General features: G+C 63.9%; 80 protein-coding genes (1 of these 80 cut by a window edge). 61 read left to right on the top strand and 19 right to left on the bottom strand.

The window, feature by feature from the left end; genetic code table 11:
• Positions 1-224 precede the first annotated feature (224 nt).
• Positions 225-1,247, bottom strand: coding sequence for an AraC family transcriptional regulator GliR (gene gliR / locus ACFW0B_RS11865; RefSeq protein WP_449148291.1), 1,023 nt, complete (start codon positions 1,245-1,247; stop codon positions 225-227).
• 125 nt (positions 1,248-1,372) lie between these two features.
• Between gliR and ACFW0B_RS11860 the strand changes: the two genes are divergently transcribed.
• Genes ACFW0B_RS11860 through ACFW0B_RS11850 form a run of 3 tightly spaced genes read left to right on the top strand, consistent with a single transcriptional unit; the run spans position 1,373 to position 6,123 of the window.
• Complete coding sequence (locus tag ACFW0B_RS11860) at positions 1,373-2,968, top strand: FAD-binding oxidoreductase (protein WP_449148289.1); 1,596 nt, start codon at positions 1,373-1,375, stop codon at positions 2,966-2,968.
• 2 nt (positions 2,969-2,970) lie between these two features.
• Positions 2,971-4,545, top strand: a complete 1,575-nt coding sequence (locus tag ACFW0B_RS11855; protein ID WP_449148287.1) for a glycerol-3-phosphate dehydrogenase/oxidase — start codon at positions 2,971-2,973, stop codon at positions 4,543-4,545.
• Positions 4,546-4,563: 18 nt separating this feature from the next.
• The gene (locus tag ACFW0B_RS11850) at positions 4,564-6,123 is read left to right on the top strand and encodes an FGGY-family carbohydrate kinase (protein WP_449148285.1); all 1,560 of its coding nucleotides are present in this window, start codon (positions 4,564-4,566) and stop codon (positions 6,121-6,123) included.
• A 276-nt stretch (positions 6,124-6,399) separates the two neighbouring features.
• On the opposite strand, the gene ACFW0B_RS11845 is transcribed toward ACFW0B_RS11850, so the two are convergent.
• Entirely contained in the window at positions 6,400-7,098 is a 699-nt protein-coding gene (locus ACFW0B_RS11845) for a pirin family protein (RefSeq protein WP_449148283.1), read from the bottom strand.
• 208 nt (positions 7,099-7,306) lie between these two features.
• Here ACFW0B_RS11845 and yegS point away from each other — a divergent pair, with 208 nt between their 5' ends.
• The 3 genes from yegS to ACFW0B_RS11830 all read left to right on the top strand — a co-directional run bounded on the left by yegS (position 7,307) and on the right by ACFW0B_RS11830 (position 10,137).
• A complete protein-coding gene (gene yegS / locus ACFW0B_RS11840; protein ID WP_449148281.1) occupies positions 7,307-8,206 on the top strand; it encodes a lipid kinase YegS in 900 nt (299 codons plus the stop codon).
• A gap of 132 nt (positions 8,207-8,338) precedes the next feature.
• Complete coding sequence (locus tag ACFW0B_RS11835) at positions 8,339-9,265, top strand: chemotaxis protein CheV (RefSeq protein ID WP_449148279.1); 927 nt, start codon at positions 8,339-8,341, stop codon at positions 9,263-9,265.
• Between the two features lie 68 nt (positions 9,266-9,333).
• Positions 9,334-10,137: an MOSC domain-containing protein gene (locus tag ACFW0B_RS11830; protein ID WP_449148277.1), complete on the top strand. Its 804-nt coding sequence runs from the start codon at positions 9,334-9,336 to the stop codon at positions 10,135-10,137.
• Between the two features lie 143 nt (positions 10,138-10,280).
• On the opposite strand, the gene ACFW0B_RS11825 is transcribed toward ACFW0B_RS11830, so the two are convergent.
• On the bottom strand, positions 10,281-12,215 hold the full coding sequence (locus tag ACFW0B_RS11825; protein WP_449148275.1) for a transglycosylase SLT domain-containing protein: 1,935 nt from the start codon (positions 12,213-12,215) through the stop codon (positions 10,281-10,283).
• Positions 12,216-12,399: 184 nt separating this feature from the next.
• Between ACFW0B_RS11825 and ACFW0B_RS11820 the strand changes: the two genes are divergently transcribed.
• Positions 12,400-14,301 (top strand): ATP-binding cassette domain-containing protein, encoded by a 1,902-nt coding sequence (locus tag ACFW0B_RS11820; RefSeq protein ID WP_449148273.1) that lies wholly within the window; start codon positions 12,400-12,402, stop codon positions 14,299-14,301.
• Between the two features lie 20 nt (positions 14,302-14,321).
• Positions 14,322-15,008, top strand: coding sequence for a DUF6901 family protein (locus ACFW0B_RS11815; protein ID WP_449148271.1), 687 nt, complete (start codon positions 14,322-14,324; stop codon positions 15,006-15,008).
• A 27-nt stretch (positions 15,009-15,035) separates the two neighbouring features.
• Here the strand turns inward: ACFW0B_RS11815 and ACFW0B_RS11810 are convergent, their stop codons facing one another.
• On the bottom strand, positions 15,036-15,476 hold the full coding sequence (locus ACFW0B_RS11810) for a universal stress protein (protein ID WP_449148269.1): 441 nt from the start codon (positions 15,474-15,476) through the stop codon (positions 15,036-15,038).
• A gap of 87 nt (positions 15,477-15,563) precedes the next feature.
• Between ACFW0B_RS11810 and ACFW0B_RS11805 the strand changes: the two genes are divergently transcribed.
• The gene (locus tag ACFW0B_RS11805; protein WP_449148267.1) at positions 15,564-15,998 is read left to right on the top strand and encodes a hypothetical protein; all 435 of its coding nucleotides are present in this window, start codon (positions 15,564-15,566) and stop codon (positions 15,996-15,998) included.
• A 44-nt stretch (positions 15,999-16,042) separates the two neighbouring features.
• Here the strand turns inward: ACFW0B_RS11805 and ACFW0B_RS11800 are convergent, their stop codons facing one another.
• Positions 16,043-16,849 (bottom strand): hypothetical protein, encoded by an 807-nt coding sequence (locus ACFW0B_RS11800; RefSeq protein ID WP_449148265.1) that lies wholly within the window; start codon positions 16,847-16,849, stop codon positions 16,043-16,045.
• Positions 16,850-17,323: 474 nt separating this feature from the next.
• Here ACFW0B_RS11800 and fadB point away from each other — a divergent pair, with 474 nt between their 5' ends.
• The 6 genes from fadB to ACFW0B_RS11770 all read left to right on the top strand — a co-directional run bounded on the left by fadB (position 17,324) and on the right by ACFW0B_RS11770 (position 24,688).
• Positions 17,324-19,471, top strand: a complete 2,148-nt coding sequence (fadB, locus tag ACFW0B_RS11795) for a fatty acid oxidation complex subunit alpha FadB (RefSeq protein ID WP_449148263.1) — start codon at positions 17,324-17,326, stop codon at positions 19,469-19,471.
• A 19-nt stretch (positions 19,472-19,490) separates the two neighbouring features.
• Entirely contained in the window at positions 19,491-20,666 is a 1,176-nt protein-coding gene (gene fadA / locus ACFW0B_RS11790; protein WP_449148261.1) for an acetyl-CoA C-acyltransferase FadA, read from the top strand.
• Between the two features lie 173 nt (positions 20,667-20,839).
• Positions 20,840-21,076 (top strand): DUF1653 domain-containing protein, encoded by a 237-nt coding sequence (locus tag ACFW0B_RS11785; protein WP_449148259.1) that lies wholly within the window; start codon positions 20,840-20,842, stop codon positions 21,074-21,076.
• A gap of 116 nt (positions 21,077-21,192) precedes the next feature.
• A complete protein-coding gene (gene topA / locus ACFW0B_RS11780) occupies positions 21,193-23,799 on the top strand; it encodes a type I DNA topoisomerase (RefSeq protein WP_449148257.1) in 2,607 nt (868 codons plus the stop codon).
• Positions 23,800-23,865: 66 nt separating this feature from the next.
• Positions 23,866-24,384 (top strand): DUF6586 family protein, encoded by a 519-nt coding sequence (locus tag ACFW0B_RS11775; protein ID WP_449148255.1) that lies wholly within the window; start codon positions 23,866-23,868, stop codon positions 24,382-24,384.
• A 70-nt stretch (positions 24,385-24,454) separates the two neighbouring features.
• Positions 24,455-24,688 (top strand): hypothetical protein, encoded by a 234-nt coding sequence (locus ACFW0B_RS11770; RefSeq protein WP_151133013.1) that lies wholly within the window; start codon positions 24,455-24,457, stop codon positions 24,686-24,688.
• Positions 24,689-24,768: 80 nt separating this feature from the next.
• Here the strand turns inward: ACFW0B_RS11770 and sulA are convergent, their stop codons facing one another.
• Together sulA and lexA are read right to left on the bottom strand one after the other, a co-directional pair.
• On the bottom strand, positions 24,769-25,242 hold the full coding sequence (sulA, locus tag ACFW0B_RS11765; protein WP_449148253.1) for an SOS-induced cell division inhibitor SulA: 474 nt from the start codon (positions 25,240-25,242) through the stop codon (positions 24,769-24,771).
• Positions 25,243-25,252: 10 nt separating this feature from the next.
• Positions 25,253-25,867, bottom strand: coding sequence for a transcriptional repressor LexA (gene lexA, locus ACFW0B_RS11760; RefSeq protein WP_449148251.1), 615 nt, complete (start codon positions 25,865-25,867; stop codon positions 25,253-25,255).
• A 222-nt stretch (positions 25,868-26,089) separates the two neighbouring features.
• Here lexA and ACFW0B_RS11755 point away from each other — a divergent pair, with 222 nt between their 5' ends.
• The 4 genes from ACFW0B_RS11755 to ACFW0B_RS11740 are packed head-to-tail and all read left to right on the top strand — an operon-like array spanning position 26,090 to position 29,121.
• Positions 26,090-26,797 carry a TetR/AcrR family transcriptional regulator gene (locus ACFW0B_RS11755; protein ID WP_449148249.1) on the top strand — a complete coding sequence of 236 codons (708 nt, stop codon included), beginning with the start codon at positions 26,090-26,092 and terminating at the stop codon, positions 26,795-26,797.
• A 44-nt stretch (positions 26,798-26,841) separates the two neighbouring features.
• The gene (locus tag ACFW0B_RS11750) at positions 26,842-27,366 is read left to right on the top strand and encodes a L,D-transpeptidase family protein (protein WP_449148247.1); all 525 of its coding nucleotides are present in this window, start codon (positions 26,842-26,844) and stop codon (positions 27,364-27,366) included.
• 9 nt (positions 27,367-27,375) lie between these two features.
• Positions 27,376-28,374, top strand: a complete 999-nt coding sequence (gene nagZ, locus ACFW0B_RS11745) for a beta-N-acetylhexosaminidase (RefSeq protein ID WP_449148245.1) — start codon at positions 27,376-27,378, stop codon at positions 28,372-28,374.
• Between the two features lie 9 nt (positions 28,375-28,383).
• Positions 28,384-29,121 carry an S-methyl-5'-thioinosine phosphorylase gene (locus ACFW0B_RS11740; RefSeq protein WP_449148243.1) on the top strand — a complete coding sequence of 246 codons (738 nt, stop codon included), beginning with the start codon at positions 28,384-28,386 and terminating at the stop codon, positions 29,119-29,121.
• 57 nt (positions 29,122-29,178) lie between these two features.
• On the opposite strand, the gene ACFW0B_RS11735 is transcribed toward ACFW0B_RS11740, so the two are convergent.
• Genes ACFW0B_RS11735 through mfd form a run of 3 tightly spaced genes read right to left on the bottom strand, consistent with a single transcriptional unit; the run spans position 29,179 to position 35,812 of the window.
• Complete coding sequence (locus ACFW0B_RS11735) at positions 29,179-31,809, bottom strand: DEAD/DEAH box helicase (RefSeq protein WP_449148241.1); 2,631 nt, start codon at positions 31,807-31,809, stop codon at positions 29,179-29,181.
• Positions 31,810-31,815: 6 nt separating this feature from the next.
• Entirely contained in the window at positions 31,816-32,337 is a 522-nt protein-coding gene (locus ACFW0B_RS11730) for a CsiV family protein (RefSeq protein WP_449148239.1), read from the bottom strand.
• A 34-nt stretch (positions 32,338-32,371) separates the two neighbouring features.
• Positions 32,372-35,812: a transcription-repair coupling factor gene (gene mfd, locus ACFW0B_RS11725; protein WP_449148297.1), complete on the bottom strand. Its 3,441-nt coding sequence runs from the start codon at positions 35,810-35,812 to the stop codon at positions 32,372-32,374.
• A gap of 136 nt (positions 35,813-35,948) precedes the next feature.
• Here mfd and ACFW0B_RS11720 point away from each other — a divergent pair, with 136 nt between their 5' ends.
• From ACFW0B_RS11720 to sthA, 11 genes are all read left to right on the top strand, one after another.
• The gene (locus ACFW0B_RS11720) at positions 35,949-37,415 is read left to right on the top strand and encodes a glyceraldehyde-3-phosphate dehydrogenase (RefSeq protein WP_449148295.1); all 1,467 of its coding nucleotides are present in this window, start codon (positions 35,949-35,951) and stop codon (positions 37,413-37,415) included.
• Between the two features lie 94 nt (positions 37,416-37,509).
• Entirely contained in the window at positions 37,510-38,907 is a 1,398-nt protein-coding gene (locus ACFW0B_RS11715) for an amino acid permease (protein WP_449148237.1), read from the top strand.
• A 273-nt stretch (positions 38,908-39,180) separates the two neighbouring features.
• Positions 39,181-40,518 (top strand): Na(+)-translocating NADH-quinone reductase subunit A, encoded by a 1,338-nt coding sequence (locus tag ACFW0B_RS11710; RefSeq protein WP_449148235.1) that lies wholly within the window; start codon positions 39,181-39,183, stop codon positions 40,516-40,518.
• Position 40,519: 1 nt separating this feature from the next.
• Positions 40,520-41,731 (top strand): NADH:ubiquinone reductase (Na(+)-transporting) subunit B, encoded by a 1,212-nt coding sequence (locus ACFW0B_RS11705; RefSeq protein ID WP_449148233.1) that lies wholly within the window; start codon positions 40,520-40,522, stop codon positions 41,729-41,731.
• Entirely contained in the window at positions 41,724-42,512 is a 789-nt protein-coding gene (locus tag ACFW0B_RS11700) for a Na(+)-translocating NADH-quinone reductase subunit C (protein WP_449148231.1), read from the top strand. Before ACFW0B_RS11705 ends, ACFW0B_RS11700 begins: the two co-directional genes overlap by 8 nt.
• Positions 42,509-43,183, top strand: coding sequence for an NADH:ubiquinone reductase (Na(+)-transporting) subunit D (locus tag ACFW0B_RS11695; RefSeq protein WP_449148229.1), 675 nt, complete (start codon positions 42,509-42,511; stop codon positions 43,181-43,183). Before ACFW0B_RS11700 ends, ACFW0B_RS11695 begins: the two co-directional genes overlap by 4 nt.
• A complete protein-coding gene (nqrE, locus tag ACFW0B_RS11690) occupies positions 43,183-43,791 on the top strand; it encodes an NADH:ubiquinone reductase (Na(+)-transporting) subunit E (RefSeq protein WP_449148227.1) in 609 nt (202 codons plus the stop codon). The genes ACFW0B_RS11695 and nqrE overlap by 1 nt, the downstream gene beginning before the upstream one ends.
• Positions 43,792-43,800: 9 nt before the next feature.
• A complete protein-coding gene (nqrF, locus tag ACFW0B_RS11685; RefSeq protein ID WP_449148225.1) occupies positions 43,801-45,027 on the top strand; it encodes an NADH:ubiquinone reductase (Na(+)-transporting) subunit F in 1,227 nt (408 codons plus the stop codon).
• Positions 45,020-46,027: an FAD:protein FMN transferase gene (locus ACFW0B_RS11680; protein WP_449148223.1), complete on the top strand. Its 1,008-nt coding sequence runs from the start codon at positions 45,020-45,022 to the stop codon at positions 46,025-46,027. The genes nqrF and ACFW0B_RS11680 overlap by 8 nt, the downstream gene beginning before the upstream one ends.
• A 2-nt stretch (positions 46,028-46,029) precedes the next feature.
• On the top strand, positions 46,030-46,257 hold the full coding sequence (gene nqrM, locus ACFW0B_RS11675) for a (Na+)-NQR maturation NqrM (protein ID WP_449148221.1): 228 nt from the start codon (positions 46,030-46,032) through the stop codon (positions 46,255-46,257).
• Positions 46,258-46,407: 150 nt separating this feature from the next.
• The gene (sthA, locus tag ACFW0B_RS11670) at positions 46,408-47,802 is read left to right on the top strand and encodes a Si-specific NAD(P)(+) transhydrogenase (protein WP_449148219.1); all 1,395 of its coding nucleotides are present in this window, start codon (positions 46,408-46,410) and stop codon (positions 47,800-47,802) included.
• Between the two features lie 336 nt (positions 47,803-48,138).
• On the opposite strand, the gene ACFW0B_RS11665 is transcribed toward sthA, so the two are convergent.
• Genes ACFW0B_RS11665 through ACFW0B_RS11655 form a run of 3 tightly spaced genes read right to left on the bottom strand, consistent with a single transcriptional unit; the run spans position 48,139 to position 49,748 of the window.
• A complete protein-coding gene (locus ACFW0B_RS11665; protein ID WP_449148217.1) occupies positions 48,139-48,861 on the bottom strand; it encodes a glycerophosphodiester phosphodiesterase in 723 nt (240 codons plus the stop codon).
• Positions 48,862-48,863: 2 nt separating this feature from the next.
• The gene (locus ACFW0B_RS11660; protein ID WP_449148215.1) at positions 48,864-49,154 is read right to left on the bottom strand and encodes a phosphodiesterase; all 291 of its coding nucleotides are present in this window, start codon (positions 49,152-49,154) and stop codon (positions 48,864-48,866) included.
• 9 nt (positions 49,155-49,163) lie between these two features.
• A complete protein-coding gene (locus tag ACFW0B_RS11655; RefSeq protein WP_449148213.1) occupies positions 49,164-49,748 on the bottom strand; it encodes a PilZ domain-containing protein in 585 nt (194 codons plus the stop codon).
• A gap of 167 nt (positions 49,749-49,915) precedes the next feature.
• Between ACFW0B_RS11655 and ACFW0B_RS11650 the strand changes: the two genes are divergently transcribed.
• The 3 genes from ACFW0B_RS11650 to ACFW0B_RS11640 are packed head-to-tail and all read left to right on the top strand — an operon-like array spanning position 49,916 to position 53,088.
• The gene (locus tag ACFW0B_RS11650) at positions 49,916-51,166 is read left to right on the top strand and encodes a lipoprotein-releasing ABC transporter permease subunit (protein WP_449148211.1); all 1,251 of its coding nucleotides are present in this window, start codon (positions 49,916-49,918) and stop codon (positions 51,164-51,166) included.
• Positions 51,159-51,842, top strand: coding sequence for a lipoprotein-releasing ABC transporter ATP-binding protein LolD (gene lolD / locus ACFW0B_RS11645; protein WP_449148209.1), 684 nt, complete (start codon positions 51,159-51,161; stop codon positions 51,840-51,842). The genes ACFW0B_RS11650 and lolD overlap by 8 nt, the downstream gene beginning before the upstream one ends.
• A gap of 1 nt (position 51,843) precedes the next feature.
• Positions 51,844-53,088, top strand: coding sequence for a lipoprotein-releasing ABC transporter permease subunit (locus ACFW0B_RS11640; protein WP_449148207.1), 1,245 nt, complete (start codon positions 51,844-51,846; stop codon positions 53,086-53,088).
• A 57-nt stretch (positions 53,089-53,145) separates the two neighbouring features.
• Here ACFW0B_RS11640 and ACFW0B_RS11635 read toward each other — a convergent pair whose 3' ends face one another.
• Positions 53,146-53,673 (bottom strand): DUF2062 domain-containing protein, encoded by a 528-nt coding sequence (locus tag ACFW0B_RS11635; protein ID WP_449148205.1) that lies wholly within the window; start codon positions 53,671-53,673, stop codon positions 53,146-53,148.
• 173 nt (positions 53,674-53,846) lie between these two features.
• Between ACFW0B_RS11635 and ACFW0B_RS11630 the strand changes: the two genes are divergently transcribed.
• The 8 genes from ACFW0B_RS11630 to murB all read left to right on the top strand — a co-directional run bounded on the left by ACFW0B_RS11630 (position 53,847) and on the right by murB (position 60,693).
• Positions 53,847-56,072, top strand: a complete 2,226-nt coding sequence (locus ACFW0B_RS11630; RefSeq protein ID WP_449148203.1) for a DNA internalization-related competence protein ComEC/Rec2 — start codon at positions 53,847-53,849, stop codon at positions 56,070-56,072.
• Positions 56,073-56,144: 72 nt separating this feature from the next.
• Entirely contained in the window at positions 56,145-56,780 is a 636-nt protein-coding gene (locus ACFW0B_RS11625; RefSeq protein WP_449148201.1) for a MotA/TolQ/ExbB proton channel family protein, read from the top strand.
• The gene (locus tag ACFW0B_RS11620; protein WP_449148199.1) at positions 56,777-57,223 is read left to right on the top strand and encodes an ExbD/TolR family protein; all 447 of its coding nucleotides are present in this window, start codon (positions 56,777-56,779) and stop codon (positions 57,221-57,223) included. The genes ACFW0B_RS11625 and ACFW0B_RS11620 overlap by 4 nt, the downstream gene beginning before the upstream one ends.
• The gene (lpxK, locus tag ACFW0B_RS11615; protein WP_449148197.1) at positions 57,223-58,236 is read left to right on the top strand and encodes a tetraacyldisaccharide 4'-kinase; all 1,014 of its coding nucleotides are present in this window, start codon (positions 57,223-57,225) and stop codon (positions 58,234-58,236) included. Before ACFW0B_RS11620 ends, lpxK begins: the two co-directional genes overlap by 1 nt.
• Before the next feature lie 30 nt (positions 58,237-58,266).
• On the top strand, positions 58,267-58,452 hold the full coding sequence (locus tag ACFW0B_RS11610) for a Trm112 family protein (protein ID WP_077525327.1): 186 nt from the start codon (positions 58,267-58,269) through the stop codon (positions 58,450-58,452).
• Entirely contained in the window at positions 58,449-59,213 is a 765-nt protein-coding gene (gene kdsB / locus ACFW0B_RS11605; protein WP_449148194.1) for a 3-deoxy-manno-octulosonate cytidylyltransferase, read from the top strand. The genes ACFW0B_RS11610 and kdsB overlap by 4 nt, the downstream gene beginning before the upstream one ends.
• Positions 59,213-59,677, top strand: a complete 465-nt coding sequence (locus ACFW0B_RS11600) for a low molecular weight protein-tyrosine-phosphatase (RefSeq protein WP_449148192.1) — start codon at positions 59,213-59,215, stop codon at positions 59,675-59,677. The genes kdsB and ACFW0B_RS11600 overlap by 1 nt, the downstream gene beginning before the upstream one ends.
• Positions 59,674-60,693 (top strand): UDP-N-acetylmuramate dehydrogenase, encoded by a 1,020-nt coding sequence (gene murB, locus ACFW0B_RS11595; protein WP_449148190.1) that lies wholly within the window; start codon positions 59,674-59,676, stop codon positions 60,691-60,693. The genes ACFW0B_RS11600 and murB overlap by 4 nt, the downstream gene beginning before the upstream one ends.
• 114 nt (positions 60,694-60,807) lie before the next feature.
• On the opposite strand, the gene ppnP is transcribed toward murB, so the two are convergent.
• Together ppnP and ACFW0B_RS11585 are read right to left on the bottom strand one after the other, a co-directional pair.
• A complete protein-coding gene (ppnP, locus tag ACFW0B_RS11590) occupies positions 60,808-61,089 on the bottom strand; it encodes a pyrimidine/purine nucleoside phosphorylase (RefSeq protein WP_449148188.1) in 282 nt (93 codons plus the stop codon).
• A 77-nt stretch (positions 61,090-61,166) separates the two neighbouring features.
• Positions 61,167-61,709 (bottom strand): 3'-5' exonuclease, encoded by a 543-nt coding sequence (locus ACFW0B_RS11585; protein ID WP_449148186.1) that lies wholly within the window; start codon positions 61,707-61,709, stop codon positions 61,167-61,169.
• Positions 61,710-61,825: 116 nt separating this feature from the next.
• Here ACFW0B_RS11585 and ACFW0B_RS11580 point away from each other — a divergent pair, with 116 nt between their 5' ends.
• Positions 61,826-62,698: an NAD(P)-dependent oxidoreductase gene (locus ACFW0B_RS11580; RefSeq protein WP_449148184.1), complete on the top strand. Its 873-nt coding sequence runs from the start codon at positions 61,826-61,828 to the stop codon at positions 62,696-62,698.
• 125 nt (positions 62,699-62,823) lie between these two features.
• Here ACFW0B_RS11580 and ACFW0B_RS11575 read toward each other — a convergent pair whose 3' ends face one another.
• A complete protein-coding gene (locus ACFW0B_RS11575) occupies positions 62,824-63,165 on the bottom strand; it encodes a DMT family protein (protein WP_449148182.1) in 342 nt (113 codons plus the stop codon).
• Between the two features lie 73 nt (positions 63,166-63,238).
• Between ACFW0B_RS11575 and ACFW0B_RS11570 the strand changes: the two genes are divergently transcribed.
• Genes ACFW0B_RS11570 through ACFW0B_RS11560 form a run of 3 tightly spaced genes read left to right on the top strand, consistent with a single transcriptional unit; the run spans position 63,239 to position 65,051 of the window.
• Complete coding sequence (locus ACFW0B_RS11570) at positions 63,239-64,099, top strand: hypothetical protein (RefSeq protein ID WP_449148180.1); 861 nt, start codon at positions 63,239-63,241, stop codon at positions 64,097-64,099.
• A gap of 45 nt (positions 64,100-64,144) precedes the next feature.
• Positions 64,145-64,402: a YkgJ family cysteine cluster protein gene (locus tag ACFW0B_RS11565; protein ID WP_449148178.1), complete on the top strand. Its 258-nt coding sequence runs from the start codon at positions 64,145-64,147 to the stop codon at positions 64,400-64,402.
• 46 nt (positions 64,403-64,448) lie between these two features.
• Entirely contained in the window at positions 64,449-65,051 is a 603-nt protein-coding gene (locus ACFW0B_RS11560; protein WP_449148176.1) for an START domain-containing protein, read from the top strand.
• Between the two features lie 65 nt (positions 65,052-65,116).
• On the opposite strand, the gene gltA is transcribed toward ACFW0B_RS11560, so the two are convergent.
• On the bottom strand, positions 65,117-66,403 hold the full coding sequence (gltA, locus tag ACFW0B_RS11555) for a citrate synthase (protein WP_449148174.1): 1,287 nt from the start codon (positions 66,401-66,403) through the stop codon (positions 65,117-65,119).
• A 361-nt stretch (positions 66,404-66,764) separates the two neighbouring features.
• Between gltA and sdhC the strand changes: the two genes are divergently transcribed.
• From sdhC to ACFW0B_RS11495, 12 genes are all read left to right on the top strand, one after another.
• Positions 66,765-67,139 (top strand): succinate dehydrogenase, cytochrome b556 subunit, encoded by a 375-nt coding sequence (gene sdhC, locus ACFW0B_RS11550; protein ID WP_044875204.1) that lies wholly within the window; start codon positions 66,765-66,767, stop codon positions 67,137-67,139.
• Complete coding sequence (gene sdhD / locus ACFW0B_RS11545) at positions 67,133-67,501, top strand: succinate dehydrogenase, hydrophobic membrane anchor protein (RefSeq protein ID WP_449148172.1); 369 nt, start codon at positions 67,133-67,135, stop codon at positions 67,499-67,501. The genes sdhC and sdhD overlap by 7 nt, the downstream gene beginning before the upstream one ends.
• Before the next feature lie 3 nt (positions 67,502-67,504).
• On the top strand, positions 67,505-69,277 hold the full coding sequence (gene sdhA / locus ACFW0B_RS11540) for a succinate dehydrogenase flavoprotein subunit (protein WP_449148170.1): 1,773 nt from the start codon (positions 67,505-67,507) through the stop codon (positions 69,275-69,277).
• 11 nt (positions 69,278-69,288) lie between these two features.
• Complete coding sequence (locus ACFW0B_RS11535; RefSeq protein ID WP_151133055.1) at positions 69,289-70,005, top strand: succinate dehydrogenase iron-sulfur subunit; 717 nt, start codon at positions 69,289-69,291, stop codon at positions 70,003-70,005.
• Between the two features lie 245 nt (positions 70,006-70,250).
• Positions 70,251-73,082 (top strand): 2-oxoglutarate dehydrogenase E1 component, encoded by a 2,832-nt coding sequence (locus tag ACFW0B_RS11530; RefSeq protein ID WP_449148168.1) that lies wholly within the window; start codon positions 70,251-70,253, stop codon positions 73,080-73,082.
• 44 nt (positions 73,083-73,126) lie between these two features.
• Complete coding sequence (gene odhB / locus ACFW0B_RS11525; RefSeq protein ID WP_449148166.1) at positions 73,127-74,356, top strand: 2-oxoglutarate dehydrogenase complex dihydrolipoyllysine-residue succinyltransferase; 1,230 nt, start codon at positions 73,127-73,129, stop codon at positions 74,354-74,356.
• A gap of 69 nt (positions 74,357-74,425) precedes the next feature.
• Positions 74,426-75,862, top strand: coding sequence for a dihydrolipoyl dehydrogenase (gene lpdA, locus ACFW0B_RS11520; RefSeq protein WP_449148164.1), 1,437 nt, complete (start codon positions 74,426-74,428; stop codon positions 75,860-75,862).
• A gap of 201 nt (positions 75,863-76,063) precedes the next feature.
• Complete coding sequence (gene sucC / locus ACFW0B_RS11515; protein ID WP_449148162.1) at positions 76,064-77,230, top strand: ADP-forming succinate--CoA ligase subunit beta; 1,167 nt, start codon at positions 76,064-76,066, stop codon at positions 77,228-77,230.
• Positions 77,230-78,117 carry a succinate--CoA ligase subunit alpha gene (gene sucD, locus ACFW0B_RS11510; protein WP_449148160.1) on the top strand — a complete coding sequence of 296 codons (888 nt, stop codon included), beginning with the start codon at positions 77,230-77,232 and terminating at the stop codon, positions 78,115-78,117. The genes sucC and sucD overlap by 1 nt, the downstream gene beginning before the upstream one ends.
• A 310-nt stretch (positions 78,118-78,427) precedes the next feature.
• A complete protein-coding gene (gene brnQ / locus ACFW0B_RS11505) occupies positions 78,428-79,741 on the top strand; it encodes a branched-chain amino acid transport system II carrier protein (RefSeq protein ID WP_449148158.1) in 1,314 nt (437 codons plus the stop codon).
• A 655-nt stretch (positions 79,742-80,396) separates the two neighbouring features.
• Positions 80,397-81,131: a DUF599 domain-containing protein gene (locus tag ACFW0B_RS11500; RefSeq protein WP_449148156.1), complete on the top strand. Its 735-nt coding sequence runs from the start codon at positions 80,397-80,399 to the stop codon at positions 81,129-81,131.
• Positions 81,128-81,517 carry an MAPEG family protein gene (locus ACFW0B_RS11495; RefSeq protein WP_449148154.1) on the top strand — a complete coding sequence of 130 codons (390 nt, stop codon included), beginning with the start codon at positions 81,128-81,130 and terminating at the stop codon, positions 81,515-81,517. The genes ACFW0B_RS11500 and ACFW0B_RS11495 overlap by 4 nt, the downstream gene beginning before the upstream one ends.
• Positions 81,518-81,576: 59 nt before the next feature.
• On the opposite strand, the gene ACFW0B_RS11490 is transcribed toward ACFW0B_RS11495, so the two are convergent.
• Positions 81,577-81,795, bottom strand: a complete 219-nt coding sequence (locus tag ACFW0B_RS11490; RefSeq protein ID WP_449148152.1) for a hypothetical protein — start codon at positions 81,793-81,795, stop codon at positions 81,577-81,579.
• Between the two features lie 167 nt (positions 81,796-81,962).
• On the opposite strand from ACFW0B_RS11490, the gene ACFW0B_RS11485 reads away from it, so the two are divergent.
• The 4 genes from ACFW0B_RS11485 to htpG form a co-directional block, all read left to right on the top strand.
• On the top strand, positions 81,963-82,418 hold the full coding sequence (locus ACFW0B_RS11485; RefSeq protein ID WP_449148150.1) for a PaaI family thioesterase: 456 nt from the start codon (positions 81,963-81,965) through the stop codon (positions 82,416-82,418).
• Positions 82,415-82,858 (top strand): PaaI family thioesterase, encoded by a 444-nt coding sequence (locus tag ACFW0B_RS11480; RefSeq protein ID WP_449148148.1) that lies wholly within the window; start codon positions 82,415-82,417, stop codon positions 82,856-82,858. Before ACFW0B_RS11485 ends, ACFW0B_RS11480 begins: the two co-directional genes overlap by 4 nt.
• Before the next feature lie 40 nt (positions 82,859-82,898).
• Entirely contained in the window at positions 82,899-84,146 is a 1,248-nt protein-coding gene (locus tag ACFW0B_RS11475) for an MFS transporter (RefSeq protein WP_449148146.1), read from the top strand.
• A 147-nt stretch (positions 84,147-84,293) separates the two neighbouring features.
• A protein-coding gene (htpG, locus tag ACFW0B_RS11470) for a molecular chaperone HtpG (RefSeq protein WP_449148144.1) crosses the window boundary here: on the top strand, positions 84,294-84,829 show its start. It continues 1,363 nt past the right edge of the window; 536 of the gene's 1,899 nt are visible here — the first part of the coding sequence; the start codon lies at positions 84,294-84,296; the stop codon falls past the right edge of the window.

Below are 84,829 nucleotides of genomic sequence, written 5' to 3'. Positions count from 1 at the left end.
GCTTGGACTGGTGTCGATACTGGATACGATCACTCGGCTTAGCCGTATGACCTGAACCGCCGTATACGGAACCGTACGTACGGTGGTGTGAGAGGACGGAGGCCGCGAGGCCTCCTCCTACTCGATGGGCGAATTCATTCGCGCAGGGCAGCACAGCTGCCCCCTGGTGTCCTGCCAAGCGATTGAAATCGCCCCACAGAAATTTTCCCGGCAGGTTGCAGTTTTCACCCCTGTCTTTTCGCTTCCCGATACTCCCCCGGCGTCTGCCCCGTCCAGGCCTTGAAGCTGCGATGGAAGGAGCGGGATTCGGTGAAGCCCAGGTAGCAGGCGATGTCCTGGATCGGCAGGTCGCTGCGTAGCAGGTAGTGCTCGGCCAGTTCGCGGCGCAGTTCATCGAGGATCTGCTGGTAGCTGGTGCCGGCCTGCTGCAAGTGGCGTTGCAGGGTGCGCACCGTCATGTGGAATTTCTCCGCCACCCGTTCCTTGCGCGGCAGGCCGTCCTTGAGCAGCAGGCGCAGGGCGTTCTTCACCCGTTGCGGCAGCGGTTCGTCGTCATCCAGCCCGGCCATCAGGGCCAGGGCATGTTCTTCCAAGGTACGCAGCAGGTTGGCATCTGCCTGGCGCAGGGGCACGGCCAGGTATTCCAGCGGTACCAGCAGGGCGTTGCAGGGCTGCTCGAAACGCACCGGGCAGCCGAACACCTCTTCGTATTGCTCGATACGGGTCGCCCCGGGCTGGGCGTGCTCGAACCAGACTTCCCGCGGCGAAAGCTGCATGTCGGCGATCCAGCGGGCGTAGAGCAGCCAGGAGGCGAGCACGTTCTCTACCATGTGGCGGCGGATCGTCGGGTCCTGGTGGCGGCAGTTCCAGATCATCCGTACCTCATCGCCGTCGGCTTCCATGCGGCTCACACCCATGTCGCCCACCAGTTTCTCGTAGGGGGCGATGCGGTTCATGGCTTCGCCCAGGGTGGCGCAGTTCATGGTGATGTAGCCCAGAACGCTCCAGGATCCGGGTTGCACGTAGCGCGCCGAATGCAGGCCGAACAGGACGTCGCCGGATTCCCGGATCAGGTGGGCCAGCAGGCGCTCGTGGGCTTCGCTGGGCAGGCGCTTGCTGTTGTCCGCCAGGTCGTCCGGGCGGATACCGGCCGCGGCCAGGGTGGAGGTCTGATCCATGCCAAGTTGTTCTGCATGGCGCAGGTACTTGAGAAGTGCGGGAACCGAGGTATAGCCGAGCGCTTGCATGTAGTTCTTGTTATGTCCTGATTGGCGATGGCCACTGTCCCGATCCGACAGTGACGCCGTTGGGCGGCTGGCTAGTATAGGCAGCCATCGAAAACCTTCGAAACAACCCGAACAAGGAGAACGGCATGCGACGCTGGAATGGCTGGGGCGACGAGGCAACGGTGGTGGAGCTGCCCGCCAGTGGAGCGATGTTCCTGGCCGAGCGCATCCGTGAAGGACAGCCCCTGCCCGATGCCAGCCTGGAACAGGTACTGGCCCGCGTGCCGGCTTCGCGCCTGGCGCCCCACCCGCTGATCACCCTGGATGCCGAGACCCGCGTGCGTCACGCCCGTGGCCAGAGCCTGCCGGATTGGCTGGCGATGCGTGAGGGCGATTTCGGTTTCTTTCCCGATGGCGTGGCCTTCCCGGAAACCCCGGAGCAGATCCGCCAGTTGCTGGCCCTGGCCGTCGAACGCGACCTGGTGCTGATTCCTTATGGCGGCGGCACTTCGGTGGCTGGCCACATCAATCCCCAGGCCGGCGAGCGGCCGGTGCTGACCCTCTCCCTGGCGCGCATGAACCGCCTGCTGGAGCTGGACGAGGAAAGCCAGATCGCCACCTTCGGCCCCGGTGCCAATGGCCCGCAGGTAGAAAGCCAGCTGCGCGCCCGTGGCTACACCCTCGGCCATTTTCCGCAGTCCTGGGAGCTGTCCACCCTTGGCGGCTGGGTCGCCAGCCGTTCCAGCGGCCAGCAGTCCCTGCGCTACGGCCGCATCGAGCAGCTGTTTGCCGGCGGCACCCTGGAGACCTTCGCCGGCCCCATGGAGCTGCCGACCTTCCCGGCCTCGGCGGCAGGCCCGGACCTGCGCGAAATGGTGCTCGGCTCGGAAGGGCGCTTCGGGGTGATTTCCGAAGTCCGGGTGCGGGTCACCCGGCTGGCCGAGCAGGAGTCTTTCCATGCGGTCTTCCTGCCCAACTGGAACCAGGCGCTGAAAGGGATCCGCAGCCTGGCCCAGGCGCGGGTGCCGCTGTCCATGCTGCGCCTGTCCAATGCCATCGAGACGGAAACCCAGCTGGCCCTGGCTGGCCATCCGGGGCAGATCGCCCTGCTGGAGAAGTACCTCGCCCTGCGTGGCGCCGGGGCCGGCAAGTGCATGCTGACCTTCGGCGTCACCGGCAACCGTGCGCAGAACGCTGCATCCCTGAGGCAGGCGCGGCGCCTGCTGAAGGGCTTCGGCGGCGTGTTCACCGGCACGCTGCTGGGCAAGAAGTGGGAACACAACCGCTTCCGCTTCCCCTATCTGCGCCACGCCCTGTGGAGCGCCGGCTATGTGGTGGACACCCTGGAAACCGCCACCGACTGGAGCAACGTCGACAACCTGCTCGACAAGATCGAAGCCAGCCTGCGCACCGGGTTGAAGGAGGAGGGCGAGCGGGTTCACGTGTTCACCCACCTGTCCCATGTCTACGGTGAGGGATCGAGCATCTACACCACCTACGTCTACCGGCCGGGTGGCAGCTACGCGCAAGCGCTGGCCCGATGGCGCAAGTTGAAGCACGCCGCCAGTGAAGTGATCGCGCAGAATCGCGGCACCATCAGCCACCAGCACGGCGTCGGCCGCGACCACGCGCCCTGGCTGCCGGTGGAGAAAGGGCCGCTGGGTATGGCCGCCCTGCGCAGCCTGGCGCAGCACTTCGACCCCGAGGGGCGCCTTGCTCCCGGCGTTCTCCTCGAGGACTGAGCATGGACGCCTGGAACGCCGCCTGGCGTGCCGCAGCCCTGCCGGAGCTGGCTACCCGGGACTGGGACCTGATCGTCGTCGGCGGTGGCATCTGCGGCGCCGGCATCCTCCGGGAAGCGGCCCGGCGTGGCTGGAAGTGCCTGTTGCTGGAGCAGCGGGATTTCGCCTGGGGCACCTCCAGCCGCTCGTCGAAGATGGTCCACGGCGGCCTGCGCTACATCGCCAAGGGGCAGTTCGGGCTGACCCGGGACTCGGTACGCGAACGCCAGCGTCTGCTGACCGAAGCCCCCGGACTGGTGGAGCCGCTGAGCTTCGTCATGCCCCATCGCGGCGGCTTTCCGGGGCCGCGCGTGTTCGGCAGCCTGCTGGCGCTCTATGACGCCCTGGCCGGGCGACGCAACCACCTCTATTACCCGCTGCAGCAACTGCGCTACCTGGTTCCCGGACTGGATGAAGGCGGGTTGCAGGGCGGCACCCGCTTCTTCGATGCGGTGACGGACGATTCCCGGCTGGTCATGCGGGTGCTGGGCGAGGCGCGCGCCGAAGGCGGCGAGGCGCTGAACGGTGTGCGCGTCGTCGACCTCAAGCGTGAACAGGACAGGGTGAACGGCCTGGAAGCCGAGGACCGGGAGAGCGGCCGGCGTTTCACCTTCCGTTGCCGCGCCGTGGCCCTGGCGACCGGAGCCTGGTCGGATCGCCTGCGCGCGGCCCGGGGAAGCGAACACATCCGCCCGCTGCGTGGCAGCCATTTGCTGGTGCCCGGCTGGCGCCTGCCGCTGGCCCATGCCATCAGCTTCATGCATCCCGCCGATGGGCGGCCGGTGTTCGTGTTTCCCTGGGAGGGGGCGACCGTGATCGGCACCACCGACCTCGATCACGGGGAAGCTCTGGATCAGGACGCGCGCATCAGCGAGGCCGAGGTGGACTACCTGCTGCAGGCCTGCGCGTTGCAGTTTCCGGCGGCAGCGATTGCCCGCGCCGATGTGCTGTCCACCTGGGCCGGTGTGCGGCCGGTGGTGAGCAATGGCGACTCGCAACTCAAGCCGTCGGATGAAAAGCGCGAGCATGTCCTCTGGACCGAGCCCGGCTGCGTGACCCTCGCCGGCGGCAAGCTGACCACCTTCCGCCTGTTGGCGCTGGAGGTGCTGCAGGCGTGCGCAGGGTTTGTCGGTCGCACCGTGGAAGAGGACGACGGCCCGGTGTTCCCGGCGGTTGCCGTCCCCGCGATTCCGGCCCTGTCGCCTGCCCGGCACCTGCGTCTGGTCGGGCGCCACGGACGGGTGGTGACCGAGCTCGCGCGCTGGGTCGCGCGGCTGGGCAATGAGCGCGTTGGCGCCACCGATACCCTCTGGGCCGAACTGGCCTGGGCGGCGGAGGGCGAGCTGGTGCTGCACCTGGATGACCTGATGTTGCGCCGGACCCGGCTCGGCCTGCTGCTGCCCGAAGGCGCACGCGCAGAACTGCCGCGCATCCGTGCCCTGTGCCAGCCGCTGCTGGGGTGGGATGACGCTCGCTGGGCGCAGGAAGAGGCCGAATACCTGGCGCTTCACCGACGCTGCTACAGCCTGCCCGAATAACCGGAACAAGGACCCATCGTGAGCGAAAAGAGCTATCTGTTGGCCATCGACAACGGCACCCAGAGCGTGCGGGCGCTGTTGTTCGACCTGGACGGCAACCTGGTGGGCAAGGGCAAGGTGCCGCTCGAGGCCTACTATTCGAGCCAGCCCGGCTGGGCCGAACAGGACCCGGACTACTACTGGGACAGCCTGGGCGAAGCCTGCCGGCTGCTCTGGGAGTCGGTGGATATCGACCGCAGCCTGATCCGTGGGGTGTCGCTGACCACCCAGCGCGGCACGCTGATCAATGTCGACGAACAGGGCAGGCCGCTGCGTCCGGCTATCCTCTGGCTGGACCAGCGCCAGGCCGAAGTGCAGGGGCGCATAAAAGGGCCTTGGGGCTGGTTGTTCAAGGCGCTCCGCTTGCAAGGCACGGTGGATCATTTCCGCGCCCAGGCCGAAGCCAACTGGGTCGCGCAGAATCAGCCCGAGCTCTGGGCGCGGACCCACAAGGTGCTGCTGCTGTCGGGCTTCCTCAGCCATCGCCTGTGCGGCCGGTTCGTCGATTCGGTGGCCTGCCAGGTGGCCTATCTGCCGTTCGACTACAAGCGCCTGCATTGGGCCGCGCCACGGGACTGGAAATGGCAGTCGATGCCGGTGCGTCGTGCGCACTTGCCGGAGCTGTTCAAGCCTGGCGAGCGGCTGGGCAGCATCACCGCCGAGGCCAGCCGCCATACCGGCATTCCGCAGGGCCTGCCGCTGATCGCCGCGGGGGCCGACAAGGCCTGCGAAGTGATCGGCGCCGGTGGCGTCGAGCCGAGCACCGCCTGCCTGTCGTATGGCACCACCGCGACCATCAACACCACGCGCCGCAAGTACCTGGAAACCATTCCGCTGATCCCGCCCTATCCGGCCGCGATTCCCGATCACTTCAACACCGAGGTGATGATCTACCGGGGGTTCTGGATGGTCAGCTGGTTCAAGCAGGAGTTCGGCCTGCGCGAGCTGCAGCAGGCGAAGGAGCTGGGCGTGGAACCCGAGGTGCTGTTCGACGAGCTAGTCAACAGCGTGCCGCCAGGCTCGATGGGGCTGATGCTGCAGCCTTACTGGTCACCCGGCATTCGCGAGCCGGGCCTGGAGGCCAAGGGATCGATCATAGGCTTTGGCGACGTACACACCCGCGCGCACCTCTACCGCGCCATCCTCGAAGGTCTGGCGTACGCCCTGCGCCAGGGCAAGGAACAGATCGAGAAACGTTCTGGCACGCGCATCACCCGCTTGCGGGTGTCGGGCGGCGGCTCCCAGAGCGACGCGGCCATGCAACTGACCGCCGATATCTTCGGGCTTCCGGCGGAGCGGCCCCATGTCTACGAGGCATCAGGGCTGGGCGCGGCAATCGACTGCGCGGTGGGACTGGGGCTGCACCCGGACTTCCCCACGGCGATCCGCGCCATGACGCGGGTCGGAAAGGTATTCCAGCCCGATCCGCAGGCACAGATCACCTACGAGCGGCTGTATCGGGAGGTCTACCAGGGGATGTACAAGCAGCTGCGGCCGCTGTACCGGAAAATCAGGGATATCACCGGCTATCCGGCCTGAATGTCGGCGCGGATAGCCCCTCTCCCACCGGGAGAGGGTTGGGGTGGGATATGTCGGGTTTGCTGGGCTTCGATCAGGCAGCCCTGCGGTCTGCCTAGCGATTGAAATCGCCCCTTCTACAGGGTGAGTGCACCCGCCTGGAGGCTTGCACGGATAGCACCCTCTCCCTTCGGGAGAGGGTTGGGGAGAGGGCAGCCGGATCGGCCGGAATTCCCAAGGCAGTCCTGCGGCCTGCTTTCGCGAATGAGTTCGCGGACCACAGGGGAAATTGCCGGATCAGGCCACATCCACCAGGACGATCTCGCTGTCCTCGCTGGCGGTGAAGCTGAGCACTTCCTCATCCCGCACCGCCACGCCGTCACGGGCTTCGGCGGCGATGCCGTTCACCTCGTAGCGGCCCTTGGCGGCCACCACGTAGGCCTTGCGACCATTCTCCAGACGGTACTCGGCGCTCTGGCCGGCCTTCAGGGTGGCGGCGACGAGCCGGGCGTTGGCGCGGATATGCAGGGCATCGCTGCTTTCGTCGATGCCGCTGGCCAGGGTCACGAAGCTGCCGGCGCGCTCGCCTTTCGGGAACGGACGGGTGCCCCATGACGGCTCCGCGCCGTACTCGGTGGGCATGATCCAGATCTGGAAGATCCGGGTGGTTTCATCCTCCAGGTTGTATTCGCTGTGGGCGATACCGGTGCCCGCGCTCATCACCTGCACATCGCCAGCTACGGTGCGACCCTTGTTTCCCAGGTTGTCCTGGTGGGTGATGGCACCTTCGCGGACGTAGGTGATGATTTCCATGTCCTGGTGCGGATGCGGCGGGAAGCCGGAGTGGGGCGCGATCTCGTCGTCGTTCCACACGCGCAGCTGGCCCCAGTTCATCCGCAGGTTGTCGTAGTAGCCGGCGAAGGAGAAGTGATGGTGCGCGTTGAGCCAACCGTGGTTGGCACCACCCAGTTCGGCGAAGGGGCGTACTTCGATCATGTTCGGATCTCCTGTCTGCTCGCGGAGGGAGTTCTCCGGGAGGAATGGGTGGCATGATTGATCAATAATTATCTGGTTAAAAGCGCAATCTGTCCGGTGTTTTAATCGAATAAATAGATTTGTTTGTTGGCGAGATGGCCCTTGGCAGCAACGGTGCGGGGAGTTGGCGGTCCTATACTCCGGCGATTGCGGTGTGGCGGAGGTGATCATGGTCGAGCACAAGGCCTTGCTGATCCTGCATGGCAAGCAGGCCTCCAACGATGAGGTGCGGGCGGCCGTGCAGGCACGCCGCGCTGCGGGCTGGGAACTTGCGGTGCGGCTGACCTGGGAAGGCGGCGACGCCCGGCGGCTGGTGGAGGAAGCCCTGGCTGAGGGGTATCGGACGCTGATCGCCGGTGGTGGCGACGGCACCCTGCGCGACGTGGCCGAAGCCATGGTCCAGGCCGGCAGCGACGCCAGCCTGGCGCTGTTGCCGCTGGGCACGGCCAATGATTTTGCGCGGGCGGCCGGCGTTCCGCTGGAGCCGCAGGGCGCCCTGGCGTTGCTGGACGTGGCGCCGCGCGCAATCGATATGGGGGATGCTGATGGGCATCTGTTCCTCAACATGGTCACCGGCGGCTTCGGCTCCGGGATCACCGCCAACACGCCGGAAGACCTGAAGAAGGTCCTGGGCGGTGCGGCTTATTTCCTCACCGGGCTGAGCCGCTTCTCCGATGTGCATTCGGCGTTCGGCCGTTTCCGTGGTCCGGACTTCGCCTGGGAAGGGGAGTTTCTTGCCCTGGGTATCGGCAATGGACGCCAGGCGGGCGGCGGGCATCCGCTGTGTCCGCAAGCCACTGTGGACGATGGTCTGCTGGACCTCTGCATCATCCCGGCGCCGCAGGACGTGGTGGGCACGCTGACCACGCTGCTCTCCGGCGGCATCCTGGGCCTGGAATCGATTTCGGTCAGCGCGCGCCTGCCATGGGTGGACGTGGAAGCGCCGGAGGGGCTGGACCTGAACCTCGATGGCGAGCCGCTGGAGAGCGTGCGCCTGCGCATCTCCGCGCGAGCAGGCGCGCTGCGGGTTCATCTTCCGGAACATTCCCCATTGCGGCTGCCCGCTTAGCGCCAGCACGCTGGTGTCATGGAGTCGGCTGCTGCATGATGGCGCAGTGCTATATCTTCAGTTTTCCGGTTCCTTGCCGAAAAGCTGCAAGACAGTCCTGCCCACCGTCGTATTCGCAGCAGAGGAAGTTCCATGGCCGGTATTCTCGACACCGTCGATCAACGCACCCAGCTCGTGGGTGAGAACCGGCTGGAAATCCTCATGTTCCGCCTGAGCGGCCGTCAGCTCTTCGCCATCAACGTGTTCAAGGTGCAGGAAGTCCTGCAGTTGCCGAAGCTGACCCTGATTCCGCAGCGCCATCCGGTGGTGTGCGGCGTGGTCAACCTGCGCGGCCAGACCCTGCCGGTGATCGACCTGTCCCAGGCCATCGGCATGCGCCCGCTGGTGCCGGATGAACGCAGCACCATCATCGTGACCGAGTACAACCGCTCGGTGCAGGCGTTCCTGGTGGGCGGTGTGGACCGCATCCTCAACCTCAACTGGGAATCCATCCTGCCGCCACCCGGCAGTGCCGGCCGCCAGCACTACCTGACGGCCATCACCAGGGTGGACGAGCAGATCGTCGAGATCATCGACGTAGAGAAGGTCCTGGCCGAGATCGTGCCCATGAGCACCCGCGTTTCCGCGGAGCGCCTGGATGACCCGCTGCTGCAGATGGCCGTCGGACGCGAGGTGCTGCTGGTGGACGACTCCAGCGTGGCACTGACCCAGCTGCGCGAAACCCTGTCGCAGCTCGGCATGCGCATGCACACGGCCAGCGATGGCCTGAAGGCGCTGAAAATGCTGAAGGCCTGGGCCGACAGTGGCGAAGTCATGACCGAGAAACTGCTCATGGTCTTCACCGATGCGGAAATGCCGGAGATGGACGGCTATCGCCTGACCACCGAGATCCGCAACGATCCGCGCCTGCGCGATCTCTACGTGGTGCTGCACACCTCGCTGTCGGGCAGTTTCAACGAGGCCATGGTGAAAAAGGTCGGCTGCGACAACTTCCTCTCAAAGTTCCAGCCCGACAAGCTGGTGGACGTGGTGCTGGATCGCCTTCAGCGGGATCGATGAGCTTGAGCTGACCGGGGCCGGCTGCGTATAACGGGCACTTCGCTCGAACGCCGATCAGGAAGCTGGCCATGTTGCGTCTCTCGTCCCTCTATCGTTTCCCTGTGAAATCCGCCATCGGCGAACCTCTCCAGCAGGCCCGGCTCGATGGCCTGGGCCTGGCGGGTGATCGGCGCTGGATGCTGGTGGATGCGGAAAACGGCCGATTCCTGACCCAGCGCGCCTTTTCCCGCATGTCCCAGCTCTCGGCGCGCTGGAACGCAGCCGGTGGCCTGACCTTGAGTGCCGCCGGCCTGCCCACCCTGGAGGTGCCGCTGCCGGAGCCCGACGCCAACCTGCGCGGCACCTTCGTCTGGGGCGCGCCGATGCTTGTGCCCGACGCTGGCGACGAGGCGGCGCAATGGCTCAGCGGTTTCCTCGGCAAGGCCTGCCGTCTGGTCCATGTGCCGGATCACCGCGCGCGGGATATTCCCGGCAGCCTGCTGCCCGAGGAGAAGGTGGGGTTTGCCGATGGCTATCCGCTGCTGCTGATCGGTCAGGCTTCGCTGGACGATCTCAGCAAGCGGGTAGGGCGGCCGCTGGAAATGCTGCGTTTCCGTCCGAACCTGGTGGTGGAGGGCAGCGAGGCCTATGCCGAGGACGGCTGGAAGCGCATCCGCATCGGCGGCATCGAGTTCAGTGTGGCCAAGGGCTGCAGCCGCTGCATCCTGACCACCATCGACCCGGCTACCGGCGAACGCAGCGCCGACCGCGAGCCGCTGACCACGCTCAAGACCTACCGCGAGCAGGAAGGCGAGGTGTACTTCGGGCAGAACCTGATCAACCGCGGCACGGGCGTGCTGGAAGTGGGAATGGAAGTCGAGGTGCTGGAGTAGCGGCTCGGCGCGAGGCGAACTGACATACCGTAGTCCGGATGAATTCCGGGAGCGGCGGGCGAATTTTCCCCGGATTTCATCTGGGCTACGGAACTGGCGGGCATCACGAGAAAGGGCGCAATTCGCGCCCTTTTTCATTCATGTCACTGATCGTCGAAATAGCGCTCGTGCCAGTCCACCAAGGGCTGCGGCGCGTTCAGCTTGTGGCCGTAGATCACCGAGTAGGACAGCACGTTCTGCACGTATTGGCGGGTTTCATCGAAGGGAATGGTTTCCACCCAGACGTCGAACGACAGGTGATTGGCGCCTTTCAGCCACTGGCGTACGCGGCCGGGGCCTGCGTTGTAGGCGGCCGAGGCGAGTACCCGGTTGCCGTTGAACTGGCCGTGGACCTGGCTCAGGTAGGCTGCGCCGAGCTGGATGTTGACGTTGGGATTGAGGGCCTGGTTCGGCGAGGCCAGCGGAATGCCGAACTTGCGCGCGGTTTCCTTGGCAGTGCCCGGCATCAGCTGCATCAGGCCCATGGCGCCGACGCCGGAGCGCGCATCGGACATGAAGGCGCTTTCCTGGCGGGTGATGGCGAACACCCAGCTCGAGTGCAGGCCGCGGACTTTCGCCTGCTGGGTCAGGGTCGAGCGGTAGGCCATGGGGAAGCGGATGTCCAAGTCATCCCAGTACTGGGCCTGGCTGATGGTGCGAATGGCTGGGAAATACCATTGCAGGTCGTAGGCGATCTTGGCCTGGGCGACCAGTTCGTCGCGGTCGAACAGGCGGCTGACGTGGTACCACTCGCGACGACCGTTGACGATCTCGCCACGGTCGTGGAATTCCAGCGCACGGCGGATGCCCGCCGTGTTGCGCACCTTCTGCATGACCTTCGGGTCGATCGCCAGCGGCTTGTTGTTCAGTTGATAAGGCGTCTGGATGCGATCGGCGGCAAGGAAACCGTAGAAATCACGTTCACGGGCGACCGGCTGGTAGAGGGGGATCGGCTGCTGGCTCTGCGGCTGGGCCAGTTGCAGGCTGCGGGCCTGCCAGTAACGCCAGCGGTTGGTCTTGGCCAGGTCTTCGGGCATCTGCCGGGTCAGCTGGTAGGCGTCGTCCCAGCGGCCAAGGCGCAGCAGCAGGCGCGCGCGCCATTCGCTGACGGTGTTGTCGCGCAGCTCGGGGTCGTACTGGGTCATGACCTTGAGCGCGCGGGAATCGAAACGCTTGGCCAGGGTCAGGCCGATTTCGCGGGCGATGGCGACCTTTTCTTCGTTGGAGAAGGGCAGGCGGGCGGCATAGACATCCAGCAGGCCCAGCGCCTTTTCCGGATCCTGGCGGGCCAGCCGGCGCAGGCCGAGACCCACGGCGTCAGCCATGTGGCGGTCGGCGGGGGCAAAACGGGCGGTCTGGCTCAGCAACTGGGGCTTCTGTGCCACTTCCACCATGAGATTGCCCGTGGCACTCAGGCGCGGCATGGCTTTCACCAGGTGCTTGGCCAGGCCGTAATTGCGCGCTTCGGCGGCCAGCTTGGCACGCTTCCAGCGCAGCTCCTCGGTCAGCTGGCCTTCGGCGCTCCACATGCCGAACAGCACGTCGCAGGCGTCGGGCTGGGACTTGCCCACCAGCCAGAGCTTCCTGGCGGTGGCATAGCCTTCCTGCTTCATCCCGTGCTTGAGCTGATACTGGCCGAACAGGCAATCCAGCTCGGTGAAGTTGAGCTGGGGGTCGTAGTAGTTGGCGAAGGTCTGCCATTCGCCGCGCTCGGCCAGCCAGCGCAGCCAGCGCAATTTCATCCAGCCGGCCTGGGGCAGGTCGCCATGCTCGGCAAGGAATTTTTCGATCTCCTCGTTGCTCGCCCATTTCAGACGGGCGGTCAGTTCGTCGTACGCCAGGTAGGGCTCCAGCGGGTAGTCGCGCAGGGCGTTGGCATAGCGCCGGTAGGGGCCGGAATCGCCCTTGGCGAGGGCGCGCTTGGCCTCGTCGTACATCTGGCGCTGCTGGGCGAGAGGGGCCGCGTAGGCCTCGGCAGCGTGCAGGCCGACGGTGGAGAGGAACAAGCAGGAAAACAGGCTGAGCAGACGACCGCGCATGACACTTCCGGAGCAGACAAAACGTTGTGAATGCCCCTGCGGGGCATCGAATAGCGCTTAGCTTAGCCTTTAGGCAGGGGCGGTTAAAGCATTGCGCCAGCAGGTGGAGTCGGCGGTAAAAAATGCCCGAGAGACGGTGCGGCAAGTCGGGTAGAATGCGCGCCCTGATCCTGGAGGCCCCGCAATGACACTGCTCAAGTTCACCGACGTATCCCTCGCCTACGGCGCCATGCCGCTGCTGGATAAGGTGTCCTGGCAGATCGCCCGGGGCGAGCGCGTGTGCATCATCGGACGCAACGGTACCGGCAAGTCCAGCCTGCTGCGCCTGGTCAAGGGCGACCAGTTCGCCGATGACGGCGAGATCTGGAAGGCGCCGGCGCTGAAGATCGGCGAGTTGCCGCAGGAACTGCCGCCCGCCGACGAACGCACGGTGTTCGATGTGGTAGCAGAAGGGCTGGCGGAGGTCGGCAAACTGCTGGCCGAGTATCACCACCTGAGCCTGCATATCAATGATGAGAATGACCTGACGCGCCTGGCGCGGGTCCAGCAGGATCTCGAAGCTCGCGACGGCTGGCGCTTGCAGCAGCTGGTGGAGAGCACCCTGAGTCGTCTGCAGTTGCCGGCGGACAAGACCCTGGCTGAGCTTTCCGGTGGTTGGCGCCGGCGTGTCCTGCTGGCCCAGGCCCTGGTGGCCGAGCCCGACCTGCTGCTGCTCGACGAGCCCACCAACCATCTGGACATCGGCGCCATCGCCTGGCTGGAGGAAGCCCTGCTGAGCTTCAACGGCGCGGTGCTGTTCATCACCCACGACCGTTCCTTCCTGCAGAACCTGGCCACCCGCATCCTCGAACTGGATCGCGGCAACCTGATCGACTGGAACGGCGACTACGCCAGCTTCCTGGTGCACAAGGAACAGCAGTTGGCGGCGGAAGAGACGGCCAACGCCCTGTTCGACAAGCGCCTGGCCCAGGAGGAAGTCTGGATTCGCCAGGGCATCAAGGCCCGCCGTACCCGCAACGAAGGCCGGGTGCGTGCGCTCAAGGCGATGCGTGTCGAGCGTTCCGAGCGCCGTGAGCGCCAGGGCAAGGCGACTATCCAACTGGAAGCCGCGGAGAAGTCCGGCAAGCAGGTGATCGTGGCGGAGAATGTCAGCTTCGCCCATCCGGGCGGTGAGCCGCTGATCCGCGATTTCAACCTGGTGGTGCAGCGCTCCGACCGAATCGGCCTGCTGGGTGCCAACGGTACCGGCAAGACCACGCTGCTCAAGCTGCTCTTGGGTGACCTCCAGCCCACCAGCGGCAGCATCGAGATCGGCACTCGCCTCGAAGTGGCGTATTTCGACCAGTTGCGTCACCAGCTGGATTTGGAAAAAACCGTCATCGATAACCTCTCCGAAGGCCGCGATTTCATCACCATCGATGGCCAGAGCCGCCACGTGCTGAGCTATCTGGGGGACTTCCTGTTCAGCCCGCAGCGCGCCCGCACGCCAGTGAAGGCGTTGTCCGGTGGCGAACGGGCACGACTGTTGCTCGCCAAGCTGTTCAGCAAGCCGGCCAACCTGCTGGTGCTGGACGAGCCGACCAACGACCTGGACGTGGAAACCCTGGAACTGCTCGAAGAGGTGCTGCTGAACTTCCCGGGCACCGTGCTGATGGTCAGCCACGACCGGGCCTTCCTCGACAACGTGGTCACCAGCACGCTGGTGTTCGAAGGGCAGGGCCGCGTTCGCGAGTACGTCGGCGGCTACCAGGACTGGCTGCGCCAAGGCGGCTCGCCGCGTCTTCTTGGCGTGGGTGAAACCCGTGAGGCAAAGGTCGAGGCGCCCAAGGCGGCGGAGCCTGCTCCTGTCGCGGTCGAGGCGCCCAGGAAGAAGCTGAGCTACAAGCTGCAACGTGAGCTGGAGGCCATTCCCGGGCAGATCGAGGCCCTGGAGGAGGAACTGGCGAAGGTGCAGGCGGAGGTTTCCGATCCGGCCTTCTATCAGCGCCCTGCGGAGCAGACCTGCGTGGTGCTGGAGCGCATGGACGAAATGCAGAAGGAACTGGATCGCCTGATCGAGCGTTGGGCGGAGCTGGAAGACAGTTGAGGAAGTGAGCCGGAGCGCCCATGGCCATCGAATACCGCATCAACCTGGATGATCTGCACGAGTTCAGCTACTGCATCGAGCTGGAGCGCGTTTACGACGCGGAGCGTGCGAGCGCCGCGCCGAAGTGGACGCGCCTGGAGCACCAGCAGTGCAGCAACTGCCCGCTCAGCAAGGATGCGTACAGCCACTGTCCGGCCGCGGTCGACCTGCACCGTGTGATCGAGGATTTCCAGGGGCTGCCGGCTTTCAGGAAGGTTCAGGTTTGGGTGCGTACGCCGGAACGCGAATACGCCAAGGTGGCGGGCCTGGAAGAGGGCTTGCGTGCCCTGCTCGGGGTGATCATGGCGACCAGCGCCTGCCCGGTGCTGGGCAAGCTCAAGCCGATGGCGCAGCAGCATCTGCCGTTCGCCAGCAATCAGGAGTTCATCCTGCGGGCGGTTTCGCTCTACCTTGCCCGGCAGTACTTCAATCTCCGGGAGGGGCGCCACGCGGACTGGGAGCTGAAGGGGCTGGTGCGCTTGTTCCAGCAGTTGCAGCTGGTGAACCAGGCCTTCTGGCAGCGCATCCACGATACCTGCGAAGGCGATTCCAATCTCAAGGCCTTCCTGACCTTCTTCTCCATGGCTTCCAGCATGACCTACTCGCTGGAAACCCAGTTGCAGAAGATCCGGCCCCTGCTGATGAGCGCGGGCGAAGGCTTCGATTGAAGCCCGCGCCCGGCGCTTCGCTTCTATTTATTCAGGTTTCTTCAGGCGCACTGCCAGCACGTCGCAGGGTGCGCCGTGGAGAACGTCATTGGCGGTGGAGCCGAGCAGCAGGGCGAGGCCATGGCGGCCATGGCTGCCGACCACGATCAGGTCGCAACCCTGTTCCTCGGCCAGACGGTGGATTTCCTGCCGGGGCTGGCCGTAGGCCAGGTGACGCTGGTCGGCAGTGAGTTCGGAGTAAGCGCCGGCGAAGGTCTGCAGGCGCTCGCGGGCCTGTTCGAATTGCTGTTGCTGCAGCATGGAGAGGTCCATGGGTACATCGCCGCCGAAGGCCATGGCCATCGGTTCGACTATGTGCACCAGCGACAGCTTGGCCTTGTTGGCCTGGGCCAGCGCCTGGGCACGACGCACGACCGGATGGCATTCATCGGTAAGGTCGACGGCGACCAGAATGTGCTGGTAGGGCATGGGGTGACTCCTCCTTAAGATTTCACATATTCACAAGTATGGCTGTCCGGAACGTTTAACACAGGCTTTTGCGCGGAGATAACCTTTATGACTTTCTGGATTGTCATGTTGCTCCTTCTGGTAGTGCTCAGCCCGCTGGTCTGGCTGGTGCCTTCGAAGGGGCAGCGAGGCCGCATGGAGCTGCGCATGCAGGCGCGGCGAATGGGGCTGGCCATGCAGCTGTCGCGCCAGGAGTGGCCCCACTGGCTGGTCCAGGAACCGCCGCATTCCTGCGCCCAATATCATCGGCCACGCCTGCGCGGGCGCGAGGCCTGGTGTTACTGGCAGAGCGAGCCCGGCAAGTGGCTGAACCAGTGGCGCGAGCCTTGCGAGGACGCAGCGGTGCTGGCCCATCTGGCGGGCTTGCCGAAGGATGTCTACAAGGTGGAAGCCAGTGCGCAGATGGTCGCTCTCTACTGGGGCGAGCGGGGCACGGCCGAAGACCTGCAGCGCATCGCCGACGCGCTGAAGGCCCTGGCCTGAAGGTTGGGCGCAACGTTGTCGGCGCCGCGCCGGGTGCCGGCGGTTCAGCTCTGGACTGCCGCGTAGCGCGCGGAGACGTCCTCAAGACCTTCGATGATGCGGTCCGAGTACTTGTTAATGAGGAACGGAACGCTGTTCTCGTTGTAGTTCTTCAGTGATTTTTCGATATAGCGCCATTTGGTGCTGATGCCATCCAGCGCCCGGCGGATTTCCGGCGTGTTCTGCGGCGCCTGTTCCAGGCTGGCCAGCCGGGTGGCGAAGTCACCGGCCAGTTCGTCGATGGCCTTGCCGCCGCTGCCCCCCATGAAGCTGCCGCCGATGGAAGCGCTGCGCGAGGCGTAATCCACGGCGATGGTCTGCATCAGCAGGCTCTGGTCGCGGCTGCGCTGGGTCAGGGGTGGGACCTGGAATGCGCCCTCCTGCTGGATGTTGGCGTAGAGCTCGCTGGCGAGGTCCAAAAGGCGCTTGTTGCGGGCGGTCAGGTCGGCTATCGGTTGCAGGTCGGTAAAGCCCTGCTGCTTGAGCGTGCTGACCAAGCCGGTCAGTTCGCCGTTGTAGCTCTGCCATTCCTGCGCCAGCTGGGTGCGCAGGACTTTCGAGGTTTCGCCCGGCATCTCGCCCAGCTCCTTCAGGAGGGCATCCGCTCGCTGCACCGACTCATCGATCAGGCGCGCGTAGCGCTGGTCGCCTTCCATGCTGTTGTACATATAGAAGTCGCCGAGACTGCGCTGGGCTGCCAGGCGCATCTGGTGCAGCTTGAGGAGGCTGTCCGCCGGGGAGGTCTGAGTGGAGGCGAAAACGGGAAGGGTGAGCAGGGTACCCAGCAGAATGGCAAGCAGGCGGCTCGTCATGGGGGCGTCTCCGTGGTCCATTGGCCTTGATTGTTGTTGTTCTGGCGCTCGAATTCTGGCGGCTCGAGTGGCTCGAATGTACGCGTGGGGCAGGCAATTTGCCAGCGGCCTGCCGAGGGCATTTGCGCCAATCAGTGGCGATCGTGATAGGTCGCGATCACCCGCGTGAATTTCTGCCGCCCATCTCGCCAGATGGGGCGCGAGGCCATTGGCAGGGCGTTTCGAACGTGGCCGGGCGGTCACGTTGCGAGATTGACAAGCGCCGACTTTTCCCTGAATCTCCGCTCACCCAAATCAAACGGGCGTATGAATCAAGCGTTTGTCTTGTGCGGTGATTCTAGCCATACAGCCCGAATATCGTATCGGCGGGTGCGCCCTACCGATCGGGACTATGCTCCGGCTGCGCCGGGAGGCGAGTCCACCGGTTGGCTCCGATGCGTACAGTCCAGTTTCCCAAACCGTGGAGATCAGTTGATGATTTACGAAGGTAAAGCCATCACGGTTAAGGCTCTTGAGGGCGGTATCGTCGAACTGAAATTCGACCTCAAGGGTGAGTCCGTCAACAAGTTCAACCGTCTCACCCTGAACGAACTGCGTGATGCAGTCGCAGCCATCAAGGCCGATGCTTCGGTCAAGGGCGTGATTGTCAGCAGCGGCAAGGACGTCTTCATCGTCGGCGCCGATATCACCGAATTCGTCGACAACTTCCGGCTGCCCGACGAAGAACTGGTTGCCGGCAACCTCGAAGCCAACAAGATCTTCAGCGCCTTCGAAGACCTCGAAGTCCCCACTGTTGCAGCCATCAACGGCATCGCCCTGGGTGGCGGCCTGGAAATGTGTCTGGCAGCCGATTACCGCGTGATGAGCACCGCAGCCAAGATCGGTCTGCCGGAAGTCAAACTGGGCATTTACCCGGGCTTCGGCGGTACCGTGCGCCTGCCGCGCATCATCGGTACCGATAACGCCATCGAGTGGATCGCCTCCGGCAAGGAAAACCGTGCCGAAGACGCCCTGAAAGTCGGCGCCGTCGACGCCGTGGTCACTCCCGAGCTGCTGCAGGCTGCCGCCCTGGACCTGGCCAAGCGCGCCATCTCCGGCGAGCTGGACTTCAAGGCCAAGCGCCAGCCCAAGCTGGAAAAGCTCAAGCTCAATGCCATCGAACAGATGATGGCTTTCGAGACCGCCAAGGGCTTCGTCGCTGGCCAGGCCGGTCCGAACTACCCCGCCCCGGTAGAAGCCATCAAGACCATCCAGAAAGCGGCCAACTTCGGTCGTGACAAGGCGCTGGAAGTCGAAGCCGCCGGTTTCGTGAAGCTGGCCAAGACTTCGGTTGCCACCAGCCTGATCGGCCTGTTCCTGAATGACCAGGAGCTGAAGAAAAAAGGCAAGCAGTACGACGAAGCCGCCAGGGACGTGAAACTGGCTGCCGTGCTCGGTGCTGGCATCATGGGGGGCGGCATCGCCTACCAGTCCGCCTCCAAGGGCACTCCGATCCTGATGAAGGATATCCGCGAAGAGGGTATCCAGATGGGTCTGAAGGAAGCTTCCAAGCTGCTCGGCAAGCGCGTCGAAAAGGGCCGCATGAAGCCCGAGCAGATGGCTGAAGCCCTGAACGCGATCCGTCCGACCATGTCCTATGGCGATTTCGGCGACGTCGACATCGTGGTTGAGGCCGTGGTCGAGAACCCGAAGGTCAAGCACGCCGTGCTGGCTGAAGTGGAAGGTCACGTTCGTGAAGACGCCATCATTGCTTCCAACACCTCCACCATCTCCATCAGCTACCTGGCGCAGGCCCTGAAGCGTCCGGAGAACTTCGTCGGCATGCACTTCTTCAACCCGGTGCACATGATGCCGCTGGTGGAAGTGATCCGCGGCGAGAAGTCCAGCGATGTGGCGGTTGCCACCACCGTTGCCTACGCCAAGAAGATGGGCAAGAACCCGATCGTGGTGAACGACTGCCCCGGCTTCCTGGTGAACCGCGTGCTGTTCCCGTACTTCGGTGGCTTCGCCAAGCTGCTGGAACTGGGCGTCGACTTCGTCCGCATCGACAAGATCATGGAGAAGTTCGGCTGGCCCATGGGCCCGGCCTACCTGTCCGACGTGGTCGGCATCGACACCGGCCACCACGGTCGCGATGTAATGGCTGAAGGCTTCCCGGATCGCATGGCTGTCGAAGGCAAGACTGCCGTCGACGTGATGTACGAAGCCAACCGCCTGGGCCAGAAGAACGGCAAGGGCTTCTACGCCTACGAAATGGACAAGCGCGGCAAGCCGAAGAAGGTCTCCGACCCGGTCGCCTACGAAGTGCTGAAGCCGATCGTCAAGGAACAGCGTGAGCTGACCGACGAAGACATCATCAACTTCATGATGATCCCGCTGTGCCTGGAAACCGTACGCTGCCTGGAAGACGGCATCGTATCGACCGCTGCCGAGGCCGACATGGGCCTGATCTACGGCATCGGCTTCCCGCCCTTCCGTGGTGGTGCGCTGCGTTACATCGACAGCATCGGCGTGGCCGAGTTCGTGGCAATCGCCGACAAGTACGCTGACCTGGGCGCGCTGTACCACCCGACCGCCAAGCTTCGCGAAATGGCCAAGAACGGCCAGAAGTTTTTCGGCTAATTGAGCGAGAGTGAAGAATATGAGCCTGAATCCTAGAGATGCAGTCATTGTCGACTTCGGCCGCACCCCGATGGGTCGCTCCAAGGGTGGCATGCACCGCAACACCCGTGCCGAAGACATGTCGGCACACCTGATCAGCAAACTGCTGGAGCGCAACACCAAGGTCGACCCGGCGGAAGTCGAGGATGTGATCTGGGGCTGCGTGAACCAGACCCTGGAGCAGGGCTGGAACATCGCACGCATGGCGTCGCTGATGACCCAGATCCCCCACAGCAGTGCCGGCCAGACCGTCAGCCGTCTGTGCGGCTCCTCCATGAGCGCCCTGCACACTGCCGTGCAGGCCATCCAGACCGGTAACGGCGACGTGTTCGTGGTGGGTGGCGTGGAGCACATGGGCCACGTTGGCATGATGCACGGCGTCGACCCGAACCCGCACATGTCCCTGTATGCCGCCAAGGCGTCCGGCATGATGGGCCTGACCGCCGAAATGCTCGGCAAGATGCATGGCATCAGCCGCGAAGCCCAGGACCAGTTCGGCGTGCGTTCGCACCAGCTGGCCCACAAGGCCACCGTCGAAGGCAAGTTCAAGGATGAAATCATCCCGATGCAGGGCTACGACGAGAACGGCTTCCTGAAAGTGTTCGACTTCGACGAAACCATTCGTCCGGAGACGACGCTGGAAAGCCTGGCCGGCCTCAAGCCGGCGTTCAACCCGAAAGGCGGCACCGTGACTGCAGGTACGTCCTCGCAGATCACCGATGGCGCTTCCTGCATGATCGTGATGAGCGCCCAGCGTGCCCTGGACCTGGGCATCCAGCCGATGGCCGTTGTGCGTGCGATGGCGGTTGCCGGCGTCGATCCGGCGATCATGGGTTACGGCCCGGTGCCGTCCACCAAGAAGGCGCTCAAGCGTGCCGGCCTGACCATGGATGACATAGACTTCGTCGAGCTCAACGAAGCCTTCGCCGCCCAGGCCCTGCCGGTGCTGAAGGACCTCAAGCTCCTCGACAAGATGGACCAGAAGGTCAACCTGCACGGCGGCGCCATCGCCCTGGGTCACCCGTTCGGCTGCTCCGGTGCCCGTATCTCCGGCACCTTGCTGAACGTGATGAAGCAGAACGGCGGTACCTTCGGCCTGTCCACCATGTGCGTGGGCCTCGGCCAGGGCATCACCACCATCTTCGAGCGCGTGTGAGTCTTCCGGGCGCGCAAGACAGATGAAGAAACCGGGGCCCCGTGCCCCGGTTTTTGCTTTTATGTGGAGATACTTCGTAGGAATTTTCATGCAAGGGCTGGCTTCATGCCGAATCACACGGCACCATGCGCAACCTTTGCGGGATAGCCTGCATTCATCACAGTGAGGCAACCATGAGCCTGCAACCGGGTCTCTATCGTCACTACAAGGGTCAGCAGTACCGGGTCATCGGCATTGCGCGGCATTCCGAGACGGAGGAGGAGCTGGTGGTCTACCAGGCGCTCTACGGCGAATACGGCCTCTGGGTGCGTCCGCTCAGCATGTTCACCGAAACGGTTCAGGTGGACGGCGAGCAGATTGCGCGCTTCGCTCTGGTGAGTGCCGAACCGGACCCGTTCCCACAGCCCTGAGGGGCTTGGGGCAGCCAGGCGCGCGCTTGACCGCGTTGCGCCGGCCACTATATATAGCGGTGCCGCGACAGGCGGCTCCCGCCTTTTACATATTTCATTCAGGAACACACCGATCCATGGGCAAATCGCTGGTCATCGTGGAATCCCCGGCCAAGGCCAAGACCATCAACAAGTACCTGGGCAACCAGTACGTGGTGAAGTCGAGCATCGGCCATATCCGTGACCTTCCCACCAGCGGTTCGGCCAGTGCCGCCAAGGAACCGGCCAAGCGCGGCAAGACCGCCGGCGAAGCACCGGCCCTGTCCGCCAAGGAAAAGGCCAAGCGCCAACTGGTCGCGCGCATGGGCGTCGACCCCGATCATGGCTGGAAGGCGAAGTACGAGATCCTTCCCGGCAAGGAAAAGGTGATCGAAGAACTGCGCCGCCTGGCCAAGGATGCCGACACCATCTATCTCGCAACCGACTTGGACCGCGAAGGGGAGGCCATCGCCTGGCACCTGCGGGAATCTATCGGTGGCGATGACAGCCGCTACAAGCGCGTGGTGTTCAACGAGATCACCAAGAAGGCCATCCAGGAGGCCTTCTCCCAGCCCGGCGAGCTCGACATCAACCGCGTCAACGCCCAGCAGGCGCGCCGCTTCCTCGATCGCGTGGTGGGCTACATGGTCTCGCCGCTGCTCTGGCAGAAAATCGCCCGTGGCCTGTCCGCCGGCCGTGTGCAGTCGGTGGCGGTGAAGCTGGTGGTGGAGCGCGAGCGCGAAATCCGTGCCTTCGTACCCGAAGAGTACTGGGAAGTGCATGCCGACCTCGGCACTGCGAAGGGCGCCAAGGTCCGCTTCGAAGTGGCCCGGGAGAATGGCGAAGCCTTCAAGCCGCTGAACGAGGCCCAGGCCATGGCGGCCCTGGAGAAGCTCAAGGCTTCCAGCTACACCGTGGCCAAGCGCGAGGACAAGCCGACCTCCAGCCGGCCGTCCGCGCCCTTCATTACCTCCACCCTGCAGCAGGCCGCGAGCAACCGCCTGGGCTTCGGGGTGAAGAAGACCATGATGATGGCTCAGCGCCTCTATGAGGCCGGCTACATCACCTATATGCGTACCGACTCGACCAACCTCTCCGCCGACGCCATTGCCATGGTGCGTGGTTTCATCGAGGGCGAGTTTGGTCAGAAGTACCTGCCGTCCAAGGCGAACGTCTATTCCAGCAAGGAAGGCGCCCAGGAGGCCCACGAGGCGATCCGTCCGTCCGACGTCAATCTGCGGCCGAACCAGCTGTCCGGCATGGAACGTGATGCCGAGCGCCTATACGATCTGATCTGGCGCCAGTTCGTGGCGTGCCAGATGCCGCCGGCCGAGTACCTGTCCACCAGCGTCAGCGTTGCTGCCGGCAAGTTCGAGCTGCGCGCCAAGGGCCGCATTCTCAAGTTCGACGGTTACACCCGCGTCCTGCCGCAGCAGAGCAAACCGGGCGAGGACGACGTCCTGCCGGAAATGAGCGAGGGTGAACTGCTTGAGCTGCTCAAGCTCGATCCCAGCCAGCACTTCACCAAGCCGCCGGCGCGCTACTCCGAGGCCAGCCTGGTCAAGGAGCTGGAAAAGCGCGGCATCGGCCGTCCATCCACTTACGCGGCGATCATCTCCACCATTCAGGAGCGTGGTTACGTCACGGTGCACAACCGTCGTTTCTACGCCGAGAAGATGGGCGACATCGTTACCGAACGCCTGAATGAAAGCTTCGCCAACCTGATGGACTACGGCTTCACCGCCAGCATGGAAGAGCACCTGGACGACGTTGCCCAGGGCGAGCGTGACTGGAAGCATCTGCTCGACGAGTTCTACGGCGACTTCAAGAAGAAGCTGGAACTGGCCGAAGGCACCGACAAGGGCATGCGTGCCAACCAACCGACGCTGACCGACATTCCCTGCCGCGAGTGCAGCCGTCCGATGATGATCCGTACCGCCTCGACCGGTGTGTTCCTCGGTTGCTCGGGCTACAGCCTGCCGCCGAAAGAGCGCTGCAAGGCCACCATCAACCTCGTGCCGGGCGACGAAATCGCCGCGGATGACGAGGGTGAATCGGAGTCCCGCGTGTTGCGTGGCAAGCATCGCTGCCCGATCTGCGCGACTGCGATGGATGCCTATCTGCTGGATGAAACCCGCAAATTGCATATCTGCGGCAACAATCCGGATTGCTCGGGTTACGAGATCGAACAGGGCCAATACCGCATCAAGGGCTATGAAGGTCCGAGCCTGGAGTGCGACAAGTGTGGCAGCGAGATGCAGCTCAAGACCGGGCGTTTCGGCAAGTTCTTCGGCTGCACCAACGCCAGTTGCAAGAACACCCGCAAGCTGCTGAAGAGCGGCGAGGCTGCGCCGCCGAAGATCGATCCGATCCGCATGCCGGAGCTGAAGTGCGAGAAGGTCGACGACATCTATGTGCTGCGCGACGGCGCATCTGGCCTGTTCCTGGCTGCCAGCCAGTTTCCGAAGAACCGGGAAACCCGTGCGCCGCTGGTGCAGGAGCTGATCCCGCACAAGGATGAGCTGGACGCGAAGTATCACTACCTGCTCGACGCGCCGAAGAAGGACCCCGAGGGTCGTCCGGCGGTGATTCGCTTCAGTCGCAAGACCAAGGAGCAGTACGTGCAGACCGAGGTGGACGGCAAGCCTACCGGCTGGCGCGCATTCTTCGATGGCGGCAAGTGGAAGGTCGAAGACAAGCGCTGACCGACTGCAGCGCGCCCGGCACCGGGCGCGCATATACTGCCTGAATCACCTGTGGAGGGTGCCGTCATGGCCCACGAGCTTTATACCCGCACCAACCAGAAGATCTTCTTCGCTGGCTTGTCGCTGGAATCCTGGCGCAAGGCGGAAGAGAGCAGGGCGATGAACGCTCAGGCGCTGGTGCAATCCGCGCGGGAAGCATCGCTCTTCCATCTCTACGGTGCGTTGCTCGGCTTGTGCCATGAGATCGCTGGTTACTACCGTCTTCCGGAGGCCAACGCTCCGCGCGTCGAATCACTGCTGACGCAAGACGTGCTGGCGGCCGCCCCCAGCCCTGAGTTGGCCGAACTGGTGGAGCTCGCCCAGCAGAGGGAAACCTGGCTGGCTGAACTCCTTGCAGCCTATTCCGCGCTGTTCCAGCCGCCGCAGGCGCCCAGGCAGGCGAAGGTCAATCCGACCTTGCCGCTGATCACTGCCGTCAGCGTGGAAGAGGATGCGCCGCCGCTGTCGCGGGAGTGTCTTGAGTCGTGGAGGCAGAATCTCAAATCCCTCGCCTTGCGCTTCCGGGAAACGCTCAGCGAGTGCTGATTTGATCGACGGGCTAGGGCGTGCTGGCGGCTCGCTGGTACAATGTCCGCTTTCGTGGAGATATGAACCTATGCCAACGTCCTTTCTGGAAATAGTCGAATTGCCTGACGGGCGCATCATCCTGCGCCGGGCCGAGGACGAGGAAGCGTTGGTGACGCTGGATTTCTCCGCTGACGCCAAGGCGTTCCTTCAGGGGCACCATCTGGAAGTTGCCAAGGCCATGCTGAATGTTGGCGTTCAGATGGCTGGTCGTCTGGCCGAAGGTGATATGGACCATCACGAAGGTCCGCGCGTCCTGCATTGATCTCCGGAACCGGATCTTCCGCTGATTCGGTTGCCGTCTGATGTCACAGGGCCCAGGTCTTCCCAGGCCCCGACGCTCAGTCAACCCAACAGGATATTCAGGCTCTGTGCGCCACCTTGGCGTGCGGCGTGGGCCAGTCGTTGCCTGGCTTTCTGCCCCAGGCGCAACCAGCTGACGACGGTGTGGCTACGGCCCAGTCGCAGGGCCTCGCAAGCCAGTTCCAGGGCGCTTTGCTCACCGCGTGGTTGCAGGATCAGGATGCGTTCCCGATTGAGTCCGGATTCGCGCAGCCAGTCGCGGGTCAGGCCGGCGGGAGCACCGATCAGCGTCAGCCAGCGCGCGTCCTGCTCCTCGCTCAGTTCCCGCAATACCGAGGCCAGGAGGTTCCGGCAGTGCCCGGTGGCGCCGCGCAGGGATAGTTCGCTGAATGCTTCCGGCTCTTCCGGGAGCGGATCTTCGACCACATCGGTCAGCATCGGTACCACGGGATTGGCCAGGATGGCATCGTGGAACAGTGGGAGCTGGGACCGGCCAAGCGACTGCGGGAACTGCATAACGCCTCCTTTAGCGGCGGATCACGCCGACACTCAAACCTTCGATCACCAGGTCCTGTTCATCCAGGTTCACTTCTATGGGGGCGAACTCGGGGTTTTCGGCAATCAGCCAGACCTTGTCGCCTTCACGCTTGAAGCGCTTGACGGTGACTTCCTCGCCTAGGCGGGCAACCACTACCTGTCCATTGCGGGCTTCGCGGGTGCTGTGTACGGCCAGCAGGTCGCCGTCGTAGATGCCGATATCCTTCATGGACATGCCGCGAACGCGCAGCAGATAGTCGGCGCGAGGGTGGAAGAAGTCGGGGTTGATGCGGCAGGATTCTTCGATGTTCTGTTGGGCCAGGATCGGCGCGCCGGCAGCGACCCGGCCGATCACCGGAAGGCCATCGTCTTCGTTGCTGTGGCCGGGTTCGAATCCGGGGATGCGAATGCCGCGGGAGGCGCCCGGTGTCATCTCGATTGCGCCCTTGCGGGCCAGGGCCTTGAGGTGCTCTTCGGCGGCATTGGGGGACTTGAAGCCGAGTTCCTGGGCAATTTCCGCGCGGGTCGGGGGGAAGCCGTTGTCTTCAAGGCAGCGCTTGATGAATGCGAGAATCTCGGCTTGGCGTGGCGTCAGTTTCAGCATGGTGGCGCTCTGTCTTTTTATACAGTGACTGGAATTATATACAGTGATCCGACCTTGGCAACGCTTCTTTTTCAGGGAGGGTAAGGACAAGGGTCGACCAATGGTCGGGAAGATCCGCTGGCTCGATGAGTGACCACTGCGTCAGATAATGGTGGGCACGGCTTGACAAGTTGGCGGGCTGAAACGTATGTTTCAAACAAGTGTTTGTCAGGCGGAGGAGCCATGGCCCAGTCGGAAACCGTAGAACGCATTCTGGATGCTGCGGAACAGCTGTTCGCGGAGAAGGGCTTCGCCGAAACCTCGTTGCGCCTGATCACCAGCAAGGCCGGGGTCAACCTGGCAGCTGTGAACTATCACTTCGGCTCGAAGAAGGCGCTGATCCAGGCGGTCTTCTCGCGTTTCCTCGGTCCGTTCTGCCAAAGCCTCGAACGAGAGCTGGATCGCCGCCAAGCCAGGGCGGAGAGCAAGGCCAGCCTCGAAGAACTGCTGGAAATGCTCGTCGAGCAAGCCCTTGCAGTAAAGCCCCGCAGCGGTAACGACCTGTCCATCTTCATGCGTCTGCTCGGACTCGCATTCAGTCAGAGCCAGGGCCACCTGCGCAAGTACCTCGAAGAGGTGTATGGCAAGGTTTTCCGCCGCTACATGCTGCTGGTGAACGAATCCGCGCCCAAGGTGCCGCCGCTGGAGCTGTTCTGGCGCGTGCATTTCATGCTCGGCGCCGCGGCGTTCAGCATGTCGGGGATCAAGGCGCTGCGGGCGATGGCGGAAAACGACTTCGGTGTGAACACCTCCATCGAGCAGGTGATGCGGCTGATGGTGCCGTTCCTGGCCGCCGGCATGCGCGCCGAAACCGGAGTCACCGACGAAGCGTTGGCCAACGCGGTGCTCAAGCCGCGCAACAAGGCACCGGCCGCCCCCGCCAAGGCTTAAATCCACTTGGGCGCAGACTGGCTGATCGGCTAAGCTTGCGGCCCATGCAAAACCTCGATTTCCTGCATATCTCCATCGCCGACCAACAGCTCTATGGCTTCGCCAAGGGGCAGTTGGTGCTGCGCATGCCTGTTTCCACCGCCCTGAATGGCGCGGGCGAAACCAGTGGCTCCAATTGCACCCCCCGAGGATTGCACCAGATCCGTGCGCGAATTGGCGACGGCTTGCCCCTGGGGGCTGTTCTGCGTGGGCGGCGCTGGACCGGTGAGGTCTGGAACGCCGAATTGCACGAACGATTTCCCGGAAGGGACTGGATACTCACCCGCATCCTCTGGCTGAGCGGTTGCGAGCCTGGCCGCAATCGCCTCGGCCAGGTGGACAGCTTCCGCCGCTATATCTACCTGCACGGTACGCCAGATACTGAACCCATGGGGGTACCGCTATCCCATGGTTGCATTCGTCTGCGCAACGCCGACGTGCTGGAACTCTTCGATCGCGTGCCCGTCCACTGTGCGGTACGCATAGACGAAGCGCCTTGCCCGGACTGGGCTGCGGCACAACTCTCTTAAGGATTTTCCATGCAAGGTTCCCTGATGCTGGATATCGGCGGCACCTGGTTGACCGCCGAGGATCGGCAGATCCTCCGTCAGCCGGAAGTCGCCGGTCTGATCATCTTCGCCCGCAACATCGAAAGCCCGCGTCAGGTGCGTGAGCTTTGTGCTTCCATCCGCGCGGTCCGCCCCGACCTGATCCTTGCGGTCGACCAGGAAGGCGGACGTGTACAGCGCCTGCGCCAGGGTTTCCTGCGCCTGCCCGCCATGCGCGCCCTCGCGGACAACGACAACGCCGAGCAACTGGCGGAGCAGTGCGGCTGGCTGATGGCGACCGAAGTGCTCGCCGCAGGCCTGGACATCAGCTTCGCCCCGGTCCTGGACCTCGACCACCAGCGTAGTGCGGTAGTCGGCAGTCGTGCCTTCGAAGGTGACCCGGAGCGCGCCACGCGCCTGGCGGGTGCCTTCATCCGCGGCCTGCGCCAGGCCGGCATGGCCGCGACCGGCAAGCATTTTCCCGGCCACGGCTGGGCGGAGGCCGACTCCCATGTAGCGATTCCCAGCGACGAGCGCAGCCTGGAGCAGATCCGCCAGAGCGACCTGATTCCCTTCGCCCGCCTGGCTGCCGAGCTGGATGGCATGATGCCGGCACATGTGATCTATCCGCAGGTGGACAACCAGCCCGCCGGCTTCTCCCGGCGCTGGCTGCAGGAAATCCTCCGTGGCGAGCTGAATTTCTCCGGCGTCATCTTCAGTGATGACCTCTCCATGGCGGGCGCCCACGTGGTGGGCGATGCCGCCGAGCGCATCGAAGCGGCGCTGACCGCCGGTTGTGACATGGGACTGGTGTGCAACGACCGGGCTTCGGCCGAGCTGGCCCTGGAACGTCTGCAGCGCCTCGGCGCCAAGCCGCCGGCGAGTCTGGCGCGGATGCGCCGCCGTGCCTTCCCGGGCACCGAATACCGCCAGGATCCCCGCTGGCTGCAGGCCGTTGCGGCCCTGCGCGATGCTCAGTTGATCGATTGAGGAACCGACATGACCGTCTACGCCATCATTGGTGGAACAGGCCTGACCCAGCTCGAAGGCCTGAGCATGAAAGCCCTGCTCAACCCCGAAACGCCCTACGGCGCGCCGTCGGCAGGTATCGTCCATGGCGAGTACGCCGGGCATGACGTGCTGTTCCTGGCCCGTCACGGACATCCGCACCGGATTCCGCCGCACCAGGTGAACTACCGCGCGAACCTCTGGGCCCTCAGGCGTGCCGGTGCCGAGGCGGTGATCGCGGTGAACGCGGTAGGCGGCATCCATCCGGCCATGGGCAGCGGGCACCTGGTTGTGCCGCATCAACTGATCGACTACACCCATGGGCGCATCGGCACCTTCTTCGAGGGTGACCTGGATCACGTCACCCATATCGACTTCAGCCACCCCTATGACGAGGCGCTGCGCGCCCGGCTGCTGGCGGCCCTGAACGCCTGCGACATCCCGCACAGTGATTTTGGCGTCTATGGCTGCACCCAGGGGCCGCGCCTGGAAACCGTGGCGGAGATCGCCCGCCTGGAGCGCGACGGCTGCGACATCGTCGGCATGACCGGCATGCCCGAGGCGGCGCTGGCGCGTGAGCTGAACCTGCCTTATGCCTGCCTGTCGCTGGTGGTCAATCCGGCCGCCGGCAAGTCCGAAGGCATCATCACCATGGCCGAGATCGAGGCCGCCCTGGCCGAGGGCATCGGCAAGGTGCGCAGCGTCCTGGCCCACGTGCTGAAGGCTTAAGGCCCCTCCATGCGCAGGGTGCGCCGTGCGCGGCGCACCCTGCGAATCTGTCGTTTCTCAGCCCAGGCGCGGCAGGGGGGCGAAGAGGGCATCGATGTCCTCTTCGGCCAGGCGCCAGCCTTCCTTCTCGCGACCGTCCAGGATGCCCCGTGCCAGCGCAGCTTTCTGGGCCTGCAGCTGCTGGATCTTCTCTTCCACCGTTCCCCGCGAAATCAGCCGATAGACGAAAACCGGCTTGTCCTGGCCGATGCGATAGGCGCGGTCGGTCGCCTGGCGTTCCACTGCCGGGTTCCACCAGGGGTCGTAGTGGATCACCGTGTCGGCGGCGGTGAGATTGAGACCGGTGCCGCCGGCCTTGAGGCTGATAAGGAACAGCGGAACCTCGCCGTTCTGGAAGCGCTTCACCGGTGTGCGCCGGTCGCGGGTGGCGCCAGTGATCTGCACATGATCGATGTTGCGCTTATGCAGTTCTTCCTCGATCAGGGCGAGCATGCTGGTGAACTGGGAGAACAGCAGCACCTTGCGGCCCTCGGCGATCAGCTCCTCCAGCATCTCCATCAGGCTGTCCAGCTTGCCTGAGCTGCTGCCGCGCATGCGGGTACCGCTCTCTTCGATCAGGCGGGTGTCGCAGCACACCTGGCGCAGCTTCAGCAGTGCTTCCAGGATCACGATCTGGCTGCGTGCGAGCCCCTTGCGGCCAATCTCGTCGCGCACCTTGTGATCCATCGCCAGGCGCACGGTTTCATACAGGTCGCGTTGGCGGTCGCTGAGTTCGACCCATTGGGTGATCTCGCTCTTGGCCGGCAGCTCGGTGGCCACCGCTTCCTTGCTGCGACGCAGCAGGAAGGGCTTGAGGCGGGCATTGAGATGGGCCAGGCGGGTGGTGTCGCCGTGTTTTTCGATGGGATTGCGGTAGTTGCGCAGGAAGCTCTGGCTGTCGCCGAGCCAGCCCGGCATCAGGAAATGGAACAGCGACCAGAGTTCGCCCAGATGATTTTCCAGCGGCGTGCCGGTGAGGCAGAGCCGATGGCGGGCCTCCAGCTGACGTACCGCCTGGGCCGCCTTGCTGGTGGGGTTCTTGATGAATTGCGCCTCGTCGAGGATCAGCAGGTGCAGCGGCAATTCGGCGAAATGCTCCAGATCCCGGGGGAGCAGGGCGTAGGTGGTGAGCAGCAGGTCGTGCTCGGCCATCCGCTCGAAACTCTTATTCCGGCCGGGGCCATGCAGGGCAAGCACGCGCAGGTCCGGTGCAAAGCGTTCTGCCTCATCGAGCCAGTTCGGGATGAGGCTGGTGGGCATTACCGCCAGGGCGGGCCGATCGAGGCGGCCGCTTTCCTTCTCCAGCAGCAGATGGGCCAGCGTTTGCAGGGTCTTGCCCAGGCCCATGTCGTCACCCAGGATGCCGCCGGCGTTGACGTCCCGCAGGGTCTGCAGCCAGGCGAGGCCCTCCAGTTGGTAATGACGGAGTTCGGCATTCAGACCCTTGGGCGGAGTGATGGTGACCTTGCCGCTGTCGCGCAGTTTGCGTGCCAGTTCGCGTAGCTCGTCGCCGCCCTGCCATTGCAGGTCGAGGCCTTCCAGCTGGCTCAGTCGCGCCGCATCGGGGCGGGACAGGCGCAGGCCCTGGGCCGGGTCCTGATCGCGCTGGTAGAGCTCGCCCAGGGTGGTCAGCACCGGCTTGAGGCGGGAGAACGGCAGCATCACCTGCAGTGGACGGCCGTCGACAGCGCGAGTGGCATCCAGTTGCAGGCGCAGCTGCTCATCGTCCTTGCGTCGTTGCAGGTTCTGCGGATCGAGCAATTCGGGGTTGCGCTGGATCAGGCGCAGAAGCACCGGCAGCAGGCTGATGCGGCGGCCCTCGACGACGATGCCCAGCTCCAGGTCGAACCACTCGCGGCCCGGCGCCTCGTCCACTTCGGCGTACCAGCCCTCCACCTGGGTGAGGTCGAACTGGAAGCCCGGGCGAATATCGATCTTCCAGCCTTGCTCGCGCAGTGCCGGCAGTTGCTCGCGCATGAAATGCAGCCACTGTTCGTCGCTGGGCAGCTCGAACATTTCCGCGCTGTTGGCAGGTAGCGCCAGGCTCTGCCGCAGCGCTTCCTTGAAGCCCAGCTGGCGCAGGACATCACGCCAGGCCTGCTCGGCCCGGGGGTGACGGGCGATGGACAGGCGTTCGCCATTGTTGCGGTGATGCAGCCGCTCCGGCTTCGCCGTCTTGCCGTGGATTTGCGCGCTGCCGTATTCGAAGACCAGGCCGGCGCGATGCTGCTGGCTGCCCACCATGCGCCCGCTGCGCAGGTCGTACTGGCTCTGGGCGTGGCTGCCGAGGATCAGGTGCGGCAGGGGCAGCAGGTCGTCCACCAGGCGTTCGGCCGGGGGCGGCGGCGCCTGCCAGCCTTCGGAAGGCTGCGCCAGCAATACGATGATGGCGGCGACGCAGTGCTTGCAGTTGTAATTCACCGGGCAACTGCAATGGCCGACCACGCCCAGGCCTTTGGGGGCAAGGCGGATGCGTTGCGTGTAGAAGCGGCCTTCGGAGCCTTCGCAGCTGGTCTCGATGGCCTTCTCGCTCAGGCTGAGCAGTCGAACGCGGTCTTCCGTGGCGTACCTGAGGCCACGGGAAAGCGCGCCTGGATCGAAGTCCAGGCGCCAGTCCAGTTGCCTCAGTTGGTCGAGCAGGACACTCATGGCGCCTTAGAGTGGGCTGATGCGAATCAGGATGCCCAGATTGCCGTGGTCGAGGAAGGTGAGTTCGCCGTTCTTCAGGCGCGTGCCCTGGCGCAGGCGCTCGCTGCTGCGAATCAGGCCGCTGCCGTCGAACTGGTTGATCCAGAAGTCGGCCTGGGCGTCGATGCTGCGATCGAGGGTGAGTGCCAGGGTGCCTTCCACCGGGTAGTGGCCGAGCTGCTGTTCGCCGGAAGTCACCGAGACCGTGTTCGGGGTGGCGGACAGGTTCTGCGACCAGGCCTTGTGCAGCAGCACTTGGTAACCGGCATTGGGATTGAGCTTGGCCGCTTCGCCGTCCAGCGCCGTGCCGCGCTCGCTGCCTGCGATGGACTGGCTGCCCGCCGCCCAGTCGTCCGGCGCCGGCCGGCTGGCGGGAATCGGATCGCCGGACTGGCGGAAGATGATCATCTCCACCGAATAGAGGCCGTCGGCGAAAGCAGCCGGGGCCAGCAGGGCGAGCAGCAGGGCGAAGTTACGAATGGCACGCATGGGTTGTTCCTTATGGGGGCAATCATTCCGCAGACTACTGCGGGGTCAGGCGTTCGAACAGGGCTTCGAGGGTGTTGAAGCGTTCTTCCGGGCGTTCCATGGGCACCTGGAACTTGAACTGGGTGGCGCCTTCGAACTTGTAGCGCTTGGGCTGGCCCTGGATCAGCTTGATCAGTACCAGCGGGTCGACGCAGGTGTCGGCGGCGAACTCGATGCGGCCACCCTGCGGGCCGGCATCGACCTTCCTGATGCCGAGTTTTTCCGCCTTCAGCTTGAGGTGGGTCAGGCGTATCAGGTGCTTGCTGGGTTCGGGCAGCAGGCCGAAGCGGTCGATCATCTCCACCTGCAGTTCCTTCAGGCCGTCTTCGTCCGCGGCCGAGGCGATGCGCTTGTAGAGGATCAGGCGCGCGTGGACATCGGGCAGGTAATCCTCGGGGATCAGCGCCGGGACCCGCAGGTTGATTTCCGGCCCGCCGCCCAGGGGTTGTTCCAGGTTGGGCTGTTCGCCCTTGCGGATGGCTTTCACCGCGCGTTCCAGCATTTCCATGTAGAGGGTGAAGCCGACGGCCTGGATCTGGCCGCTCTGGCCCTCGCCGAGGAGCTCGCCGGCGCCGCGGATTTCCAGGTCATGGGTGGCCAGCACGAAGCCGGCGCCCAGGTCCTGGGCGTTGGCGATGGCTTCCAGGCGCTTTTCGGCGTCCGGGGTCATCTGCTTGCGCGGCGGCGTCAGCAGGTAGGCGTAGGCCTGGTGGTGGCTACGGCCGACGCGGCCGCGCAGCTGGTGCAGCTGGGCCAGGCCGAACTTGTCGGCACGCTCGATGACGATGGTGTTGGCGCTGGGCACGTCGATGCCGGTTTCGATGATGGTCGAGGCCACCAGCACGTTGAAGCGCTTGTGATAGAAGTCGCTCATCACCTGTTCGAGTTCACGTTCGCGCATCTGGCCGTGGCCGACGGCGATGCGCGCCTCGGGCACCAGTTCGGCCAGTTCGGCGGCGCATTTCTCGATGGTCGCCACCTCGTTGTGCAGGTAGTAGACCTGGCCGCCGCGCAACAACTCGCGGAGCAGCGCCTCCTTGATCGCGGTCTTCTGCCGCTCCATGACGAAGGTGCGTACCGACAGCCGGCGCGCCGGCGGCGTGGCGATGATGGACAGGTCGCGCATGCCGGCCACGGCCATGTTCAGCGTTCGCGGAATGGGCGTGGCGGTGAGGGTGAGGATGTCCACCTCGCTGCGCAGGGACTTCAGCTGTTCCTTCTGGCGCACGCCGAAACGGTGTTCTTCGTCGATGATCACAAGGCCCAGGTTCTTGAAGCGTATGTCGTCCTGCAGCAGCTTGTGGGTGCCGATGATGATGTCGATCTTGCCTTCGGCCAGCTGCCGCGCCGCACCTTCCACTTCCTTGGCCGACTTGAAGCGGCTCATTACATCCACGGTTACCGGCCAGTCGGCGAAACGGTCGCGGAAGCTGTTGTAGTGCTGCTGGGCGAGGAGGGTGGTGGGTACCAGTACGGCGACCTGCTTGCCGCTGTGCACCGCGACGAAGGCAGCGCGCATGGCGACCTCGGTCTTGCCGAAGCCGACGTCGCCGCACACCAGGCGGTCCATGGGCTTGGGCGCGAGCATGTCGCCCAGTACGGCTTCGATGGCGGCCTGCTGGTCCGGGGTTTCCTCGAAGGGGAAGCCGGCGGAGAAGGTCGCGTAGTCGGCCTTCGGGTCCTTGAAGGCGTAACCTTCGCGGGCGGCGCGGCGGGCGTAGATGTCCAGCAGCTCGGCGGCGACGTCGCGGACCTGTTCTGCGGCCTTGCGCTTGGCCTTCTGCCAGGCTTCCGAGCCCAGGCGGTGCAAGGGTGCCAGGGCGTCGTCGCTGCCGGTGTAACGGGCGATCAGGTGCAGGCTGGCTACCGGCACATAGAGCTTGGCTTCCTCGGCGTACTGCAGGGCGAGGAATTCGGCGGCCTGGCCGTCGATTTCAAGGGTGACCAGGCCCAGGTAGCGGCCAACGCCGTGGTCGATGTGCACCACCGGCGCACCTTCGCGCAGCTCGGCGAGGTTCTTTATCACGTTGTCGCCGGCGTCACCGCGGCGTTCGCGACGGCGACGCTGCATCACGCGCTGGCCGAACAGCGGGCTTTCGGCGATCAGCGCCAAGCCCGGGTCGTCCAGCAACAGGCCTTCATCCAGCGGCGCGATGGTAATGGCCAGGCGCTCGGAGCTGGCGACGAAGTCCGGCCAGCCGTCCACTTCCTGTGGGCGCAGCTTGAGGCGCGCGAGCATTTCCAGCAGCACTTCGCGGCGGCCGGCGGATTCGGCGCTGAACAGCACACGGCCGGGGAACTCCTCGATGAAGCGTCGCAGCGCAGCCATCGGTTCGCTGGCCTTGGCCTGGATGGCGAGGTCCGGCAGGGCGCGGGCGGAGAAGCGCTCGCGACCGACGCCCGGCTCGATGTCTTCCTGGCTCAGCACCAGGCGGGGCGAGCCCTTCAGGCGGGCGAAGCAGTCTTCCACCGGGAGGAACAGTTCGGCGGGCGGAACCAGTGGACGCTCGGGGTCGACGCGGCGTTCCTCGTAGCGGTTGCGCACATCGGTCCAGAACTGCTCGGCGGCCTGCTCGATGCCGGGCAGGGAGAACACTTGGGTGTCTGTCGGCAGGTAGTCGAACAGGGTCGCCGTCTCTTCGAAGAACAGCGGCAGGTAGTACTCGATGCCCGCCGGCGTGATGCCGCTGGCCAGGTCCTGGTAGATGGGGCAGCGGCGGAAGTCGACGTCGAAGCGCTCGCGGAAGCGTCCGCGGAAATCGGTGACGGCCTTCTTGTCCAGCGGGAACTCGCGGGCCGGCAGCAGGCGGATGGATTCCACCTTGTCCACCGAGCGCTGGGTTTCCGGGTCGAAGGTGCGCAGGGTTTCGATCTCGTCATCGAACAGGTCGATGCGATAGGGCAGGTCGCTGCCCATGGGGAACAGGTCGATCAGGGCGCCACGGACGGCGAACTCGCCATGTTCGTAGACCGTGTCCACGCAGCGGTAGCCGGCGGCCTCCAGGCGCAGGCGCATCTGCTCCACATCGAGCTTCTGGCCGACGTCCAGGACCAGGCTGGAACCCAGCAGGAAGCGTGTCGGCGCCAGCCGGTGCAGGGCAGTGGTGATGGGCACCACCAGCACGCCGCGCTTGACCCCGGGCAGCCGGTAAAGGGTGTCGACGCGCTGGGAAATGATGTCCTGGTGCGGCGAGAAGAGGTCGTAGGGCAGGGTTTCCCAGTCGGGGAAATGCAGGACGTCCAGCTCCGGGGCGAAGAAGCCCAGTTCCTGTTCCAGGCGCTCGGCGGTCTGGCTGTCGGCGGTCAGCAGCAGGGTGAAACGCTTGCCGGCGCTGGCGGCCTCGGCGATGGCCAGGCTCAGGGCGGCGCCGGGCAGGTTGCCCCACTGTTGCTTGCCGGCGGCGGAGGGAAGAGGCGGAAGGCGCAGTACGGACACGGGCAAGGTGGCTCCGGTCGGAAAAAGATCGGCGGATTGTAACTATCCCGACTAGCGGATGTCAGTGTTGGGCCCGCTGCTGATTGCCGGCGCCTGCGTGCGCCGTCATAATGTAGCCCCTTTTTTCATCCCCTACATGTGGAAGGTACTGCCCGTGACTCAGAAGCCCGACCAGTGTCTCGGTGAATGGATCGATCGTGAAGCCCTCGCGGAAGCCATGATTCCGATGATTGGCCAGCTGTATCGCAACAACAATGTTGTGACCTCGATCTATGGCCGTGGCCTGATCAACCGCTCCGTGATCGCCATCCTCAAGGCTCACCGATTTGCTCGTCATCGCCTCGCCGATGAAGCCGAGCTGTCGGTTCACGAAACCTTCCCGATCCTCAAGGCCATGAGCGAGCTCAAACTGGGCGCCGCTTCCGTGGACTTGGGCAAGATGGTTGCCAAGTTCAAGGTCGAAGGTAATGGCCGCAGCATCGAGCAGTTCACCAAGGACGAGCTGGCCGACGTGGTCGGCAAGCAGAACGGCGCTGCCCGCGAAGGCACCGACGTCGTCCTGTACGGCTTTGGCCGCATCGGTCGCCTGCTCGCGCGCATCCTGATCGAGAAGACCGGTGGTGGCGACGGCCTGCGCCTGCGCGCCATCGTCGTCCGCAAGGGCGCCGAGAACGACCTGATCAAGCGTGCCAGCCTGCTGCGCCGTGACTCCGTACACGGCCCGTTCGACGGCACCATCGTCATCGACGAAGAAAACAACACCCTGACCGCCAACGGCAACCTGATCCAGGTGATCTACTCCAACGATCCGGCCTCGATCGACTACACCGCCTACGGCATCAAGAACGCCCTGCTGGTCGACAACACCGGCAAATGGCGTGACGCCGAAGGCCTGGGCCAGCACCTGAAGTGCCCGGGTATCGACCGTGTCGTCCTGACCGCTCCGGGCAAGGGTGCGCTGAAGAACATCGTTCACGGCATCAACCACGGCGACATCACCGCCGATGACAAGATCATCTCCGCCGCTTCCTGCACCACCAACGCCATCGTGCCGGTGCTCAAGGCAGTCAATGATCAGTACGGCATCGTCAACGGCCACGTCGAAACCGTTCACTCGTACACCAACGACCAGAACCTGATCGACAACTTCCACAAGGGCAGCCGTCGCGGCCGCAGCGCTCCGCTGAACATGGTGATCACCGAGACCGGTGCCGCCACCGCCGCCGCCAAGGCCCTGCCGGTGCTGAAGGGCAGGCTGACCGGCAACGCCATCCGCGTTCCGACGCCGAACGTCTCCATGGCGATCCTGAACCTGAACCTGGAGAAGGCCACCACCCGCGACGAGATCAACGAATACCTGCGCCAGGCGGCCATGCATTCGGATCTGCACAAGCAGATCGATTACGTCTCCTCCCAGGAAGTGGTGTCCTCCGACTTCGTCGGTTCCCGCCACGCCGGTGTGGTCGATGCCGAAGCCACCATCTGCAACGACAACCGCGTTGTCCTGTACGTCTGGTACGACAACGAGTTCGGTTACAGCTGCCAGGTGGTCCGCGTGATGGAAGAAATGGCAGGTGTGAACCCGCCGGCTTTCCCACGCTAAGTCGTGACCTGTGAAGAACGGGAGCTTTCGGGCTCCCGTTTTTCATTTTTGCGTCTGTAATCGGATAACAAGAATCGCGTTGGGGAATTCCCAGATGGAAGGACATCACCTTCACCAGGGGCCGCTCAAAAGGGGCCTGAAAAACCGCCACATCCAGCTAATCGCGCTGGGCGGCGCCATCGGTACCGGCCTGTTCCTGGGCTCGGCCGGGGTGCTCAAGTCGGCCGGTCCGTCGATGATTCTCGGCTACGCCATTGCCGGCTTCTTCGCATTCCTGATCATGCGCCAGCTCGGCGAGATGATCGTGGAAGAGCCGGTTGCCGGCTCGTTCAGCCACTTCGCCCACAAGTACTGGGGCGGCTATGCGGGCTTCCTTTCCGGCTGGAACTACTGGGTGCTGTACGTCCTGGTGGGCATGGCCGAGCTGACCGCCGTGGGCAAGTACATCCAGTTCTGGTGGCCTGAGGTGCCCACCTGGGCGTCGGCGGCGGCCTTCTTCGTGTTGATCAACCTGATCAACCTGGCCAACGTGAAGGTCTTCGGCGAGGCGGAGTTCTGGTTCGCCCTGATCAAGGTGGTGGCCATCATCGGCATGATCATCCTGGGTATTTACCTGCTGGTCAGCGGCACCGGTGGCGAGCAGGCGGCGGTGAGCAACCTCTGGAGCCACGGCGGCTTCTTCCCCAATGGTCTTGAAGGTCTGGTGATGGTGCTGGCGATCATCATGTTCTCCTTCGGTGGCCTGGAGCTGGTGGGTATCACTGCTGCCGAGGCGAGCGAGCCGAAGAAAGTGATCCCCAAGGCCATCAATCAGGTGATCTACCGCATCCTGATCTTCTATATCGGCGCCCTCAGCGTGCTGCTGATGCTCTATCCCTGGGACGCGTTGCTGGAAACCCTGAACGCCGCGGGCGATCCCTACAGCGGCAGCCCGTTCGTGCAGATCTTCTCGCTGATCGGCAGCGACGTCGCGGCCCACATCCTCAACTTCGTGGTACTGACTGCAGCCCTGTCGGTCTACAACAGCGGTGTGTACTGCAACAGCCGGATGCTCTATGGCCTGGCGGAGCAGGGTGACGCGCCCAAGGCCCTGATGAAGGTGGACGACCGTGGCGTGCCGGTGCTCGCCATCGGTATTTCCGCGCTGATCACCTTCCTCTGCGTGGTCGTGAACTACCTTGCGCCGCAGAAAGCGCTGGAGCTGCTGATGGCGCTGGTGGTGGCGGCCCTGGTGATCAACTGGGCGATGATCAGCCTGTCCCACCTGATGTTCCGCAAGAGCCTCGAAGCTCGTGGGCAGCAGCCTTTCTTCAAGGCGCTCTGGTACCCCGTCGGCAACTATCTGTGCCTGGCGTTCGTGGCGCTGATCCTCGGTGTGATGCTGATGATTCCGGGCATCAACATTTCCGTCTATGCCATTCCCTTCTGGTTGGCCCTGATCGGAGCCTGCTACTACTTCAAGCGTTCCGCGACACGCGCGACTGCCCTCTGAAGTGCAGCTCGGACAGGAAAACGGGAGCCTCTGGCTCCCGTTTTTCGTAGCGGCGCATTGATGACCCCAAGTTCAGATGTGGACGTCTGGTTTACTGATGTTTCCTAAACCCCTGAAAAGAAAGCCTTTGGTTGGCGCGGTTTGGATGCGCTCTCTATAATCGACCGCTTAACCGTTCGGAACTCAGCATATTCGTACCAGGCATCGCCTGGCGCGAAGCTGGCCTTTTAGCCAGCGCTGGGCCGGGAAGTACTTCTGTTTCAGGCGAAACCTATGATCAGAATCAAGCGAGGGCTGGACCTGCCGGTGGCAGGGGAACCGGACCAGCGAATCGAGGCAGGGCGCCCGGTTCGCAGCGTCGCCGTCATCGGCTTCGACTATCACGGCATGAAGCCGACCATGGACGTGCAGGTGGGGGATCGGGTCAAGCTCGGTCAGCCACTGTTCTCCGACAAGAAAACCCCAGGGGTGATCTACACCGCGCCGGGGGCTGGCGTGGTCAGCGCCATCCATCGTGGCGAGCAGCGCGTGCTGCAGTCGGTGGTGATCGACCTCGAGGGCGATGACGAAATCCTCTTCGAGCAGTACGCCGTCGGGCAACTCGACCAGCTCGAGGCCGGGCAAGTGCGCGACAACCTGATCCGCTCCGGCCTCTGGACCGCGCTGCGCACCCGGCCCTTCAGCCGAGTCCCGGCAATCGACGCCACGCCGAACTCCATTTTCGTCACGGCCATGGATACCCATCCGCTGGCCGCCGACCCCGCCCTGGTGATCGCCGAGCACGCCGCAGACTTCGAGCATGGCCTCAAGGTGCTCGCGCGCCTGGCCCGCGTGTTCCTCTGCAAGGCCGAAGGCGCCGCGTTGCCGGGCGAAGGCCTGGCCCAGGTTCGCAGCGAATCCTTCACTGGGCCGCATCCGGCGGGACTGCCCGGCACCCACATCCATTTCCTCGATCCGGTGAGCGCCAGCAAGAGCGTCTGGCACATCGGCTATCAGGATGTGATAGCCATCGGCAAGCTGTTCACCACCGGCCGCCTCTGGGTAGAGCGCGTGGTGTCCCTGGCAGGTCCCGTGGTGGAGAAGCCGCGTCTGCTGCGCACCCGACTCGGTGCCAGCCTGGAAGAACTCACTGCAGGTGAACTGCAGCCCGGCGCCAACCGCGTGGTGTCCGGCTCGCTGCTGGGCGGCCGCACCTCTCGCGGCGCCTGCGCCTACCTGGGCCGCTATCACCTGCAGGTGTCCTGCCTGCGCGAAGGCAATGACCGCGAGCTGCTGCACTACCTGCGTGCCGGGGTGAACAAGCACTCGGTGCTGAACATCTTCGTTTCCAAATTGCTGGGCGGCCGCAAGTTCGCCTTCAGCACCAGCACCAACGGCAGCCCGCGCGCCATGGTGCCGGTTGGCAACTACGAGTCGGTGATGCCCCTGGACATCCTGCCCACCCAGTTGCTGCGCTACCTGATCGTCGGTGATACCGAAATGGCCCAGAAGCTCGGCTGCCTGGAGCTGGATGAAGAAGACCTGGCCCTGTGCAGCTACGTCTGTGCCGGCAAGTACGAATACGGCCCGATCCTGCGGGACAACCTCAGCCGTATCGAGAAGGAGGGCTGAGATGGGCCTTAGAAAATTCCTCGACCGCATCGAGCACAACTTCGAGCAGGGCGGTCGCTATGAGAAGTGGTACGCGCTGTACGAGGCGGTGGATACCTTCTTCTACCGCCCCGCCAACGTGACCCACACCACGGCCCACGTGCGCGATGGCATCGACCTCAAGCGCATGATGATCACCGTCTGGCTCTGCACCTTCCCGGCCATGTTCTTCGGCATGTGGAACGTCGGCTACCAGGCCAACCTGGTATTCGCGCAGAGCCCCGAACTGCTGGCGGCCCAGGAGGGCTGGCGCTTCGCCCTGATCGGCTCGCTGGCCGGCTTCGATCCGAACAGCCTGTGGGACAACTTCATCCAGGGCGCGGCCTGGTTCCTGCCCATCTATGCGGTGACTTTTATCGTCGGCGGTTTCTGGGAAGTGCTGTTCGCCTCCATTCGCCGCCATGAAGTGAACGAAGGCTTCTTCGTCACCTCCGTGCTCTTCGCCCTGACCCTGCCGCCGAGCATCCCGCTCTGGCAGGTGGCGCTGGGCATCAGCTTCGGCGTGGTGCTGGGCAAGGAAGTCTTCGGCGGCACTGGCAAGAACTTCCTCAACCCCGCCCTGGCCGGCCGCGCCTTCCTCTTCTTCGCCTATCCGGCGCAGATTTCCGGTGACGAGGTATGGACCGCAGTGGACGGATTCGCGGGCGCCACGTCCCTGAGCCTGGGCTCTGCCGGTGGCGTCGAGAACATCCTCGGCCACGGCATCAGCTGGATGGACGCCTTCCTCGGCACCATCCAGGGCTCCATCGGCGAAACCAGCACCCTGGCCATCCTGATCGGCGGCGGCGTGCTGCTGGTCACCCGCATCGCGTCCTGGCGCATCGTCGCTGGCGTGATGCTCGGCATGATCGCTACCAGTTGGCTGTTCAACGCCATCGGTTCGGACACCAACCCGATGTTCGCCATGCCCTGGTACTGGCATTTGGTCTTGGGCGGTTTTGCCTTCGGCATGATGTTCATGGCCACCGACCCGGTTTCCGCGTCCATGACCGACACCGGCAAATGGCTGTTCGGCGCGCTGATCGGCCTGATGGTGGTGCTGATCCGCGTGGTCAACCCGGCCTTCCCGGAAGGCATGATGCTGGCGATCCTCTTCGCCAACCTTTTCGCGCCGCTGATCGACCACTTCGTCGTTCAGGCCAATATCAAGCGGAGGCTGGCACGCAATGGCTGAGCAGAAAGAATCCACGCTCCGCACCCTGATGGTGGCCCTGGTGGTCTGCCTGGTGTGCTCCGTGTTCGTGGCTGGTGGCGCCGTGGCGCTGAAGCCGGTACAGGTGGAAAACCGCGAGCTGGACAAGCAGCGCAGCATCCTCGCCATCGCCGGCCTTGGTGAAGCGGGCATGTCTGCTGAAGAGGTGAAGAAGCTCTATGCCGAGCGCATCAGTGCGAAGGTGGTGGACCTTTCCACCGGCGATTTCACCGATGCGATCCAGGCCGCCGGCTTCGATCCGCTGAAGGCCGCCAAGGACCCGCAGCTCTCCGACGCGCTGCCCGCCGGGCAGGACATTGCGTCCATCAAGCGCCGCGAGCGCTTCAGCACCGTCTACCTGGTGGAGCAGGAGGGCAAGCTCCAGACCCTGATCCTGCCGGTGCGGGGCTATGGACTGTGGTCGACCCTGTACGGCTTCCTGGCGCTCAAGGGCGACCTCGATACCGTGGTCGGCCTCGGCTTCTACCAGCACGGCGAGACTCCCGGGCTCGGCGGCGAAGTGGACAACCCGAAATGGAAGGCGCTGTGGAACGGCAAGAGCCTCTTCGATGAGCAGGGCCAACTGGCCATCCAGATCATCAAGGGCAGCGTCGACCCGCAATCGGCCAACGCCAGCCATCAGGTCGACGGCCTTGCCGGTGCGACGCTGACCAGCAAGGGCGTCAACAACCTGCTGCATTTCTGGCTGGGCGAGAACGGCTTCGGGCCCTTCCTGGCCAAACTGAACGACGGGGAGGCATGAGCATGGCGCAACCCACTATCCGGTCGGTCCTGCTGGACCCGATCCTGCACAACAACCCCATCGGCCTGCAGATACTCGGCATCTGCTCGGCCCTGGCGGTCACCTCCAACCTGAAGACCGCGCTGGTGATGTCCATCGCCCTGACCCTGGTGACCGGCTTCTCCAACCTGTTCATCTCGATGATCCGCAGCCAGATCCCCAGCTCGATCCGCATGATCGTGCAGATGGTGATCATCGCGTCGTTGGTGATCGTGGTCGACCAGGTGCTCAAGGCCTACGCCTTCAGCCTGTCCAAGCAGCTCTCGGTGTTCGTCGGCCTGATCATCACCAACTGCATCGTGATGGGCCGCGCGGAAGCCTTTGCCATGGCCAACCCGCCGCTGCTGTCGTTCTTCGATGGCATCGGCAACGGCCTGGGCTACAGCGCCATGCTGATCGTCCTCGGCATCGTTCGCGAGCTGTTGGGCTCGGGCAAGCTGCTGGGCTTCGAGGTGCTGCCGGTGATCAATGACGGCGGCTGGTACCAGCCCAACGGCCTGCTGCTGTTGCCGCCCTCGGCCTTCTTCCTCATCGGCCTGATCATCTGGGCCCTGCGCAGCTGGAAGACCGAGCAGAAAGAAGCGCCGGCCTACAGGATCGCGCCCCAGGTATCCAACAAGGAGGCCTACTGATGGAGCATTACATCAGCCTGTTCGTGAAGGCCGTGTTCGTCGAGAACATGGCCCTGGCTTTCTTCCTTGGCATGTGCACCTTCATCGCCATTTCGAAGAAGGTGGAAACTGCCATCGGCCTGGGGATCGCGGTGATCGTGGTGCAGGCCATCACCGTGCCGGCCAACAACCTGCTCTACAGCCTGCTGCTGAAAGACGGCGCCCTGGCCTGGGCCGGCTTGCCGGAGGTAGACCTGTCCTTCCTCGGCCTGCTCAGCTACATCGGGGTGATCGCCGCCATCGTGCAGATCCTCGAGATGCTGCTCGACAAATACGTGCCCTCGCTCTACAACGCCCTCGGCGTATTCCTGCCGCTGATCACGGTGAACTGCGCCATCATGGCCGGTTCGCTGTTCATGGTGGAACGCGATTACAACCTCGGCGAAAGCGTGGTGTACGGCATCGGCTCCGGTTTTTCCTGGGCCCTGGCCATTGCGCTGCTGGCGGGCATCCGCGAGAAGCTGAAATACAGCGATGTCCCCGAAGGCCTGCAGGGCCTCGGTATCACCTTCATCACCATCGGCCTGATGTCCCTCGGCTTCATGTCGTTTTCCGGTGTACAGCTCTAAGGAACGGACATGCTGAGTTTCGAAATCTTCCTCGCCATCGGCATGTTCACCGCCATCGTCCTCGCGCTGGTGGTGATCATCCTGGCGGCCCGCGCCAAGCTGGTTTCCAGCGGCGACGTGAACATCGTGATCAACGGCGAGCGGACCATCACGGTTCCTGCCGGCGGCAAGCTGCTGCAGACCCTGGCATCCCAGAACGTCTTCCTGTCTTCCGCGTGCGGTGGCGGCGGTACCTGCGCCCAGTGCAAGTGCATCGTGCAGAGCGGCGGCGGGGAAATGCTGCCCACGGAAGAATCCCACTTCACCCGTCGTCAGGCGAAGGAAGGCTGGCGCCTGTCCTGCCAGACCCCGGTGAAGCAGGACATGCACATCGAAGTGCCGGAGGAGGTCTTCGGCGTGAAGAAGTGGGAGTGCACGGTGGAGTCCAACCCCAACGTGGCCACCTTCATCAAGGAGCTGACCCTGCGTCTGCCGGAAGGGGAGAGCGTGGACTTCCGCGCCGGTGGCTACGTGCAGCTGGAATGCCCGCCCCATGTGGTCGCCTACAAGGACTTCGACATCCAGCCCGAATACCGCGGCGACTGGGACAGGTTCAACCAGTGGAAGTACGTGTCCAAGGTCGACGAGACGGTCATTCGTGCCTACTCGATGGCCAACTACCCGGACGAGAAGGGCATCGTCAAATTCAACATCCGCATCGCCTCGCCGCCACCGGGCAAGGATGACGTGCCGCCGGGGCAGATGTCCTCCTGGGTCTTCAGCCTCAAGCCGGGCGACAAGGTTACCGTTTATGGTCCCTTCGGCGAGTTCTTCGCCAAGGACACCGATGCGGAGATGGTGTTCATCGGTGGTGGCGCGGGCATGGCGCCCATGCGTTCGCACATTTTCGACCAGCTCAAGCGCCTGAAATCCAAGCGCAAGATCAGCTTCTGGTACGGCGCGCGTTCCCTGCGCGAAGCCTTCTATACCGAGGAGTACGACCAGCTGGCGGCGGAGAACCCGAACTTCGAGTGGCACCTGGCGCTGTCCGACCCGCAGCCGGAGGACAACTGGACCGGGCTCACCGGCTTCATCCATAACGTCCTCTACGAGAACTACCTCAAGGACCACCCGGCTCCCGAGGATTGCGAGTTCTACATGTGCGGCCCGCCGATGATGAACGCCGCGGTGATCAAGATGCTCACCGACCTTGGCGTGGAGCGGGAAAACATCCTGCTGGACGATTTTGGTGGCTAAGCGATTCGCCTTCCTGCTGGCGGCCGGCTTGCTGCTGGCCGGCTGCGGCGACCGCCTGGAGCAGTTCGGCGGCCCCACCATGGGCAGCAGCTACTCGGTGAAGTATGTGCGCGGCGCGTCCGGTCCCTCGGTGGAGCAGGCGCGCAAGGAGGTGGAGGGCATCCTGGCCGAGATCGACCAGCAGATGTCCACCTACCGCGCCGACTCCGAGGTGGAGCGCTTCAATGCCCTGCCTGCGGGTAGCTGCATGGCCTTGCCCGCGCCGATGCTGGAACTGGTGTCCTTCGCTGGCGAATTGTCAAAGGACAGCGGCGGTGCCTTCGACATGACGCTGGAACCGTTGCTCGATCTCTGGGGCTTCGGTCCGCACTCCCGCGGCGACCAGGTGCCCAGCGCCGAAACCATTGCCGCCGCGAAGGCTGACGTCGGCCATCAGCACCTGTCCATTCGGGGTTCGGAGCTGTGCAAGGATGCGGCGGTGCAGCTGGACTTCAACAGCATCGCCGCCGGCTACGCCGTCGACCGCGTGGTGGCGCGGCTTGGCGAGCTGGGTGTCGGCAGCGCGCTGGTGGAAATCACCGGCGAGCTCAAGGCCATCGGTCGCAAGCCCGATGGAGCGCCCTGGCGCATCGCCATCGAAGCGCCGCGCGACGATCGGCAGGTGGCGCAGCAGGTCATTCAGCTGGACGGGCTTGGCGTTTCCACCTCGGGCGACTATCGCAACTATTTTGAAAAGGATGGCAAGCGCTATTCCCACACGCTGGACCCGAAGAGCGGGGCGCCGATCAGCCACAACCTTGCAGCGGTGACCGTGGTGGACGAGTCGGCGCTGCGGGCGGACGGCCTCTCCACCCTGTTGATGGTGCTGGGGCCGGAGGAGGGTTCGGCCTATGCTGAACGCCACGGCATCGCCGCGCTCTTCGTGACACGCGAAGGTGACGGGTTCCGGAGCCGTGGCAGCAGCCGCTTCCAGGCACTGTTCGAGCAAGAGGAGAAATGAGCATGACCTTCGTTCTGGTGTTCGCGATCATGCTGCTGGTGGTGCTGGGCATGGCCGTCGGCGTGATCATGGGGCGCAAGCCCATTGCAGGCTCCTGTGGCGGAATCGCCAATCTGGGCATCGAAAAGGAATGCTCGATCTGTGGCGGTAATCGCGAGAAATGCGAAGAGGTGCGTCGCGAGGGTGATGTAGTGGAATCATCGCTCGCCTACGACGCGACCAAGCGCTAATGTGCAGCGCCAAACGGCTCGGCTAAGCTGCACGCCAGTTCAGGATCCCGTCCGGGATCGCCAAAACAGGTTCCGAATTCCGCGGCTTGGTTCGCCGCGGACCTTGCCGGGGGCGCCAAAGGGCGCCCCGGCCCGTTATGAGGAGTAAGCATGGCTGTCTACAACTACGACGTAGTGGTGCTGGGTTCCGGCCCGGCGGGCGAGGGCGCGGCGATGAACGCCGCCAAGGCCGGTCGCAAGGTGGCGGTGGTGGACAACCGTCCGCTGGTCGGCGGCAACTGCACCCACCTCGGCACCATTCCGTCCAAGGCCCTGCGCCACTCGGTGCGGCAGATCATGCAGTACAACACCAACCCGCTGTTCCGCCAGATCGGCGAGCCGCGCTGGTTCTCGTTCCCCGATGTGCTGAAGAGCGCCGAGCGAGTGATCGCCAAGCAGGTGGCCTCGCGTACCGGCTTCTACGCACGCAATCGCGTCGACGTGTTTTTCGGCACCGCCAGCTTCTCCGACGAGCAGACCGTGGAAGTGGTCTGCACCAGTGGCGTGGTGGAAAAGCTGGTGGCCAAGCAGGTCATCATCGCCACCGGTTCGCGTCCCTACCGTCCGGCTGATGTCGATTTCCACCACCCGCGCATCTACGACAGTGACACCATCCTCAGTCTGACCCACACGCCGCGCCGGATCATCATCTACGGAGCCGGTGTGATCGGGTCCGAATACGCCTCCATCTTCAGCGGCCTGGGCGTGCTGGTGGATCTGATCGACAACCGCGACCAACTGCTCAGCTTCCTCGACGACGAGATTTCCGACGCCCTGAGCTATCACCTGCGCAACAACAACGTGCTGATCCGTCACAACGAGGAGTACGAGCGCATCGAGGGCCTGGAGAACGGGGTGATCCTGCACCTCAAGTCCGGCAAGAAGATCAAGGCCGACTGCCTGCTGTGGTGCAACGGCCGTACCGGCAACACCGACAAGCTCGGCCTGGAGAACATCGGCGTCAAGGTCAACAGCCGTGGCCAGATCAACGTCGACCAATACTACCGCACCGAAGTCAGCAACATCTTCGCCGCTGGTGATGTGATCGGCTGGCCGAGCTTGGCCAGCGCCGCCGCCGACCAGGGCCGTTCGGCTGCTGGCAGCGCGGTGGAGAACGACAGCTGGCGCTTCGTCGATGACGTGCCGACCGGCATCTACACCATTCCGGAGATCAGCTCCATCGGCAAGAACGAGCGCGAGCTCACCCAGGCGAAGATCCCCTACGAAGTGGGCAAGGCCTTCTTCAAGGGCATGGCCCGCGCACAGATCTCCAGCGAGCCGGTGGGCATGCTGAAGATCCTGTTCCATCGCGAAACCCTGGAAGTCCTCGGCGTCCATTGCTTCGGCTACCAGGCGTCGGAGATCGTGCACATTGGCCAGGCGATCATGAACCAGAAGGGCGAGGCGAACAGCATCAAGTACTTCGTCAACACCACCTTCAACTACCCGACCATGGCGGAAGCCTACCGGGTGGCGGCGTTCGACGGCCTCAACCGGCTTTTTTGAGCGGCACCGGCCGGGCGCCTGAACCGGCCGGGGAGGATCCTCTCGACGATCCGCGCACCTGGCGCTGGCCGAACCGGGAGAGCTTCTGATCAGGCGACGCCCAGAACGAAAAACCGGCCCTTGCGGCCGGTTTTTTCATGGAGAGATCACCCGGATCTGTGGAGGCCAATTCATTCGCGATTGAAATCACCCACGGGGCGCGGGTGTCTCAGTATCGTAGGGTGGGTCACGCTTTACCGACCCACCGTCGGCGCAGAACCGGGCTTCGGCGGTGGATGTGAAAAGCGACATCCACCCTTCGCCCTGATTGACCTGGAATCTCCCACGGGGCGTGTTTCAGCTGATACTGACCGTGGCGCTGGCAAGCCCGGGGAAGTCGGTGATGATGCTGTCCACGCCAAAGTCCGCCAGGCGGCGCATCAGGGCCGGTTCATTGACCGTCCACACCGACACGTGCAGCCCTTCCTTCTGCGCCCGCAGCAGGCGTTCCGGTGTGCACAGGGTCCAGTTCAGCGCCAGCAGGTCGCAGCCGTGATGCCTGGCCACCTTGATCGGGTCGAGCCAGGCGTATTCGGCTACCAGTCCGCGGGACAGCTTCGGCGTCAGGCGGTTGAGCGCGCGCAGCACTTCCCGCGAGCTGGAGGTGACGGTCACCTTGTCCATCAGGCCATGGCGCTCGGCCAGTTCCTGGATCGCCAGCACCGTCCGTGCGGCGCGTACCCGCGACGCGCTCTTCACTTCCAGTTGCCAGTGCTCGAAGTCGCAGTGCTCGAACAGCGTCGCCAGACGCGGAATGGGGCATGGCTGGTGCCAGCCGGGACCACCCAGGCGGGCGTCGTAGGTCACCAGTTCCTCGGCGTCATGCTCGACCACCTTGCCGCGGCGGCCGGTGGTGCGTTTCAGGCTGGTGTCGTGGATCACCATCAGCTCGCCGTCACGGGACAGGTGCAGGTCCAGCTCGCAACGCTTCACGCCATGTGACAGGCATTGCCGAAAGCTGGCCAGGGTGTTTTCCGGGCATTCGCCCTTGGCGCCTCGATGGCCGTAGATCAGGGTCACGATTATTCCCTTGGTGCTCTGGGTTGATGGTGGCGAACGCTGTCGATGACGCGTCCGCTTTCGAAGTAGACCGAGAAATCGCGGTAGTCCCAGCGGCTGATGGGAGGCTTGCCGACCGCGGGGTGTTCTTCGTCGGGCAGGCCGAAACGCTCCAGCACGGCGCGCTGGCTATCGCCTCGCGCCGGCAGTGCAAGGGCGCGGTCACCCTGCTCGCCGACGGGGATTTCGATAGTTTGAGCGCCAGCGCTCAGCGCGAGGAGGAGGCAGGTCAGCAGCAGGCCGGGGCGCGTCATGCGAGTGTCTCAGGCGGAGGGAGAGGAACGTTCACGGGCCTCGCGTCGCTGCTGGGCCTGTTTCTGCAGGATGTGCCGTGCCAGCAGTTGGCGCTGGGCGTCGGTGGGCGCTTCGAACTCGGTGCCGATTTCGAACTGGCCATCCTCGCGGGGTTGGCTATGGACCACCACGGCACGCAGCAGCATGCCGAGGGCCTGGGGCATCAACACCAGCTTGATCGCCAGGTGGGTGCCCGGTTCCAGGGGCTGAGCGCTGCCGAAGCTGATGCCGCCTTCGGAGAGGGTGACCTGGCGCGCCGGGCCGATGTCGCGCAACAGGCTCTGGGCGAGCGCCTGGCCGAGCAGATCGATGCGTTTGTTGATGACCTTCAGGTAGCTTGCCAGCGTGCGATCGCGCTCATGGATATGCCGCAGCAGGTGCTGGGATTCGAAGTCCATCAGGTGCAGTTCGCTGAGCAGGCCGAACAGCTGGGAAGCACTGTCGGCGCCGCTTGCATCAGCTGTTTCGCCCTGTTTCAGCGGTTGAAATTCCAGTGCGATCGTATCTTCGATGCGGTAGTATTCGCGGCGGTCATCCGCGTCTCGTGTCGACATGGCGAACCCATGGCAGCAGTGGTGGTCGAAGAGCTGTTCCGTTATCGCAAGTCCGTTTGCGTCGCCCCGGGCGCCGCGACAGATCACGAACAGAATTTGAGTGTAAACGCTGCTCGCCAGACCCCGCCACAAGGACGTCCCTTCTTTCGCCAGCGAACTCCACTTCCATGTTCAGACCGCTGTCCCTGTACATAGGCGCCCGTTACACGCGCGCCAAGCGCCGCAGCTACTTCGTCTCCTTCATTTCCCTGACTTCCATGATCGGCCTGGCCCTCGGCGTGCTGGTGATGATCCTGGTGCTGTCGGTCATGAACGGCTTCGACCATGAAATGCGCACCCGCGTGCTGGGTATGGTGCCCCACGCCACGGTGGAATCCGCCGTACCCATCAACGACTGGCGCACGCTGGCCGAAGGCGTTGCCCGCCATTCCGAGGTGCAGGCCGTGGCGCCCTACACCCAGGTCCAGGGCCTGCTGACCGCCGACGGCAAGGTGCAGAAGGTGCTGGTCAATGCCGTGGACCCGCAGGAAGAGGCCAGGGTCTCCATCATCGGCGACTTTTTCCGCCAGGGAAGCCTGGCTGACCTGAAGGCCGGCGAATTCGGCATCGTCATCGGCGACCGTGCCGCCACCAAGCTGGGCGTGGGCATGGGCGACAAGGTCACCTTCGTGATGCCCGAAGTGGCGGTGACCCCGGCCGGTGTTTTCCCGCGCATGAAGCGCTTCACCGTGGTCGGCATCTTCCATGTCGGCGCCGGCGAGCTGGACGGCTTCCTGGCCGTTGCCAACCTCTCCGATGTCGCTCGCCTGAAGCGCTGGCAGCCGGACCAGGTGCAGGGCCTGCGCCTCAAGCTCGATGACCTGTTCCAGGCGCCCCAGGTGGCCTGGCAGATCGCCGGGGAACTGAAGGGCGAGGATTTCTACGCTCGCGACTGGACCCGTACCCACGGCAACCTCTACCAGGCGATCAGGATGGAAAAGACCATGATCGGCCTGCTCCTGCTGCTGATCGTGGCCGTGGCCGCCTTCAACATCATTTCCACCCTGGTGATGGTGGTGACCGACAAGCGGGGCGATATCGCCATCCTCCGCACCCTGGGTGCCACGCCCCGGCAGATCATGGGTATCTTCATGGTCCAGGGCACGGTGATCGGCGTGGTCGGTACCCTGATCGGCGGCGTGCTGGGCATTCTCGCCGCGCTCAATGTGAGCGATGCCATCGCCCTGCTGGAGCGCCTGTTGGGGCACAAGTTTCTCAGCGCGGACGTCTATTTCATCGATTACCTGCCATCCCAGCTGATGACCGAGGACGTGGTGATGGTCTGTTCGGCCGCGCTGGTCCTGAGTTTCCTCGCTACCCTTTATCCCGCCTGGCGTGCCGCACGCACCCAGCCAGCAGAGGCTTTGCGCTATGAGTAACAAGGCTGTCCTGAGTTGCCGCAACCTGGGCAAGAGCTACGACGAAGGTCCGCAGTCGGTCGAGGTGCTGTCCGGCGTCGAACTGGAGCTGCATCCGGGCGAGCGGGTGGCCATCGTCGGCAGTTCCGGTTCCGGCAAGAGCACCCTGCTGAACATGCTCGGCGGCCTGGATACCCCGAGCAAAGGCAGCGTCTGGCTGGCCGGAGAGGAGCTGTCCGCCCTCAACGAGACGGCGCGCGGCCTGCTGCGCAATCGCGCCCTGGGCTTCGTCTATCAGTTCCACCACCTGCTGCCGGAGTTCACCGCCCTGGAGAACGTCTGCATGCCGCTGCTGATCGGCCGCACCGCCATCGCCGAGGCGCGTCAGCGCGCCACTGCTCTGCTGGAGCGCGTGGGCCTCGGGCATCGCCTGTCGCACAAGCCGGCGGAGCTGTCCGGTGGCGAACGCCAACGTGTGGCGATTGCCCGCGCACTGGTCAACAACCCGGCCCTGGTGCTGCTCGACGAGCCCACCGGCAACCTCGACCAGCACACCGCCCATGGCATCCAGGAGCTTATGCAGGAGCTGAGCCGCTCTCTGCAGACCGCCTTCCTGGTGGTGACCCATGACCTGCAGCTGGCCCGCCAGATGGACCGGGTGCTGCGCCTGGAAGAAGGCCGACTGGTGGCTGCCTGAGATGTTCAGACCTCTCCCGATCTTCATCGGCACGCGCTATACCCGCGCCAAGCGCCGTAACCACTACATCTCGTTCATCTCGCTGACCTCGATGATCGGCCTGGCGCTCGGCGTACTGGCCATGATCGTAGTGCTTTCGGTGATGAACGGCTTCCAGAAGGAAATGCGCTCGCGCATCCTCGGCATGGTCTCCCATGCCACCCTGAGCGCCGACCAGCCGCTGGATGACTGGCGCCGCGTGGCCGATGCCGCGATGAAGCACCCGGAAGTGGTGGGGGCGGTACCCTTCGCCGAACTGGAAGGCATGCTTTCCGTCAAGGGCATGATGCAGCCGGTGCAGATCAACGGCATCGATCCCCGGGAAGAGACCAAGGTTTCCATCATCGGCCAGCACATGGTGCAGGGTGACCTGGATGCGTTGAAGCCGGGAGAGTCCGGCATCGTCATCGGCGAGATCACCGCGCGGCGCTTCCGCCTCAACGTCGGTGACAAGCTGACCCTGATCGTGCCCGAGGTGAGCAGCGCACCGGGCGGCATCACCCCGCGCATGCAGCGCTTCAACGTGGTCGGCGTGTTCAAGGTCGGCGCCGAATTGGACAGCGCCCTGGCGCTGATCAATGTCGCCGATGCCGCTGTCATCCAGCGCCTGCCGGAAGGCCAGGTGCAGAGCGTGCGCATCGCCCTGAAGGACCTGTTCCAGGCGCCCGAGGTGTCGAAGCGGATCGCCGCCGAACTGGGGCAGGGCTATCGCGCCGATGACTGGACCCATACCCAGGGCAGCCTGTTCAGCGCGATGAAGATGGAGAAGACCATGATTGGCCTTCTGCTGCTGCTGATCGTGGCCGTGGCGGCGTTCAACATCATCGCCACCTTGATCATGGTGGTTGCCGACAAGCGTGCGGATATCGCCATCCTCCGCACCCTTGGGGCCACGCCCAGGCAGATCATGGCGGTGTTCATGGTACAGGGCAGCGTGATCGGCTTCGTCGGCACCCTGATCGGTACCGTGCTGGGCATCATCACTGCGCTCAACGTCAGCCAGTGGATCGCCGCCCTTGAGCGCGCCAGCGGCAGGCAGATCTTCAGCTCCGACGTCTACTTCGTCAGCTACCTGCCCTCCGAACTGCAACTGGGTGACGTGGTACTGATCTGCACGGCAGCGTTGGTCCTGAGTTTCCTGGCCACTATCTACCCGGCCTGGCGTGCAGCCCAGACCCAGCCAGCCGAAGCCCTGCGCTACGAGTAAGGCGCTACTTTGCGCCAATGAGAACGTCGCATCAGATGCGGCGTTTTTCTTTCTGGCTCAGCGGCCGGCTTCCCGGCGCGCCTTCTGGCGTTTGCGCCAGCTGTGGCCGACCCACCAGCGCCAATAGAGCATGGTCAGCATGTAGGCCAGCGCCCCGACCAGCACGCCACAGACCAGCGATCCTAGGAGAAACGGCTGCCAGAGCGTGGAAAGTTCCTGGGTGATCCATTCCCAGGTCAGTTCATCGGGAAGGGCGCGCGGAGATACTTGCATGATCCAGGCGCCTATCTTGTAGGTGCAGTAGAAAACCGGCGGCATGGTGATGGGGTTGGTCAGCCAGACCAGGCCCACCGATATGGGCAGGTTGGCGCGCACCGTGATGGCCAGGCTCGCGGCCAGCAACATCTGCATGGGGATCGGCACGAACGCGGCGAACAGGCCCATGGCCATGGCGCGGGCGACCGAATGGCGGTTGAGGTGCCAGAGGTTCGGATCGTGGATCAGAGTGCCGAGAAAACGCAGGGACTTGTGTTCCCTGATGTTGTCCGGATTCGGCATGTAGCGTTTGAAGATGCGACGCGGCATGGGCGGTCTCTGGCGGGCGGAAGCGCCGGGTATTATGCACACCCGGAAATGACATCGCCGGGCCAGTTTGTGTCGGCAAGTTTAAGGGGATCTGCGCCAGCTGCTTCGGCCGGCGCTGGGCGGTACAGGACGTTGCCGCGTTTCCCGTCCCACGGAAAGGGAGTTGGAAATCCATGGTATCGGGCCTGGCCGCCTTTGCCGGCGGCCTGCTTCTATTACGCTGGATGCCCAGTCTGCCGCCTGTCGGGTGGCTCTATCTCCAGCTGATTCTCGGATTGCTGCTGCTGGGCTCGCGGGCCTGGCGAGTCGGTTTGTTCCTTGTTGGGCTCGGCTGGGCCTGCCTGAGCGCCCAATGGGCGCTGGATGACCGTTTGGAGAAACGGCTGGACGGCCAGGTCCGCTGGCTGGAGGGGAGGGTGGTCGGCCTGCCGGGCAGGGCGGACGGCGTGGTGCGATTCGAACTGGAGGATATTCATGCACCGCGAGCCCGGTTGCCCCGCCGCGTGCGGCTGTCCTGGCACGATGGACCGCCCGTGCTTGCCGGGGAGCGCTGGCGCCTGGCGGCCCGTCTAAAGCGGCCGCGCGGCCTGGTGAATCCGGCGACCTTCGATTTCGAAGCCTGGCTGCTGGCGCGGCGCATCGGAGCGACCGGCTCGGTAAAGACCGGTGAGCGGCTGCTGCCGGCCAGCGGTCCGGTGGCCTGGCGTGACCAGTTGCGCCAACGCCTGCTCCAGGTGGATGCATGGGGCCGGACCGGCGGGCTCGCTGCGCTGGTGCTGGGAGATGGCTCGGGCCTCGGGGATCGGGACTGGCGCCTGCTGCAGGACACCGGCACCACGCACCTGATGGTGATATCCGGGCAGCACATCACCCTGTTTGCCGGCGTGCTCTACGGCCTCGTAGCGGTTCTCGCACGATTGGGGCTCTGGCCAAGGCGCCTGCCCTGGCTGCCCTGGGCCTGCGCCCTGGCCTTCGCCGGCGGGCTCGGATACGGAATCCTGGCGGGATTCGACGTACCGGTCAGAAGGGCCTGCGTGATGCTGGCCGTGGTTCTGCTCTGGCGTCTGCGCTTTCGCCACCTGGGGTTCCTCACGCCATTGCTGGCTGCGCTCTGTGTCGTGCTGGCGGCCGAGCCCCTGGTGGTGCTGCAGCCCGGCTTCTGGCTGTCCTTCGGCGCTGTGGCCCTGCTGGTCCTGGCTTTCGCCGGGCGCCTGGGGGCGTGGCGCTGGTGGATGACCTGGTGGCGTGCCCAATGGGTGATGGGCCTTGGCCTTGCTCCGCTGCTGCTGGCGTTGGCGTTGCCCGTCAGCCTCAGTGGCCCCCTGGCCAACCTGGTGGCGGTGCCCTGGATCAGTCTGGTGGTGCTGCCGCTGGCCTTGCTGGGAACCGCCGCGCTGGGCATTCCCTGGCTGGGAGAAGCGTTGCTCTGGCTGGCCGGAGGTGCACTGGAACTGCTGTTCCAGATGCTGGCCTGGACCTCTGCGCAATTTCCCGCGTGGATTCCCATACAACTCCCGGCCTGGGCCTGGCTGCTGGGTGCGCTGGGTGTCCTGCTGCTGATCGCGCCAGCCGGCGTGCCGTTACGCGCGCTTGGCCTGGCGTTGCTGATGCCGGCGCTGTTCCCGCCGCAGCAGCACCTTGCGCCCGGCCAAGCCGAGGTGCGGGTGCTGGATGTGGGACAGGGGCTTTCCGTGCTGGTGCGTACCCGCGAGCACGCGTTGCTCTATGATGCCGGACCGCGCCGGGGCGACTTCGATATCGGCGAGCGGGTGGTGGTGCCGACCCTGCGGGGCCTTGGCGTATCCCGCCTCGACCTGATGCTGATCAGTCATGCCGATTCCGACCACGCCGGCGGGGGCCGGGCGGTGCGGCGCGGCTTGACCGTGGAGCGGGTGCTCAGCGGTGAGCCGCAACGTCTTGCGCCTGACATTGGGGCGGAGCCCTGCGTGGCGGGCATGGCCTGGTCCTGGGACGGCGTGGAGTTCCTGGTCTGGCAGCCGCCGCCGGGTGGTGACAGCAATGACAGTTCCTGTGTGCTGACCGTCGAAGCCGCCGGCGAGCGCATCCTGCTAAGCGGTGACCTAGGTGTTCGCGGGGAGGCGGCCTGGATCGCCAGCGGCCAACCGCTCGCCGCGCGTTGGCTGGTGGCCGGTCACCATGGCAGCCGGACTTCTTCCAGCACGGCTTTCCTGCGCGCGGTGAAACCGGAGAAGGTGCTGATTTCCCGCGGCCATCTGAATGCCTATGGCCACCCGCATCCGTTGGTCGCATCACGCATCCGTGCGCTGCCGGCGGAAATCCACGACACCGCGGAGCAGGGCCACCTGTTGCTGCGTCTTGGCACTTTTGCCGAGCCGGAAGTCGAGCGAGAAAAGTCTGTGTTCTGGAGGGAAAAATGAGAACGGCGGCGGTCGGCGCGGGCCTGACCCTATGCTAGAGTGGCGCCACTTTTCCGAAGGGGATTTCCTACCGTGTGGGAGTTGGTCAAAGCCGGTGGCTGGATGATGCTGCCGATCATTCTGTGTTCCATCGCCGCCACTGCGATCATCGCTGAACGCCTGTGGACCCTGCGCATCGGCCGGGTTTCTCCGCCGCACCTGCTCGGCCAGGTCTGGCGCCAGATCAAGGACAAGCAACTCAACAGTCAGAAGCTCAAGGAGCTGCGCGCCTCTTCGCCGCTGGGTGAAGTGCTGGCAGCGGGCCTGGCCAACTCCAAGCACGGCCGCGAGATCATGAAAGAGTGCATCGAGGAAGCCGCCAGCCGCGTGATCCATGAGCTGGAACGTTACCTCAACGCCCTCGGCACCATCGCGGCCATGGCGCCGTTGCTCGGCCTGCTGGGCACGGTATTCGGCATGATCGAGATATTCAGCGGCTTCATGGAGAACGGCATGGCCAACGCGCCGATCCTGGCCGGTGGTATCGCCAAGGCTCTGGTGACCACTGCGGCGGGCCTGATCGTGGCCATCCCGGCGGTGTTCTTCCACCGCTACCTGCTGCGCCGTGTCGACGAGCTGGTGGTGGCCATGGAGCAGGAAGCGATCAAGCTGGTGGAAGTGGTCCAGGGTGATCGCGAGGTGGACTTCGCAGAGGAAGCCAAAGCGTGAAGTTCCGTCGTCGGGCGGGCAATGTCGCCCGCGAAGAGGTGTTCCTCAACCTCACCTCGTTGATCGACGTGATCTTCGTGCTGTTGCTGTTTTTCGTGGTGACCACCACTTTCACCAAGCCGAGCCAGTTGAAGATCGAGCTGCCTGAAGCGGTGAGCGGAACGCCGCCCGAGGAAACCCAGCTGAAGAGTCTGGAGCTGAGCATCGCTGCCGATGGCCAGTATTCGCTCAATGGCCAGACCCTGGTGAAGAGCGACCTGACCACCCTGATTTCGGCACTGGCGCGCGAATCGGAAGGCGACAACAGCCTGCCGCTGGTGATCACCGCCGATGCCCGCACCACCCATCAATCGGTGATCACTGCCATGGACGCCGCCGGCAAGCTCGGTTTCAGCCACCTGCGCATGACCACCATCGAGTCCGAAGCGGCCAAGCAACCCTGATGGCCTTCTCCGACCGCTTGCTGGACGCCTGGTACCGGGGCCATCCGGCCTTGGGCCTGCTCGCACCTCTGGAATGGCTCTATCGCCGGGTGGCCGAGCGCAAGCGCGCGGCTTTCCTCACGGGGCGAAGCAACAGCTACCGCCCTCCCGTCCCGCTGATCGTTGTCGGCAACATCACCGTTGGTGGCACCGGCAAGACGCCGATGATCCTCTGGCTGATCGAACACTGCCGCGCACGCGGGCTGCGTGTCGGCGTGGTCAGCCGTGGCTATGGCGCCAGGCCGCCGCAATTGCCCTGGCGGGTAAGCGCGGAGCAGGGCGCCGAGATTGCTGGCGATGAGCCGCTGCTGATCGTCCAGCGCAGCGGCGTTCCCCTGATGATCGATCCGGACCGTTCCCGCGGGGTGAAGGCTCTGCTGGAGCAGGAAGAGCTCGACCTGATCCTCAGCGATGACGGCCTGCAGCACTACCGCCTGGGACGCGACCTGGAGCTGGTGCTCATCGATGCAGCCCGCGGGCTTGGCAATCGCCGCTGCCTGCCGGCCGGCCCCCTGCGTGAGCCGCCGGAGCGCCTGGATTCGGTGGATGCTGTGCTGCGCAATGGCGCCGATGCCGATTCCGCCGAAGGTTTCGCGTTCAAGCTGCGGCCGAGCGTACTGGTCAACCTCAAGAGCGGCGAGCGGGTGGGGCTGGAATATTTCCCTCCGGCCCAGGCCGTGCACGCAGTGGCCGGTATCGGCAACCCCCAGCGTTTCTTCAGGACTCTGGAGGCGCTAAACTGGCGCCCGGTTCCGCACCCCTTCGCCGATCACGCGGTCCATAGCCCGGAAGCCCTGGATTTCACGCCGCCGCTACCGCTGCTGATGACCGAGAAGGATGCGGTGAAGTGCCGGGCTTTCGCCGCTGCCGACTGGTGGTACCTGGCGGTCGATGCCGATCCGTCCCCAGCCTTCGTCGCCTGGTTCGACGGACAGCTGGCCCGCCTGCTGCCGAACCATTTCCAATCCGGGTAGCCCTTGGGCTGCCGTCTCAAGGACTCACTCATGGACCCGAAACTTCTCGATATCCTCGCCTGCCCCCTGTGCAAGGGCCCGCTGAAGCTGGCCGACGACAAGAGCGAGCTCATTTGCAAGGCCGATGCCCTGGCCTTTCCGGTGCGTGATGGCATCCCGGTGATGCTGGAAGGGGAAGCCCGCACCCTGAATGTCGACGAGCGGCTGGACAAATGACCCAGGCTTTCGCTGTCGTCATTCCTGCCCGCTACGCCTCGACCCGCCTGCCCGGCAAACCGCTGCAGGACATCGCCGGCAAGCCGATGGTCCAGCACGTGTGGGAGCAGGCACGGCGCAGTGCCGCCCAGCGTGTGGTGGTGGCCACCGACGATGCGCGCATCGTCGAAGCCTGCGCTGCATTTGGCGCCGAGGTGCTGCTGACTCGCGCGGACCACAATTCCGGCACCGATCGCCTGGCCGAAGTGGCCAACCAGCTTGGCCTTGCCAGCGACGCCATCGTGGTCAACGTGCAGGGTGACGAACCGCTGATCCCGCCGGCCATCATCGATCAGGTGGCCGCCAACCTCGCCGCTCACCCGGAGGCCGGCATCGCCACCCTGGCCGAGCCGATCGGGGATGTGCAGGCGCTGTTCAATCCCAACGTGGTGAAGGTGGTCGCCGACCTCGATGGCCTGGCGCTGACCTTCAGCCGTGCGCCGTTGCCCTGGGCCCGCGATGCCTTTGCGGCCAACCGTGACCAGCTGCCGGCGGACGTACCTTATCGCCGACATATCGGTATCTACGCTTACCGCGCGGGCTTCCTCCACGACTTCGTCGCCTGGGGGCCGTGCTGGCTGGAAAACACCGAATGCCTGGAGCAGCTGCGTGCGCTCTGGCACGGCGTGCGCATCCACGTGGCCGACGCCCTGGAAGCGCCACCCGCTGGCGTCGATACCCAGGAAGACCTCGAGCGCGTCCGGCGCCTGCTGGGGGCCTGATGCGCGTCCTGTTCGTTTGTCTCGGCAATATCTGCCGTTCGCCCACCGCAGAAGGTGTGCTCAGGCACAAACTGCATGAGGCCGGGCTGGTCGGGCAGGTGCAGGTGGACTCCGCCGGCACCGGCGACTGGCACGTGGGCAAGGCACCGGATGCCCGTACCCGCGTGGCGGCCCAGCGTCGCGGCTATGACCTTTCGCAGCTGCGCGCACGGCAGGTGGCTGCAGAAGACTTCGCTCGTTTCGACCTGATCCTGGCGATGGACGAGAGCAACCTGTCCAACCTGCGCCGGCTGCGTCCCGGCGGTTCGTCGGCCGAGCTCGACCTGTTCCTGCGCCGCTACCAACTGGCGCTGGATGAGGTGCCGGACCCGTACTACGGCGGCGAGGAAGGCTTCGAGCAGGTACTCGACCTGGTGGAGCAGGCTTGCGATGCGCTGATCCTGGAAATCAAGGGGCGCCTGTGAGTCTGGTCCTGCACGAAAACCTGTCCCTCAAGCCCTACAACACCTTCGGCGTGGACGTGAAGGCGCGCCTGTTCGGCGAGGCCCGTGACGATGCCGAGGTGCGTGAGGGCATTGCTCTGGCGGCGCAGCTCGGCCTTCCGCTGCTGGTGATCGGCGGTGGCAGCAACCTGCTGCTGACCCGCGATGTGGAGGCGCTGGTGCTGCGCATGGCCAGCCGTGGCATTCGCATCCTGGCCGACGATGGCGTGAAGGTGCTGCTGGAAGCCGAAGCCGGTGAGCCCTGGCATCCGCTGGTGCTCTGGACCCTGGAGCATGGCCTGGGCGGCCTGGAGAACCTCAGCCTGATTCCCGGCACCGTGGGCGCTGCCCCCATGCAGAACATCGGGGCCTATGGCGTCGAGCTGAAGGATGTGTTCGCCGGGCTGACCGCGCTGGACCGGGAAACCGGCGAGTTGCGTGATTTTGGCCTGGAGGATTGCCAGTTCGCTTACCGCGACAGCCTGTTCAAGCGCGAGGCCGGCCGTTGGCTGATCCTGCGGGTGCGTTTCAACCTGAGCCGCGCTGCGCAGCTGCATCTGGACTATGGCCCGGTACGACAGCGCCTGCAGGCCGAGGGAATCGACGCGCCGACTGCCAGTGATGTCAGCCGGGTCATTTGTGCCATTCGTAGCGAGAAGCTGCCTGACCCCGCCGAACTGGGCAACGCCGGCAGTTTCTTCAAGAACCCGCTGGTCAACGCCGACCTCGCCCAGCGCCTGCTTGGCGAACATTCCGATCTGGTCGCCTATCCCCAGGCGGACGGGCAGGTGAAGCTGGCCGCCGGCTGGCTGATCGAGCGCGCCGGCTGGAAGGGCTTCCGTGAAGGCGACGCCGGCGTGCACTGCCTGCAGGCGCTGGTGCTGGTGAACTATGGCTCGGCCACCGGGAACCAGCTCCATGAGCTGGCCTGCCGCATTCAGGCGGATATCGCAACGAAGTTCGGGGTGGAGCTGGAGATGGAGCCGAACCTGATCTGAGGCTCGCTTCGCCCATGAAAAAAACCGGCCGATGGCCGGTTTTTTCTTCTCTCGAATCGGCAAGGCTGCCGCTCGGGCTGTCTCGCCGATGCGCGTCGGGCCCGAGCTGGGCGCTTAGCGGTATTCGCAGAGATAGGCGGTGTCCTGGGCGACTTTCAGCTGGAACTTGCTGTTGGCCGGAACGGTGAACTTGCTGCCGGCGGCGAAGGTTTCCCAGGTGTCGCTGCCCGGCAGTTTCACGGTCAGAGCGCCGGCGATGACGTGCATCACTTCCAGCTGGCTGGTGCCGAACTCGTACTCGCCAGCAGCCATCACGCCGATGGTGGCCGGGCCTTCGGTCATGCCGAAGGCGATGGATTTGACGGTGCCGTCGAAGTATTCGTTGACCTTGAACATGCTGGGCTCCTGGAGGGGGTCTGAAAGGGCCCGACAGTATGCCCAAGGCGGGTTATGCCGTCACTAGGTTCGAGCGTTCAGGCGGGCAGCACCAGAGGCAGCAGGCGCGCGGTGTTGCGGGCGTCCTCGAGGGCGCGGTGTTGCTGCCCCTGGAAGTGCAGTCCCGCCAGTTGCAGGGCGGTGTGCAGACCCACGGCGCGCTTGAGCTGGCGCACTTCGGCGAAGCGCTGCTTGAGATTCAGGTGCGGTACGGCGGCCAGCAGGCTGTCCAGTCCGTGCAGGTGCCACTCCTGTTCCAGCTGGCGGCGGTCGTAGTCGCCCCAGCTCGCCCATCCCGCCAGGCGTGGGCTGTGGTGGCTGAGCCAGCGCTCGAAGGCTTGCCAAACCTGAGGCAGACTCGCGGCGCCGTCCACGTCGGATTGGCTGATATGCGTGAGCTGGCGGCAGAAGCCGGTCAGGCACGGGCGGCGTGCGGGGCGCACGAAACGCTGGAAATGGTCCACCTCATGACCGTCCGCGCAAACGAGGGTCGCACCGATCTCGATGATTTCCATTTCTTCCAGGGGCCAGCCGCCTTCTTCGGTGGTGGCTTCCAGATCGATGACCAGCCAGTGCGGCATGGGGTTCTCCTTGGCATGGGGCGTATGAGTTCTGCCCGAAGCGAGTATGGTGGCGCTTTCGCGGGGCGGCAAACTGCGTGTTAGGCTTTTCCGCAGGTCGACGAAGGAGAACAACAATGGCTGAAGTAGCGTTCATCGGTCTGGGGGTAATGGGCTTCAACATGGCCGGGCACCTGGCTTGCGAAGGTCACTCGGTTCGGGTCTACAACCGTACGCCGGAGCGGGCCGCGCTGTGGTGCGACGAGTTCGGCGGCGATGCCTTCGACACGCCGCGCGAGGCGGCCGAAGGGGCGGAATTCGTGATGGTCTGCGTCGGTAACGACGATGATTTGCGTGCTGTGCTGCTTGGGGCGGACGGCGCTCTGGCGGGAATGGCTCCCGGTTCGATCCTGGTGGATCACACCACGGCTTCGGCGGATGTGGCGCGGGAGATGGCCACCCTGGCCGCCGAACGTGAGCTGGGTTTCCTCGACGCTCCGGTATCCGGCGGCCAGGCCGGGGCCGAGGCGGGCATGCTGTCGGTGATGATGGGGGGCGAGCAGGCCTTCTACGATCGCGCCGCCCCGGTGATTGACAGCTACGCCAAGATGATCCGCCTCATGGGGCCGGTAGGGAGCGGCCAGCTCACCAAGATGGTCAACCAGATCTGCGTTGGCGGCCTGCTGCAGGGGTTGGCCGAGGCGCTGCATTTCGCCCAGTGCGCCGGACTTGATGCCCAGGGCGCCATGGAGGTGATCAGCAAGGGGGCTGCCCAGTCATGGCAGCTGGAGCATCGTCACCAGACCATGCTGGACGGCAAGTTCGATTTCGGTTTCGCCGTGGACTGGATGCGCAAGGACCTTGGCATCGTGCTGGACGAAGCGGCGCGCAACGGTGCGCAACTGCCCGTCACTGCGCTAGTGGACCAGTTCTATGCCGAGGTCCAGGCCATGGGGGGCGGGCGTTGGGACACCTCCAGCCTGATCGCTCGACTGAAAAAGCCGGCGTAGCGAGTGAGGCAGGCGTCCTGAGCTAAGACCAGGCCAGGCGGAAAGCGGTGAGAAAGCGAAGTTGACGACTGTCAATGAGCATTTCGAGCCGCTTTCCAACAACGCCTGGTCGACGATCAGGTCGCCTAGTTGCGGAAAATGAAGTAGACCGCGCCCAGCAGACACATCCCCGCCCACAGATAGTCCAGCTTCAGTGGCTGCTGCATGTAGAACACGCTGAACGGAACGAAGATGGCCAGGGTGACCACTTCCTGCATGATCTTCAGTTGGCCGACCGAGAGTTCGCTGTAGCCGATGCGGTTGGCCGGCACCATGATCAGGTATTCGAACAGGGCGATGCCCCAGCTGATCAGCGCTGCAATCACCCAGGGCTTGGTGTTGAGCGTCTTGAGGTGCCCATACCAGGCGAAAGTCATGAATACGTTGGACAGCATGAGCAGGGCGGCGGTCTGCATCCATACAGGCATGATCGGGGGCTCTGAGTGTGGGGGGAATTGCGCAAGCCTAATGGGGGCTGATTCGCAAGGAAAGGGGTGAGCCATGGCTTTCTGGCGTGGGTTGGGGTTCGTGGCCATCGTGCTGCTCGGGGTGGCGATTGCAGCGCTTCGCGGCATCGAGGCCTGGCGCAAGGAGCTGGTGATCGCGACGCTGCATCTGCCGCCGGCGTTCAAGGTGGCGCGGGATTTCGACTTCGGCCGCTATCTGCTGTCGTGGAACGGTCGGGGCTTCGTCGTCCATCCGCAGGGGCGACCGGAAAAGGTGCTCTGGGCTGTCGAGGATGGTTTTCTGGCGGCTGGCACGGGGCAGGCGGGGCGTGGTCTGCTCGACTCCGGGCGGGAATTGCATGATCGGCGTGACCGGCTCTGCCGCGAGCAGAGCCTGGAATCCTTTGAACGCCTGGGGCGCAGGCTCCTGCTGAAGGGGCAGTTGCGTTGTGCCGATGGCAGCCTGAGCAGCTATGTACTGACCCTGGAGGACGATGGCGAACGCGGCGTAGTGCTCGGGGTGACGCTGGGCGATCCGGCGCTGAATCGAATCTACCTGAGCTGGCGTCGTGAGGCGGGGGAGCGGATCTTCGGTTTTGGCGAGGTGTCCGGAGTCCATGACATGTCGGGTCGGCGCCTGGCGGTGGCGGCGGCCGGCAGCCGAGCGGCGGCGGAGGAGGGAGGCTGGAACACCTCGGCTACCCAGGCCTTTTTCGTGACTTCGCGCCTGCGGGCCTTTCAGAGCCAGTCCGTTGCCTATCAGTTGTTCGATCTGCGCGATCCTCAACGTGTCGGACTGGAAGTGCATGAGGGGCGCCTCAAGGCGCACATCTACAAGGGTGACAGCCTCGATGAGCTGCGTGCCCGGCAATCTTCGGTGCCCGAGGCCGTGTCAACGCCGGCTTCGCCCAAGTAAAATGGCGCCTCGTCTCGTCATTCCTGTCGTTCGAGGTTTTTCGCCATGCAATGCCGCCCAGGCTGTGGCGCCTGCTGCATAGCACCATCCATCAGTTCCCCGCTGCCCGGCATGCCTGGGGGCAAGCCTGCGGGCGTGCGCTGCCTGCACTTGTCTGTAGAGAACCTCTGCCAACTGTTCGGCGACCCGCGCCGACCATCGGTCTGTGGCGAATTCGATGCGGACCCCGAGGTCTGCGGAGATAGCCGCGAAGAGGCCATTCGTCTGATCGGCTGGCTGGAACAGGCAACTACTGCCGCCTGACAAGGCTACCGGCACAGCGCCGGTATCGCCTGCACAAGGAGAGATCATGAGAATCAAGGTTGCGGCGCTCTGTGCCCTGGGGCTGATGGCGGCTACCGCCGTTCAGGCCGAGGACTGGAAGCTGGCCAAGGACGAGGATGGCATCAAGGTGTTCCTGAGTGAGGTGCCCGGATCCAGGTACAAGGCCTATCGCGGCGTCGTCACAATGAAGGCCGACATGGCCACCCTGCGTGCCCTGCAGGAAGACGTTGTCGACTCCTGCGCGTGGATCCACGAGTGCAAGGAACAGAAGCTGCTCAAGAGCGAAGGAGCGCATAGCTGGACCTACACCCGCTTCAATACGCCCTGGCCGGTCACTCCGCGTGACTCGGTGTTGCACGTCACCTCCGAGGTCGGTGCCGATGGCAGCGTGACGCGCGTTCTGGAGGCTGTGCCCGATTACCTGCCGGAAGCCGATGGTTTCGTGCGGGTGACCGAAGTGCAAGGCTTCTGGAAGCTGGTGCCCAAAGGAGCGGGCGAGGTGGAAGTGACCTATCAGGTGCACACCGAACCGGGCGGAAGCGTGCCCTCCTGGCTGGCGAACAGTTTTGTGGTCGATGCGCCTTTCAATACCCTGAAGGCGATGCGCCAGCGGGCGGAAAAACGCTGAACGGCTAGACGGAGTTGAAATAAAAAAGGCTGCCGTTCGGCAGCCTTTTTTATTGGCGCAAAGCCTTACTTGCGGTCTTCCAGCGAGACGAAGTCGCGCTTCTCGTGACCGGTGTACAGCTGGCGCGGACGGCCGATCTTGTACGGGCCGGAGAGCATTTCCTTCCAGTGCGAGATCCAGCCCACGGTACGTGCCAGGGCGAAGATCACGGTGAACATGCTGGTCGGAATGCCGATGGCCTTCAGGATGATGCCCGAGTAGAAGTCCACGTTCGGATAGAGGTTGCGCTCCTTGAAGTAAGGATCGTTGCGCGCGATCTCTTCCAGCTTCATGGCCAGTTCGAGTTGCGGGTCGTTGATGCCCAGCTCGGCCAGAACCTCGTCGCAGGTCTGCTTCATGACCTTGGCGCGCGGGTCGAAGTTCTTGTAGACGCGGTGGCCGAAGCCCATCAGCTTGAACGGATCGTTCTTGTCCTTGGCCTTGGCCACGAACTTCTCGATGTTCGATACGTCGCCGATTTCGTCCAGCATGGTCAGCACCGCTTCGTTGGCGCCGCCATGTGCGGGGCCCCAGAGGGCTGCGATGCCGGCAGCTATACAGGCGAAGGGGTTGGCGCCGGAGGAGCCAGCCAGACGAACGGTGGAAGTAGAAGCGTTCTGCTCGTGGTCCGCATGCAGGATGAAGATGCGGTCCATGGCCTTGGCCAGCACCGGGCTGATCGGTTTGATCTCGGCCGGGGTGTTGAACATCATGTGCAGGAAGTTTTCCGCGTAGTTCAGGTCGTTACGCGGGTACATCATGGGCTGGCCCATGGAGTACTTGTAGGCCATTGCCGCGATGGTCGGCATCTTTGCGACCAGGCGCATCGCCGAAACTTCGCGGTGCTGCGGGTTATTGATGTCCAGGGAGTCGTGGTAGAAGGCGGAGAGGGCACCCACCACGCCGCACATGATCGCCATCGGGTGGGCGTCGCGGCGGAAGCCGTTGAAGAAGCTCTTCAGCTGCTCGTGAACCATGGTGTGGTTCTTGATGGTGCCAACGAACTTGGCCTTCTCTTCTGCGTTCGGCAGTTCGCCGTTCAGCAGCAGGTAGCAGGTTTCCAGGTAGTCGGACTTCTCTGCCAGCTGCTCGATCGGATAGCCACGGTGCAGCAATACGCCCTTGTCGCCGTCGATGTAGGTGATCTTCGACTCGCAAGAGGCGGTCGACATAAAGCCAGGATCAAAGGTGAAGCAGCCCGTGGAGGTCAGGCCCCGCACATCGACTACATCGGGTCCCATGGTTCCGGACAGAACGGGCAGCTCTACGGGGGCTGCGCCCTCGATGATCAACTGCGCTTTTTTGTCAGCCATAGCGGCCTCCTAGTTATGCTTGAAATCATCAGACAGCCCCCCACGCAGGGCCCGGGACACTATAGAGCTATAAATTCGAATGTCAATTTGAAGAAACCCATGTGGCAGTGGGGTTTGCGTGGGTTTTTCGGCGAAAAAAGAGGCGCTATTTACGCCTTTTATATGGGCGGCGCAATCCGCTTTTGGGGGCAGGCGTTCGCATTGTCATTAGTCAGCTAACTGTCTATACTCAGCGCCCGATCGCCAGGGGCCCTGGGCCCATATTCTGGAGGTCGGCACTCCCTTTGGTGAGGGGTACCTGATCAGTGCACTTCCCGACAACTTGCCCTGTTTGTTTGGGGCCTCAGTGTGAAAAAAAGCCGTGAATAGCCAACGACCTGTAAACCTAGATCTCAGGACCATCAAACTCCCCATCACTGCTTACACGTCCATCCTGCATCGTATCTCCGGCGTCATCCTCTTCTTCGGCATTGCCGTGCTGCTGTTCGCGCTCGACAAGTCGCTGAGCTCCGAGGAAGGCTTCGAGCAGGTTAAAGCGTGTCTGACCAGTCCGCTGGCCAAGCTGGTGATTTGGGGCCTCCTGTCCGCACTGCTTTACCACCTGGTCGCCGGTGTGCGCCACCTGGTAATGGATGCGGGCGTCGGCGAAACGCTCGAGGGCGGTAAGCTGGGCTCGAAAATCGTCATCGTAGTTTCTGCGGTGCTGATCGTGCTGCTGGGGGTGTGGGTATGGTAACCAACGTCACGAACTTCTCGCGTTCGGGCCTTTATGACTGGATGGCCCAGCGCGTTTCTGCGGTCGTTCTCGCGGCTTATTTCCTCTTCCTGCTGGGCTACCTGCTGTTCAATCCGGGTCTGACCTATGCCGACTGGCATGGTCTGTTCTCCCACACCGTGATGCGCATCTTCAGCCTGCTGGCCCTGGTCGCCCTGAGCGTCCACGCCTGGGTCGGCATGTGGACCATCTCCACCGACTACCTGACGCCCATGGCGCTGGGCAAGGCGGCGACTGTCGTGCGTTTCCTGTTCCAGGCGGTATGCGGCATGGCAATGTTCGCGTTCTTCGTCTGGGGCGTGCAGATTCTCTGGGGTGTGTGATCCATGGCTAGCATTCGTACTCTTTCTTTTGACGCCATCATCGTAGGTGGCGGCGGCGCCGGCATGCGCGCTGCACTGCAACTGGCCCAGGGTGGCCACAAGACCGCTGTGGTGACCAAGGTCTTCCCGACCCGTTCCCACACCGTATCCGCCCAGGGCGGCATCACCTGCGCCATCGCTTCGGCCGACCCGAACGACGATTGGCGCTGGCACATGTACGACACCGTCAAGGGCTCCGACTACATCGGTGACCAGGACGCCATCGAATACATGTGCTCCGTAGGTCCGGAAGCCGTGTTCGAACTGGAACACATGGGCCTGCCGTTCTCCCGTACCGAGCAGGGCCGTATCTACCAGCGTCCGTTCGGTGGCCAGTCCAAGGACTTCGGCAAGGGTGGCCAGGCTGCCCGTACCTGCGCCGCTGCCGACCGTACCGGTCACGCACTGCTGCACACCCTGTACCAGGCCAACCTGAAGAACGGCACCTCGTTCCTCAACGAGTGGTACGCCGTTGATCTGGTGAAGAACCAGGACGGCGCCGTGGTCGGCATCATCGCCATCTGCATCGAGACCGGCGAAACCGTATACATCCGTTCCAAGGCCGTGGTTCTGGCCACTGGCGGTGCTGGCCGTATCTACGCCTCTACCACCAACGCTCTGATCAACACCGGCGACGGGGTGGGCATGGCCCTGCGTGCTGGCGTGCCGGTGCAGGACATCGAAATGTGGCAGTTCCACCCGACCGGCATCGCCGGCGCTGGTGTACTGGTTACCGAAGGCTGCCGTGGTGAAGGTGGTTACCTGATCAACGCCCATGGCGAGCGCTTCATGGAGCGTTACGCTCCGAACGCCAAGGACCTGGCCGGTCGCGACGTTGTCGCCCGTTCCATGGTCAAGGAAGTGATCGCCGGCAACGGCGTGGGCCCGAACAAGGACCACGTACTGCTGAAGCTCGACCACCTCGGCGAGGAAGTCCTGCACAGCCGCCTGCCCGGCATCTGCGAGCTGTCCAAGACCTTCGCGCACGTCGATCCGGTCGTTGCTCCGATCCCGGTTATCCCGACCTGCCACTACATGATGGGTGGCGTTGCCACCAACATTCATGGCCAGGCCATCACCCAGGACGCCAACGGCAACGACACCATCATCGAAGGTCTGTTCGCCGTGGGCGAAGTGGCTTGCGTATCGGTTCACGGCGCCAACCGCCTGGGCGGCAACTCGCTGCTCGACCTGGTGGTATTCGGCCGTGCCGCTGGCCTGCACCTGGAGAAGGCGCTCAAGGAAGGTATCGAGGCGCGCGGCGCCAGCGAGACCGACATCGAGCAGTCCCTCAAGCGTCTGGCCGGCGTCAACGAGCGCACCAGCGGCGAAGAAGTCGCTCCGCTGAAGCGCGAGCTGCAGCAGTGCATGCAGAACTACTTCGGTGTATTCCGTACCGGCGAATACATGCAGAAGGGTATCGCCCAGCTGGCCGAGCTGCGTGACCGTATCGCCAACGTCAAGATCAACGACAAGTCCCAGGCCTTCAACACCGCGCGTATCGAAGCGCTGGAGCTGCAGAACCTGCTGGAAGTCGCTGAAGCTACCGCCATCGCCGCCGAAGTGCGCAAAGAGTCCCGTGGCGCTCACGCCCGCGAAGACTTCGAAGACCGCGACGACGAGAACTGGCTGTGCCACACCCTGTACTTCCCGGGTGAGAAGCGCGTTTCCAAGCGCGCCGTCAACTTCGCGCCGAAGACTGTTCCGGCGTTCGAACCCAAAGTACGTACTTATTAAGGGTGGCCGAGATGTCCAAGACTCTTACTGTCAGCGTCTATCGCTATAACCCGGAGAGCGACAGCGCTCCGACCATGCAGGACTTCCAGATCGATACCGACGGCAAGGACGTGATGGTCCTCGACGTACTGGCCCTGATCAAGGAACAGGACGAAGGTTTCTCCTACCGTCGCTCCTGCCGTGAAGGTGTCTGCGGTTCCGACGGCATGAACATCAACGGCAAGAACGGCCTGGCGTGCATCACTCCGCTGTCGGCCGCCGGCCTGAAGGGCGGCAAGCTGGTGATTCGTCCGCTGCCGGGTTTGCCGGTCATTCGTGACCTGGTCGTCGATATGAGCATCTTCTACAAGCAGTACGAGAAGGTGAAGCCCTTCCTGCAGAACGATACTCCGGCTCCGGCCATCGAGCGTCTGCAGTCCCCGGAAGATCGCGAAAAGCTGGACGGTCTGTACGAGTGCATCCTGTGCGCTTGCTGCTCGACTTCCTGCCCGTCCTTCTGGTGGAACCCGGACAAGTTCCTCGGTCCCGCTGCACTGCTGCAGGCCTATCGCTTCCTGGCCGATAGCCGTGACAACAAGACCGAAGAGCGACTGGCTGCGCTGGATGACCCGTTCAGCGTGTTCCGCTGCCGCGGCATCATGAACTGCGTGAACGTCTGCCCCAAGGGTCTGAACCCGACCAAGGCGATCGGCCACGTACGTAACATGCTGCTGCAAAGCGGTACCTGATTCGATTGCAGTACCCGTAACACCTGCGGTACCGGCCTGGTCGGTACCGCAGTAAAACCAGGAACGCAGCTCACAAAGCCGTGTCCCTTATTTGAAAAATATATAGATGACCAGCAGGGGCGACCGGGCTGGTGCCCGGACTATCTGCGGGATCCTTGGTGGCTTTACTGGAGTCGCTGTGCCAGGACTTCTTAGCCCTAGTGGTGTCCATGCCGATGGTGTCCCCTTATCGAGGGTGACAAAGCATGCAAGAAAGCGAAATGCAGCGCATGTGGAACAGTGCCCACCTATCCGGTGGTAACGCTGCATATGTGGAAGAGCTCTATGAGCTCTACCTGCACGATCCCAACGCTGTGCCCGAAGAGTGGCGCACCTACTTCCAGAAGCTGCCGACCGACGGCAATCTTGCTACCGACGTTTCGCACTCCACCATCCGGGATCATTTCGTCCTGCTCGCCAAGAATCAGCGTCGCGCCCAACCGGTGTCCGCTGGTGCAGTGAGCTCCGAGCACGAGAAGAAGCAGGTTGAAGTCCTGCGTCTGATCCAGGCATTCCGCATGCGCGGCCACCAGGCTTCCAAGCTCGACCCGCTTGGTCTGTGGCAGCGTCCGGCTCCGGCTGACCTGTCGATCCGCCACTACGGGCTGACCGACGCCGACCTCGATACCACCTTTCGCACTGGTGAGCTTTATATCGGCAAAGAAGAGGCTACTCTGCGCGAGATTCAGCAGACCCTCAACGAGACGTATTGCCGCACCATCGGTGCCGAGTTCACCCACATCGTCGATTCCGAGCAGCGCAAGTGGTTCCAGCAGCGCCTGGAAAGCGTGCGTGGCCGTCCTGCGTTCTCGCCGGAAGTCCAGAGCCACCTGCTGGAGCGCCTGACCGCTGCCGAAGGCCTGGAAAAGTACCTGGGCACCAAATACCCGGGCACCAAGCGTTTCGGCCTTGAAGGTGGCGAGAGTCTGATTCCGCTGCTGGACGAGATCATCCAGCGCTCCGGCTCCTACGGCCTGAAGGAAATTGTCATCGGCATGGCCCACCGCGGCCGTCTGAACGTCCTGGTCAACACCTTCGGCAAGAACCCGCGCGACCTGTTCGACGAGTTCGAAGGCAAGAAGGCCGAAGGCCTGTCTTCCGGTGACGTGAAGTACCACCAGGGCTTCTCCTCCAACGTCATGACCCCCGGCGGCGAAGTTCACCTGGCCCTGGCGTTCAACCCGTCCCACCTGGAAATCGTTTCCCCGGTGGTCGAGGGTTCCGTGCGCGCCCGCCAGGACCGTCGCCAGGACAAGTCCGGCGACAAGGTTCTGCCGATCTCCATCCACGGCGACGCGGCCTTCGCCGGTCAGGGCGTGGTAATGGAAACCTTCCAGATGTCGCAGACCCGTGGCTACAAGACGGGCGGCACCATCCACATCGTGATCAACAACCAGGTTGGTTTCACCACCAGCCGTCCGGAAGACTCGCGTTCTACCGAGTACTGCACCGACGTCGCCAAGATGATCCAGGCGCCGATCCTGCACGTTAACGGCGACGATCCGGAAGCCGTGCTGTTCGTCACCCAGCTGGCCGTCGACTACCGCATGCAGTTCAAGCGTGATGTGGTCATCGACCTGGTCTGCTACCGCCGTCGCGGCCACAACGAGGCCGACGAGCCGAGCGGCACCCAGCCGCTGATGTACCAGCAGATCGCCAAGCAGCGCACTACCCGTGAGCAGTACGCCGATGCCCTGAGCGCCGCCAATGTGCTCGACGTCGCCAGCATCCAGGCGAAGGTAGACGATTACCGTGCTGCCCTGGACAACGGCCAGCACGTGGTCAAGAGCCTGGTGAAGGAGCCCAACAAGGAGCTCTTCGTCGACTGGCGCCCCTACCTGGGCCATGCCTGGACCGCTCGTCACGACACCCGCTTCGATCTGAAGACCCTGCAGGAACTCTCCGCCAAGCTGCTGGAAATTCCGGAAGGCTTCGTGGTTCAGCGTCAGGTCGCCAAGATCCTCGAAGACCGCCAGAAGATGGGCGCCGGTGCGATGCCGATCAACTGGGGCTACGCCGAGACCATGGCCTACGCCACCCTGCTGTTCGAAGGCCACCCGGTACGTATCACCGGTCAGGACGTGGGCCGCGGTACCTTCTCGCACCGCCATGCGGCGCTGCACAGCCAGAAGGACGCCAGCACCTACCTGCCGTTGCAGCACCTGTTCGCCGACCAGCCGAAGTTCGAGCTATATGACTCCTACCTGTCGGAAGAGGCGGTACTGGCGTTCGAATACGGCTACTCCACCACCACGCCCAACGCGCTGGTGATCTGGGAGGCCCAGTTCGGCGATTTCGCCAACGGCGCCCAGGTGGTGATCGACCAGTTCATCACCAGCGGTGAGCACAAGTGGGGTCGTCTGTGCGGCCTGACCATGCTGCTGCCCCACGGCTATGAAGGCCAGGGGCCGGAGCACTCCTCCGCTCGTCTGGAGCGTTACCTGCAGCTGTGCGCCGAGCACAACATCCAGGTCTGCGTACCGACCACTCCGGCCCAGGTCTACCACATGCTGCGTCGCCAGGTGATCCGTCCGCTGCGCAAGCCGCTGGTGGCCCTGACTCCGAAATCCCTGCTGCGCCACAAGCTGGCCATCTCGACCCTGGAAGATCTGGCCGAAGGCTCCTTCCAGACCGTCATCGGCGAAATCGATGCGATCGATCCGAAGAAGGTGGACCGCATGGTCCTGTGCAGCGGCAAGGTCTACTACGACCTGCTGGAAAAACGCCGTGCCGAAGGTCGCGAAGACATCGCCATCGTGCGTATTGAACAGCTCTATCCGTTCCCCGAGGACGATCTGGCCGAGGTTCTGGCTCCGTACAAGAACCTCAAGCACATCGTCTGGTGCCAGGAAGAGCCGATGAACCAGGGCGCCTGGTACTGCAGCCAGCACCACATGCGTCGCGTCGCGGCAGCCCACAAGAAGGGCCTGTTCCTCGAGTACGCCGGTCGTGAAGGCTCTGCGGCCCCGGCCTGCGGCTACGCCTCCATGCACGCTGAGCAGCAGGAAAAACTGCTGCAAGACGCCTTTACTGTTTAACGCCTTCGCGCTGAAGAAACCGAATTAGATAGGAACCCTGAACAATGGCTATCGAGATCAAAGCCCCCACTTTCCCGGAATCGGTTGCCGACGGCACCGTGGCTACCTGGCACAAGAAGCCGGGCGAGGCGGTCAAGCGCGACGAGCTGATTGTCGACATCGAAACCGACAAAGTGGTCATGGAAGTCCTGGCGGAAGCCGACGGCGTCCTGGCTGAAATCGTCAAGAACGAGGGCGACACCGTCCTCAGCGGCGAACTGCTCGGCAAACTGAACGCTGGTGCCGCGGCCGCTACTCCTGCCGCTGCTGCCCCGGCTGCCGCTCCGGCCCAGGCCGCTGCTCCGGCCGCTGCGGCTGCCGACGACGCGATCCTCTCTCCGGCAGCCCGCAAGCTGGCCGAAGAGAATGGCATCGACCCGAACAGCATCGCTGGTACCGGCAAGGGCGGTCGCGTGACCAAGGAAGACGTGGTTGCTGCCGTTGAGGCCAAGAAGAACGCCCCGGCTGCCGCCCCGGCCGCTGCCAAGCCGGCTGCCCCGGCTGGCGAGGCTCCGATCTTCGGCGCCGGTGATCGCATCGAGAAGCGCGTCCCGATGACCCGCCTGCGTGCCAAGGTCGCCGAGCGCCTGGTCGAAGCCCAGTCCACCATGGCCATGCTGACTACCTACAACGAAGTCAACATGAAGCCGATCATGGACCTGCGTGCCAAGTACAAGGACCTGTTCGAGAAGAAGCACAACGGCGTTCGCCTGGGCTTCATGTCCTTCTTCGTGAAGGCCGCCACCGAAGCCCTGAAGCGCTTCCCGGGCGTCAATGCCTCCATCGACGGCAACGACATCGTCTACCACGGTTACCAGGACATCGGCGTTGCCGTATCCAGCGACCGTGGCTTGGTTGTACCGGTGCTGCGTAACGCCGAATTCATGAGCCTGGCTGAAATCGAAGGCGGCATCGCCAACTTCGGCAAGAAGGCCCGTGAAGGCAAGCTGACCATCGAAGAGATGACCGGTGGCACCTTCACCATCTCCAACGGTGGCGTGTTCGGTTCGCTGCTCTCCAGCCCGATCGTCAACCCGCCGCAAACCGCCATCCTCGGTATGCACAAGATCCAGGAGCGCCCGATGGCCGTGAATGGCCAGGTTGTGATCCTGCCGATGATGTATCTGGCGCTGTCCTACGACCACCGCCTGATCGATGGCAAGGAAGCTGTAAGCTTCCTGGTGACCATCAAGGACCTGCTGGAAGACCCGGCTCGTCTGCTGCTCGACGTCTGATCGGCAGTCTCTCTTAACGGCGGCCCCCCTTGCAGGGGCCGTCCGGTTTCATACGAGAAGGAATGAGTTATGACCCAGAAATTCGACGTGGTAGTGATTGGTGCGGGCCCCGGTGGCTATGTCGCCGCCATCAAGGCTGCTCAGCTCGGCCTGAAGACCGCCTGCATCGAGAAGTACCAGGGCAAGGACGGCAAGACCGCATTGGGCGGCACCTGCTTGAACGTCGGTTGCATTCCGTCGAAGGCGCTGCTGGACAGCTCCTACAAGTACCATGAGGCCCACGAGGCCTTCAAAGTCCACGGCATCGATGCCAAGGGCGTTTCCATCGACGTTCCCACCATGGTCGGCCGCAAGGACACCATCGTGAAGAACCTGACCGGCGGCGTGGCTACCCTGTTCAAGGCCAACGGCGTGACCCTGCTGGAAGGCCACGGCAAGCTGCTGGCCAACAAGCAGGTCGAAGTGACCGGTTCCGATGGCAAGGTACAGATCGTCGAAGCCGAGAACGTGATCCTGGCTTCCGGTTCCAAGCCGGTAGACATCCCGCCGGCTCCGGTGGACCAGGACGTGATCGTCGACTCCACCGGCGCCCTGGACTTCCAGGCCGTGCCGAAGAAGCTGGGCGTGATCGGTGCCGGTGTGATCGGTCTGGAACTGGGCTCCGTCTGGGCCCGCCTGGGTGCCGAAGTGACCGTCATCGAAGCTCTGGACAAGTTCCTCCCGGCCGCTGACGAACAGGTTTCCAAGGAAGCCCTGAAGATCCTGACCAAGCAGGGCCTGAACATTCGCCTGGGCGCCCGTGTGACCGGCTCCGAAGTGAAGAAGAAGCAGGTTACCGTCAACTTCACCGACGCCCAGGGCGAGCAGAAGCTGACCTTCGACAAGCTGATCGTGGCCGTGGGCCGTCGCCCGGTGACCACCGACCTGCTGGCTGCCGATAGCGGCGTGACCCTGGACGAGCGTGGCTTCATCTTCGTCGACGACTATTGCGCCACCAGCGTTCCTGGCGTGTACGCCATCGGTGACGTGGTACGTGGTGCGATGCTGGCCCACAAGGCGTCGGAAGAGGGCATCATGGTCGCCGAGCGCATCGCCGGCCACAAAGCCCAGATGAACTACGACCTCATTCCTTCGGTCATCTATACCCACCCGGAAATCGCGTGGGTCGGCAAGACCGAGCAGGCCCTGAAGGCCGAGGGCGTTGAAATCAACGTCGGTACCTTCCCGTTCGCTGCCAGCGGCCGTGCCATGGCTGCCAACGACACCGCCGGTTTCGTCAAGGTCATCGCCGATGCCAAGACCGACCGCGTACTGGGCGTCCATGTGATCGGCCCGAGCGCCGCCGAACTGGTGCAGCAAGGTGCCATCGGCATGGAATTCGGCACCAGCGCCGAAGACCTGGGCATGATGGTCTTCTCGCACCCGACCCTGTCCGAAGCGCTGCACGAAGCGGCCCTCGCTGTGAATGGCCACGCCATCCACATCGCCAACCGCAAGAAGCGCTGAGCAACACCCCCTGCACAGATCGCGCGCGTGGCCTGTGCAGGGTCCGGAACCACGGCGGGCAGCCCGTCGTGAGTCCTGGCCGGATGGCGGGGGCTCACCGCGGAACGCCCGCCGGACTGCCTTCATGGGCAGTCACAGGTGGCGCGGCACCACGAATGCAGCGTCGAATGCGCAATACCTAAACGAAGACGGTAGACAAGCATGAATCTCCACGAGTATCAGGGTAAGCAGCTGTTCGCTGAATACGGCCTGCCCGTATCCAAGGGCTTTGCCGTAGACACCCCGGAAGAAGCCGCAGAAGCCTGCGAAAAAATCGGTGGTAGCGAATGGGTCGTGAAAGCCCAGGTCCACGCTGGCGGCCGCGGTAAAGCGGGCGGCGTGAAGCTGGTCAAAAGCAAGGAAGAGGCCAAGGCCTTCGCCGCCAACTGGCTGGGCAAGCGCCTGGTGACCTATCAGACTGACGCCAACGGTCAGCCGGTCAGCAAAATCCTGGTCGAATCCTGCACCGACATCGCCAAGGAACTGTACCTGGGCGCCGTGGTAGATCGTTCCAGCCGCCGCATCGTGTTCATGGCTTCCACCGAAGGTGGCGTGGACATCGAGAAAGTTGCTCACGACACTCCCGAGAAGATCCTCAAGGCCACCATCGACCCGCTGGTCGGCGCTCAGCCCTTCCAGGGCCGCGAGCTGGCTTTCCAGCTGGGTCTGCAGGGTGATCAGATCAAGCAGTTCACCCACATCTTCGTGAACCTGGCCAAGCTGTTCCAGGACTACGACCTGGCCCTGCTGGAAGTGAACCCGCTGGTCATCAAGGCCGACGGCAACCTGCACTGCCTGGACGCCAAGATCAATATCGACAGCAACGCCCTGTACCGTCAGCCCAAGCTGCGCGCCATGCACGACCCGTCCCAGGACGACGCCCGTGAAGCCCATGCGCAGAAGTGGGAACTGAACTACGTGGCCCTGGAAGGCAACATCGGCTGCATGGTCAACGGTGCCGGCCTGGCCATGGGTACCATGGACATCGTCAACCTCCACGGCGGCAAGCCGGCCAACTTCCTCGACGTTGGCGGCGGTGCAACCAAGGAGCGCGTAACCGAAGCGTTCAAGATCATCCTGTCCGACAGCAACGTCGCTGCCGTACTGGTGAACATCTTCGGCGGCATCGTTCGCTGCGACATGATTGCCGAAGGCATCATCGGCGCTGTGAAGGAAGTTGGCGTGAAGATCCCGGTGGTCGTCCGTCTGGAAGGCAACAACGCTGACCTCGGCGCCAAGGTACTGGCCGAGAGCGGTCTGAACATCATCGCGGCGACCAGCCTGACCGACGCTGCACAGCAAGTCGTCAAGGCCGCGGAGGGCAAGTAATGAGCGTCCTGATCAACAAAGACACCAAAGTCATCTGCCAGGGCTTCACCGGTAGCCAAGGCACTTTCCACTCTGAGCAGGCCATCGCCTACGGCACCAAGATGGTTGGCGGCGTGACCCCCGGCAAGGGCGGCACCACCCACCTGGGCCTGCCGGTGTTCAACACCGTCAAGGAAGCTGTGGAAGCCACCGGCGCCGACGCTTCGGTGATCTACGTTCCGGCTCCGTTCTGCAAGGACTCGATCCTGGAAGCTGCCTTCGGCGGCATCAAGCTGATCGTCTGCATCACCGAAGGCATCCCGACCATTGACATGCTGGAAGCCAAGGTCAAGTGCGACGAGCTGGGCGTACGCCTGATCGGCCCGAACTGCCCGGGCGTGATCACTCCCGGCGAGTGCAAGATCGGCATCATGCCGGGTCACATCCACCTGCCGGGCAAGGTAGGCATCGTGTCGCGTTCCGGCACCCTGACCTATGAAGCCGTGAAGCAGACCACCGACGCCGGCTTCGGCCAGTCCACCTGCGTGGGCATCGGTGGTGACCCGATCCCGGGCTCCAACTTCATCGACATCCTGAAGCTGTTCCAGGAAGACCCGGCGACCGAAGCCATCGTGATGATCGGCGAGATCGGCGGTTCCGCTGAAGAAGAAGCTGCTGCCTACATCAAGGCCAACGTGACCAAGCCGGTGGTTTCCTACATCGCTGGTGTAACCGCACCGCCCGGCAAGCGCATGGGCCACGCTGGCGCCATCATCTCCGGTGGCAAAGGCACCGCGGACGAGAAGTTCGCTGCCCTGCAGGACGCTGGTGTGAAAACCGTGCGTTCGCTGGCCGACATCGGCAAGGCCCTGGCCGAGCTGACCGGCTGGGAAGTCAAGAACGCCTAAGGCGACTTGATTCCTGCGACAAAGGCCACCCTTCGGGGTGGCCTTTGTCGTTTTGGGTACAACTCTCTTGCCTGAAAGTGCAACCGCCTGTCGGCCAAGCGACAGAAACGGTTGCTACGCCGACAACCTGATCCACGTCGGACGCTTCCCCCGGTAAAATCGGCAGGGTAGCAACCATGCCGCTCACCATGCCCCACAAGGGCGAAGGTCGGGCACTTGAGATCAATCCCAAACGGATGGATGACGTTTCCCCCGACCTCAAAGGGAAACCCTTCGGAACAATGAAATTCTGCCTGTGGTATCTCCCCTCATGACTCGATTGAAAAGCTCGGACCTCCTGGCCCTTGGCTTTATGACCTTTGCGCTGTTCCTCGGCGCTGGCAATATCATCTTTCCGCCCAGCGCCGGCCTGGCTGCGGGCGATAACGTCTGGCGCGCCGCGCTGGGCTTCCTGCTGACCGGTGTCGGCCTGCCGTTACTCACGGTGGTCGCCCTGGCCCGAGTCGGCGGTGGCATGGATCGTCTTACCGCGCCTATCGGCAAGCGCGCCGGCGCGCTGCTGGCGGTTGCGGTTTACCTGGCCATCGGCCCGCTGTTCGCCACTCCGCGTACCGCCGTGGTGTCGTTCGAAATGGGGGTTGCGCCCTTTTCCGGTGAAAGCGGCATGGCACTGTTCCTTTACAGTGCGGCCTATTTTGCGGCGGTGCTGTTCCTCGCCCTGAACCCGGGCAAGCTGGTGGACAGCATTGGCAAGTTCATCACCCCCGTACTTATCGCGGCCCTGCTGGTGCTGGGGGGCGCAGCGCTGCTGGCGCCTGCCGGCGAGATCGGCAATGCGTCGACCGAATACCAGGCTGCGCCCCTGGTGGAAGGTTTCCTTCAGGGTTACCTCACCATGGATACGCTGGGTGCGCTGGTCTTCGGCATCGTGATCGCCACCGCGATTCGCGATCATGGCGTGACCGACGACGCCTCGGTGACCCGCTACTCGATGATCGCAGGCACCATTGCCGCCGTTGGCCTGTCCCTGGTCTACCTCGCGCTGTTCTATCTCGGCGCCACCAGCCAGGGCATTGCCGGCGAAGCGCAGAACGGCGTGCAGATTCTCACCGCCTATGTGCAGCACACCTTCGGTACCGCCGGCAGCCTTCTGCTCGCCGTGGTCATCACCCTGGCATGCCTGACCACCGCGGTCGGTCTGATCACCGCCTGCGGCGAGTTCTTCAGCAAGCTGCTGCCGGTCTCCTATCGCAGCGTGGTCATCGCGTTCGGCCTCTTCAGCCTGCTGGTGGCCAACCAGGGCCTGACCCAACTGATCAGCCTTTCGGTGCCGGTGCTGGTCGGTCTTTACCCGCTGGCCATCGTCCTGGTCGCGCTCAGCCTGCTGGACAAGCTCTGGGTTGATCCGCGTCTTGTGTTCATTCCCACCATGGCGGTGGCCCTGGTGTTCGGCCTGGCCGACGGTATCGTCGCTGCCGGTTTCAAGGACCTGGTGCCGACGTTGTTCGGCCAGATGCCATTGGCTCACCAGAGCCTGGGCTGGCTGCTACCGGTGCTGGTAGTGCTGGTGGTCTCGGCACTGGCCGACCGTCTCATGGCGGGCAGGGCCGCAACTTCGGCCTGATCGCGTCCGGGTTCAGGAAAGGCCGCCTGATGGCGTAATGCAGTTCACATAAGCATTTGAGGCCTGGTGGGATGCTCCGAATACCTGATGCCATTCAACTGGCATCGGGTTTTTCATGGGCCATTGAGCTCACATGAGGGAGCAAATAGCCGAAATCGGTCCTCGAAGGCTGGAAAGCAGATCAAGAAAAACGCCGCGCCCCAATAGGAGTCGCGGCGTTTTTTCTTGAATGAACAGCATTACGCCTTCGGGCGGCCTTTTTCATGGCTTTGTCCCGTGGGCGATTCCATGTCAAATAGTGCGTAGGGTGGATGGCGCTTTTCACATTCACCACCGCAGCCCGGTTCTGCGCCGATGGTGGGTCGGTGAAGCGTGACCCACCCTACGGAATGCTCGCGCCCACGGTGGGGGCGAATTCATTTGCGATTGAAATCGCCCACAGGCAAATCGTGGCCTGGGTGAAATCCGGGAGTGGCGGTGGGACTTTCCCCGGATTTCATCCAGGCTACGGAACAGAAAGCTGTAACCCTGTTTCAGGACTGGACACTTGAACGGCGCCAAGGGGAAGCGCGCCGTGCTCTTCGAGACCCTATGCGCCCTACAGGGGCGTGCTCTCAAGCCGCTATAATCGGCTGCGTTCTTACAAGGAATTCGCATGTCGATCATTCTGCGCAACTGGCCCCACCTGGTGGCTATCTTCTGGTTCATCATCTGCTGGGTGGGCTACACCCGCTACGCCATCTGGAAGGGCAGGGATACCGCCTGCCTGGCGTCCGTCCTGCACCTCTATCGCGAGGACTGGATGCGTCGCCTGTTGCTGCGCGACAACCGTATCGCCGACGCCAGCGTGATCGGCAATCTGGAGCGCAATGCCTCCTTCTTCGCGTCCAGCACCTTGATCATCCTGGCCGGCATCCTCACTGTCCTCGGTTCGACGGACCGAGCGGTGTCGGTACTGGCCGACCTGCCATTGGTGCAACCCGCCAGCCGCGGCATTTCCGAACTCAAGCTGCTGGGGCTGGCACTGGTCTTCGTCTACGCCTTCTTCACCTTCAGCTGGTGCATGCGCCAGTACAATTTTGCCGCCATCCTGGTGGGGTCTGCGCCGATGATCGGCGAGAAGCATGTCAGCGAGCAGGAGAGGAAAGCCTTCGCCGAGCGCACCGCGCGGGTGATTTCGCTTGCGGCCAACCAGTTCAACTTCGGCCTGCGCAGCTACTACTTCGGTCTGGCCATGCTGGCCTGGTTCATCAACCCCTGGTTCTTCATGCTCGTCACCGCCGGGGTGGTGCTGGTGCTCTATCGCCGCGAGTTCCACTCAGATGTACTGGATGTAATGGTCTACACCCCGACCCAGGCGCTGGAAGTGCCCAAGGAGAAAGTCGAATGAGTATCCCGTTCTGGTGCCTGTTCTTCACTGCTCTGCTCATCTACCTGGCCAAGGTGCCGGTGGCCAAGGCCATGCGCGAGGAGGGGGGCGGATACGACAACCGCAATCCCCGTGCGCAGCAGGCGCGGCTGACCGGCTTCGGCGCGCGGGCGGTGGCGGCGCATCAGAACACCCTGGAGATATTCCCGTTGTTCGCGGCAGGTGTACTTATGGCCCATGTCACCCAGAGCCAGGGCTTGCTCGTCGACCTGCTGGCAATCGTCTTCATCCTGTCGCGGGTGCTCTACCTGTTCCTCTACTGGAACGACAAGGCCAGCCTGCGCAGTCTGGTCTGGGTCGTCAGCCTGGTCTGCTGCCTGTTGCTGATGCTCAGCCCCGCGCTCTGAACTCCCGGAAACGACAAGGCCCGCAATGTGCGGGCCTTGTCGTTACTGCTGCCGGAGGCTTACTGGCTCTGCTCCTCGGACGGGGCGGTGTCCGGGGCGGCCGGCGCTTCGGGGGCGCTCGGAGCCGGGGCGGTTTCCGGAGCCGGAGTCGGGGCCGGAGCGCTCGGCTGGGATTCCGTCGCCGGCGCTACCGGTGCCTGAGCCTCTTCCTTCTTGTCGCAGGCGGCGAGACCAAGGCTGGCGGCCAGGAGCAGAGCGAGAGACAGGGTTTTTTTCATTTGAGCCTCCATGTGTGGCTTTCCTCGTAGATAGCCGTTGGAGTTTGTGAACTGAATCTAAGTTCAACCTCTATTTAAAAAAGCCGCTTCCAACACTTGTCGACAATTGCCGCTCGCTCGCAGGGTATTATTCAGCTCTTTGCCCATCTTCCGCCAAGGTTGCAGTCATGTCGGACAATTCCCTTATCCAACGGGCGCAGCGCTTTCTCGCTGCGTTGCGTCATTGCCAGGTGCTCGGCCTCAGCGTGCATGACGCCACTCCCCAGGGCCTGACCCTGCGTCTGCCCTACAGCAGCCAGATCATCGGCAATCCGGAAACCGGCGTGATCCACGGCGGCGCCATTACCACCCTGATGGATACCACCTGCGGCATCTCCACCGTCTGCGTGCTGCCGGAATTCGAGATCTGCCCGACCCTGGACCTGCGCATCGATTACATGCATCCGGCCGAGCCCCACAAGGACGTCTTCGGTTTCGCCGAATGCTACCGGGTGACGCCCAACGTCATTTTCACCCGTGGCTACGCCTATCAGGATGATCCCGCCCAACCCATCGCCCATGTGGTCGGTGCATTCATGCGCATGGGCAAGCCGGGCCAGCTGAAGCAGGGAGGTGCGGCATGAGCCTCGACTTCAACGCCCTGGTGCGCGAAGCCCAGGAGAAGAATGACTACGACTCGCTGGTGTGCCTGATTCCCTACGCCAAGCTGATCGGCATGGAATGCCTGCGCCTCGGGGACGACATGGTGTTCCGTCTGCCGGCGAACAAGGACAACATCGGCAATCCGACCCTGCCGGCCATCCATGGCGGTGTGATTGCCGGTTTCATGGAGCACGCGGCCATGCTCCACCTGCTGATGTTCATGGGCACGCCACATATGCCCAAAATCATCGACTTCTCGATAGATTACCTGCGCGCCGGGCACTATCGTGACACCTACGTCCAGTGCCAGGTCTGGCGACAAGGGCGCCGCGTCGCCAACGTCGCCATCACCGCCTGGCAGACTACCCAGACCGAACCCATCGCCACAGCGCGCGCTCACTTCAAGGTCGACGAATCCTGAGGCGCGCCAGGCGCGTCCGGTCCTTCACAAGGAAAGCCCGATGGTTGCGTTACTGATTCTTGGCGGCCTGTTGCTGATCGTCAGCGGACTCGTCTGGCTGGTCATGCTGGCGTTCGGCACCAGCCTGCTCTGGGGCTTCGGCAGCCTGTTGCCGCCGGTCACCCTGGCCTACGTGCTCTACCACTGGCGCAACGCACGCAAGGCCGTGGTCCTTGGGGCCATGGGCTTCATTCCGCTGGTGGTGGGGCTGACCATGCTCGCCGCCCAGGACCCGGAGCGTCTCCAGGCGATTCTCAGCCTGCGCTGGCTGGGCCAGGACGATCAGGCCAGGTCCGAGCTGGATATCCGCCTGAAGGGTGAACTCAACGGCCAGCGCTTTTCACCGCTGGAGGCCGAACTGGTGGACGGCATCCTCAGCCTGCGTGAAGGGCAGGACTTCTACGCCCGTCGCGAGCTGACCATCCGCCTTGGCAGCCAGCCCCAGGGCGCCCTGCGCCTGGACGTCCTGCCCCGGGATGCAGGCCCCAGGCCAGAAGTGGAAATCAGCTGGCTGCTGCCAGAGCAGGAGCTACCGGAGGCACGGCGCATTCCCCGTGGCTACACCCTGCACATGGACCTCCAGCCGGTGGCGCCGAACCGCCTGGCCGGGGACTTCCACCTGGTGCTGCCGCCGAAGTTCGCCACGACGCTCACCGGCCACCTGGAGGTGTTCACCGACCGCCTGCGCTACCGCGACGGCCGGGTGGACCGGACCTACGATTCCCGTGACACCCTGGCCTACGTGATACGCGACTACCTGCAGCGGCGATTTGCTACCCGCAACGTCGAGCTGCTCCCTCTGCCTGCCGTCAGCCTGCCAGCGCGGGAGCTGGACCTTGAAGTGCAAGCCCGGGTCGATGGCCAGGCCCAGCGCCTGCCGATTCAGCTTGCCAAGAGTGAGGCCAAGGGTTGGAGAGTACGCCGCGACAGCTTCCCGCCGCTGGCCGAACCCGCCGCGGCACCCCAGCCCCCCAGTGAGGCGCAAGACCCGGCCTCCGTTGCGGAGGTTGCCCGCCCGGTGGATCGTCGCCTGAGATTCTCGCTGCAGCGCCTGTTGAACAATCCCGGCCAGTACCAGGAACTCAGCATGCGTGTGTACACGGTGCGCGGGAGCACCGCCGAAGGGCGCTTCACCGGCCTGGACCGCGAAGGCCGCATCCTCATCCGGCGCAATCTGGGCGGGGCAGGGGCCGCCAGCTTCAGTTTCGACCTGGACGAGGTCGCCCACGTCGAGCTGCTTGAGCCCTGACCTGTTGGCCCGTGGGTAGAAGCCCACGCTGCCACTGCGATGCCTCCGCGTTTCGCTAAGCACTTGAAATCCTTGTCGAAGCCCCCATCTGGGTGACATCCGCCGCCGTAGATGCGGTTCAAGCCATCCAAGTGGAGTCAGACGACCATGAGTGTGGAAACTCAAAAAGAAACCCTGGGCTTCCAGACCGAGGTGAAGCAACTGCTTCACCTGATGATCCATTCCCTGTATTCCAACAAGGAAATCTTCCTTCGCGAGTTGATTTCCAACGCCTCCGACGCCGCCGACAAGCTGCGTTTCGAAGCGCTGGCCAAGCCTGAGCTGCTCGAAGGTGGCGCCGATCTCAGGATCCGGGTGAGCTTCGACAAGGACGCCCGCACCATCACCATCGAAGACAACGGCATCGGCATGAGCCGTGACGAGGTGATCACGCACCTGGGCACCATCGCCAAGTCCGGCACCGCTGACTTCCTGAAGAACCTGTCCGGCGACCAGAAGAAGGATTCCCACCTGATCGGCCAGTTCGGCGTGGGCTTCTACTCCGCGTTCATCGTCGCCGACAAGGTGGACGTCTTCACCCGCCGTGCCGGTCTGCCGGCCGCCGAGGGCGTGCACTGGGCGTCCAGCGGCGAGGGCGAATTCGATGTCGCCACCATCGACAAGGCCGAGCGCGGCACCCGCAT

Source organism: Metapseudomonas phytobenefica (assembly GCF_043392685.1).
Lineage (GTDB): Bacteria > Pseudomonadota > Gammaproteobacteria > Pseudomonadales > Pseudomonadaceae > Metapseudomonas.
The sequence above is the reverse complement of the archived record's forward strand: the minus strand, read 5'-3'. Positions and strand labels throughout refer to the sequence as shown.

Coding starts and splice junctions, on each gene's coding strand:
- gliR (WP_449148291.1), bottom strand. CDS start 1,247: ATGCAAGCGCTCGGCTATACCTCGGTTCCCGCACTTCTCAAGTACCTG.
- ACFW0B_RS11860 (WP_449148289.1), top strand. CDS start 1,373: ATGCGACGCTGGAATGGCTGGGGCGACGAGGCAACGGTGGTGGAGCTG.
- ACFW0B_RS11855 (WP_449148287.1), top strand. CDS start 2,971: ATGGACGCCTGGAACGCCGCCTGGCGTGCCGCAGCCCTGCCGGAGCTG.
- ACFW0B_RS11845 (WP_449148283.1), bottom strand. CDS start 7,098: ATGATCGAAGTACGCCCCTTCGCCGAACTGGGTGGTGCCAACCACGGT.
- yegS (WP_449148281.1), top strand. CDS start 7,307: ATGGTCGAGCACAAGGCCTTGCTGATCCTGCATGGCAAGCAGGCCTCC.
- ACFW0B_RS11835 (WP_449148279.1), top strand. CDS start 8,339: ATGGCCGGTATTCTCGACACCGTCGATCAACGCACCCAGCTCGTGGGT.
- ACFW0B_RS11830 (WP_449148277.1), top strand. CDS start 9,334: ATGTTGCGTCTCTCGTCCCTCTATCGTTTCCCTGTGAAATCCGCCATC.
- ACFW0B_RS11825 (WP_449148275.1), bottom strand. CDS start 12,215: ATGCGCGGTCGTCTGCTCAGCCTGTTTTCCTGCTTGTTCCTCTCCACC.
- ACFW0B_RS11820 (WP_449148273.1), top strand. CDS start 12,400: ATGACACTGCTCAAGTTCACCGACGTATCCCTCGCCTACGGCGCCATG.
- ACFW0B_RS11815 (WP_449148271.1), top strand. CDS start 14,322: ATGGCCATCGAATACCGCATCAACCTGGATGATCTGCACGAGTTCAGC.
- ACFW0B_RS11810 (WP_449148269.1), bottom strand. CDS start 15,476: ATGCCCTACCAGCACATTCTGGTCGCCGTCGACCTTACCGATGAATGC.
- ACFW0B_RS11805 (WP_449148267.1), top strand. CDS start 15,564: ATGACTTTCTGGATTGTCATGTTGCTCCTTCTGGTAGTGCTCAGCCCG.
- ACFW0B_RS11800 (WP_449148265.1), bottom strand. CDS start 16,849: ATGACGAGCCGCCTGCTTGCCATTCTGCTGGGTACCCTGCTCACCCTT.
- fadB (WP_449148263.1), top strand. CDS start 17,324: ATGATTTACGAAGGTAAAGCCATCACGGTTAAGGCTCTTGAGGGCGGT.
- fadA (WP_449148261.1), top strand. CDS start 19,491: ATGAGCCTGAATCCTAGAGATGCAGTCATTGTCGACTTCGGCCGCACC.
- ACFW0B_RS11785 (WP_449148259.1), top strand. CDS start 20,840: ATGAGCCTGCAACCGGGTCTCTATCGTCACTACAAGGGTCAGCAGTAC.
- topA (WP_449148257.1), top strand. CDS start 21,193: ATGGGCAAATCGCTGGTCATCGTGGAATCCCCGGCCAAGGCCAAGACC.
- ACFW0B_RS11775 (WP_449148255.1), top strand. CDS start 23,866: ATGGCCCACGAGCTTTATACCCGCACCAACCAGAAGATCTTCTTCGCT.
- ACFW0B_RS11770 (WP_151133013.1), top strand. CDS start 24,455: ATGCCAACGTCCTTTCTGGAAATAGTCGAATTGCCTGACGGGCGCATC.
- sulA (WP_449148253.1), bottom strand. CDS start 25,242: ATGCAGTTCCCGCAGTCGCTTGGCCGGTCCCAGCTCCCACTGTTCCAC.
- lexA (WP_449148251.1), bottom strand. CDS start 25,867: ATGCTGAAACTGACGCCACGCCAAGCCGAGATTCTCGCATTCATCAAG.
- ACFW0B_RS11755 (WP_449148249.1), top strand. CDS start 26,090: ATGGCCCAGTCGGAAACCGTAGAACGCATTCTGGATGCTGCGGAACAG.
- ACFW0B_RS11750 (WP_449148247.1), top strand. CDS start 26,842: ATGCAAAACCTCGATTTCCTGCATATCTCCATCGCCGACCAACAGCTC.
- nagZ (WP_449148245.1), top strand. CDS start 27,376: ATGCAAGGTTCCCTGATGCTGGATATCGGCGGCACCTGGTTGACCGCC.
- ACFW0B_RS11740 (WP_449148243.1), top strand. CDS start 28,384: ATGACCGTCTACGCCATCATTGGTGGAACAGGCCTGACCCAGCTCGAA.
- ACFW0B_RS11735 (WP_449148241.1), bottom strand. CDS start 31,809: ATGAGTGTCCTGCTCGACCAACTGAGGCAACTGGACTGGCGCCTGGAC.
- ACFW0B_RS11730 (WP_449148239.1), bottom strand. CDS start 32,337: ATGCGTGCCATTCGTAACTTCGCCCTGCTGCTCGCCCTGCTGGCCCCG.
- ACFW0B_RS11720 (WP_449148295.1), top strand. CDS start 35,949: ATGTGGAAGGTACTGCCCGTGACTCAGAAGCCCGACCAGTGTCTCGGT.
- ACFW0B_RS11715 (WP_449148237.1), top strand. CDS start 37,510: ATGGAAGGACATCACCTTCACCAGGGGCCGCTCAAAAGGGGCCTGAAA.
- ACFW0B_RS11710 (WP_449148235.1), top strand. CDS start 39,181: ATGATCAGAATCAAGCGAGGGCTGGACCTGCCGGTGGCAGGGGAACCG.
- ACFW0B_RS11705 (WP_449148233.1), top strand. CDS start 40,520: ATGGGCCTTAGAAAATTCCTCGACCGCATCGAGCACAACTTCGAGCAG.
- ACFW0B_RS11700 (WP_449148231.1), top strand. CDS start 41,724: ATGGCTGAGCAGAAAGAATCCACGCTCCGCACCCTGATGGTGGCCCTG.
- ACFW0B_RS11695 (WP_449148229.1), top strand. CDS start 42,509: ATGAGCATGGCGCAACCCACTATCCGGTCGGTCCTGCTGGACCCGATC.
- nqrE (WP_449148227.1), top strand. CDS start 43,183: ATGGAGCATTACATCAGCCTGTTCGTGAAGGCCGTGTTCGTCGAGAAC.
- nqrF (WP_449148225.1), top strand. CDS start 43,801: ATGCTGAGTTTCGAAATCTTCCTCGCCATCGGCATGTTCACCGCCATC.
- nqrM (WP_449148221.1), top strand. CDS start 46,030: ATGACCTTCGTTCTGGTGTTCGCGATCATGCTGCTGGTGGTGCTGGGC.
- sthA (WP_449148219.1), top strand. CDS start 46,408: ATGGCTGTCTACAACTACGACGTAGTGGTGCTGGGTTCCGGCCCGGCG.
- ACFW0B_RS11660 (WP_449148215.1), bottom strand. CDS start 49,154: ATGACGCGCCCCGGCCTGCTGCTGACCTGCCTCCTCCTCGCGCTGAGC.
- ACFW0B_RS11655 (WP_449148213.1), bottom strand. CDS start 49,748: ATGTCGACACGAGACGCGGATGACCGCCGCGAATACTACCGCATCGAA.
- ACFW0B_RS11650 (WP_449148211.1), top strand. CDS start 49,916: ATGTTCAGACCGCTGTCCCTGTACATAGGCGCCCGTTACACGCGCGCC.
- lolD (WP_449148209.1), top strand. CDS start 51,159: ATGAGTAACAAGGCTGTCCTGAGTTGCCGCAACCTGGGCAAGAGCTAC.
- ACFW0B_RS11640 (WP_449148207.1), top strand. CDS start 51,844: ATGTTCAGACCTCTCCCGATCTTCATCGGCACGCGCTATACCCGCGCC.
- ACFW0B_RS11635 (WP_449148205.1), bottom strand. CDS start 53,673: ATGCCGCGTCGCATCTTCAAACGCTACATGCCGAATCCGGACAACATC.
- ACFW0B_RS11630 (WP_449148203.1), top strand. CDS start 53,847: ATGGTATCGGGCCTGGCCGCCTTTGCCGGCGGCCTGCTTCTATTACGC.
- lpxK (WP_449148197.1), top strand. CDS start 57,223: ATGGCCTTCTCCGACCGCTTGCTGGACGCCTGGTACCGGGGCCATCCG.
- ACFW0B_RS11610 (WP_077525327.1), top strand. CDS start 58,267: ATGGACCCGAAACTTCTCGATATCCTCGCCTGCCCCCTGTGCAAGGGC.
- kdsB (WP_449148194.1), top strand. CDS start 58,449: ATGACCCAGGCTTTCGCTGTCGTCATTCCTGCCCGCTACGCCTCGACC.
- ACFW0B_RS11600 (WP_449148192.1), top strand. CDS start 59,213: ATGCGCGTCCTGTTCGTTTGTCTCGGCAATATCTGCCGTTCGCCCACC.
- ppnP (WP_449148188.1), bottom strand. CDS start 61,089: ATGTTCAAGGTCAACGAATACTTCGACGGCACCGTCAAATCCATCGCC.
- ACFW0B_RS11585 (WP_449148186.1), bottom strand. CDS start 61,709: ATGCCGCACTGGCTGGTCATCGATCTGGAAGCCACCACCGAAGAAGGC.
- ACFW0B_RS11580 (WP_449148184.1), top strand. CDS start 61,826: ATGGCTGAAGTAGCGTTCATCGGTCTGGGGGTAATGGGCTTCAACATG.
- ACFW0B_RS11575 (WP_449148182.1), bottom strand. CDS start 63,165: ATGCCTGTATGGATGCAGACCGCCGCCCTGCTCATGCTGTCCAACGTA.
- ACFW0B_RS11570 (WP_449148180.1), top strand. CDS start 63,239: ATGGCTTTCTGGCGTGGGTTGGGGTTCGTGGCCATCGTGCTGCTCGGG.
- ACFW0B_RS11565 (WP_449148178.1), top strand. CDS start 64,145: ATGCAATGCCGCCCAGGCTGTGGCGCCTGCTGCATAGCACCATCCATC.
- ACFW0B_RS11560 (WP_449148176.1), top strand. CDS start 64,449: ATGAGAATCAAGGTTGCGGCGCTCTGTGCCCTGGGGCTGATGGCGGCT.
- gltA (WP_449148174.1), bottom strand. CDS start 66,403: ATGGCTGACAAAAAAGCGCAGTTGATCATCGAGGGCGCAGCCCCCGTA.
- sdhD (WP_449148172.1), top strand. CDS start 67,133: ATGGTAACCAACGTCACGAACTTCTCGCGTTCGGGCCTTTATGACTGG.
- sdhA (WP_449148170.1), top strand. CDS start 67,505: ATGGCTAGCATTCGTACTCTTTCTTTTGACGCCATCATCGTAGGTGGC.
- ACFW0B_RS11535 (WP_151133055.1), top strand. CDS start 69,289: ATGTCCAAGACTCTTACTGTCAGCGTCTATCGCTATAACCCGGAGAGC.
- ACFW0B_RS11530 (WP_449148168.1), top strand. CDS start 70,251: ATGCAAGAAAGCGAAATGCAGCGCATGTGGAACAGTGCCCACCTATCC.
- odhB (WP_449148166.1), top strand. CDS start 73,127: ATGGCTATCGAGATCAAAGCCCCCACTTTCCCGGAATCGGTTGCCGAC.
- lpdA (WP_449148164.1), top strand. CDS start 74,426: ATGACCCAGAAATTCGACGTGGTAGTGATTGGTGCGGGCCCCGGTGGC.
- sucC (WP_449148162.1), top strand. CDS start 76,064: ATGAATCTCCACGAGTATCAGGGTAAGCAGCTGTTCGCTGAATACGGC.
- sucD (WP_449148160.1), top strand. CDS start 77,230: ATGAGCGTCCTGATCAACAAAGACACCAAAGTCATCTGCCAGGGCTTC.
- brnQ (WP_449148158.1), top strand. CDS start 78,428: ATGACTCGATTGAAAAGCTCGGACCTCCTGGCCCTTGGCTTTATGACC.
- ACFW0B_RS11500 (WP_449148156.1), top strand. CDS start 80,397: ATGTCGATCATTCTGCGCAACTGGCCCCACCTGGTGGCTATCTTCTGG.
- ACFW0B_RS11495 (WP_449148154.1), top strand. CDS start 81,128: ATGAGTATCCCGTTCTGGTGCCTGTTCTTCACTGCTCTGCTCATCTAC.
- ACFW0B_RS11490 (WP_449148152.1), bottom strand. CDS start 81,795: ATGAAAAAAACCCTGTCTCTCGCTCTGCTCCTGGCCGCCAGCCTTGGT.
- ACFW0B_RS11485 (WP_449148150.1), top strand. CDS start 81,963: ATGTCGGACAATTCCCTTATCCAACGGGCGCAGCGCTTTCTCGCTGCG.
- ACFW0B_RS11480 (WP_449148148.1), top strand. CDS start 82,415: ATGAGCCTCGACTTCAACGCCCTGGTGCGCGAAGCCCAGGAGAAGAAT.
- ACFW0B_RS11475 (WP_449148146.1), top strand. CDS start 82,899: ATGGTTGCGTTACTGATTCTTGGCGGCCTGTTGCTGATCGTCAGCGGA.